93 protein-coding genes (1 of these 93 only partly in view) are annotated in these 95,264 nt (G+C 68.5%); 57 read left to right on the top strand and 36 right to left on the bottom strand.

Translation table 11 applies throughout. The features are described 5' to 3' along the window. Positions 1-1,335: 1,335 nt before the first annotated feature. Together ABD260_RS17485 and ABD260_RS17480 are read left to right on the top strand one after the other, a co-directional pair. Positions 1,336-1,812 (top strand): HEAT repeat domain-containing protein, encoded by a 477-nt coding sequence (locus ABD260_RS17485; RefSeq protein ID WP_344234633.1) that lies wholly within the window; start codon positions 1,336-1,338, stop codon positions 1,810-1,812. A gap of 193 nt (positions 1,813-2,005) precedes the next feature. Then, positions 2,006-2,479, top strand: a complete 474-nt coding sequence (locus ABD260_RS17480; protein ID WP_344234632.1) for a GNAT family N-acetyltransferase — start codon at positions 2,006-2,008, stop codon at positions 2,477-2,479. On the opposite strand, the gene ABD260_RS17475 is transcribed toward ABD260_RS17480, so the two are convergent. Both ABD260_RS17475 and ABD260_RS17470 read right to left on the bottom strand, forming a co-directional pair. Continuing rightward, positions 2,476-2,892, bottom strand: coding sequence for an HIT family protein (locus ABD260_RS17475; RefSeq protein WP_344234631.1), 417 nt, complete (start codon positions 2,890-2,892; stop codon positions 2,476-2,478). The genes ABD260_RS17480 and ABD260_RS17475 overlap by 4 nt on opposite strands. 13 nt (positions 2,893-2,905) lie before the next feature. Then, positions 2,906-4,813 (bottom strand): Na+/H+ antiporter, encoded by a 1,908-nt coding sequence (locus ABD260_RS17470; protein ID WP_344234630.1) that lies wholly within the window; start codon positions 4,811-4,813, stop codon positions 2,906-2,908. 131 nt (positions 4,814-4,944) lie between these two features. Here ABD260_RS17470 and ABD260_RS17465 point away from each other — a divergent pair, with 131 nt between their 5' ends. Next, entirely contained in the window at positions 4,945-6,453 is a 1,509-nt protein-coding gene (locus ABD260_RS17465; RefSeq protein WP_344234629.1) for a CocE/NonD family hydrolase, read from the top strand. Here ABD260_RS17465 and ABD260_RS17460 read toward each other — a convergent pair. Together ABD260_RS17460 and ABD260_RS17455 are read right to left on the bottom strand one after the other, a co-directional pair. Then, positions 6,442-7,545 (bottom strand): alpha/beta hydrolase, encoded by a 1,104-nt coding sequence (locus ABD260_RS17460; protein ID WP_344234628.1) that lies wholly within the window; start codon positions 7,543-7,545, stop codon positions 6,442-6,444. The genes ABD260_RS17465 and ABD260_RS17460 overlap by 12 nt on opposite strands. Before the next feature lie 243 nt (positions 7,546-7,788). Further along, positions 7,789-8,283, bottom strand: a complete 495-nt coding sequence (locus ABD260_RS17455) for a DUF402 domain-containing protein (protein ID WP_344234627.1) — start codon at positions 8,281-8,283, stop codon at positions 7,789-7,791. An 82-nt stretch (positions 8,284-8,365) separates the two neighbouring features. On the opposite strand from ABD260_RS17455, the gene ABD260_RS17450 reads away from it, so the two are divergent. Together ABD260_RS17450 and ABD260_RS17445 are read left to right on the top strand one after the other, a co-directional pair. Then, entirely contained in the window at positions 8,366-8,935 is a 570-nt protein-coding gene (locus ABD260_RS17450; protein WP_344234626.1) for a suppressor of fused domain protein, read from the top strand. Positions 8,936-8,967: 32 nt separating this feature from the next. After that, positions 8,968-9,516 carry a hypothetical protein gene (locus tag ABD260_RS17445; RefSeq protein WP_344234625.1) on the top strand — a complete coding sequence of 183 codons (549 nt, stop codon included), beginning with the start codon at positions 8,968-8,970 and terminating at the stop codon, positions 9,514-9,516. 671 nt (positions 9,517-10,187) lie between these two features. Here the strand turns inward: ABD260_RS17445 and ABD260_RS17440 are convergent. Further along, positions 10,188-10,694 (bottom strand): DUF402 domain-containing protein, encoded by a 507-nt coding sequence (locus ABD260_RS17440; protein ID WP_344234624.1) that lies wholly within the window; start codon positions 10,692-10,694, stop codon positions 10,188-10,190. A 157-nt stretch (positions 10,695-10,851) separates the two neighbouring features. Between ABD260_RS17440 and dxs the strand changes: the two genes are divergently transcribed. The 5 genes from dxs (at position 10,852) to ABD260_RS17415 (ending at position 18,412) form a co-directional block, all read left to right on the top strand. Continuing rightward, complete coding sequence (gene dxs / locus ABD260_RS17435) at positions 10,852-12,741, top strand: 1-deoxy-D-xylulose-5-phosphate synthase (RefSeq protein WP_344234623.1); 1,890 nt, start codon at positions 10,852-10,854, stop codon at positions 12,739-12,741. 83 nt (positions 12,742-12,824) lie between these two features. Continuing rightward, a complete protein-coding gene (locus tag ABD260_RS17430; RefSeq protein ID WP_344234622.1) occupies positions 12,825-14,096 on the top strand; it encodes a hypothetical protein in 1,272 nt (423 codons plus the stop codon). Between the two features lie 66 nt (positions 14,097-14,162). Beyond that, a complete protein-coding gene (locus ABD260_RS17425; RefSeq protein WP_344234621.1) occupies positions 14,163-15,509 on the top strand; it encodes a hypothetical protein in 1,347 nt (448 codons plus the stop codon). Positions 15,510-15,596: 87 nt separating this feature from the next. Beyond that, positions 15,597-17,078, top strand: a complete 1,482-nt coding sequence (locus ABD260_RS17420) for an amino acid permease (RefSeq protein ID WP_344234620.1) — start codon at positions 15,597-15,599, stop codon at positions 17,076-17,078. A 62-nt stretch (positions 17,079-17,140) separates the two neighbouring features. Beyond that, complete coding sequence (locus ABD260_RS17415) at positions 17,141-18,412, top strand: peptidase MA family metallohydrolase (RefSeq protein WP_344234619.1); 1,272 nt, start codon at positions 17,141-17,143, stop codon at positions 18,410-18,412. A gap of 50 nt (positions 18,413-18,462) precedes the next feature. Here the strand turns inward: ABD260_RS17415 and ABD260_RS17410 are convergent, their stop codons facing one another. Next, positions 18,463-20,574, bottom strand: a complete 2,112-nt coding sequence (locus tag ABD260_RS17410; protein WP_344234618.1) for a 3-hydroxyacyl-CoA dehydrogenase NAD-binding domain-containing protein — start codon at positions 20,572-20,574, stop codon at positions 18,463-18,465. Between the two features lie 67 nt (positions 20,575-20,641). After that, entirely contained in the window at positions 20,642-21,838 is a 1,197-nt protein-coding gene (locus tag ABD260_RS17405; protein ID WP_344234617.1) for a thiolase family protein, read from the bottom strand. A 171-nt stretch (positions 21,839-22,009) separates the two neighbouring features. Here ABD260_RS17405 and ABD260_RS17400 point away from each other — a divergent pair, with 171 nt between their 5' ends. The 5 genes from ABD260_RS17400 (at position 22,010) to ABD260_RS17380 (ending at position 25,730) form a co-directional block, all read left to right on the top strand. Further along, positions 22,010-22,678, top strand: a complete 669-nt coding sequence (locus ABD260_RS17400; RefSeq protein WP_344234616.1) for a hypothetical protein — start codon at positions 22,010-22,012, stop codon at positions 22,676-22,678. Further along, positions 22,675-23,340, top strand: a complete 666-nt coding sequence (locus tag ABD260_RS17395) for a dienelactone hydrolase family protein (RefSeq protein WP_344234615.1) — start codon at positions 22,675-22,677, stop codon at positions 23,338-23,340. Before ABD260_RS17400 ends, ABD260_RS17395 begins: the two co-directional genes overlap by 4 nt. 2 nt (positions 23,341-23,342) lie before the next feature. Beyond that, complete coding sequence (locus ABD260_RS17390) at positions 23,343-23,834, top strand: glutathione peroxidase (RefSeq protein WP_344234614.1); 492 nt, start codon at positions 23,343-23,345, stop codon at positions 23,832-23,834. An 85-nt stretch (positions 23,835-23,919) separates the two neighbouring features. Then, positions 23,920-24,510, top strand: coding sequence for a winged helix-turn-helix domain-containing protein (locus ABD260_RS17385; protein WP_344234613.1), 591 nt, complete (start codon positions 23,920-23,922; stop codon positions 24,508-24,510). Then, positions 24,507-25,730: an MFS transporter gene (locus ABD260_RS17380; RefSeq protein ID WP_344234612.1), complete on the top strand. Its 1,224-nt coding sequence runs from the start codon at positions 24,507-24,509 to the stop codon at positions 25,728-25,730. The genes ABD260_RS17385 and ABD260_RS17380 overlap by 4 nt, the downstream gene beginning before the upstream one ends. Here ABD260_RS17380 and ABD260_RS17375 read toward each other — a convergent pair. Then, positions 25,727-26,980 (bottom strand): HRDC domain-containing protein, encoded by a 1,254-nt coding sequence (locus tag ABD260_RS17375; RefSeq protein ID WP_344234611.1) that lies wholly within the window; start codon positions 26,978-26,980, stop codon positions 25,727-25,729. The genes ABD260_RS17380 and ABD260_RS17375 overlap by 4 nt on opposite strands. After that, the gene (locus tag ABD260_RS17370) at positions 26,977-27,579 is read right to left on the bottom strand and encodes a DUF3000 domain-containing protein (RefSeq protein WP_344234610.1); all 603 of its coding nucleotides are present in this window, start codon (positions 27,577-27,579) and stop codon (positions 26,977-26,979) included. The genes ABD260_RS17375 and ABD260_RS17370 overlap by 4 nt, the downstream gene beginning before the upstream one ends. A 106-nt stretch (positions 27,580-27,685) precedes the next feature. On the opposite strand from ABD260_RS17370, the gene hemE reads away from it, so the two are divergent. From hemE to ABD260_RS17345, 5 genes are read left to right on the top strand one after another with little or no spacing between them, the layout of a single operon-like run. Then, complete coding sequence (gene hemE, locus ABD260_RS17365; protein WP_344234609.1) at positions 27,686-28,753, top strand: uroporphyrinogen decarboxylase; 1,068 nt, start codon at positions 27,686-27,688, stop codon at positions 28,751-28,753. Continuing rightward, positions 28,750-29,259 carry a GNAT family N-acetyltransferase gene (locus tag ABD260_RS17360; RefSeq protein ID WP_344234608.1) on the top strand — a complete coding sequence of 170 codons (510 nt, stop codon included), beginning with the start codon at positions 28,750-28,752 and terminating at the stop codon, positions 29,257-29,259. Before hemE ends, ABD260_RS17360 begins: the two co-directional genes overlap by 4 nt. Next, positions 29,256-30,665, top strand: a complete 1,410-nt coding sequence (gene hemG, locus ABD260_RS17355) for a protoporphyrinogen oxidase (RefSeq protein ID WP_344234607.1) — start codon at positions 29,256-29,258, stop codon at positions 30,663-30,665. Before ABD260_RS17360 ends, hemG begins: the two co-directional genes overlap by 4 nt. Beyond that, positions 30,662-31,357 carry a hydrogen peroxide-dependent heme synthase gene (hemQ, locus tag ABD260_RS17350; RefSeq protein ID WP_344234606.1) on the top strand — a complete coding sequence of 232 codons (696 nt, stop codon included), beginning with the start codon at positions 30,662-30,664 and terminating at the stop codon, positions 31,355-31,357. Before hemG ends, hemQ begins: the two co-directional genes overlap by 4 nt. Positions 31,358-31,389: 32 nt before the next feature. After that, positions 31,390-31,767 carry a VOC family protein gene (locus tag ABD260_RS17345; protein WP_344234605.1) on the top strand — a complete coding sequence of 126 codons (378 nt, stop codon included), beginning with the start codon at positions 31,390-31,392 and terminating at the stop codon, positions 31,765-31,767. A 3-nt stretch (positions 31,768-31,770) separates the two neighbouring features. On the opposite strand, the gene ABD260_RS17340 is transcribed toward ABD260_RS17345, so the two are convergent. From ABD260_RS17340 to ABD260_RS17325, 4 genes are all read right to left on the bottom strand, one after another. Beyond that, positions 31,771-33,801, bottom strand: coding sequence for an AAA family ATPase (locus ABD260_RS17340; protein WP_344234604.1), 2,031 nt, complete (start codon positions 33,799-33,801; stop codon positions 31,771-31,773). Positions 33,802-33,869: 68 nt separating this feature from the next. Beyond that, a complete protein-coding gene (msrB, locus tag ABD260_RS17335; RefSeq protein ID WP_344234603.1) occupies positions 33,870-34,286 on the bottom strand; it encodes a peptide-methionine (R)-S-oxide reductase MsrB in 417 nt (138 codons plus the stop codon). An 88-nt stretch (positions 34,287-34,374) separates the two neighbouring features. After that, on the bottom strand, positions 34,375-36,762 hold the full coding sequence (locus tag ABD260_RS17330) for a lamin tail domain-containing protein (RefSeq protein ID WP_344234602.1): 2,388 nt from the start codon (positions 36,760-36,762) through the stop codon (positions 34,375-34,377). A gap of 175 nt (positions 36,763-36,937) precedes the next feature. Further along, positions 36,938-38,539 (bottom strand): M4 family metallopeptidase, encoded by a 1,602-nt coding sequence (locus ABD260_RS17325; protein ID WP_344234601.1) that lies wholly within the window; start codon positions 38,537-38,539, stop codon positions 36,938-36,940. 237 nt (positions 38,540-38,776) lie between these two features. On the opposite strand from ABD260_RS17325, the gene ABD260_RS17320 reads away from it, so the two are divergent. Together ABD260_RS17320 and ABD260_RS17315 are read left to right on the top strand one after the other, a co-directional pair. Then, positions 38,777-39,865 (top strand): DNA polymerase domain-containing protein, encoded by a 1,089-nt coding sequence (locus ABD260_RS17320; protein ID WP_344234600.1) that lies wholly within the window; start codon positions 38,777-38,779, stop codon positions 39,863-39,865. A 60-nt stretch (positions 39,866-39,925) separates the two neighbouring features. Then, on the top strand, positions 39,926-40,399 hold the full coding sequence (locus ABD260_RS17315) for a carboxymuconolactone decarboxylase family protein (protein ID WP_344234599.1): 474 nt from the start codon (positions 39,926-39,928) through the stop codon (positions 40,397-40,399). A gap of 8 nt (positions 40,400-40,407) precedes the next feature. Here the strand turns inward: ABD260_RS17315 and ABD260_RS17310 are convergent, their stop codons facing one another. The 3 genes from ABD260_RS17310 to ABD260_RS17300 form a co-directional block, all read right to left on the bottom strand. Continuing rightward, positions 40,408-41,163 (bottom strand): SDR family oxidoreductase, encoded by a 756-nt coding sequence (locus ABD260_RS17310; RefSeq protein WP_344234598.1) that lies wholly within the window; start codon positions 41,161-41,163, stop codon positions 40,408-40,410. Positions 41,164-41,234: 71 nt separating this feature from the next. Next, a complete protein-coding gene (locus tag ABD260_RS17305) occupies positions 41,235-43,088 on the bottom strand; it encodes a glycoside hydrolase family 15 protein (RefSeq protein WP_344234597.1) in 1,854 nt (617 codons plus the stop codon). After that, a complete protein-coding gene (locus ABD260_RS17300; protein ID WP_344234596.1) occupies positions 43,021-43,806 on the bottom strand; it encodes an SURF1 family cytochrome oxidase biogenesis protein in 786 nt (261 codons plus the stop codon). Before ABD260_RS17300 ends, ABD260_RS17305 begins: the two co-directional genes overlap by 68 nt. Positions 43,807-43,863: 57 nt before the next feature. On the opposite strand from ABD260_RS17300, the gene moaA reads away from it, so the two are divergent. After that, the gene (gene moaA / locus ABD260_RS17295; RefSeq protein ID WP_344234595.1) at positions 43,864-44,883 is read left to right on the top strand and encodes a GTP 3',8-cyclase MoaA; all 1,020 of its coding nucleotides are present in this window, start codon (positions 43,864-43,866) and stop codon (positions 44,881-44,883) included. Positions 44,884-44,942: 59 nt separating this feature from the next. Here the strand turns inward: moaA and ABD260_RS17290 are convergent, their stop codons facing one another. After that, complete coding sequence (locus ABD260_RS17290) at positions 44,943-45,140, bottom strand: hypothetical protein (protein WP_344234594.1); 198 nt, start codon at positions 45,138-45,140, stop codon at positions 44,943-44,945. A 183-nt stretch (positions 45,141-45,323) separates the two neighbouring features. Further along, a complete protein-coding gene (locus tag ABD260_RS17285; protein WP_344234593.1) occupies positions 45,324-45,695 on the bottom strand; it encodes a DUF3099 domain-containing protein in 372 nt (123 codons plus the stop codon). Between the two features lie 73 nt (positions 45,696-45,768). On the opposite strand from ABD260_RS17285, the gene ABD260_RS17280 reads away from it, so the two are divergent. The 5 genes from ABD260_RS17280 (at position 45,769) to ABD260_RS17260 (ending at position 50,173) form a co-directional block, all read left to right on the top strand. Further along, complete coding sequence (locus ABD260_RS17280) at positions 45,769-45,981, top strand: dodecin (protein WP_184833194.1); 213 nt, start codon at positions 45,769-45,771, stop codon at positions 45,979-45,981. An 87-nt stretch (positions 45,982-46,068) separates the two neighbouring features. Beyond that, the gene (fabG, locus tag ABD260_RS17275; protein ID WP_344234592.1) at positions 46,069-46,773 is read left to right on the top strand and encodes a 3-oxoacyl-[acyl-carrier-protein] reductase; all 705 of its coding nucleotides are present in this window, start codon (positions 46,069-46,071) and stop codon (positions 46,771-46,773) included. Positions 46,774-46,806: 33 nt separating this feature from the next. After that, positions 46,807-47,577 (top strand): enoyl-ACP reductase FabI, encoded by a 771-nt coding sequence (fabI, locus tag ABD260_RS17270; protein WP_425553352.1) that lies wholly within the window; start codon positions 46,807-46,809, stop codon positions 47,575-47,577. Then, positions 47,577-49,271: a Mur ligase family protein gene (locus tag ABD260_RS17265; RefSeq protein ID WP_344234591.1), complete on the top strand. Its 1,695-nt coding sequence runs from the start codon at positions 47,577-47,579 to the stop codon at positions 49,269-49,271. Before fabI ends, ABD260_RS17265 begins: the two co-directional genes overlap by 1 nt. 32 nt (positions 49,272-49,303) lie before the next feature. After that, positions 49,304-50,173: a hypothetical protein gene (locus ABD260_RS17260; RefSeq protein ID WP_344234590.1), complete on the top strand. Its 870-nt coding sequence runs from the start codon at positions 49,304-49,306 to the stop codon at positions 50,171-50,173. On the opposite strand, the gene ABD260_RS17255 is transcribed toward ABD260_RS17260, so the two are convergent. After that, positions 50,166-50,939, bottom strand: a complete 774-nt coding sequence (locus tag ABD260_RS17255; RefSeq protein WP_344234589.1) for a TetR/AcrR family transcriptional regulator — start codon at positions 50,937-50,939, stop codon at positions 50,166-50,168. The genes ABD260_RS17260 and ABD260_RS17255 overlap by 8 nt on opposite strands. A 277-nt stretch (positions 50,940-51,216) precedes the next feature. Between ABD260_RS17255 and ABD260_RS17250 the strand changes: the two genes are divergently transcribed. Together ABD260_RS17250 and ABD260_RS17245 are read left to right on the top strand one after the other, a co-directional pair. Further along, on the top strand, positions 51,217-51,993 hold the full coding sequence (locus ABD260_RS17250; RefSeq protein ID WP_344234588.1) for an ABC transporter ATP-binding protein: 777 nt from the start codon (positions 51,217-51,219) through the stop codon (positions 51,991-51,993). Next, positions 51,990-53,315 carry an ABC transporter permease gene (locus tag ABD260_RS17245; protein WP_344234587.1) on the top strand — a complete coding sequence of 442 codons (1,326 nt, stop codon included), beginning with the start codon at positions 51,990-51,992 and terminating at the stop codon, positions 53,313-53,315. Before ABD260_RS17250 ends, ABD260_RS17245 begins: the two co-directional genes overlap by 4 nt. Before the next feature lie 29 nt (positions 53,316-53,344). On the opposite strand, the gene cphA is transcribed toward ABD260_RS17245, so the two are convergent. The 5 genes from cphA to ABD260_RS17220 form a co-directional block, all read right to left on the bottom strand. Beyond that, positions 53,345-56,176 (bottom strand): cyanophycin synthetase, encoded by a 2,832-nt coding sequence (cphA, locus tag ABD260_RS17240; protein ID WP_344234586.1) that lies wholly within the window; start codon positions 56,174-56,176, stop codon positions 53,345-53,347. Between the two features lie 9 nt (positions 56,177-56,185). Further along, positions 56,186-57,247, bottom strand: a complete 1,062-nt coding sequence (locus ABD260_RS17235; protein ID WP_344234585.1) for a cyanophycinase — start codon at positions 57,245-57,247, stop codon at positions 56,186-56,188. Positions 57,248-57,712: 465 nt separating this feature from the next. Beyond that, a complete protein-coding gene (gene serB, locus ABD260_RS17230; RefSeq protein WP_344234584.1) occupies positions 57,713-59,026 on the bottom strand; it encodes a phosphoserine phosphatase SerB in 1,314 nt (437 codons plus the stop codon). 40 nt (positions 59,027-59,066) lie between these two features. Further along, entirely contained in the window at positions 59,067-60,281 is a 1,215-nt protein-coding gene (serB, locus tag ABD260_RS17225) for a phosphoserine phosphatase SerB (protein WP_344234583.1), read from the bottom strand. 197 nt (positions 60,282-60,478) lie between these two features. Then, complete coding sequence (locus ABD260_RS17220; RefSeq protein WP_344234582.1) at positions 60,479-61,213, bottom strand: hypothetical protein; 735 nt, start codon at positions 61,211-61,213, stop codon at positions 60,479-60,481. A gap of 61 nt (positions 61,214-61,274) precedes the next feature. Here ABD260_RS17220 and ABD260_RS17215 point away from each other — a divergent pair, with 61 nt between their 5' ends. From ABD260_RS17215 to ABD260_RS17200, 4 genes are all read left to right on the top strand, one after another. Beyond that, a complete protein-coding gene (locus ABD260_RS17215) occupies positions 61,275-62,057 on the top strand; it encodes an ABC transporter ATP-binding protein (protein ID WP_344234581.1) in 783 nt (260 codons plus the stop codon). Positions 62,058-62,207: 150 nt separating this feature from the next. After that, on the top strand, positions 62,208-62,732 hold the full coding sequence (locus tag ABD260_RS17210; protein WP_344234580.1) for an NfeD family protein: 525 nt from the start codon (positions 62,208-62,210) through the stop codon (positions 62,730-62,732). 188 nt (positions 62,733-62,920) lie between these two features. Next, positions 62,921-64,096: an SPFH domain-containing protein gene (locus ABD260_RS17205; RefSeq protein WP_344234579.1), complete on the top strand. Its 1,176-nt coding sequence runs from the start codon at positions 62,921-62,923 to the stop codon at positions 64,094-64,096. Between the two features lie 143 nt (positions 64,097-64,239). After that, complete coding sequence (locus ABD260_RS17200) at positions 64,240-64,986, top strand: sulfite exporter TauE/SafE family protein (RefSeq protein ID WP_344234578.1); 747 nt, start codon at positions 64,240-64,242, stop codon at positions 64,984-64,986. A 10-nt stretch (positions 64,987-64,996) separates the two neighbouring features. Here ABD260_RS17200 and ABD260_RS17195 read toward each other — a convergent pair whose 3' ends face one another. Further along, positions 64,997-65,647: a TetR/AcrR family transcriptional regulator gene (locus tag ABD260_RS17195; RefSeq protein ID WP_344234577.1), complete on the bottom strand. Its 651-nt coding sequence runs from the start codon at positions 65,645-65,647 to the stop codon at positions 64,997-64,999. A 50-nt stretch (positions 65,648-65,697) separates the two neighbouring features. On the opposite strand from ABD260_RS17195, the gene ABD260_RS17190 reads away from it, so the two are divergent. Together ABD260_RS17190 and ABD260_RS17185 are read left to right on the top strand one after the other, a co-directional pair. Continuing rightward, positions 65,698-66,651 (top strand): quinone oxidoreductase family protein, encoded by a 954-nt coding sequence (locus tag ABD260_RS17190; RefSeq protein ID WP_344234576.1) that lies wholly within the window; start codon positions 65,698-65,700, stop codon positions 66,649-66,651. Between the two features lie 12 nt (positions 66,652-66,663). After that, positions 66,664-67,095, top strand: coding sequence for an organic hydroperoxide resistance protein (locus ABD260_RS17185; RefSeq protein ID WP_344234575.1), 432 nt, complete (start codon positions 66,664-66,666; stop codon positions 67,093-67,095). 2 nt (positions 67,096-67,097) lie between these two features. On the opposite strand, the gene ABD260_RS17180 is transcribed toward ABD260_RS17185, so the two are convergent. The 3 genes from ABD260_RS17180 to ABD260_RS17170 form a co-directional block, all read right to left on the bottom strand. Continuing rightward, entirely contained in the window at positions 67,098-67,982 is an 885-nt protein-coding gene (locus ABD260_RS17180; RefSeq protein ID WP_425553351.1) for a helix-turn-helix domain-containing protein, read from the bottom strand. 136 nt (positions 67,983-68,118) lie between these two features. Then, positions 68,119-68,649, bottom strand: coding sequence for a YbaK/EbsC family protein (locus ABD260_RS17175; protein ID WP_344234574.1), 531 nt, complete (start codon positions 68,647-68,649; stop codon positions 68,119-68,121). After that, positions 68,646-68,942: a GNAT family N-acetyltransferase gene (locus ABD260_RS17170; RefSeq protein ID WP_344234573.1), complete on the bottom strand. Its 297-nt coding sequence runs from the start codon at positions 68,940-68,942 to the stop codon at positions 68,646-68,648. The genes ABD260_RS17175 and ABD260_RS17170 overlap by 4 nt, the downstream gene beginning before the upstream one ends. 103 nt (positions 68,943-69,045) lie before the next feature. On the opposite strand from ABD260_RS17170, the gene ABD260_RS17165 reads away from it, so the two are divergent. From ABD260_RS17165 to ABD260_RS17150, 4 genes are all read left to right on the top strand, one after another. Further along, positions 69,046-70,560 (top strand): MFS transporter, encoded by a 1,515-nt coding sequence (locus ABD260_RS17165; protein ID WP_344234572.1) that lies wholly within the window; start codon positions 69,046-69,048, stop codon positions 70,558-70,560. 9 nt (positions 70,561-70,569) lie between these two features. Continuing rightward, entirely contained in the window at positions 70,570-72,021 is a 1,452-nt protein-coding gene (locus ABD260_RS17160) for a cobyric acid synthase (RefSeq protein ID WP_344234571.1), read from the top strand. Then, positions 72,018-72,581 (top strand): DinB family protein, encoded by a 564-nt coding sequence (locus ABD260_RS17155; protein ID WP_344234570.1) that lies wholly within the window; start codon positions 72,018-72,020, stop codon positions 72,579-72,581. Before ABD260_RS17160 ends, ABD260_RS17155 begins: the two co-directional genes overlap by 4 nt. A 123-nt stretch (positions 72,582-72,704) precedes the next feature. After that, entirely contained in the window at positions 72,705-72,962 is a 258-nt protein-coding gene (locus tag ABD260_RS17150) for a hypothetical protein (RefSeq protein WP_344234569.1), read from the top strand. 4 nt (positions 72,963-72,966) lie between these two features. Here ABD260_RS17150 and ABD260_RS17145 read toward each other — a convergent pair whose 3' ends face one another. Genes ABD260_RS17145 through ABD260_RS17130 form a run of 4 tightly spaced genes read right to left on the bottom strand, consistent with a single transcriptional unit; the run spans position 72,967 to position 76,574 of the window. Continuing rightward, on the bottom strand, positions 72,967-73,503 hold the full coding sequence (locus tag ABD260_RS17145; protein ID WP_344234568.1) for a hypothetical protein: 537 nt from the start codon (positions 73,501-73,503) through the stop codon (positions 72,967-72,969). Between the two features lie 4 nt (positions 73,504-73,507). After that, positions 73,508-73,855, bottom strand: coding sequence for a hypothetical protein (locus tag ABD260_RS17140; protein WP_344234567.1), 348 nt, complete (start codon positions 73,853-73,855; stop codon positions 73,508-73,510). 30 nt (positions 73,856-73,885) lie between these two features. Next, positions 73,886-74,215, bottom strand: a complete 330-nt coding sequence (locus tag ABD260_RS17135; RefSeq protein WP_344234566.1) for a hypothetical protein — start codon at positions 74,213-74,215, stop codon at positions 73,886-73,888. A 46-nt stretch (positions 74,216-74,261) separates the two neighbouring features. Further along, complete coding sequence (locus tag ABD260_RS17130; RefSeq protein WP_344234565.1) at positions 74,262-76,574, bottom strand: type IV secretory system conjugative DNA transfer family protein; 2,313 nt, start codon at positions 76,572-76,574, stop codon at positions 74,262-74,264. Between the two features lie 136 nt (positions 76,575-76,710). On the opposite strand from ABD260_RS17130, the gene ABD260_RS17125 reads away from it, so the two are divergent. From ABD260_RS17125 to ABD260_RS17100, 6 genes are read left to right on the top strand one after another with little or no spacing between them, the layout of a single operon-like run. Continuing rightward, on the top strand, positions 76,711-77,034 hold the full coding sequence (locus ABD260_RS17125; RefSeq protein ID WP_344234564.1) for a DUF5663 domain-containing protein: 324 nt from the start codon (positions 76,711-76,713) through the stop codon (positions 77,032-77,034). A 23-nt stretch (positions 77,035-77,057) separates the two neighbouring features. Next, on the top strand, positions 77,058-78,062 hold the full coding sequence (locus tag ABD260_RS17120) for a sigma-70 family RNA polymerase sigma factor (RefSeq protein WP_344234563.1): 1,005 nt from the start codon (positions 77,058-77,060) through the stop codon (positions 78,060-78,062). Between the two features lie 16 nt (positions 78,063-78,078). Beyond that, entirely contained in the window at positions 78,079-78,804 is a 726-nt protein-coding gene (locus ABD260_RS17115; RefSeq protein ID WP_344234562.1) for an SDR family oxidoreductase, read from the top strand. Further along, positions 78,801-79,190 carry a DUF4345 family protein gene (locus tag ABD260_RS17110; protein ID WP_344234561.1) on the top strand — a complete coding sequence of 130 codons (390 nt, stop codon included), beginning with the start codon at positions 78,801-78,803 and terminating at the stop codon, positions 79,188-79,190. The genes ABD260_RS17115 and ABD260_RS17110 overlap by 4 nt, the downstream gene beginning before the upstream one ends. Before the next feature lie 34 nt (positions 79,191-79,224). Beyond that, entirely contained in the window at positions 79,225-80,346 is a 1,122-nt protein-coding gene (locus tag ABD260_RS17105) for a CaiB/BaiF CoA transferase family protein (protein WP_344234560.1), read from the top strand. A gap of 13 nt (positions 80,347-80,359) precedes the next feature. Next, a complete protein-coding gene (locus tag ABD260_RS17100; RefSeq protein WP_344234559.1) occupies positions 80,360-81,502 on the top strand; it encodes an acyl-CoA dehydrogenase family protein in 1,143 nt (380 codons plus the stop codon). Positions 81,503-81,608: 106 nt separating this feature from the next. On the opposite strand, the gene ABD260_RS17095 is transcribed toward ABD260_RS17100, so the two are convergent. Continuing rightward, the gene (locus ABD260_RS17095) at positions 81,609-82,340 is read right to left on the bottom strand and encodes a MerR family transcriptional regulator (RefSeq protein ID WP_344234558.1); all 732 of its coding nucleotides are present in this window, start codon (positions 82,338-82,340) and stop codon (positions 81,609-81,611) included. Positions 82,341-82,402: 62 nt separating this feature from the next. On the opposite strand from ABD260_RS17095, the gene ABD260_RS17090 reads away from it, so the two are divergent. The 5 genes from ABD260_RS17090 to ABD260_RS17070 all read left to right on the top strand — a co-directional run bounded on the left by ABD260_RS17090 (position 82,403) and on the right by ABD260_RS17070 (position 89,137). After that, a complete protein-coding gene (locus ABD260_RS17090) occupies positions 82,403-83,623 on the top strand; it encodes an acetyl-CoA C-acetyltransferase (protein ID WP_344234557.1) in 1,221 nt (406 codons plus the stop codon). Beyond that, positions 83,620-85,794, top strand: a complete 2,175-nt coding sequence (locus tag ABD260_RS17085) for a 3-hydroxyacyl-CoA dehydrogenase NAD-binding domain-containing protein (RefSeq protein ID WP_344234556.1) — start codon at positions 83,620-83,622, stop codon at positions 85,792-85,794. Before ABD260_RS17090 ends, ABD260_RS17085 begins: the two co-directional genes overlap by 4 nt. A 219-nt stretch (positions 85,795-86,013) precedes the next feature. Further along, a complete protein-coding gene (locus ABD260_RS17080; RefSeq protein WP_344234555.1) occupies positions 86,014-87,297 on the top strand; it encodes an ABC transporter substrate-binding protein in 1,284 nt (427 codons plus the stop codon). Then, on the top strand, positions 87,294-88,253 hold the full coding sequence (locus tag ABD260_RS17075; protein WP_344234554.1) for a carbohydrate ABC transporter permease: 960 nt from the start codon (positions 87,294-87,296) through the stop codon (positions 88,251-88,253). The genes ABD260_RS17080 and ABD260_RS17075 overlap by 4 nt, the downstream gene beginning before the upstream one ends. Then, positions 88,253-89,137, top strand: a complete 885-nt coding sequence (locus ABD260_RS17070) for a carbohydrate ABC transporter permease (RefSeq protein WP_344234553.1) — start codon at positions 88,253-88,255, stop codon at positions 89,135-89,137. The genes ABD260_RS17075 and ABD260_RS17070 overlap by 1 nt, the downstream gene beginning before the upstream one ends. Before the next feature lie 838 nt (positions 89,138-89,975). Here the strand turns inward: ABD260_RS17070 and ABD260_RS17065 are convergent. Both ABD260_RS17065 and ABD260_RS17060 read right to left on the bottom strand, forming a co-directional pair. Beyond that, positions 89,976-90,302: a DMT family transporter gene (locus tag ABD260_RS17065; protein WP_344234552.1), complete on the bottom strand. Its 327-nt coding sequence runs from the start codon at positions 90,300-90,302 to the stop codon at positions 89,976-89,978. A 387-nt stretch (positions 90,303-90,689) separates the two neighbouring features. Further along, the gene (locus ABD260_RS17060; protein ID WP_344234551.1) at positions 90,690-91,004 is read right to left on the bottom strand and encodes a DMT family transporter; all 315 of its coding nucleotides are present in this window, start codon (positions 91,002-91,004) and stop codon (positions 90,690-90,692) included. Between the two features lie 97 nt (positions 91,005-91,101). On the opposite strand from ABD260_RS17060, the gene ABD260_RS17055 reads away from it, so the two are divergent. The 5 genes from ABD260_RS17055 to ABD260_RS17035 all read left to right on the top strand — a co-directional run bounded on the left by ABD260_RS17055 (position 91,102) and on the right by ABD260_RS17035 (position 94,546). After that, the gene (locus ABD260_RS17055; protein ID WP_344234550.1) at positions 91,102-91,473 is read left to right on the top strand and encodes a MerR family transcriptional regulator; all 372 of its coding nucleotides are present in this window, start codon (positions 91,102-91,104) and stop codon (positions 91,471-91,473) included. 956 nt (positions 91,474-92,429) lie between these two features. Continuing rightward, positions 92,430-92,747 carry a hypothetical protein gene (locus ABD260_RS17050; RefSeq protein WP_344234549.1) on the top strand — a complete coding sequence of 106 codons (318 nt, stop codon included), beginning with the start codon at positions 92,430-92,432 and terminating at the stop codon, positions 92,745-92,747. A 42-nt stretch (positions 92,748-92,789) separates the two neighbouring features. Next, on the top strand, positions 92,790-93,752 hold the full coding sequence (locus ABD260_RS17045; protein ID WP_344234548.1) for a DNA glycosylase AlkZ-like family protein: 963 nt from the start codon (positions 92,790-92,792) through the stop codon (positions 93,750-93,752). A gap of 79 nt (positions 93,753-93,831) precedes the next feature. Then, positions 93,832-94,122 carry a YchJ family protein gene (locus ABD260_RS17040; RefSeq protein WP_344234547.1) on the top strand — a complete coding sequence of 97 codons (291 nt, stop codon included), beginning with the start codon at positions 93,832-93,834 and terminating at the stop codon, positions 94,120-94,122. Then, complete coding sequence (locus ABD260_RS17035; RefSeq protein ID WP_344234546.1) at positions 94,106-94,546, top strand: hypothetical protein; 441 nt, start codon at positions 94,106-94,108, stop codon at positions 94,544-94,546. Before ABD260_RS17040 ends, ABD260_RS17035 begins: the two co-directional genes overlap by 17 nt. Here the strand turns inward: ABD260_RS17035 and ABD260_RS17030 are convergent. Further along, on the bottom strand, positions 94,536-95,066 hold the full coding sequence (locus ABD260_RS17030) for a YbhB/YbcL family Raf kinase inhibitor-like protein (protein WP_344234545.1): 531 nt from the start codon (positions 95,064-95,066) through the stop codon (positions 94,536-94,538). The two genes, ABD260_RS17035 and ABD260_RS17030, sit on opposite strands and share 11 nt — an antisense overlap. A 136-nt stretch (positions 95,067-95,202) precedes the next feature. Here ABD260_RS17030 and cobT point away from each other — a divergent pair, with 136 nt between their 5' ends. Beyond that, positions 95,203-95,264, top strand: the 5' end (the start) of a protein-coding gene (gene cobT, locus ABD260_RS17025; protein ID WP_344234544.1) for a nicotinate-nucleotide--dimethylbenzimidazole phosphoribosyltransferase. The gene runs 979 nt beyond the window's last position; the window shows 62 of its 1,041 coding nt (coding positions 1-62); it begins with the start codon at positions 95,203-95,205; its stop codon lies off the right edge, out of view.

The raw sequence follows: 95,264 nt of genomic DNA, 5'->3' as shown, positions 1-95,264 counted from the left end.
GTCCTCCGCGTCCTCCGCGTCCTCCGCGTCCTCCGCGTCCTCCGCGTCCTCCGCGTCCTCCGCGTACGCCGTCTCTCGCCGACGGCGGCATCCCGCGGTGGTCACCCACCGCGCGGCGCCCACCAGGTGATCTGCGCGGCGACCTCCATGAACCCGCCGATCAGCACCGGGTACTCGACTAACCGAATCCGCGCCGCAACCACCACCCCACCACCCGCTCGCCGCCCTCAACCACCCCGTTCCCACCCGGCCACCCACAGCTGCCGTCCGCCGCGTTCGCAAACCCAACCGCCTGCTCCACCGCGTACCGAAGGACGGGTAGTCATGGTCGCCAACGCCGAATGCTGAGCGTGCAGCACCCGCGTTCGGCTGCTGCTGGCCAGACCACTACCCGTCCTTCGGTACCGGACAGGGCGTCAGAGCTGGGCCGGCTTCACGCTCAGCTGACCCGCGCGAAGGCCACCGCAGCCTCCGCACGCTCCACCCGCCACAGCCGCCGCCGCGCGCCCACCGCGAGCACTCGCATCCGCGCCCACGGTGAGCACCACCTCCGCGCCCTCCGTGAGCACCCGCCGCCGCGCGCACCGCGAGTACCTACCTCCGCGCCGCGCGAAGGCCACCGCAGCTTCCGCACGCCCCACTTGCCACAGCCGTCGCCGCGGCGCCCACCGCGAGCACTCGTCTTCGCGCCCACCGCGAGCACCCATCTCCGTGCCCTCCGTGAGCACTCGCCTCCGCGCTCACCGCGAGCACTCACCTCCGCGAGCACTCGCCGCCGCACCCCACTCACGCCCGCGCCCACCGCGAGCACTCGCCGCCCCGCTCACCGCGAGCACCTGCCTCCGCGCGGCGGCGCTGTGCAGCAGCATCCGAGCGGGGTGCCTCGGTGGGGCCAGTTCAGGGGTTAGCGTCTGCGGTTGTTTCTTCACCGGCTGCATGCGAGGGGTGAACGGGCAACACGGGAGGTTCACCTCTGAACTGCCCTCGGCGACTGCTCTCGGCAATCTGCGCCTCGGCACCTTCTCTCCGCAAACTGCGCCTCGGCGACTGCTCTCGGAAAATCTGCGTCTCGGCACCTTCTCTCCGCAAAGTGCGGGGTCGACGCTGGCACTCGGCGAACTGGGTCTCGGCGGCTGGATCTCGGTGGCTGGGGCCGGTGACTCTGGCTTTGGGAAGCTACTGCGTACTTTTGCGGCCGGAGAGTACGTGGTGGGTTCTCAAAGTGTCGGGGTGGGGTGGTTGGGTGGGGGTGTGGGAATGGAGCGGGAAGCGCCTCGGGAGGTTGTGCGGGCGGCTTGTGCTGCGTACGGCGAGGACACTGTGGTGGATTGGGCGGTGGCGTTTCTTCGGGGCGACGTTTCCGGGGAAGACGCGTACGGGAGTGCGCTTCCGCGGCTCGTCGCGCTGACCGGGATGGACAATCCGGGCGGGTGGAAGACGCCGGTCGATCCGGTCAACTACTACTGGGTGCGGGTGTGGGCGGCGCGTGTCTTCTTGTACGTGTGGCGTGACGACGTGGTCGACACCTTGCTGATTGCGGCGAACGATCCCGCCTGGCGCGTACGCGAGCACGTCGCGAAGATCACCGCCCAACGTGAGCTCGGCCAGCTTGTGGATGCGCTGCTCCCGATGCTCACCCACGAACTACCCCGCGTGCGCGCCGCCACAGTACGCGCGATCGGCGCCGCCGGCGAGTACGAACACGCTGCCGCACTACGCCCCCTTCTCGACGATCCCGACCAATCAGTCCGCGGCGCCGCCCACCGAGCCCAAACCCAACTGGAGACCTGCCTTGACCGCCCCATCCCCTGACGCCCCCACCAACCCACCCGCCCCGACCAACCCACCCGCCCCGACCAACTCATCCGCTCCACCCGACCGCACCACCTCAACCGACAGGACAGCCGCCACCCCCGCCGGCACGAGCGATGGGACCGGTGCGGCGGCGCCGGCCGGCTTTTTGGCGCGGGTTGCGACCGCTGCTGATGGGGAGGCAGTTGGGGAAGTGCATGCCGCGTCTTGGGCGGCGGCGTACGCGCCTCGGTTTTCGGCTGAGTTTGCGGCCGCAGGGATCGCTGATCGGCGGACCAGGTGGCATGCGCGGATTGCGGAGGGGGAAGGGCTGGTGATGCTCGGGTTTCTCGAGGGCCGCCCGCTCGCGATGTCGTGGTCGTTGCCGGATCACGCCCGCACAGCTGCCGGAGGACCCGCACCTGACGGGAGCCTGGCGGAGATCTACAGCTTCTACACGCACCCCGACGGCTGGGGTACCGGCGTGTCGGCCGCGCTCATGCAAGCAACCCTGCGCCAACTCAAAGCGAACGGCTTCGAGCGAGTCCACCTTTGGACCCTCCGTGACACCCCACAATCCCGCCGGTTCTACCTGAAATGCGGTTTCACCGAAACCGGCGCCACCCAGCTCCACGATTTCGGCGCCAACAACCTGCTCCCACAAGTCGAGTACGAGCGCACAATCTAGTCGCCCAACGCCGCCCGCAACTTCCCCGCGTACTCCTCGGCTTCAGCCGCATCGGCGTACTTGGTGCGCGGCCAGAAGAACCCCCGCAACCCGTCACCCTTCGTACGCGGCACCACGTGGACGTGAAGGTGCGGCACCGACTGCGACACAACGTTGTTCACCGCGACAAACGACCCCTGCGCCTCGAACGCCGTACGCACCGCGTCCGCAACCGACCGAGCCGCCCCGAACAACGGAACAGTCAGCTCATCAGGCAACTCGACCAACGTGTCAACATGGGTCCGCGGTACGAGCAACGTGTGCCCTTTGAACACCGGCCGTACGTCCAGGAACCCCACCACGTCCGGCGTGTCCAGGACAATCTGCGCCGGCGTCGTACCGGCGATGATCGAGCAAAACAGACAATCCGCCATATGACAGTGCTCCCTAGCCGAGTTTCTCGTCGATGAAGCACCAGCGCCAGGTTTCGCCTGGTTCGAAGCTGCGCATCACCGGGTGCTTGGTCTGGTCGTGGTGCTTGCTGGCGTGCTTCAGTTCCGACGAGTCGCAGCACCCGACGTGACCGCAGCCGAGACACAACCGTAGATGCACCCAGCCGTGGCCGATCGCCATGCACTCCTCGCAGCCGTCCGGCGTGTTCGGCGTGACGACGACCGGGGCCTCCTCGAGGTGCTCGCACGCTCCGCCCGGCGGTACCTTCGGCCGCAGGTTCTCGGAGCGGCCGCCGACGTCGTCGTCCTCGTCGCGGTCCAGGATCGATTCCTCGATGTCGAGCGCGTTCTGCGCCCGCTGCAGTACTTCGTCCGCGACCAGGCCGGCGTCGCGTACTTTCAGGATGTGCGCGCGCTCCGCCTCGAGCATCGCGACCCGCAACCGCCGGTACGCCTCGCTCGGCGTTTCGTACTCGCTCTCCGGCCGCCCGAGCCGCTCCCACGCGGCCTGCGCCCGGGCTTCGCCGCGCTGCCGCAGCACGTCGAGCACCGCGGGCGGATCGTCCGGGGTCGTAACCTCGGCGAGCCGCTCGATCGCGGCCCGATGCGCACCCTGCAGTACGGCCGCCTCCTGCAACGCGTCCTCGGCCGGGTCCGGCCCGGGCAGCCGCAGGCGGCGGACCAGCCAGGGCAGGGTGGAGCCCTGGACGAGCAACGTGCCCGCGGTGACGGCGAGCGCGATGAAGACGAGCACCTCGCGATGCGGAGTGTTCTCCGGCAGCGTGAAGACGGCGGCCAGCGTGACCACGCCGCGCATCCCCGCCCACGACACCACGATCAGCGCCGGGAACTTCACCGGACCGGGCCGCGACGGTCCGAGGAACCGGCGGGACAGGAACGTCGTCGGGATCACCCAGATCGGCCGCAGCAACACCACCGCGAGGAACACCGCGAGCGTCGTGGTCGCGATCAGCCAGGTCGGCAGGGGGCTCGCGGACAGGTCGTCGAGAATCCACCGGGTCTGCAGGCCGATCAGCAGGAAGACCGTGTTCTCCAGCAAGAACTGGAACGTACGCCAGTTGGTGCGCTCCGACATCCTGGATTTAGCCGATTGGATGATTGGCGCCTTGTGCCCGAGCAGCAAGCCGGTGACGACGACCGCGAGGACGCCGGATGCGTGTACGTAGTGGTTCTCCGCCGCGATGTACGCGATGAAGGGTGCTGTGAGACTGAGCGTGGTGTCCAGTACTGGATCGGTGAACCGGCGGCGGATCTTTGCGAGCACGAAGGTCACCACGATGCCGATCAGGACGCCGCCACCGGCCGCGCGGAGGAAGTCCAGGCCGACGTGCAGCACGGTCGGTGCGACGAGAGCGGCCGCGACTGCCGTACGCAGACAGACCAATGCGGTCGCGTCGTTCAGCAGGCTCTCGCCTTCCAGGATCGTCACGACCCGGCGGGGGAGTCCGACACGTCTGGCGATCGCGGTCGCGGCAACGGCGTCGGGCGGCGCGACCACCGCGCCGATCGCGAACGCGGCCCAGAACGGCAGCGGCTCCTGGCCGATCGACTCCGCGACCCGGCCCAGCAACCACCAGGTGACGACGCCGACGCCGAGCGCGGTGAACGCGACCAGTCCGACTGACAGCAGCCCGATCGAGCGCCGGTGCTTGGCGAAGTCGACCAGGCTGGTCTTGATCGCGGCCGAGTAGAGCAGCGGTGGCAGGAACCCGACCAGCACCACTTCGGGGGCGAGGTGGATGCGCGGGATGAACGGCAGGTACGACGCGGCGACGCCGATCACCACCAGGAGCAGCGGAGCCGAGATCCCGATCCGCCGCGCGAGCGCGGCACCCGCCGCGACCACGGCGACCAGGGCGACAACCTCGATCGCGATATGCACGGGCACAGTGTCGCAGCGCGGGCCGGATTCCGCTCATCGGTTCGCCGACGGCTGAGCGCGGGGTCTGGTCAGTGCCGGGACCGGGCTCTACCGTGTTCGAAGCGGGATTCGTCGATCACTGGGAGTGACTGATGCGGCGTCGTGTGCTTGCTCTGTTCGGTGTGGTGGCGTTGCTGCTGATGCCGGTGGTGCCGGCCGCCGCGACCAGTACGGTCACCAACGGCTGTGTCGATTCGGTGCCTGAGCCTGGTACGAGTACGCCGGTGCGGATCTGCTACACGCTGTTCGAACCAGCTGGTGCGTCGGCGCGGCACACCGTACCCCTGATCTTCCACAGCCACGGATGGGGCGGGAGCCGGACCAAGGACCCGGCCGCGTTCAAGGACTGGCTGGACGCCGGTTTCGGGGTGCTGAGCTTCGACCAGCGCAGTTTCGGCGAGAGTACGGGCGTCGCGCACGTGATGAACCCGGACTACGAGGGCCGTGACGTGGTGAAGCTCGTCGACCTGGTCGCGGGGCTGGACTGGGTGACGAAGCAACGACCGGGTGATCCGCTGATCGGGGCGATCGGCGGTTCGTACGGCGGCGGGTACCAGTTCGCGGGCGCCTTCACCGAGTTGCGCGACTCCGGCCGGACCCGGTTCGATGCGCTGGCGCCGGAGATCACCTGGTGGGATCTCAAACAGAGCCTTGCGCCGCAGGAGGCCGCCCGGACGATGTGGCTGTCGATCCTGTTCGCGGGCGGCGGTACGCACCTTCCGCCCGCCGTCTCGAAGGCATTCGTCGCACTGATCGCGACCGGCGCGTGGCCGAGTGGGCAGGCGGGGCGTGAGCTGGACGCGTTCTTCGCCCACAACGGGCCGGCGTGGCACGTGCAGCAGGGGCGTCGGCTGGATATCCCGGTGCTGCTCGGGCAGGGGATCTCGGACAATTTGTTCAACCTGAACCAGGGGCTGGCGAACTTCGATCGTGCGCTCACCGCACGGGCGCGGGCGAAGTCGATTCTCGTCGGGTACAACGGCGGGCATGTGCTGCCGGCCGTCGTACCGCCTGGTTACGCTGTTGCTGGTGATCCTTGTTCAATTGCGCTTGGTTCGCCGAATTTCTCCGCATTGTCGATTCGGTTCATGCAGTTGCGGTTGTTGCATCAGGCGACCGGGTTGAGTGGGTTCGGTACGTACCATTTGTCGACTGCCAATGGTCGTTGCCTGACGCAACGTAGTTTGACGGCGAACAAGAGCTATTCGCTGGGCAAGATCGTCGTACCGACCGGGGCTGGTTTGCCGGTGAACCTGCCGATCGCGAAAGGGCCGTTGACGATCGCCGGTACGCCGACGGTGACCGCTGATGTGTACACGGTGATTCCGCAGTCGGCGGCGTACTTTGCGTTGAGTGTTGGAAAGACTGCTTTGACTGCGAAGGTGGTGCAGAACAACACGATGCCGCTGCGGGAGAAGCACACTGCGCGCGGGGTGCGGCGGACGATAGAGCTGCCTGCTGTTGCGGTTGATGTGCCGGCGGGGCAGAACTTGTACCTGACGGTCGCTCCGGTGGCAGATATGTACGCGGGTCAGCGCGGCCCACTTCCCGGGGTGCTGATGCTCAAGAACGGGACGTTGCGCGTACACCTAGCTCGGTAGGACTACTACCGCGACGAACCACGTCAGACTGGCTAGCCAGATCGCGCCGGCTCCTGCAGCCGCAGCGTGGCGCCGGGTGTTGCGGAGCGCGGGTATCCACCAGGGGAGCGCTGCACGGACCACCTGGTACGGCGCCTTGCCTTGGCACTGCTCTAGCTCTAGCGAACGCCCGGGTCGCTCTAGCCATGCTGTGACGATGGAGCGGCCGCAGCGGCTGGACAGCACCACCGCGTGACCGACGCCGGCGAACTCGACGAACTGCAGGTCGGGGAGCCCAGCGGACGCCTTGTCTGCTGTGGGCGGAGGTGTGATCGGGTCCTGTGCGCCGGAGAGCACGAGAGTCGGTTGAGTGAAGTGGACAGGCTGGCGGGTGGTGGCGGGGGAGCGGGGCAGTCCGAGCTTCGCGCACACCACGTCATCCGCGGCGAGCCAGGCGATGACTGGACGCGCGTGGCGGGCTCCGGTCGTGCGGTACGGCACCTCGTCCTGGCACTGCATCAACCAGTACTGGCCGAGGTTGTGGCTGACTAGTTGGCCGATGCCGACGGAGACGAGCGTGTTCAGAGCACCGTACTTGCCGGCCGCGAGTTGATGCAGGAGGAGCGGCAGTAGATCCACCTCGTACGCGGCCGAATGCACAAGGGTGACCAGGTCGTCGCCGGTGAGCTCGTACGTGCGTGGTTCGTGGGTGATGGGCTTGCGGCCGGGGACCGCCTGTGGGTGGGCGTCTAGTTGGCCGGCCGCCTTCTGGAGGTCGGCGTACGCGTCGCCGAGGCTGCTGCGGAGACCGTCGTAGCCTGCTTGGGCGAAGTCGACCGAGGGGGCGCTGAACGAGTCCAGCACGACCGCGTCGACGCCGGTTGGGTCCAGGGCGGCCAGTTGGGCCATGACGCCGGTTGACCAGGACAGGCCGTACAGGGACCAGGTCTTGTAGCCGAGTTGCTGCCGGAGGTCCTTGAGGTCCAGTGCGGCGGCGCGGGCGGTGTAGCCACGGGGGTCGCCGCCCGTACGCCGGAAGTCGTCCAGACAGGTCCGCATAGCTGTGGCGACCGGCTCGGCCTCGGTGTACGGATCGTCGGTGCGGGTGAACATGTCGGCGAAGCTCTTGTCTGCTTCGGGGCAGTCGAGGTCGGGGGTGGCGCGGTCGCGGCCGGAACTTCGAGCCGCTCACACCGAGCGCCGGCCGGCGCCGCAACGAGGCAATCCGCCTGAACCGCATCAGCTGTAGGAGCCTGCGCCACGCCGACCACCTGCGCGGCGGGTACCACTGCTCCAAGCGCTGAACCGAGTAACACAACCGCCGCCGCAGCCGCCCCCAGTCCGCGCATCCGCGGGCTAACGAACCTTGTCGAGATACGCCTTGTACGCCGACAAGAACGGCTCCTCCGCCGACACCGCACCGACCAGCCAGTCACACGTCTGCCGCGCCGTGGCGATCACATCCGCCGGGTACCCGTACTTCACCTGATGCTCCGCGAACTCGTCCTCGTCGTCGATGAACACCGTCCCGTCCCGCCGCTTGATCACGTCCAGGTCGAGGTCGATCATCGTCACCACATCATCCGAAAACTCCACCGGCGTGGTGATATCGGCATAAATCTCGGTGTACCGCGGCTCGTCGTTGAAGATCGCCGTGAACCACTTCCCGCGCGGAAACAACTGCACATGAGCCTGCTCCTGCGTCACCTCCGGCTCATCCCCCCGCTGCGACACCGCCCCACCCGGCGCCCCCAGCCACACCCCGTACGAATCCTCCCCCAAATACCGCATCCACTGATGCCAGTGCAGCTTCTCGTCGAACTTCCGATAAACCACCCGAACATCCCGCATGACCGCCAACCTATCCCTCCACCGGTCCGCGCGCCTGTGCGCCGGCCTCGTCAACTCACGACGCCGATGCGAGGCTGTGCCCGTGACTGGACTGATTGAGCATCTCGAGGGGTACCTCGGGCCGATCCGCGGTGGGTGGGCGCAGGATGCGGATGGTGAGGAGATGCCGTTCCAGATTGCGTGGTTCGACCAGGGTGCGGGCGAGGGGGTGGTGAGCTTTGCGACGCTCGGGTTGGGGCGGTATCCGTTGCGGTTGCCTGAGGCCGGGCGGACGATCCGGCACGAGTTGCTGATGCTGGCCGACAGTGAGACGGCGGCGACCGGTCTGTTGCCGCATTTGGTGCAGCAGGTCGGGGAGCAGGCGGTGCGCTACGGCAGGCCTTTTCTGTGCGGTGAGGTCATCGGTCCTCGCGGGCCGCTGCTTCCGGGGTCGCTCCTGGAAGCTTTCTATGTTGCGATGCCCGTGTATTTTCCTGACGACTTCGCCGTCTGCGAGAGCCCCGATGGTCCGATCGTGATCGCCTGGCTCGTCCCGATCACTGCGGGTGAGGCCCGGTACGTGGCATTCAACGGCTGGAACGCGTTCGAAGATCGGCTGGTCGAACAGGACCCGGATCTAACCAGCTTCAGTCGCCAGTCGATAGTCCTTTGAGTTGCATTGGTGTTAGGTAGGTGGATGTATTGATGAGTATCTCTGATTCCTTCGGTGGGCTTGGGAATATTTCGCTGAATCATCTGCGGAGTCTGGTTGGGCAGCAGTTGCAAGCTGTCGGTTATCGGGGTGAGCTGTCCGATTTTCATGATGCGACTGCGCAGGATGTCGACCAGGCTGTTGTTCTGACGTTGGAATCGGTGACCGTCGTGCTTGAGTGGTACATCGACGGCGTTGAGGAGTCTCTTCGGTTGGTGGTTGCGCCGGATGAAGCGGCTACCAAGGACATTCCGGCCCGTGATGTCTCTGCGCTGCGGCCGTGGCGATCGGTTGTCGGCTCGAGAATCGTGAGTTTTGGAGCCGCGACACAAGAAGCCGAGACTGGCAGCTGGTTCGCGTGGGCGTTGCGGATCGGATTCTCGAATGGCGAGCATATTGTTGTAGCGCTGGGTGAGTTGGAAGGTGAATCGGTCAGATATCAACCTGAAAATCTTGTTGTTCTGTCCGATCCGGAGATGGCGCAGTCGTACCAGGTGCTCGATGCGCCTGAGTCTGCTTGGGGAAGAGACATAGCCCTATAGGTTTCACGGAGGGTGCGGCAGTGAGTATGTCGGTTGCGGTCTCGCCGATGAATTCGGTGGTTCTGGTTGGGGATCGGGAATCCGGTGAGGTTCCGGAAGCGATGGGGTTTGGGGTGGTGGCGGCTACCGGGAGTTGCTTGGCGGTTGGTGCTCGGGCGGCGGTTGATGGGGAGACGACGGTGCGGGTGGCGGGGCGCGGGGAGGGGGAGTTGGGCGGGCTGTCCAGGGCGTGGGCTGGGGTGCTGGCGACGCCGAGTGGGGTTTTGGTGGTTTCTGATGTGGTGGGGACCGAGTTGTTGGCGTTGAGTGTCGAGCCTGTTGTTTCGGTGGAGGTTTGGGTCAACGATCCGCGTGAGCCGGACCTTATTCATGTTGTGGTGCGCTAGCTGCATCCCGGAAGGTGGCGGTGAGTGACTGCAGGTTCATGCAAGTTTCGCGATGGGTGTGGACCGGGTGGGCGGGGTCGCGGAGCATGGGTGGGGTGTCGGCCGCGGGTCGTCATTGGTCGGTCCTTGTCGGCTCAGGGGGGCTCCTAGCCGGCGAGGGCCGATCGTGGGGGTGGCCGCTGGGTCGCGGTGCTGAGTCCGCAAAGCGCGTACGGCGGGCTGCAGGCGAGCTGTACGGCGTGTGGCGGCGGCCTAGAGCGGTACGGGCGTGCGGTGGGCGGGGGCTCAGGTGCTCAGGGCGCGGATTTGGGCCAGGTACGGCTTGTAGGCCGTGGTGAAAGGCTCTGTGGTGGTGATGGTGGCTGCCAGGTGGTCGCAGACTGAGCGGGCGGTGGCTACTACCTGGGGTGGGTAGTTGTAGCGGAGCTGGTGTTCGGTGAACTCGTCCTCGTCCATGACGTGTACGGTGCCGTCGCGCAGTAGGCGGATGTCCAGGTCCAGGTCGACCGCGGTGACCGTGTCGACGCCGAATTCGGCGGGCATGGTGATGTCGCAGTAGATGGCGGTCTGGTGTGCGGTGTCGTTGAAGAGGGCGCTCCACCACTCGCCGTGCGGGAAGAGGCGGACGCGGTGGTGGTCGATGGTGGTCCAGCTGCCGTCGGCGCGCTGGCCGCGGGTACCGGGGAGGGAGCCCACCCAGAGGCCGTGTTCGTCCTCGCCGAGCCGGATCGCCTCGACCAGGCGGTGCGGCTGTCCGTCGTACTTGCGGAACAGCGTCGTCACCATCTCCATGCGGTTACCCTAAGTGAAAGAGGCGGCCGGCCCCGAACCGGCCGGCCAGGGCGAGCGTCTTGACCAGTGAGATGCAGCACGCCGTGGCCGAGTTCGGGATCCGGGCGGGCCGTGCATAGACTCAAGCATTCGAGGACGACCCGGCGGGAGGAGCTCGATGCGCGTGCTGGAGGCGGTAGAAGGTCCGGCGGACCTGAAGAAGCTGACTGATGAGCAGCTCACCGATCTTGCGGCGGAGATCCGGGATGTGCTGGTCGAGACCGTGTCCCGGACGGGCGGTCACCTGGGTCCGAACCTCGGCATGGTGGAAATCACGCTGGCGATGCACCGCGTGTTCGACTCGCCCCGGGACCGGTTGCTCTACGACGTCGGCCACCAGGCATACGTACACAAGCTGGTCACCGGCCGGGCGTCGGAGTTCAGCACGCTGCGTCAGCAGGGCGGCCTGTCCGGTTACCCGAACCAGGCCGAGTCAGAGCACGACGTGATCGAGAACAGCCACGCCTCGACCGCGTTGTCGTATGCGGACGGCCTGGCCAAGGCGTACCGGCTGCGCGGCGAGGACCGGCATGTCGTCGCGCTGATCGGCGACGGCGGCCTGACCGGCGGGATGGCCTGGGAGGCGCTGAACAACATCGCCGCCGCGAAGGACCTGAAGCTGGTCATCATCGTCAACGACAACGGCCGGTCGTACAGCGACACGGTCGGCGGCCTGGCGACGCACCTGACCAGCCTGCGGACGAACCCGCGGTACGAGAAGGTCCTCGACCTGATCAAGAAGAACATGGCGCGTACGCCGTACGTCGGACCGCCGATGTACGAGGTGCTGCACGGGGTGAAGAAGGGCCTGAAGGACATGCTCGCCCCGCAGGGCATGTTCGAGGATCTCGGCCTGAAGTACATCGGCCCGGTCGCCGGTCACGACCGGGAGGCGATGGAGGACGCGCTGCGGAAGGCGAAGTCCTTCGGCGGCCCGGTGATCGTGCACGCGGTGACGAAGAAGGGCTTCGGGTACCTCGCGGCCGAGCAGGACGAGGAGGACAACTTCCACCAGGTCCGCCCGGCAAACAAGCCACGCGGCTGGACCGACGTGTTCTCCGACGAGCTGGTCCGGATCGGCCATCGCCGCAAGGACGTGGTCGCGATCACCGCGGCGATGCTGCACCCGACCGGCCTGCACGCGTTCGCCAAGGAGTTCCCGGACCGGACGTTCGACGTCGGCATCGCCGAGCAGCACGCAGTCACCAGCGCGGCCGGCCTGGCGATCGGTGGCCTGCACCCGGTCGTCTGCCTGTACGCAACGTTCATGAACCGTGCCTTCGACCAGCTCCTGCTGGACGTCGCGCTGCACAAGTGCGGTGTCACGTTCGTACTCGACCGGGCCGGTGTCACCGGTGACGACGGACCGAGCCACAACGGCATGTGGGACATGTCGATCCTGCAAACCGTTCCTGGTCTGCGGCTGGCCGCGCCACGGGACGGTAAGCGGGTGGAGGAGCTGCTCGCGGAGGCGGTCGAGATCGATGGGCCGACCGCGCTGCGGTTCGCGAAGGGTGAGGTCTTCCCGGACATCGACGCGATCGACCGGATCGGCGCGGCCGACGTACTCAAGCGCTCCGGCACGGATGTGCTCGTGGTCGGGATCGGCGCGATGGCGGCGACCGCGATGGATGTGGCGCAGCGGCTCGAGCAGCACGGGTTCGGCGTCACCGTCGTCGACCCGCGCTGGGTGAAGCCGGTCGATCCGGCGCTCGTCGAGCTGGCCGGCAAGTTCAAGCTGCTGGTCACGATCGAGGACAACGGCCGCGCCGGCGGCTGCGGTTCGATGATCGCGCAGGCGCTTCGCGATGCCGGGGTTCCGACACCGGTGCGCGACTTCGGCATCCCGCAGCAGTTCCTCGAGCACGCCAAGCGTGCTGCCGTGCTGCAGGAGATCGGTCTGACCGGTCAGGAGCTGGCCCGCGAGATCACCGAGCTGATGACGCAGCAGCACGGCGACGCGCTGAACGAGCCGGCCAGCGGCCACCAGAGCCAGAGCAACGCCTAGGCCGGTACTGGACCGGAGACGTGGCGGAGGCGGGGCGGCACAGCAGACATGCGTCCGCGCGGCGCCGGTCCCGGGTTTGGCCGGTGCTGATCTCACTGGTGCTGGTGGCGGCCGCGGTCGCCGGCGGGCTCGCGCTGCATCATTCCACCGACCACTCGGCCGGTACGGCGGATGCCGCGGCTGGTACGCCGAGTGTCGACCTGGCCGCCCGCGCCGCCGCCGTGGACCAGGTGCTGAAGCGGCGCGCCCAGGCGGTGCTGAACGGCAACGCGAAGGAGTTCCTGGCCGACGTCGATCCCGGTGACACCGAGCTGGTCAGCCGTCAGCAGACCCTGTACACGAACCTTCGCCAGTTCGGTTTCGCCAAACTCGCGTACCAGCAGCTCGGCCAGCAGTACGACGACGGCATCACCCAGAAGTACGGCCCGTCGACGTACTTGGTGGCGGTCGCGATGACGTACCAGATCAGCGGGATCGACCTGGTGCCCGTACGCGCCATGCTCGGCTACACCTTCACCCAGCGGCCGAACGGCACCTGGATGCTCGTCTCCGACTCCGATCTCGACAAGCGTCTCCCGCGCGGCTCGCATCAGGAGGCCTGGGACGAGGGCCTGGTACTGGTCAAGCGCGCGCCCCGCGTCCTGGTGGTTGTGGACAAGGGGCAGGAGGCCCTAGCGGACCGGCTGGTGACGATGTCGGTCAGCGCGGTGAAGGCCGTCACGAAGAGCTGGCCGGGCGGCTGGAACGGCTCCGGCGTCGTGATCGCGCTGGACAGCAAGATTGTCCGTGGCGCCGACTACAGTCAGCCGAAGAACGCCGAGGACGCGCTGGCGATGGCGACGTTCGTGTACCGCACGCTGCCCGGTGAAGTGACCGGTGCGGGGGAGCGCGCCGACTCGTACGTGGTGGTGAACCCGCGCAACCGGGACAAGGTCGACGCCCGGACGCTGGCGCACGAGTTCACCCATGTCGCGACCGCGCCGTACGGGCCGTATGCGCCGCGCTGGCTGGTCGAGGGCGCCGCGACGTACATCGAGTTCCTGCCGATGGATGGTGCGAAACCGCTGGCCCTGGCCCAGTACCGGCAGGATGTCCGGACCAAGTACCTGGCCAAGGCGAAGAGCCTGCCCGCGGATGCGACGTTCTTCGACCAGGCCGGCAGCTCGTACCCGCTGTCCTGGCTGGCGCTCGACTACCTGTTCAACCGCTTCGGGGGTACGGAGGTCGGCACGCTGTACCGCGAGCTGGCGGCGCTCGGCACTACCCAGCCGCAGCGGGACCGGATCATGACCGAGCACCTGGGGATGACCGAGGCCGGACTTTTCCGGGCCCTGAAGGCTGCCGCGGCAGCGTAAACGCGCGGCGGTCGAGTAGGGTAGCCCGGCTGCGACCATCGGGTACTCGGAGGGGAACGACCCGAAGTGAGCATTACTACGCCCAGATCCGCGCCCACGCACGGACCCCGCCGCTGGCTGGGGCTGCTGCTGGCGGTCGCGCTGGTCTCGGGCGGAGTGGTCTACACCGTTGAAGACCGCCAGCAGGACGCCCGGACCGCCACCGCGACGCCCACCCCGGCCCCCGCCACCACCTCGAAGCCGTCGCGACTCGCCACCGCGATCGCCGCCCGCCGGGTCGCCATCGACACGATCCTGATCCGGCGCGCGCAGGCCGTCCAGAACGGCGACGAGGCGATGTTCCTGGCGGATGTGGACCCGGCCAACAAGAAGCTCCGCGCCGCGCAGAAGATCCTGTTCGCCAACCTGATGGAGATCGGCTTCACCGAGCTCGGCTACAGCCAGGCCGAAGAACGGTTCAATCCGGCGATCCTCAAGGCGCACGGGCGGACGACGTACCTGGTCCGGATCTTGATGCGCTACCAGATTCCGAAGGTCGATCACGTGCCGGTGACGACCGAGCTCGGGTACACGTTCGTCGCCCGCGGCGGCCAGTGGCTGCTGACGGCCGACAACGAACTCGACACCGACCTCGGACCGGGCGCGCATCGCGAGGCCTGGGATCTGGGCCGGATCGAGGTGCAGCGCGGGCCACGGGTGCTGGTCGTGGTCGAGAAGGGCGACACCAAGCGCGGCCGGGCGATCGTCGCCGCGGCGAAGCAGGGGATCGCGGAAGTCGCGGCGTACTGGCCGCGGAAGTGGACCGGGTCGGTGTTCGTGATCGCACTCGACGAAACCGACGTACGGGACGCGCGGTTCGCCGACGAGGACATCGAGTCGGCGGCCAGTACCGGATCGACGTTCTCGTCGCTGCCCGGTCAGGACACCGCCGACGGAACCGTTGCCGGGGGCTACATTGTGGTCAACCCGAACGAGCGGGACCGCGTCGACGAGATTCTTCTCTCACACGAGATCACCCATGTCGCGACCGCGGACCTCGGCGGGTACGAGCCGTTGTGGCTGGCCGAAGGCGCCGCGGAGTATGTGTCCTGGCGCGGGATCGAGGCGCTGAGCGGGGCGACCGGAGTCGGCAAGTGGGAGCAGGAGGTGATCGACGACGCGCTGCCGCAGCTGACCGCGCTGCCGACCGACGCCGGCTTCTACCAGAACTCGGCCGATGTGTACGGCGTCAGCTGGATCGCCGTCCGGTACCTGGTCCGGCGGCTCGGTCTTGCCAAGGTTGAGGAACTGTACGAGGACCTGGCCCGCAACGGTACCGACCAGGCCGCGCGCGACCGGATCCTGCAGGATCACACCGGCCTGACCGAGGCGACACTTTGGAACGGGCTCGCAACATACCAGCCGCAACGCTGAGTGGTGAATTGACCCCCCACTGTTAGAGAGTGCACTCTCGAATGGTTCCGTCCATGCCTTTGATCGGGCACAGTCGAGGAGGCGCAGATGAGTCTTGTCCGGAAGAAGACGATCGAGCAATCGATCGCCGACACCGACGAGCCGGAGTACCAGCTCAAGAAACGCCTCACCGCGATCGACCTCACGGTCTTCGGTATCGGCGTCATCATCGGTGCCGGCATCTTCACCCTGACCGGTAAGGCAGCCGCGCAGTACGCCGGTCCGAGTATCGCGCTGTCGTTCGTCCTGGCCGCGATCTGCTGTGGTCTGGCCGCGTTGTGCTACGCCGAGTTCTCGTCGACGGTTCCGGTGTCCGGATCGGCGTACACGTTCTCGTACTTCTCCCTCGGTGAGATCTTCGCCTGGATCATCGGCTGGGACCTGTTGCTGGAGCTGATGCTCGGCGCGAGCGTGGTGGCGCAGGGCTGGTCCGAGTACGCCGCGCTGTTCCTGAACCAGATCGGCCTCGGCTGGCCGTCGTCGATCGGCCCGGGCAGCAGCGTGAACATCCTCGCGATGCTGCTGGTGCTCGTGCTGGGCACGCTTGCGACGATCGGCATCAAGGAATCGCTGCGCGTCAACCTGGTCCTGGTCGCGATCAAGCTCTTCGTGGTGCTGTTCGTGATCGTCGCCGGCCTGTTCTACATCAAGGGTTCGAACCTGTCGCCGTTCGTCCCGGCGAGTGTTCCGTCGCCGGGCGGCAAGGTGGAGCTGACCACGCCGCTGATCCAGGCAGTGCTCGGGTTCACGCCGTCCACGTTCGGTGTCGCCGGCCTGGTGTCCGGCGCCGCGCTGGTGTTCTTCGCGTTCATCGGGTTCGACGTGGTCGCGACGACCGCCGAAGAGGCCAAGAACCCGCAGCGCGACCTGCCCCGCGGCATCATCGGTTCGCTGGTCATCTGCACGGTGCTGTACGTGCTGGTCTGCATCGTGATCACGGGCATGGTGAAGTACAACGAGATCGATCCGAAGGCGGCCCTCGCGGAAGCGTTCAAGTCGGTCGGCAAGGGCGGGTTCGCGACGTTGATCTCGGCCGGTGCGGTCGCCGGTCTGACCACCGTCGTGCTGACGCTGATGATCGGTGCCGCGCGGGTCGTGTTCGCGATGAGCCGTGACCACCTGCTGCCGCGGCAGCTCGGCAAGACGCACCCGAAGTGGGGTACGCCGTACCGCCTGACGATCTCGATCGGCATCGTGGTGGCGATCGTGGCGGGCGTGACGCCGATCGGCAAGCTCGAGGAAATGGTGAACATCGGCACGCTGGCCGCGTTCACGCTGGTCTCGATCGCGGTGCCGCTGCTGCGCAAGAGCCGGCCGGACATCAAGCGTTCGTTCACGGTGCCGCTGAACCCGGTGATCCCGATCATCGCGGCGCTGATCTGCGTGTACCTGATGGTGAACCTGTCGCTGGAGACCTGGATCCGCTTCCTGATCTGGATGGCGCTCGGCTTCGCGATCTACTTCCTGTACGGCCACAAGAAGAGCCGGGTCGGTCTGGAAGAGAAGACCGGCGAGGTACAGAAGGCCTGAGGTTCAGCTCCTCGAATGGTCGGCTGACGCTAGGATCAGCCGACCATTCGAGGGGATCACCAATGAAACACCCGAAACGCCTGTACGCGGGCGTTGCCGCGCTGGCCCTTGCCGCGTCGGCCGCTGTTGTCGCTGTCCGGGAGCGGCCTGGTGATGCGCCAGCTGGCAGTACCGCCGCTGCTGTGGAAGCGCCGCCCGATCAGGACGCGACGCGTACGCGGGGACTCGATGCGGTACTTGCTCGTCGGGCCGCGGCGGTTCTGAAAGGTGACCTGAAGGGGTTCCTGGCTCCGGTCGACGCGAAACAGACCGCACTGGTGGCGCGGCAGCGGTTGTTGTTCGTGAATCTCCGGACGTTCGGGTTCGCGTCGTTGAAGTACTTCACGGCCGATGCGTTGGGGCCGGTGCCCGGGCTGGTCGCGAAGTACGGTCCGACGACGTACTCGACCCGGGTGATGATGCGGTACCAGCTGAAGGGGCTCGATCCCAGCCCGGTGCAGACCGACCTCGGGTACACGTTCGTGCAACGGCGCGGGGCGTGGGTGCTGGTCGACGACACGGCGACCGATGATTACCTGAGCCGCGACGGGCATCGGCAGCCGTGGGATTACGAGCCGGTCGCGGTGGTACGGCGCGGAACGGTCGTCGTGGTCGTGGACAAGCGCGAAGCCGCCCTCGGTACGAAAGTGGCGCAGGTCGCGCAGAAGGCCGTGAAGTCCGTACAGAAACACTGGAAACGCCCGTGGAACGGCGCTGTCCTGGTCGTCGCGATGCCTGACGTGCAAGTGCTGTCGACCTTGTGGACCACCGGTACGGGCGAAGGCTGGACGATTGCGGCAAAGGCCGTGACGCTCTACGACGGCGAACAGATCGGAAAGCCGGCCGGCCGCCCGATCGGCAGCCGCATCGTGGTCAATCCAGCCCTGCGCAAGAAGCTCGACAAGGACCTGCTGGTCCACGAAATGACCCACGTCGCGACCGCCACGCTAGGTCAGTCCGCTCCGATCTGGCTGGTCGAGGGGTTGGCCGAGTACGTCCGCTGCCGCTCGATCGAAGACGATCCGCATTGGACAGTCGACCCGTACCGCAAACGCGTCCGCACCGCGTACCTGCCGGTGCTCAAGTCCCTCCCGACCAACGCCACCTTCCAGTCCGACCCGAACCTCGCGTACGGCACCAGCTGGTGGATCGTCGAATACCTGGCCAACCACCTGGGCGAAAAGAAACTCGCCACCCTCTACACAACAATGTCCCAAAAGGGCGACCCAGCCCTGAAAACCGCCGGCCTAACCCCAGCCGAACTCGTGAAAGCCACCAAGTCCTTCAAGGGCTGACTGCTGGGGGACGGAGCGGGCTTCCGGCTCTGCACCGCCCCCCAGCGGTATTAGGGGAGGGTGGCTACGCCCTTGGGGAGGAAGCGGGTGCCGTTGGTTTTCTCGGCCAGGCCGGTCCGGTCCAGGTACGGGGTGATGCCGCCCAGGTGGAAGGGCCAGCCGGCGCCGAGGAGGAGGCAGAGGTCGATGTCCTGCGGCTCGGCGACCACGCCCTCCTCTAGCATGATGTGGATCTCCTCGGCCAAAGCGGTGAGCACTCGGGTGCGGAGGTCGTCGGGGGTCGAGGGGGAGTCGCCGACCGTGACCAGCGCCTCGACCTCGGGGTCGACGACCGGCTTGCCGTCGGGCCAGAGGTAGAACGAAGTCTTGCCTGCGGCAACTACCTTCGCCAGGTTCTCCGACACGGCGAAACGGTCCGGGTACGCGCGGTTCATCGTCTCCGCGACGTGCAGTGCGACCGGCAGGCCGACCAGCTGGAGGAGTACGAACGGCGGCATCGGCAGACCGAGCGCCGACAGCGCCTTGTCCGCCACCGGGATCGGCGTACCTTCGTCCACCGCCGCGCTGACCTCACCGAGGAAGCGCGTCAGCAACCGGTTCACCACGAACGCCGGCGCGTCCTTCACGAGTACGCACGACTTCTTCAGCGTCTTGCCGACCGCGAAGGCAGTCCCCAGCGTCGCGTCGTCGGTACGGTCCGCGCGGATGATCTCCAGCAGCGGCAGCACCGCGACCGGGTTGAAGAAGTGGAACCCGACCACCCGCTCCGGGTGCTCCAGGTCCGCGGCCATCTCGGTCACCGACAACGACGACGTGTTGGTCGCGAGCACCGCGTCCGGCCGGATGATCTTCTCCAGGTCGGCGAAGATCGTCTTCTTCAGCTGCAGTTCCTCGAAGACGGCCTCGATCACGAAATCGGCGTCCGCGAACGCGCCCTTGTCGACCGAGCCGGTGACCAGCGCCTTCAGCTGGTTCGCCTTGTCCGGACGCAGCCGGCCCTTGCCGAGCAGCTTGTCGATCTCGCCGTGCACGTACCCGACGCCGCGGTCGACCCGCTCCTGATCAAGATCCGTCAGTACGACCGGCACCTCGAGCCGCCGCGCGAACAGCAGCGCCAACTGCCCGGCCATCAGCCCCGCGCCGACGACCCCGACCTTCGTCACGGGCCGCGCCAGCGACTTGTCCGGCGCACCGGCCGGCCGCTTGGCCCGCTTGTTCACCAGGTCGAACGCGTACAGCCCGCTGCGCAGCTCCTCGCTCATGATCAGATCGGCGAGCGCCTCGTCCTCGGCCGCGAACCCGCGGTCGCGGTCGTTGTCCTTCGCCGCCGCGATCAGTTCCAGCGCCTTGTACGGGGCCGGCGCCGCGCCACTCACCTTGAGATCGGCGAACGCCTTGCCCCGCGCAACGGCCGCGTCCCACGCCTCGCCACGATCGATCTCGGGCCGCTCGACGACGACCGCGCCGGTCAGCACCTTCGATGCCCAGAGCAACGACTGCTCCAGGAAGTCGGCCGAGTCCAGCAGTACGTCGCCGATGCCCAGCTTGACCGCGTCCGGTCCGCTGAGCATCTTGTTCTGGTTCAGCGCGTTCTCGACGACGACCTTCACGGCGTTGTCGGCGCCGATCAGGTTCGGCAGCAGGAAGTTGCCGCCCCAGCCCGGGATCAGCCCGAGGAAGACCTCCGGCGTCGACAGCATCCCGGCCGCGGCCGACACGGTCCGGTACGTTGCGTGCAGCGCGACCTCGAGCCCACCGCCGAGCGCGACCCCGTTCACGAACGCGAACGACGGCTTGCCGCCGTCCACGAGCTTGCGCATCACGCCGTGCCCGATCTTGCCGAGCGCCAGCGCCTGGTCCCGATCGGTCAGTTTGGGTACGCCGGTCAGGTCCGCGCCCGCGGCCAGGATGAACGGCTTCCCGGTGACACCGATCGCGACGATCTCTTCGCGGGCCAGCGCGGCATCCAGCGCCGCGTTCAACGAGCCCAGGCCCTTCGGACCGAACGTGTTCGGCTTGGTGTGGTCGTGCCCGTTGTCGAGCGTGATCAGCGCCATCACGCCGGCCTTGCCCGGCAGCACGACGTCACGGGAGTGAGCAACGGTGACGACCTCATCGGTCGACAAGGCAGAAGCGCTGTCGATCAGTTCCTGCAGACTCACTTGGACTCCTCGCTACGCTCGAACCCCAAGTGAGCCTGGGGACTGCTCTGCTTTTGGTTCGCTTCGCTCACGCCTGCCCCTCCCAGTTCGGGTTCTCCCAGATGACAGTTCCGCCCATGCCGAGGCCGACGCACATGGTGGTGAGGCCGTACCGGACCTCGGGGCGCTGCTCGAACTGCTTGGCCAGCTGGTTCATCAACCGGACCCCGGACGACGCCAGCGGATGCCCGTACGCGATCGCGCCACCGTACGGGTTGACTCGTGGATCGTCGTCGGCGATGCCGTAGTGCTCCAGGAACGCCAGCACCTGCACCGCGAACGCCTCGTTCACCTCAAAGGCCTGGATGTCGTCGATCGTCAGGCCGGCCAGCTTCAGCGCCTTCTCGGTCGCGGGAATCGGCCCGACCCCCATCACCTCGGGTTCCACGCCGGCGAACCCGTACGACACGAGCTTCATCTTCGGCGTCAGCCCGAGCTCTTCCGCGGCCTCGGCCGAGGTGAGTACACACGCGGTCGCGCCGTCGTTGATCCCGGCCGAGTTGCCCGCCGTCACCCGCCCGTGCGGACGGAACGGCGTCTTCAAACCAGCCAGATCCTCGACCGTCGTGCCCGGCCGCATCGGCTCATCGGTGCTCGCATACCCCCAGCCCTGCTCGGCGGACCGGGTCGCGACCGGTACCAGGTCCGGCTGGATCAGGTCGTTCGCGTACGCCTTGGCCGCCTTTTCCTGGGAGGCCGCCGCGTACGCGTCCGCGCGCTGCTTCGTGATCCCGGGGAACCGGTCGTGCAGGTTCTCCGCGGTCGAACCCATCACCAGGGCGGACGTGTCGACCAGCTTCTCGGCGATGATCCGCGGGTTCGGGTCGACGCCCTCGCCCATCGGGTGCCGGCCCATGTGCTCGACCCCGCCGGCCACCACTACGTCGTACGCACCGAATGCGATGCCGGCGGCGGTGGTGGTGACGGCGGTCATCGCACCGGCGCACATCCGGTCGATCGCGTACCCGGGGGTGGTCTGCGGCAGGCCGGCCAGCAAAGCGGCGGTCCGGCCGATGGTCAGGCCCTGGTCGCCGATCTGGGTGGTGGCCGCGATCGCGACCTCGTCCACGCGCTCCGGGGGCAGTTCCGGGTTCCGCCGCAGCAGCTCCCGGATGCACTTGATCACCAGGTCGTCGGCGCGGGTCTCGGCGTACTGGCCCTTGGCCTTGCCGAACGGGGTGCGCACGCCGTCGACGAAGACGACGTCGCGGATCTCACGGGGCACGAGGCCCTCCTCTGGGGTTCGGGAATTCCAGCCTTAGGCTACCCGTCGGTAACAGGACGGCCAAGGGACGCGCCGCTGTGCGGCTGCTCACAGGGGATCCGGGTCACCCGTGGCGCCGGTCGCCGAATGGGCGCATGCTGGTGACAAGGTCCGCGTCACAGGAGTTGTTCCATGAACAATGTCGATCTGTCCGTGCCGGTACTGAGCCGGGGGAAGCACCGCAATCCGCGCAAGGGCGCCTGCTTCATGGAGTTCGCGTCGTACCTGGCGGGCGAGCCGTGGTCGGATCACCCAGCCTGTGCTCATCCACTGCTCGCGGGCGTCGCGCGTGACGTCAACGACTGCACGACCGACTCCGGCCGGTCCCGGCTGGCGCCGCTGATCCCGTCGGTGATCGGCCTGACGCCGGACGACCCGCATGTCGTACCGCGGGTGACCGCGCGCACCATCCGGCACGCGTTGCCGATCGTGTCGCAGGAGCGCCAGTACATCCTGGCCGTGGCCCTGCTGGTGGGGGAGAAGCAACTCGCGCTGGTGGAGGGCCGGCCGCTGGACGACATCCAGCCGGAGTCGCTGGCCGCGCTCGAGTCGGTGCCCGCGGCGACCAAGTGGGCGCGCTCGTTCACCCACCGGGCCCGCCGCGCCACTCCCGACTTCGCCCGCCGGACCGCGCCGCGGGCGGTTTCGTGCGCTGTCGAGGGCATCTCGCAGGCCTGCGTACCGAACCCGGACGACCGGTTGTACCAGTTGCTGGTCGACGCCATCGAGGAAACGAAGTCCTGGATGCCCGCACCCGCGCCCCGAACGGTCACCACAGAGGCCGTACGCTTCACGGTGTGACTCTGGAGATCGATACCGGCACAGGTTTCATACCAGTCCACGAGTGGGGAGCCGCTGACAGCGATGCGCCCGGAATCCTGCTGCTGCAGGAGATTTTCGGCGTCTCCGGCTACATCAAGCAACGCGCGGCCGACTTGCACGCGCTCGGGTACTACGTGATCGCGCCGGAGATCTACTGGCGGCTCGACGACACCGAGCTGGACGAGTCCTCTCCGGAGCTGCTGCCGCGCGCGATGGGCATCATGCACCGGCTGGACTGGGACCAGGCGGTACGAGACGCGGTCGCGTCGCTGGAGTACTTGCGGGCGCGCGGGAAGCGCACCGGGGTGGTCGGGTTCTGCTTCGGCGGCGGACTCGGGTACAACGTGGCCGCTGTGTCGTCGCCCGATGTGCTGGTGAGCTACTACGGCTCCGCGCTGCCGCGACTGCTCGAACTCAAACCGCGCGCAACCACGCTGCATCACTTCGGCAACTCCGACGCGTACCTGGACGTCGACGCGATCGTGCCCGCCCTGAACGGTGCCGAGGTGCATCGGTACGAGGGCGCGGGGCATGCGTTCGACAACCCGTTGCCGATGTTCCATCACCCGGAGGCGTCAGCGCTCGCCTGGCGCCGTACCGAAGAGTTTCTCGCCCGTCATCTCCCTATCTCCGAAGGATGAGCATGAGCCTGTACGACATTCCGTTGACCACCTTGTCCGGTGCCGCCACGTCGCTGGGGGAGTACAAGGGCAAGGCGGTGCTGGTGGTGAACGTGGCGTCGAAGTGTGGGCTGACGCCGCAGTACGAGGGCCTGGAGAACCTGCAGAAGAAGTACGAGTCCCGCGGCTTCACGGTCCTCGGCGCGCCGTGCAACCAGTTCGGCGGCCAGGAGCCGGGTTCGGCCGAGGAGATCGAGACGTTCTGCTCGACCACGTACGGCGTCACCTTCCCGATGCTGGACAAGCTCGAGGTCAACGGCGACACCCGCCACCCCCTCTACGCCGAGCTCACCCAAACCCCCGATGCCGAGGGCGAAGCCGGCGACATCCAGTGGAACTTCGAAAAGTTCCTGATCACCCCCGAAGGCACCGTCGCCGCGCGCTTCCGCCCGCGCACCGAGCCGGAGTCGGACGAGGTCGTCACCGCGATCGAGGCGCAGCTCCCCAAGAGCTGAACCCCGTTCCCCGCCACGTCGAAGCGTGGCGGGGATTCTTTTGCGCGCCATTGCAACAACTCTTTCGAAAGAGTACTTTCGATGCATGCCGACGCCGCATCGAAGTCTGAGTGACCCGCGTGAGTTGAACGCCCTGGCGCATCCGGTCCGGATGGCGATTGTCGAGATCCTGTCGCTCGACGGACCGCTGACCGCGACCGAGCTGGCCGAGCGGCTGGACGAAACGCCCGCGAACTGCTCGTGGCACCTGCGGAAGCTGGCCCAGCACGGGTTCGTCGTGGAGGCCGAGGGTGGGAAGGGCCGGCAGCGGCCGTGGCGGGTGCCCGGGCTGGGGTTTCGCTGGGACGAGGAGCACACCTCCCCGTCCCTCGAGGAGCGGCGCGCGGCGCAGGCCCTGTCAGACGTCGTGATGGGCCGGGCGATCGATCGGTTGCGGGAGTCGCAGCAGCGCGCGCCGGAGGACTCCGACGAGTGGCGAGCGGCGCGGGGCAACGTCGAGATGGTCGCTTGGCTGACCGCGGACGAGCTCAAGGAAATGAACGAGGCGATCAACACCGTCTTGGATCGGCACGTGGAGCGGCTCACTGATCCGGCGCAGCGGCCGGCTGGCGCGCGGCTGTGCGAGTTCGTCGCGTGGGGCGTACCGGCGTACTTTCCGGGGGTCGGGCCGTCATGAGGAAACTGTTCGCGCAGCCGGGCTTCCCGCGCTTGTTCGGTGGTCTGAGTACGTCGATGCTGGGCGACTCGGTGATGCTGCTGGTGCTGAGCATGTGGGTGAAGACGCTCACCGGCTCGAACGCGATGGCCGGCCTGACGTTCTTCTTCATGGTGCTCCCGGCCCTCGGTGCGCCGCTGTTCGGTCTCTGGGTGGACCGCTTGCCGCGCAAGGCGATCCTGGTCTGGGGCAACTTCGCCAGCGCGATCGCGGTGCTCCCGCTGGTGCTCGTACGAGATGCGGGCGACGTCTGGCTGATCTGGGTGGTCGCCTTCCTGTACGGGGTGTCGTTCGTCGTACTGCCCGCGGCCGTGAACGGGCTGCTCAAGGACCTGCTGCCGGATGACCTGCTGGTCGACGCGAACTCCAGCCTGGCCACGATCAAGGAGGGCTACCGCTTGTTCGGCCCGCTGGTCGGCGCGGCGATCTTCGCGACCGCGGGCGGCTGGCTCGTAGCGGTGGTCGACGCGGCCACGTTCACGATCGCCGGGCTGCTGATCGCGACCATCAAGGTCACCGAGGCACCGGCCCCGGAGCGGCACAGCTTCCGCGACGACGTGCTAGGCGGCGTACGGTTCCTGGCCGGCGACCGGGTGCTTCGGCACGTACTCACCGGGATGGCGATCTCGATCCTCGTCATCGGGTTCTTCGAGTCGTCGATCTACGCGCTGATGGATGCCTTCGGCAAGCCGCCGACGTACTCGGGCGTCTTCGTCACCTGTCAGGGCGTCGGCGCGATCCTCGGCGGGCTGACGGCCAGCCGCGCCGTACGCCGGTTCGGTGAGATCGTCGTCTGTGCGGCCGGTCTGACCGCACTCGCCGCCGCGACCGTTGTCTGCATCGTCGCGCCGACGATGACCGTGGTCCTGGTCGGCGCGGCCATCTGCGGCGTCGGGTTGCCGTGGACGTTCGTCGCCTTCACGACGCTGATGCAGCGCCGTTCACCGCGGCACCTGATCGGCCGGGTGTCGACCGCGGTCGATGTGCTCATCTCCACCCCGCAGGCGATCTCACTGGCCCTCGGCAGCCTCCTGGTCGGCCTGCTCAGCTACCGCCAGATCTTCGCGATCATCGCAACAGTCATCCTGCTCGGCGTACTCCAGATCCTCTTCACCCTCCGCACCCACATCCGCCAGAACCTGACCCCCACCGACAAGCAGCCGGACCGCAGCTATGTCTAGTCGAGGGACGCGGCTTCGGAGGTCATGGCGTCGGTGAGGACCTCGGCAGTGAGGCCGATTTGCCAGGGGCGGGCGTGGTGGTCGCGGAGGAAGGCTGTGACCACCTCCAGGTTCACCTCGGCGGGAGGGGACCAGGCCAGGCGGCGGATGGTGTCCGGGGCCAGCAGGTTCTCGGTCGGGAGGCGGTGGGCCTCGGCGATCTCGGCGACGGCTGCACGGGCGGCCGACAGGCGGGCGGCGGCGTCGGGGTCGCGGTCGGCCCAGGCCCGGGCCGGCGGCGGGCCGTCGTACCGCGGGCCTTGCTTGGGGAGTTGTGATTCGGGCAGCCGGCGCGCGTGGTCGACCGCCTCCCACCACGTACGCATGTGGCGATGCGCGCCGCGACCTTTGAACGCCGTCAGGCGCTGCAGCGTGTCCCGGTCGACCGGCATCGCGGACGCGGCCTCGACGATCGCGGCATCAGGCAGAATCCGGCCGGGGGAGATGTCCGCGGACTCGGCGATCTGGTCCCGCGCCTCCCACAGGGCACGGACGACGGCCAGGCTGCGGCGGTTGCGGACGCGGTGCATCCCGGACGTCCGCCGCCACGGATCCGGCTTCGGCTCGCGTGGTGGCGCGTCCAGGATCGCGGCGAATTCCTGTTCGGCCCACTCCCATTTGCCTTCGCGGCGGAGCTCCTGCTCGATCGCGTTCCGCAGCTCGATCAGCATCTCGACGTCGAGCGCCGCGTACACCAGCCAGGGTGCCGGCAGCGGCCGGGTCGACCAGTCGGCGGCGGAGTGCTCCTTGCGCATCCGGTACCCGAGGACCTCGCTCACCAGCGAGGCGAGCCCGACCTTCGGGTACCCGAGCAGCCGCCCGGCGAGCTCGGTGTCGAACACCTCCCGCGGCACCATCCCGACCTCGGCCAGGCAGGCCAGGTCCTGGTTCGCGGCGTGGATGATCCATTCGGTGTCGACGATGGCGTCACCGAGCGCGGACAAGTCGCCGAACGGAATCGGGTCGACCAGCGCGGAGCCCGAGCCCTCACGGCGCAGTTGCACCAGGTACGCACGGTGTGAATAGCGGTAGCCGGAAGCGCGTTCGGCGTCGACGGCGACCGGGCCGCTGCCGGACCGGAACGCCTCGACCGTGTCTTCGAGCGCGGGATCGCTGTCGACGACCTCCGAGAGCCCGTCCCTGAGCTCCAGCAGGGGCAGGTTCGCGATCGGGTCGTCCGCCGTGGACGGCTGGGGGTCGGCTGAGCTCATCGGCCCCGCTGTCCGCGCCGGGTCGGCATCGCGACCACCCCCGGCGGAACCGGCGGCAGCCCGGCCGCCGTGCAGAGCACCTCGCCCCAGGCCTCGGCGTGCCTGGTCACGTCGACCACGCCACCGGGGCCGGGCACGGGACTCCAGGACGCGCGGATCTCGATCTCCGCGGTCGCGTCGTCGTCGGCCATCCCGCCGAAGCTCTCCGATACCACTCTGGTCACGGTACCGCTCGGTGCCAGGTAGTCGGCGCCGCGGTCGGCCAGCGCCTCCATCAGCCAGGTCCAGCCCACGCCGCCGAGCAGCGCGTCGGTCACCATCTCCGGTTCGACGGCGGCACGCACGTACGCGACACAGCGGAAGGTCGACTGCCAGGCGTCGTTCCCCGCGGGATCGTAGAGGACGACCAGCCGGCCGGTGGCGACATCGTCACCGTCGACCGTCACGTCCGCGCTGACCGCGGCCGCGTGCGGTGCTATCCGCTGCGGCGCGGGCATCTCCTCGACGAAAACCTCGGGCCGGAACCGGGCACCTCGTAACTGCGAGACTGCCTCGGCGAACTCCGCGGGTGGCGCGTCGACCTGCTTGCGGGCACCCATATCGGCAGCCTACGACTGATTACGCACCGACGCTGGCGACGACGCGCCGGTAACACCCCGCGACCGTGCCGTGAGCGGGTCTGGGGCCGCGTGGGATCATCGCTGTGTGCCTTCGACGTTACCGCTCGCCGACCGTTCCGCCTACCTGCTGGCCGCGCGGGGTGAGCGGCCGCCGTACACGCCGGTGTGGTTCATGCGCCAGGCGGGCCGGGCGCTGCCCGAGTACCGCAAGGTGCGGGAGGGGATCTCGATGCTCGAGTCCCTCACCCGGCCCGAGCTCGTCGTCGAGATAACGCTGCAGCCGGTCCGCCGTTACGGCGTCGACGCGGCGATCTTCTACTCCGACATCGTCGCCCCGCTGAAGTCGGCCGGATTCGACATCGACATCAAGCACGGCGTCGGCCCGGTGGTGGCGGAGCCGATCCGGGACGCGGAGGGGGTCGGAAGGATCCGGCCGGTCACTCCGGCGGACGTGCCGTACACCACCGAGTCGGTGCAGCAGCTCGTCAAGGAGCTGGGGGGTACGCCCCTGATCGGCTTCGCGGGAGCCCCCTTCACAGTCGCGTCGTACTTGGTCGAGGGCGGCCCGAGCAAGGACTTCGCCAAGACCAAAGCGATGATGCACGGCAACCCGAAGCTATGGCATGCGCTGGCGGACCGGCTGGCCGACGTCGCGATCGCGTATCTGGCGGTGCAGGTCGAGGCAGGCGCGTCGGCGATCCAGCTGTTCGACTCGTGGGCCGGCGGATTGTCACCGCGTGACTACGAACGGTTCGTACTACCGCACTCGGCGAAGGTCCTGGACGCGATGAAGGCGTACGAGGTGCCGCGGGTGCACTTCGGCGTGAACACCGGTGAGTTGCTCGGCCTGATGAGTGCGGCCGGCGCGGATGTGGTCGGTGTCGACTGGCGCGTTCCGCTGGACGAGGCCGTACGCCGCGTCACCGCCGCCGGGGGCGCGCCCAAGCCGGTCCAGGGCAACCTCGACCCTGCGCTGCTGTTCGCGGGCTGGGACGCGATCGAGCCAGAGCTGGATCGCATCCTCGAAGAGGGCAAGGCGGCGCCCGGTCACATCTTCAACCTCGGCCACGGCGTCCCGCCGAACGCCGACCCGGAGGTGCTGGCCCGCGTGGTGAAGTACGTCCAGTCGAAGTCGGCGGAGCGTACTGAGTGATCCGGCTGCCGGATCACCCGGTCACCCTGGAGCTGCTGACGCCCGAGCACGCCGACGCGGTCCTCGCCTTCGAGCAGGAGAACCGGGCGTACTTCGCGTCCTGGATCACGGACCGTGGCGACGACTACTTCGCCACCTTCGCGACCCGGCACGCGGCGCTGCTCGCCGAGCAGGCGGCCGGCGTCTGCCGCTTCCATGTACTGGTCGACGACTCCGGTGCCGTGGCCGGCCGGGTGAACCTGGTCGACATCGAGAACGGCGCGGCCGAGCTCGGGTACCGGATCGCGGAGAAGTGGACCGGCCAGGGGCTGGCGTCCGAAGCGGTCCGTGCGCTGATCGGCATCGCCGCGACCGAGTACGGGCTGACCGCCCTGTGGGCCGGTGCCTCGAATCACAACGGCGCTTCGCAGGCGGTGCTGACCCGGGCGGGGTTCCGGCCGGTCGCGTCCACCCACACCAGCCTCGGGCCGGGTACGAAGTACGAACTGATCTTGGAGGACGTGTGAGCCGGGTAGTGGTGATCGGCGGCGGGATCAGCGGCCTGGCCGCCGCGCACGCGCTGGCGACGGGACCGAACCCGCCGCAGATCACCGTCCTCGAAGGTTCACCGCGACTCGGCGGGAAGCTGGCCGGCGGCGAGGTCGCGGGCGTACCGGTCGACCTGGGCGCCGAGTCGGTGCTGGCCCGGCGGCCCGAGGCGGTCGAGCTGATCCGTGCGCTCGGGCTCGGCGACCAGATCGAGCACCCGGCGACGACCTCGGCGGGATTGTGGGTCGGCGATCGCATCCGCGCGATCCCGCCGACCGTGATGGGCGTCCCGGTCGACCCCGCCGCGACCACGGACGTACTTGGGACCGATGCGGCGGAGCAGGTCGCGCACGAAGCCGAGCTGCCCGCGCCGGCGCTGACCGAGGACGTAGCGATTGGCCGGTTCGTCGCCGAGCGGATGGGCGCGTCCGTGACCGACAAGCTGATCGACCCACTGCTCGGCGGTGTGTACGCGGGCAAGGCCGACGAGATCTCCCTCGCGGCCGCGGTGCCCGATCTGTACGCGAAACTGCGCACTGCCCCGAGCCTGCTCGCCGCCACCGCCGAGCTGCGTGAACTAGGCCAAAAACGCGCCGGCCAGCCGGTGTTCGCGGGCGTTGTCGGCGGCGTGAACCGCATCATCAGCGCGCTGGAACAGGACCTGACCGCCCGTGGCGTCGAGATCCGCCGCAAGCTCGCGGTCCGCCGGATCACCCGGGACGCCGACGGCTACGTACTGGAAGCAGGTCCGGTGCCCGCGCCGACCTACCTGTCAGCGGATGCGGTCATCGTCGCCGTACCGGCGGCCCCCGCGGCGCGGATGCTGACCGAGCTGGTGCCGGCCGCGTCGACCGAGCTGGCGACGATCGAGTACGCGAGTATGGCGATCGTCACGCTGGCGGTACGGAAGAGCGACTGGCCCGAAAGCGCGACCGGCTCCGGGTTCCTGGTGCCGTCCGTCGAAGGGCGCACGATCAAGGCGTCGACGTACTCACACGCGAAGTGGGCCTGGTCGTCCGAGGCCGGGGGAGACCTGGCCGTACTGCGTACGTCGGTCGGCCGGCTCGGCGAGGAGTATGTGCTGCAACGCCCCGACGAAGAGCTGATCGCGCTAGCTGTGTCTGATCTGAAGCAGGCGATTGGCCTGGACACCCCCGTGATCGGATCCTTGGTGACGCGCTGGGGCGGTGGCCTGCCGCAGTACGCGGTCGGGCATCTGGACCGGGTCGATCGAGTCGAGACCGCGGTTGCCGGCGTACCCGGCCTCGCGGTCTGTGGAGCGGCGTACCGAGGGGTCGGAATCGCCGCGTGTGTCGCCTCCGGTGGCCGGGCGGCCACCCGGGTGCGGGCGCACCTGGAGGCATTGGAGACAATGAAGTCGTGACTGGTAAGCCGAAAGCACGCGAGCTCAACAACGTCATCCGGTACACGCTGTGGTCGGTGTTCAAGGTCGAGACACCGATCGGTGACGCGGACCGGGACGAGCTGACCGCCGAGCTGAACGACCTGGTCGGGAAGCTGGCTGCCGAGGACGTGGTGATCCGCGGCATCTACGACGTCGAGGGGTTCCGCGCCGACGCCGACTTCATGATCTGGTGGCACGCGCCGACCTCGGATGCGCTGCAGCAGGCCTATCACCAGCTGCGCCGCTCGCGGCTCGGCCGGCACCTGGTCCCGGTCTGGTCGCAGTTCGCGCTGCACCGGCCGGCCGAGTTCAACAAGAGCCACATCCCGGCGTTCCTGGCCGATGAGGAGCCGCGGGCGTATGTCTGCGTGTACCCGTTCGTCCGCTCGTACGAGTGGTACTTGCTGCCGGACGAGGAGCGCCGGTTCATGCTCGCCGAGCACGGTCAGCAGGCGCGTACGTACCCGGATGTCCGCGCGAACACGGTCGCGTCCTTCGCGCTCGGCGACTACGAGTGGATGCTCGCCTTCGAGGCGGACGAGCTGCACCGGATGGTCGACCTGATGCGTGACCTCCGGGCGTCGACGGCGCGCCGGCACGTCCGCGAGGAGACGCCGTTCTACACCGGCAAGCGCACCGGCGTCGCCGACCTGATCGCCAACCTGGTCTGACCGGGGCGGTGGGGGGAAAGAGTGCGGCACAGATGACCCGTAAGGCGTTCCCGGTGTTGTACGTCAGCGACGTACGCCGGTCCGTCGCGTTCTACACCTTGCTCGGCTATGAGTCGACGTACCAGTTCCCGCTCGAGGGCGACCCGCACTACGTCGGGCTCGAACGGGGCGACTCGTCGCTGGGCATCGCGGTCGCCGACTGGCCGGAGGCACAGCTCGGCATCACCGTCGGCACCGGCCCGCGGTTCGAGCTGTTCGTGTACGTCGATGATGTCGACGCCGAGGTGGAGCGCTTCCGGGCGGCCGGCCACCCGGTACTGCAGGAGCCGGCCACCATGCCGTGGGGCGAACGCCAGGGCTACCTGGCCGACCCGGAGGGCAACCCGGTCGCGCTCGCCACTCCGGTCTGAGAGTTAAGTACCGGGCTTCTGCAGCAGGTAGTCCTCGGCGCGCATCGACGTCGGCGGCTTCACGTCGATCGGGATCAGCTCCCGCAGGTCCCGCTCGGTCAGGCTGTCGGGGTTGCGCGTCGACAATCGGGTGGCCTGGTTGGAGATCGCTTCCTCGAGGATGTTCCGGATGAACCGGCCGTTGCCGAAGTTGTGCCCACGCGGCGCCGGCGGGATCACGCTGCGGACCTTGTCCAGCACTTCCTCGCCGTAGATCATGCCCTTCTGCCGGGCCTGCAGCTCGAAGATCGCGACCAGCTGATCGGTGTCGTACTCGCTGAACGACAGCAGCTTCGGGAACCGGGACTGCAGACCGGTGTTGGACTCCATGAACCGCTGCATCTCGCGGTGGTACCCGGCGACGATCACGATGCAGTCGTTGCGGTGGTCCTCCATCAGCTTCAGGATCGTCGCGACCGCTTCCAGGCCGTAGTCGCCCGGGGTGTTCTCGGGCACCAGCGTGTACGCCTCGTCGACGAACAGCACGCCGCCGAGCGCCTCGCGGAACTTGCCGGCCGTCATCGGGGCGGTCGTACCGACGCTGGACCCGACCAGGTCGGAGCGGTCGACCTCGATCACGTGGCCCTTCTCGAGGACGCCGAGCTGGTGGTAGATCCGGCTGAGCAGTCGCGCGATCGTGGTCTTCGCGGTACCGGGCTTGCCGACGAAGACCATGTGCCGGGCGCGTTCATGGCTGGGCAGGCCCAGTTCCGTACGCCGCAGGTTGGTCTTCACCTCGGCCACCATCCGGCGAACCGCGTCCTTGACCGACTCCAGGCCGATCAGCGAGTCGAGCTCCGCGAGCGGGTTGTCGCTGAAGTCGACCGGCGCGGGCAGCGGCTCGTCGAGCTCGCCACCGCTCGCCCCGGAACCGGGCGAGGTGTTGTCGGGGACGTTGTTCCAGGCGTCCGACAGCGAGGTCGACTGGTCCGCGGCGGCAGCGGTCTCCATACTCCAGCGTTCCCGGTCCAGGACGCGGAAGAGCGATGTCAGGTCCGGCACCTCCGGCTCCGGCCAGGCGCCTTTGTTGAGTACGCCGGCCAGGTGGATCGACACCCGGGTCGCGGCGGCGCCCCACGTACGCGCCAGGTCCGCCTGGTCGTGCCGGATCGCGCGAGACAGCCACTGGTGTACGTGACCGAACCAGGTCTGCGCGTTGAACGTCCGGTGGAGGTCGCTGAGGGCCTTCTCGACGTCCTGGGTCGCGCTGCCGAGGATCGTCGCGACCGACTGCGGAATGCCGCGCAGCCGGGTGGCGAGGATCAGCTCGGCCATCAGCTGAGCGAAGTCGCCCGCGTACTCGTCCGGGGTGGTCATCAGCAGCCGGGCGTGCGCGTCGCGGATCCCGTTCAGCGAGTACCGCAGCGCGGCGGTCGGGCCGGCGAGCTCCGGGAGTACGGCGCGCTCACTGTCCTTCAGGGCGTCGTTGCGCCAGTAGCTGACGATCTCGTCGTACTCGCCGGTCATGTGCAAGTGGGCGCTCTGCCGGTCGGTCAGCGCGCGGTCGAAGGCAGCTGCCAGCGCCGTGGCGCGGGCGGCCATCGGCGGGGCGTCGACGAACAGGCTGACGACGTCCCGGGACAACTGCAGCGCCTGCTTGCGGCCGGCCTCGCGGAAGCCGCGGGCGCCGGCGATCGCCTGCAGGTGCCAGTCGGTCGGAGCGGTGTAGATGACGTGGCCGGCTCCGCCCAGCCGCGACGAGGAACGGTGGAAATCGTGGGTCAGCTGGGACGAAATGTCCGCGTAGTCACCGTGCAGGACCGGAATCCAGCCGGTCAGCAGCGGCGCCACCTGATGGGTGAACCAGACCGCCGCCGGGGTGCCCTTGACGAAATCCGGGAACGCGTCCGAGCGCAACGGCCGGAGCGAGTGCGGATCGTCCGCCCAGCCCTGCAACCGGGCCCGGACGCCCGCGATCCACTCCGCCGGCACCTCCCACGGCTCCGCCGCCGCCAGTACATCCAGAACCCGCGGTCTACGGATGTCGTCAGCCACCAAAATCCCTTCCGAGGAGCCACCAGCCGACCCAGTCTAGAACCAGACCGGGTGACCGGTGGTCTGGCTCAGGCCGGGGCCAGGGTGAGGCTGATGCTGTTGATGCAGTAGCGGAGGTCGGTGGGGGTTTGGTAGCCCTCGCCCTCGAAGACGTGGCCCAGGTGGGAGCCGCAGTTGGCGCAGCGGACCTCGACGCGCTTCATGCCGAGGGTGGAGTCCTCGATGTACTCGACCCGGTCCTCGGCGAGTGGCGCGAAGAACGACGGCCAGCCGCAGTGCGACTCGAACTTGGACTCGCTGCGGAACAGCTCCGCGTCACACGCCCGGCACTTGTACACGCCGACCGTCTTGGTGTCGGTGTACTCACCGGTGAACGCCCGCTCCGTACCGGCTTTGCGCAGCACCTGGAACTCGGCGGGGGACAGCTGCGCCTTCCACTCCGCGTCCGACTTCTGTACGGCGTACTGCTTGGTGGAATCTGTCACGTCTCAAGTATCGGTGCCCGGACAAGCCGAAGCACGTCCGGGCCCCACGCCGTAACCGTCCCGTCAGGTCAGGTCAGGTCAGGTCAGATCACCGCACCCAGGACGGCAACGGGATCAGTTTCACCACCTGCGGGTCGTGGTCGGAGATCTGGTCCGGGAACTCCGCGTTCATGTGCACCACGTCGTACGAGGCGGCCAGGCGCAGGTTCTGCGAGATCAGGATCTGGTCCAGGATCTGGCTGTTGCCCTCGAACACGTAGCTGTACCGCTCCGGCAGCGGCAAGGTCCGCGGCAGGTCCACCAGCGCGGTCTTGCCCGATCCGACCAGGATGTCCGCGGTCTGCGACCAGTCGAAGTCGTTCAGGTCACCGAGGACGACGACGTTCGCGCCCTTGTCCTTGGCGAGGATCTGGTCCACGAACCCGCGGACCGCGGCGGCCTGCTGGTGCCGCTTCGGCGCGCTGGACTGCACCGGCGGCTGGAACCGGCCCCAGAGCGGGTCGTCGCCGCCCTTCGAGCTGAAGTGGTTGACCACCACGAACACCGTCTGGCCGTGCCACTTGAACTCGCCCGCGAGCGGCACCCGGGTGGCGGCCCAGCCCGGGTTGGCCGGGTCGACGCGGCCCGGCGACGCGCTCAGGTGCGGCCGGCCGGCCCGGTCGGTGGTGATCGTGGTCGCGACCGTCGAGCCGCCGCCCGGGGTGTCGACGAACTTCACCGGCTTGTCGGTCCGGTACATGAACGCGACCCGGATGTTGCCGCCCGGCTCGCCACCCTCGGCGTTGTTCACCGGGTCGATCTGCCGCCACGCGTACTGCGGCCCGCCCGCCTTCACGATCGCGGCGGCCAGCAGGTTCAGGGTCTTGTCGGCAGCGGTGGTGCCGGAGTTGATCGCGCCGTCGTTGTCCTGCACTTCCTCGAGGCCGAGGATGTCCGGCGCGGCCAGGTTGCGGACGACGACCTGCGCGAGCCCGTCGAACTTGGCGTCACCGTCGTTCGGGTCCAGGTTCTCCACGTTGAACGTGGCCACCGACAGCTGCGCCGGCGACGAGGCCTTGGTGACCTCGCGCTTCAGCCCGCCGTCGATCACCGCCGGCGTCGCGGTCGGCAGGAACTTGTAGTTGCCGAACGAGTAGTCGAGTACGCCCGTCACCACGCCGGCCAGCTTGTCGCCGGTCTTCGCGTCGGGCATCGGCGCCAGTACGTCGTCCAGCATGACCCGCTCGGGGTTGCTGTCGGTCTTCTGCAAGAGGATTCCGCCGCGGACCGTACGTACGCCCGAACCGGCCGGGACCACCGGGATCTCCCGGAACGAACTGGTCGGACCGGTGACCTCGGGCTCGTTGATGCCGAGCCGCATGCCCTCGAGCGACTCCCAGAAGTCCAGACCGTCGTTGGCCGGGTCGAAGGCGGTGCTGGTCTTCTCGACGTCACCGGTCGAGTCGTCGTCGATGACGGTCGAGGGCGGCACCCGCCCGCCCGGGCCGACGATCGTCGCAGCGGGCACGGCGGCCGTACCCGTCACGGTGATCTTCGGGTTGGTCAGCTCGGTCGTGGTCAGGTTCGTCGTCCCGCCGGAGCCGCCGGGGCGGAACTCGGCGACCGTGCCCTCGATGTTCAGCGCGTCGCCGACCGAAACCGTCGGCGCGGAGCTGGTGAAGACGAACAGACCCTCGCTGGTGGCCGGGTTGTCGTCCGGCTGGGTGTCCTGGAACCAGAACCCGCTGCCGCTCTTCGCGGTCACCACGCCGGTGACGTTGCTGACCCGCTTGCCCTCCAGCGGCGAGCGGTGCGCGGCGCCCTGGATGTCGTGGATCTTCGCGTCCACCGGCGGCTCGGCCGGTCCGCCGGTCAGAGTGCCCGGCGACGGATTGCCGGCGACGAAGTCCGCGCTGTTGTTGTCGGTGTCCTGCTTCGGGTTCGAGCGGGCGGCCGAGGTCGTGTTCGACAGGCCGGGCGCGGGCGCGGTCTCGGAGTCGTTCGCCGTACCGAAGCCGACGTAGTCACGGACGGCGGGGTCGGCGTGGCAGGTGGAACCGCAGGCGAGGGCGGTCTGGTTGGTGACCAGCGCGACCTTGCCGGCGGTGGCGGACATCGGGATCGTGCCGGTCACGTTCGGCGCCGGCATCGGCTGGCCGTTGGCGCCGCCCGCCTCCTGGACGAGGTACGTGGCGCCGGGCGCGATGCTGCCGGCCAGCTTCGTCACCTGCCACGACGCACCGGCCGCGGACGCGTACTGGATCGACCAGCCGCTGACGTCGACCGGGGCGGAGCTGTTGTTGGTCAGCTCAACGAAGTCGTTGGTGTACGGCGCGCCGCTGTTGCCGCCACCGCCGTACACCTCCGTGATGACCACATCGGCCGAAGTGGCCTGCGCGGGCGCGGCGGCGATCGCCACCGCGAGCCCGGAGGCGAAGAGACTGGTCGTGACCGCGAGGGCGCCCAGGCGGCGCCGCGGTCGGTTCAGGGCAGACATGGCCCGGATTCTCACACCAGCATGTGGTCCTTCCAAGGTCCAGCACATGAACACCCGGCTGCGCCTCGCAAAGGCACGGGTGATCCTTCGCACAGCTCGCCCCTGCCACTGCCGGCTTATGTGACCGCCGGCCTGTTGTAACGCGCCAGCGGTCACACAACCCGTCATCCGGAGGTCAGTTCACCGCGACGGCGGTCCAGGCGGCCGCGACGGCGGCGCGCTCGGGGCTGGTCGCGCCGTACAGGTCGGTGGCCGCGTTGAGAGTCGCGGTCCGGGCCTGGGCGTACGTGGTGCCGCTGGTCATGTACGTGGTCAGCGCCCGGTACCAGATCTTGCCGAGCTTGTCGTGACCGATGCCCGTGAGGGTCGAACCGTCACACGTCGGCGAGTTGTGCGGAAGACCGCCGATCGTCTTCGCGCCGGTGCCTTCGGCGAGCAGGTACGCGAAGTGGTTCGCGATACCGGACGAGTAATGCACGTCCAGGTTGCCGACGCTCGAGGTGTAGCAGTCCGGCGAGTTGCCGTCCTTGCTCGGCTTGTCCATGAAGCGCAGCGCCGGGCGGTCCTTCATGATCTTCTCGCCGATGTAGTAGTCACCCGGGTCGGACGCGTTGTTCGCGGAGAACTCGACCAGGGTGCCGAAGATGTCGCTGGTCGCCTCGTTCAGGCCGCCGGACTCACCGGAGTACGTGAGGTTCGCGGTGTGCTCGGTGACGCCGTGGGACATCTCGTGGCCGGCCACGTCGAGCGAGACCAACGGACCGGCGGCGACGTTGTCACCGTCTCCGTACGTCATCTGCTTGCCGTCCCAGAACGCGTTCACGTAGTTCGTGCCGTAGTGCACCCGGCTCGGTACGCCCTTGCCGTCGCCGAAGATGCCGTTCCGGCCGTGCACGTTCTTGTAGTAGTCGAACGTGGTCTCGGCGCCGTAGTGCGCGTCGACGGCGGCAGTAGCGCGGTCGGCGTTGGTACCCGTACCCCAGTGGTTGTCCGCGTCGACGAACCTGGTCGGCGTCGGGCAGCCGAGCTGGAACAGCTGGCAGAGGATCGAGTCGGTCTTGTTGTTCGCGTCGGCGGTGAAGCCGTTGCCGCGGGTCGCGTCGGTCAGCGTGAAGCCGCCGGTCGCCGTACTGGTCTCCAGCGGGACAGTGCCGGAGTACAGGCTCTTGCCATCGCCGGTGGCCGTTTCGATGTGCTGCTCGCTGACCAGCTTCGCACCGGTCAGGGCGTCGATCGTGGTGGTGATCCGGCTCGGCGTACCGTCCTTCTGGGTGCCGGCGGTGGTGACCAGGTAGGCCAGTCGCGGGGCGCCCTTGCGGGCCTCGATCACCAGACTCGGTTTGCCCTGCGCGGTCAGGCCTTTCGTGAGGGCCGTCGCGGTCGCGGTCGCGACGCTCACCTTGGGCGTACGGCCGACGTTCGCGCTCCTGGTCAATGTCAGGCTGGCGCTCTTGAACGCGCCGTCCTTGGCCTGGTGCACGACGACGTCGCCGCCGAGTACGGGCAGGCCGTCGATGGTGCGGTCCATCCGGACGTGGCTCGCGCCGTCGCCGTCGACGATCACGTCCTTGACCACGAACGCGTCGGCCGTGGTGGCCCGCAACGCGGTCAGGTTGTTGCTGATGGCGGCCCTCGCGTCGGCGACGGCCGCGGCTGGGGAGGGCTTCGCCGACGCGGAACCGGTGGGGGCACCGCTTGCGGTGGTTGCGCTGGTCAGTCCGAGGGCGGTAGTGGTCACCACTGCGGTGGCAGCGGCGAACAGGGCGGATCTGTTCATCCTCGCGCTCCTTGTCAGGTGTCCCGGGGGCCTCACGCCCCAGGAACGAGGTGCTGGAACGTTACCGCCCGGTCACCTACCGTGGCCAGAGGTGAAGAAAATTTGCCCTTTCGGCCGCGGCCGGGCTGCCCGGAGCCGAAGTGCCCGGGTTCGCCGGCCCATTTGCCTGCCGGTTGCCGGCCCGATTGTCGGCCTGTTTGTCGGCCTGTTGTCGGCCCGGGGAGATACCGTCTCGGCATGGCGAAGAGCACAGCCTTGATGGTCCCCGTCGGCGAGCGCGAAGTCCGGGTCACCAGCCCGGACCGGGTCGTGTACGAGGCGACCGACTGGGCGCCGGCGGTTACCAAGCAGCAGGTCTGCGAGTACTTCATCGCCGTCGGCCCGGCGTTCATGCACGCGTCTGGCGACCGTCCGGTCGCGCTGGAGCGCTGGCCCGGTGGCTGGCGCGAGGGGATGACCTTGTCGGTCGACTCGATCGGCCGCCAGACCGGCGACGGGTTCTACTCCAAGCGCCTGCCCAAAGGCGCGCCGGACTGGCTGGAGACCTGCCGCGTACTCACCCCGAACGGCCGCCCGATCGACGAGCTGTGCCTGACCGAGCTCGGTGCCGCGGTGTGGGCGGCGCAGATGGGCACGCTGACCTTTCACCCGTGGGCAGTGCGCAAGACCGACCTCGACCGGCCGGACGAGCTCCGCATCGACCTCGACCCACAACCCGGCGCGACCTTCACCGACGCGCGACAGGTGGCTGGTGTCGCCAAGGAGTTGCTCGAAGAGCTGGGCCTGCGCGGGTACCCGAAGACCAGCGGGAACCGGGGAATTCACATCTACGTACGCATCCAGCCGGAGTGGAGCTTCGACCAGGTACGGCATGCGGCGATCGGTCTCGGCCGGGAGCTGGAGCGGCGCGACGACCGGGTGACGACTGCCTGGTGGAAGGAACAACGCGGCGACGCGCAGATCTTCCTGGACTTCAACCAGAACCTCCGCGACCGGACCGTGGCCGGCGCCTGGTCACTACGCCCGCGTCCCGGAGCACCGGTCAGTACGCCGATGAGCTGGGCGCGTCTCGCGGAGGTGGACGACCCGCGGAAGTTCAACCTGCACACGGTTCCGGAGTACCTGTCAGACGGTGATCCGTGGGCGGACATGGACGACACGGCGTACTCCATCGACGCACTGCTCCGGTTGTGGGAGGAACTGCCGGGCGGCGAGCTGAACTTCCCGCCGGACTACCCGAAGATGCCCGGCGAACCGCCCCGCGTGCAGCCGAGCAAGAAGGTCGCCGAGCACTGGGACGAGCAGGGCAACCGGATCGAGACCTGACACTTCCCGGAGGTGTCTCGTCGTAGTGGTGTCAGCGAAAAACGCGAAGGAGACATCACTATGAACGCCCGTTTGGACCTGTTCACCAACCCGGTGCTGGGGAAGTTCATCAAGCACTTCAACGCCGGTGCGCGGGTCGCGCTGGACGCGGGAATCCCGCTCGCCACGCTGGAGCTGCTCGAGCTTCGGGTCAGCCAGATCAACGGTTGCGCCGTCTGCGTCGACATGCACTCGAAGGACCTGGCGCACCACGGTGAGACCGCGGTCCGGATCAACCTGGTCGCTGCCTGGCGCGAGGCGACCGTGTACACCGACGCGGAACGCGCCGCCCTGGAGCTGGCGGAGTCCGCCACCCGGATCGCCGACGGGGCCGGAGGGGTCCCCGACGACGTGTGGCTGAACGCGAGCAAGCACTACAGCGAGGAACAACTGGCCGCGCTGGTCGTCGCGATCGCCGGCATCAACACCTGGAACCGCCTGAACGTCATCACCCAGCAGCCCGCCGGCGACTACGTCCCGGGGCAGTGGGGTTAGAGCGACCCCTAAAGAGAACGCAGGGCGCCGCCGTCTACGGGGATGATGGTGCCGGTCAGGTAGGAGGCGGCGGGGGAGAGGATGAAGGCGGCGACCCGGCCGAACTCGTCGGGGGTGCCGTAGCGGCGGAGCGGGATCGTCTTCTCCGAGGCGCGGCGGGCCGCGTCGGGGTCGCCGGCCTTGCCGTCCAGCTCCTTGAGGCGGTCGGTGGCGATCCGGCCGGGCATCAGGCCGTTGACGCGGATGCCGTTCGGGCCGAGCTCGTCGGCCAGCGTCTTCGCCACCATCGCCAGGCCGGGGCGCAGGCCATTGGAGATCGCCAGGCCGGGGATCGGTGACTTCACCGATGAGGAGAGCACAAAGGCGATCGACGTGTCCTCCGCGCCGGCCCGGGCGACCGCGCGGGCGATCCGCAGGCCGCCGAGGAAGACGCTGTCGAAGGCCGCCCGCCAGTCGTCCTCGGCGGTCTCCAGCGCGCTGCCGGGCCGCGGACCGCCGACGCTGATCAGCGCGCCGTGCAGCGCGCCCCACTTGGCGATCGCGGTCGCGGCCAGCCGCTCGGCGCTGTCCGGGTCGGCGTTGTCGACCGGGATGCCGACGACGTTCTCGCCGAGCTCGGCCGCGGCCCGCGCGATCGACTCCTCGTTGCGGCTGGAGATCACCAGCCGGGCGCCCTCGCCGGCCAGCGCCTTCGCGGTGGCGAAGCCGAGCCCGGCGCTGGCGCCGGTGACGATGTAGGTGCGGTCGCGCAGTCCAAGGTCCACACCACCATCCTGCCCCACCACCCCCAACCGCGCACCTCGAACAGTGGCCGACGGCAAGAGTCGCTGGTGCCCTAGTAGGCCGAGCGGCGCAGCGGAGACTCGGCGGTGGTCAGGTGCCAGGCGGTGTTGACCAGGCCGAGGTGCGAGAACGCCTGCGGGAAGTTGCCGAGCATCCGCCCGGAGTTCGCGTCGTACTCTTCCGCCAGCAGCCCGACGTCGTTGCGCAGGGCAACCAGCTTCTCGTACAGGTCCCGCGCTTCGCCGACCCGGCCGATCATTGCCAACGAGTCCGCGAGCCAGAACGAGCAGATCAGGAACGTACCCTCATCGCCTTCCAGGCCGTCGTCGGTGTGCTCGGTCAGGTACCGCCGGACGAAGCCGTCCGAGGCCAGCTCCCGCTGCACCGCGTCCACCGTGCCGACCACGCGCGAATCATCGGCGGGCAGGAATCCCACCTGTGGAATGAGCAGTACGGCCGCGTCGAGTGCCTTGCTGCCGTACGCCTGGGTGAACGAGTTGCGGTCCGGGTCGTACGCCTGGTCGCAGACCTCCTTGTGGATCTCGGCCGCCCGCGCTTTCCATTCGGCGGCCGGACCGCTCAGGCCGAACCGTTCCACCGCGCGGGCCGCCCGGTCGAACGCGACCCACGCCATCACCTTCGAGTACGTGAAGTGCTGCCGGCCGCCGCGGACCTCCCAAATGCCTTCGTCCGGCTGATCCCAGATGTCTTCGAGGTGGCGCATCAAGCCGCGCTGCACCTGCCAGGCTTCGTCGGTCGCGCCGATCTGCGCCTCGCGCGCGAGGGCAAGGACGTCCATCACTTCGCCGTACACGTCGAGCTGGAGTTGTTCGGCGGCCGCGTTCCCGACCCGGACCGGAGCCGACGAGCCGAACCCGGGCAGCCAGCCGGCCTCGAACTCGGTCAGCCGGCGTTCGCCGGTCACGCCGTACATGATCTGCAGGTCCTCGGGGGAGCCGGCGATCGCGCGGAGCAGCCAGTTCCGCCAGGCTTCGGCCTCGTCGGTGTACCCGGCGCGCAGCATCGCCGAGAGCGTCATCGTTGCGTCGCGCAACCAGCAGTACCGGTAGTCCCAGTTCCGGCCGCCGCCGAGTGCTTCCGGCAAGGACGTGGTCGGGGCCGCGACGATGCCGCCGGACGGCGCGTACGTGAGCGCCTTGAGCGTCAGCACCGAACGGGTGACTTCCTCGCTGACCGCGGTCTCTTTCACATCGGTCGCGCGCGTCGTACGCCCGATCCAGTCGGTCCAGAACTTCTCCGTCGGTTCGAGCGCCCCGAGCGCGTCGGTCGGTTCCGGTACGGAGTGGTGCGACGGATGCCAGGTGAGGACGAACCACGCGCGATCGTTCTCGGCGATCCGGAAGTCGCTGTACGTGGTCAGATCCCGCCCGTACTGATGCACATCGGACCGCAGCGAAACCGCATCCGGTCCCGCGATCGCGTCGATCTGGCCGTTGGACCGCCGTACCCACGGCACCACATGACCGTAGTCGAACCGCAGCTTCAGCTCGGACCGCATCTCGACCGAGCCGCTGATGCCCTCCACGATCCGGACGACATCCGGGGCCGCGTCCCGCGGTGGCATGAAGTCGATCACCCGGACCGAACCCGAGGGCGTCGACCATTCGGTTTCGAGTACGAGCGTGTCGCCCCGGTAGTGCCTGCTGCTCACGGCGTCGGCGTCCCGCGGCGCGATCCGCCAGTGCCCGTTGTCGTCGCTGCCGAGCAGCGCGGCGAAGCAGGCCGGTGAGTCGAAGCGCGGGAAGCACAGCCAGTCGATCGAGCCCTGCTTCGAGACCAGTGCGGCCGTCTGCAGGTCACCGATCAGCGCGTAGTCCTCAATCCGCCGCTCCGGCACGGGCTTCCTCGGACTGCTCGACGACTTCGTCGTCCTCCGACTGGTCATCGCGCCCTCCCTGTCTGGTGAAGTAGACGAGTCCGCCGACCGCGAGCAGGGCGAAGAAGAACCACTGCAGCGCGTAGAAGAAGTGTGGCCCGTCGTCGATCTCCGGACCGGGGAACGCGCCGAACGCCGGGTCGTTGGCCGGTTCCTGTTTGTCGATCGTCAGGTACCCGTCGTACAGGTTCAGGTTGAGGACCTTCGCGAAGTCCGGTCCGTTGATCAGCCGCGCCGTACCGTCGTCCGGCGTTCCGCCGCTGGTGTGGCCGCCGCGTTCGCTGCGTTGCAGCCGGCCGGTTACGGTCACCTCGCCGCTGGGTACCGCGGGCACATGCTGTGGCATCAGCTCCGAGCTCTGCCGGGCCAGGAACCCCCGGTCCACCAGGACCGCCTTGCCGTTCGGCAGCATCAGCGGCGTGACGATCTCGAAGCCGGGCTTGTCGTTGACATTGCGGTACTTGAGCACGACCTGCTTCGACGCGTCGTACTTCCCGGTCACCGTCGCCGTACGCCACGCGTGCTGGTCGCCGACGACCCCCTGCGGGCCGAGGATCTGGTCCAGCGGCGCGGGCGCCGCGGCCAGGTTGGTCCGGGTGACGGTGTTCCGCGCCTTGCGTTCGTCGAGCCGGTGCAGCTGCCAGCGGCCGAGCGCGATGCAGACGGCGGCCAGTACCAGGATCGCCAGCGCGGCGGAGATCCAGCGGACATTCAAGATGCGACCCACATCTCGAACTTAAGCCATACCCTGAAATGGCCCGCACTCGGCACGTAGGCTGGTGGGATGACGGCGATCCAGGAGACGACGCAGCACGGTCTGGCCGACCGGTACGGCCGGGTCGCCACCGACCTGCGGGTCTCGCTCACGGACCGTTGCAATCTGCGCTGCACGTACTGCATGCCCGAAGAGGGACTGGACTGGCTCGGCAAGCCCGAGCTGCTCACCGACGACGAGGTGATCCGGCTCGTCTCGGTCGCGGTCACGCACCTCGGCGTCCGCGAGATCAGGTACACCGGCGGCGAGCCGCTGCTGCGCCGCGGCCTGGTCGGCATCGTGGCGCGTACGACCGCGCTCGAGCCGCGGCCCGAGGTCTCGCTGACGACCAATGGGATCGGTCTGGCCCGGCAGGCGGCCGCGCTGAAGGAAGCCGGTCTGGACCGGGTTAATGTGAGCCTGGACACGATCCGGCCGGACACCTTCCAGCAGCTCGCGCGCCGGGACCGGCTCAAGGACGTACTCGCCGGGCTCACCGCCGCGCACGAGGCCGGCCTGACGCCGGTGAAGGTGAACGCGGTGCTGATGCGCGGCGTGAACGACACGCAGGCGCCGGAGCTGCTGGAGTTCTGTCTCGAGCACGGGTACGAGCTGCGGTTCATCGAGCAGATGCCGCTGGACGCGCAGCACGGCTGGAACCGGGCCACGATGGTCACCGCCGACGAGATCCTGGCGAAGCTGTCGGAGCGCTTCACGCTGACGCCCGACGACGCGTCGAAGCGGGGGAGCGCGCCGGCCGAGTCGTTCCTGATCGACGGCGGGCCGCGGACGGTCGGCATCATCGCGTCCGTCACCCGGCCGTTCTGCGGCGACTGCGACCGGGTCCGGCTGACCGCCGACGGCCAGGTCCGGGATTGTCTCTTCGCCCGCACCGAATCGGATTTGCGGACCGCGCTCCGGGACGGCGCCGGCGACGCCGAACTGGCCGATCGCTGGCGGCGCGCGATGGTGAACAAACTGCCGGGTCATGGCATCAACGACCCGAGCTTCCTGCAACCGGTCCGGCCGATGTCGGCGATCGGCGGTTGAGACCGGACCGGACCAATCCGGAAATGCGGTTTTTCGCTATCCGGTGGTCAGCACATTCGTCAGCTGAATGGTTCGGTCTCGCGCAGGAATGACCGCCGGCCGAGGAAGTCGGACAAGCTCTCCTTGTGTTCGTCACAGGCGAGCCAGGTCTTCCGCCGGTCCGGCGTGTGGATCTTCGGGTTGTTCCAGCGCAAGGCCCAGGTGGCCGGCTTGCCGCAGCCACGCGCGGAGCAGACCGCGCTGTCATTCCTCTGCATTCCTGATGCCTCAATAATCAATAGCGTGGACAAATTGAACGCCGGACAAAATGAAGCGACGTCGGACAGCCACGGGGGGAGCCGTCCGACGCCGCATCAAGTCCCTGAATTTCTATCCCGAAGTTCAGAGCACGCGGGAGATTCTGACACGGATAGGCACATGTTTTCCAGTCCCGACCCAGATCACTTTTCGGTGTCGGTTTCCGGACCGTCAGCCGGGTCCTGATCCGGGTCCTGATCCGTGGGGACGACCACCGTCGGGCGTCCTCCGATCGAGGGCCGCGCGGGGGCCAGGTACGGGTCCGCGGCGGGGGTGGTCGCGGACCGGTGCGCGTTCGCCAGCACGACCGCGAAGTACGGCAGCGCGATCGCGCCGACCACGAACAGCCAGCGCCACGGCGACGGGGTGAGGACGGCGAGCACGAAACAGACGATCCGGATCGACATCATCCACGCGTACCTGACGATCCGGCTGTCCAGGTCCTCGGACCGGCCAGGCTGGGCGCTGGTCACCGAAATGACGTCCGCGTCGCTCCGCTCATGGCGTCTCGACATCTATCCTCCTCACCAGGACCAACGGTACGCCGCGTCCTCCGCCCGGGCGCAGCCAGGATGGAAGGTTTGTTCAATGACGGATCGCACGTACCGGGTGACCGAGATCGTGGGCACCTCCAAGGAAGGCGTGAACCAGGCGATCACGAACGGGATCGCGCGGGCCGGGGAGACGCTGCGGCATCTCGACTGGTTCGAGGTGACCGAGATCCGCGGGCACGTCGTCGACAACCAGATCGACCACTACCAGGTCGGGATGAAGGTGGGTTTCCGGCTCGAGGACTCCTGACCCAGCCCGCGCTCAGAGCCGGTGCACGGGGCCGGTCCGGATTCGCGATAGCGTTCGTCCGGACTGGTGTGCGTGTGAGGAGGACTCGTGGGTAGGTCTGTGTTGGTGACCGGCGGCAGCCGGGGGATCGGGCTGGCGATCGCGACGGCGTTCAAGGAGGCCGGCGATCAGGTCGCGGTCACGTACAACACCAGCCCGCCGCCCGACGGGTTCCTCGGGGTGAAGTGCGACATCACCGACCAGGAGCAGGTGGATGCCGCGTTCGAGACCATCGCCGAGCAGCACGGCCCGGTCGAGGTACTGGTGGCGAACGCCGGCATCACCCGCGACACGCTGCTGCTGCGGATGTCCGACGAGGACTGGGACGCGGTGATCCAGACCAACCTGACCGGGTCGTTCCGGGTCGCGCGCCGGGCCGCGAAGGGCATGCTGCGGCTGCGCAAGGGCCGGATCGTGTTCATCTCCTCGGTGGTCGGCCTGCTCGGCTCGCCGGGCCAGGTGAACTACGCGGCCAGCAAGTCCGGCCTGATCGGGATGGCCCGGTCGATCGCCCGCGAGCTGGGCAGCCGCGGCATCACCGCGAACGTGGTCGCTCCCGGTTTCGTCGAGACCGACATGACCGCGGTGCTGCCCGAGGACACCCAGAAGCAGTACCTGGGCCAGATCCCGCTCGGCCGGTTCGGCCGGACCGAGGAGATCGCGAACGCGGTCCGCTGGCTGTCGTCCGAGGAGGCCGGCTACATCACCGGCGCGGTGATCCCGGTCGACGGCGGCATCGGCATGGGCAACTGACCATCTCGTTTCGTTCTCAGAAAGGTCCTGCCGGTGGGCATCCTCGACGGCAAACGCATCCTGGTCGCGGGCGTCACGCTCGACACTTCGATCGGTTTCGCGACCGCCAAAGTCGCGCAGGAGCAGGGCGCGACCGTGCTCATCTCCAACTTCGGCCGCGCGCTCGGCATCACCAAACGGATCGCCAAACGGCTACCCACGGAATCGCCGGTACTGGAGCTGGACGTCACGAATCCGGAGCATCTGGCCGCCCTACCGGACGCCGTCCGCGAGCACGTCGACGGCCTCGACGGGGTCGTGCACTCGATCGCGTACGGGAACCCGGAGACGATCCTCGGTGGCAAGTTCCTGGACGGCCCGTGGGAGGACGTGTCGCACGCGGTGCAGGTCTCCGCGTACAGCCTGAAGGCTCTTGCGGTCGCCTGCGCGCCGCTGATGAGCCGGGGTGGCAGCGTCGTCGGGATGACCTTCGACGCGACCGTCGCCTGGCCGGGGTACGACTGGATGGGGGTCGCGAAGGCGGCGCTCGAGTCGACCAACCGGTACCTCGCGCGTGATCTCGGTGCCCAGGGCATCCGTTGCAACCTGGTCTCGGCCGGCCCGCTGAAGACGCTGGCCGCGAAGGCGATCCCGGGGTTCGAGAAGTTCGAGGAGCCGTGGCTGGAGCGCGCTCCGCTGGGCTGGGACCCGACCGACCTGGAGCCGACCGGCCGCACGATCGTCGCGCTGCTGAGTGACTTCTTCCCCTCGACCACCGGCGAGATCGTGCACGTCGACGGCGGCTACCACGCGATGGGTGCCTGATGGCCACAGCTCTGGTTGAGCTCCGCGTCCTCGACGGTGCCAACCTCTACTTCAGTCGTGCCGCGGTGAAGCTGACGCTGGACGTGTCGGCGCTCGTGGACGCACCGGCGCCGGCCGCGAAGGCGTACGCGCAGGCGATCGGGCTGGGCGCGACCCGGCCGGGCCGGATCGGGTCCGGGTTCCGGCAGCGGTTCGCGATCCGGGTCGCCGGGCACATCGTCCGCCGGATCGCCCGCGGCGCCGGGATCGGCCGGATCGGCGTCCGGGTCCGCCCGGAGACCGACGTCCGCCGGCTGGTGGTCGCGTTCCCGTGGGCGCACGAGGGCCGCGCGCGGGCGCTCGGCGCCGGGATCGTCGAGGTACTGGACGCCTTCCGCCCCGACCACGAAGCCGACCTGAGCGAGCTGATCGCGACCGTCGGCGACCGGGTCCGGAACGAACCGCCGGGCAACGCGCCGCCGACGCTGCGGCCGAAGGTCCCGGTGATCGCGGTCACCGGTACGAACGGCAAGACGACCACCTCGCGGATGATCGCGCACATCGGCCGCGCCGCCGGGCTGCACGTCGGCTGGTCGAGCACCGACGGCGTGTACTTCGACGGTGAACTGGTCAAGTACGGCGACTTCTCCGGGCCGAGCGGCGCCGGGCAGGTGCTGTCCCAGCCGGGCATCCAGCTCGCGGTCACCGAGACCGCGCGGGGCGGCATCCTCCGCCGGGGCATCGGCGTGGCGTACAACGACGTCTCCGTCGTCACCAACGTCACCGCCGACCACCTCGGCCTGGGCGGTATCGACACCATCGACCAGCTCGCCGAGGTGAAGGCGGTCATCACCCAGATCACCCGGCCGCGTGGCTGGTGCGTGGTGAACGGTGACGACCCGCGGACGTTCGCGATGCGGCTCGGCTCACCGGCGAAGTGCTGGGTGTTCTCGCGGGACCCCGACTCGCCGTCGATCCGGACCGTACTGGACGAGGGCGGCCGGGCGACGACCGTACTGGACGGATTCGTCACCGTACTGGACCAGTCCCGCGACCCGGAGCCGCTGGTCAAGGTGGTCGACGTACCGATGACGCTCTCCGGCCTGTCGCACTACAACGTCGAGAACACCCTCGCGGCGGCGTCGGCGGCGCTCGGCCTCGGCCTGTCCCGGGCGGCGGTGATCGACGGCCTGACCACGTTCGCGCCGAACGAGAACAACCCCGGCCGGATGAACATGTACTCGCTGCGCGACTTCACCGTTGTGATCGACCTCGCGCACAACGAGGCCGGGCTGGAGGCGCTGATCGAGATCATGAACGGCGTCCGGCCGGCCGGCGGCCGGCTGATGCTGGCGATGGGTTCGCCGGGGGACCGGGCCGACGACATGGTCGCGGCGCTCGGCGCGATGGGTGCGCGGGCGGCCGACCGGGTCACGATCGGGCACAAGAGCGAGTACCTGCGCGGACGGCCGCCGGAAGAGCTGGAGGCGGTGTTCCGGGCGGGTGCTGCCTCGGTGGGCGTCGAGGACGTACCGGCGTACCCGACCGAGCTGGCCGCGACGCAGGCACTGGTCGCCGAGGCGCGGGCCGGGGATGTGGTGGCGGTCATGTCTCTGCAGGATCGGGCGAGTCTTGACGCCTGGTTGCGGTCCGAGGGAGCTACTGTCGACACACCGGAAATCTTGAAGAGTAAGGTCGAGAGAGCCCAGCACTGACCCCGTCCGCCCCTTCCGATGGGATCGGCGGGGTGGGAACGGGGTTTGTGATGCGCTACCTGTGGTCGATTCCGGCCGCGGTGGTCGCCTGGTTCGTGGGCGGCTTCTTCGCGACGTACCTGAAGGGTCTTCCGGAGGGTACGACGGCCTTCGTACCGTTGCGCGTCGACCTGCTCGTGCTTGGTGGATTCGCCGGTGGCGTGCTGGCGGGGCTGCTGATCGGGCGGATCCGGATCGCCGTACCGGTGGTGCTGATCGTTGCCGGGGGCATGTGGTGGCTGACCGGGAACTCCTTCGCGGAGCGGAACCTGCTGATCACGTTGCTGGTGGCAAGCGCTCTCGGCGGGGCGTTCGGTGCGTGGGGCAGCCGGAGCACGGTGGTGGCCGCGTTCGCGCTGGCGTTGCCGGTCGCCTGGTACGCCCTGCGTCCTGCTGAGCAGCTGGCCGAGTGGAAGTGGTTGTGGCAGCTCAACGGGCTGCTGGTGGGTGCGGGGCTGGCGTTGCTGCTGTACCTCGCGTGCTGGAAGCGCGGTTGGCGTTCGGCGTCGTACTGGCTGCCGCTGGCTGGTTTTTACCTGGTGTGCTTCGGCGTGGTCGAGGCGATCCAGCTGATCAGCCGCCAGTCCGGCAAGCCGATGGATGCTGTCGGCAACGCGTCCACCGAGGCGTTCTTCCAGTCCTTCGAGCCGCTGCTGCGTGAGTACTGGCCGTGGATGGTGGTCGGGGTACTGCTCGCGATCCCGATGGTCGCGCTCAAACTCCGTGCGCTTCCGCCACCGCCGCCACCGGTCGACCCGTACGCCGAGCGGTCCAACGACGCCGTCCTCTCCGAAGACCTCGACTGGATCGACGAACAGGAACCACGCCGCCGGCTTCTGCCGCGGCGCGATCCCGTTACTTAGCTCGTGCCTCGTCCGGGATCAGTACCGCGATGCCGTCGAGGAGGCGGGTGAGGCCGAAGTCGAAGATCCGGTCCGGGGTGGACGCCTCGTACTCGGGTTGGCCGAAGCGGGCGATCATCGGGAGATGACGGGTGCGGAGGGCTTGGTCGACGGCGTCCTGGCGGGTCGCGGTCCATTCGTCGCGGGTCAGGTCGCTCGTACGCAGGGCGTCGGTCTCGGCCTCCAGGCCTAGTGCGACGCCGTGGACCTGGGTGCTGAGGACGAAGGAGATCTGCGCCATCGTCTCGAACGGCAGGCCGGTTCCTTCGAGCGCGCGGATGCGCCAGTCGGTGTAGGCCATCCGGTTCGGGGCGAGCGGGGGGCGGGTGGTGGAGGCGACCAGCCGGGCGACCCACGGGTGGTCGCGGTAGACGTCCCATTCCATCCGGGCCGACAGCTCCAACTTGGCCCGCCAACTCCCCGGGCCACTCCATCCATCCAGCTCTGGCAACTCCCGCTCACCGAACACCTGATCAACCATCAGATCAACCAGCTCCACCTGACTCCGCACGTGCCGATACAACGACATCACCCCCGCCCCCAGCCGCTCGGCAATCCGCCGCATGGAAACCGCCTCCACCCCCTCCAAATCCCCCAACGCAACCGCCGCCCCCACAATCCCCACAACCGTCAACCCACCGGCACCGCCCGCCGCCCCGCCGGCACCGCGGCCGTCACCACCCACCCCAGCGTCGGCGCCCCCCACAACCCCTCCCGCCTGGTGCATCGTGTTGGTGTAGGTGGATGGCGCTGCGACCCTCTGCCGATAAGCCTTCGAGCGGCAAGCGCGGCTGCAGTACAAGCGCGGCCTTCCGACCTCACTGCGCTCCAGCTCCCGCCCGCAGACCTGACACGTCTCCATCCCGCACACCCTTTCCTGTGACGAAACCAGCTCCAACTCTAGTTTCGTCACGCCAGCACCACAAAACGGTAGACCTACCACCACCACATCCGTAGATCTGCGACGCCTGAACAACCCCAAGCAGGCTGCGTACGGTGTACTCATGACTCGTACACCATACGCAGGACCCGCCGTCGAGCTGCGGCACGCGGTGAAGACGTACGGCGAAGGCCCCAGCGCCGTCACCGCTCTCGACAACGTGTCGATCGCCTTCCCGGCCGGCAGCTTCACCGCCGTGATGGGACCGTCGGGCTCGGGCAAGAGCAGCCTCCTGCACTGTGCCGCCGGCCTGGACCGGCCGACGTCCGGCTCCGTCGTCGTGGACGGCGTCGAGCTCACCGGCCTGGACGACCGATCGCTGACCCGCCTCCGCCGCAACCGGCTCGGTTTCGTCTTCCAGGCGTTCAACCTGCTCCCGACGCTGACCGTCCGGCAGAACGTCCTCCTCCCGCAGGAGCTCGGCGGACGCCGTACCCGAGCGGCCGCCGTGGACCAGCTACTCGAACGCCTCGGCCTGGCCCAACGCGCCGACCACTACCCGAGCGAGCTGTCCGGCGGCCAGCAGCAGCGCGTCGCGATCGCCCGCGCCCTCCTGACCGAACCAGCCGTCATCTTCGCCGACGAACCAACCGGTGCCCTGGACACCACCGCCGCCGGCGAGGTCCTGGCCCTGCTCCGCGACGCTGCCGCGCGTCAAACCGTCGTCATGGTCACCCACGACCCAGTAGCCGCCGCCTACGCCGACCAGGTGGTCTTCTTCGCCGACGGCCGCATCGCCGAGGTCGTACCCGCCCCCGGCCCAGAAGCCATCGCCACCCGCCTGACCCAACTCGGTACCCGCCCAACCCCGCACGCCACGCTCACCGGAGGCGCCCGATGATCCGCTTCGCCCTACGGACAGTCCGGAAGCGGTGGACTGCGTACGCCGCCGCCGGCGCGGTGCTCTTCGCGGGTACCACGCTCCTGACCGCCTTCGCGCTGCTGCTGGAAACCGGACTCTCGCCGGGCGGACGCGGAACAGACACCCTGGTGATCCTGCCTTCGATCCTTGGTGGATGGACAGTTCTGATCGTCACCTTCGGCGTCGCGTCGACCATCGCCCTGACCGTGCAGCAGCGGGAACGGGAGCTCGCGATGCTCCGGGCGATCGTCGCCTCGTCCGGTCAGGTCCGCACGATCGTCCTGGCCGAGGTACTCACGGTCGCCGTCCCGATGATTGCCCTTGGCATCATCCCGGGCATCGGGCTGGGTACGTTCGTACTGTCCCGCCTGAACACGGCCGGCTTCGTCCCGGACGGCCTCGACGCACAAGTCGGCGCACTGACGATCATCACAGGCGCAGTGCTCTCCCTGGCGACCGCGGTGCTGGCTGCGGTTGTCGCCGGCCGCCGCGCAGGCGCGGTCCCACCGGTACGCGCCATCGCCGCCGCGACCATGACCCGCGGAAGAGCACTCGGCCGCGTACGCCGCAACGCCGGCCTCGTCTGCACGATCATCGGAGTCGCCCTCGGCAGCACAACCTTCGCGATGCCGAACGGCCCCATGCTGTCGAGCACAGCCGGACCCGCGGGTGTCGCACTGGCCGTCGGTCTCGCCCTCCTGAGCCCGGCGATGATCCCGGCCGTCGGTCGCCTCGCCACCCGGCTCCCCGGCGCGCCGCTCCGCCTCGCGGGTCGCACGCTCGTCGTACAGCCCGCGCGAGCGGCCGTGGTCGTCACACCGCTGGTGCTCTTGATCGGCATCGCGACCGGCACGCTGTACCAGCAGTCGACCGAGGACAGCATCAACCAAGGCGCCGCGAACGACGCCGCGCAGCTGTCGTCGGTGAACTACCTGGTCGTCGGGATGATCGTCGCGTTCTGCACAATCCTCGTCCTGAACACGCTGATCGCGGCCACCCGTCGCCGCCGGCCCGAGTTCGGTCTGCTCCGGCTGACCGCGGCGACTCGCGGTCAGGTACTCGGGATGGTCCTGGCCGAGAGCGTGCTGACCGGAGCGCTGGCGACGGTGCTCGGCACAATCACCGCCGCGGTCATGGTCGCGCCGTACAGCATGGTGCGGACCGGATCGTTGCTGCCGAGCGGTCCGCTCGCGATCTACCTCGGCGTGGTCGGCGGAGCATTCGTGCTCGCGTTCGCCGCAACGCTCCCGACGACCGTACGCACCCTCTGGACCCCGCCGGTCGAAGCCCTTGCCGGCTGAACCGACCGCTGGCTAGGTGACCGGCCTGGCTAGACGACCGTTGGCGCGGCGACGCCCGGCGACTCGGACTCCTCGTCCTGCTGGACAACTTCGTCCGGCTGGACGAAGTCCGGGTCGCCACCCTCGTCGCCCGACCGCGCGCCCGCCTGCGCCAGATGCGAAACCGACTCCAACTCGGTCAGTACGGACTGATGCTGGTCGACGCACAACACGACGAGGTCGCCCGGATTGGACAGCCCGAGCGAGTACCGGACCGCGTCCAGCTCATCGAGCACGACCTCGACCCGCCGGCACCGAGCCCCATCGCCCATCGCCGCCCGGACTCCAGCCGTCACCAGCTCCGCCGACTCGCCGCGCTTCCGCCCACGCAACCGTGCATCCTCACGGACAACCACCACATCGAAGTGCTGCGCGGCGACCTCACCCAGTTCACGGATGTCGTCGTCCCGCCGGTCGCCCGCTGTCGCGACCACACCGATCCGCGACGGCCGGCCAAGCTCCGACGAGGCACTCAGACTTTCACCGAGCCGGTCGACGAAGTCGCCGAGCATCCGCATCGCCGGCGCGTTGTGGCAGTAGTCGACGATCACGCTGCGCCCGTCGACGTCGATCTCGTTCAACCGGCCCGGCGACAGGTAGTACGAGGTGCTGAACGTACGCAGCCCCTGCCGGATGTCGTGCAACGACGCACCCGCCGCGAACGCCGCCGCCGCGGCTGCCATCGCGTTCTGGACGTTCATCATCGCCCGGCCACCAAATGTTGCCGGCAGCAAGTGAGTCCAGGCCAGCTGCATCGACCGGCGGCCGTGCTTCACCACGATCATGTCGCCCAGGTCGGATCGTTCCAGGACGACGGCGCGCCCGCCGCGACGGCAGTGCCCGTCGATGTACTCGCGGACCTCGCTGCCCGGCTCGGACATGCTGAACCACACGACCTGACCGGAGCATTTCCGCCGCATCTTGCGGACCAGCGGATCGTCCGCGTTCAGCACGGCGAACCCGGTCCGCGGTACGGCCTCGACCAGCACCGCCTTCACATCGGCGAGCTGCTCGAGGGTGTCGATGCCGCGCAGACCAAGGTGATCCGGCTGGACGTTCAGTACCACCGCGACATCGTTGCGCTCGTACCCGAGGCCTTCGCGCAGGATTCCGCCCCGCGCCACCTCGAACACCGCGAAGTCGACCCGCGGGTTCTGCAGCACCATCCGCGCCGACTTCGGGCCGGACGCGTCCTGCCGGATCACCAGCCGCTCGTCGATCACGATGCCGTCGGTGGACGTCATCCCGACCTTGCGGCCGAGGCCCTTGAAAACGTGGCTGATCATCCGCGCGGTGGTGGTCTTGCCGTTCGTACCGGTGACCGCGACGATCGGGATCCGGCTGGTCGCACCGGGCGGGAAGAGCATGTCGACGACCGGCTTGGCGATGTACTGCGGTTCGCCGATGGTCGGGTTGGTGTGCATCCGGAACCCGGGCGCCGCGTTCACCTCGCAGATCGCGCCGCCGGTCTCTCGTACCGGCTGGGTGATGTCCGGGCAGATGAAGTCGATGCCGGCGATGTCCAGCCCGATCATCCGGGCCGCCTCTTCGGCGATCTCGACGTTCTCCGGGTGCGCCTCCCAGGTCCGGTCGATGGAGATCCCGCCGGTGGACATGTTCCCGGTGAGCGTCAGCTTCACCATCTCGTCCTCGGGCGGTACGTCGTCCAGCTCGAAGCCCTGGTCGCGGACGAGTTGCCGGGCCGCGTTGTTGATCGTGATCCGGGTCAGGATCTTCTCGTGGCCGACACCACGGCGCGGGTCGGCATTGGTGATGTCGACCAGCTCGGCCACCGTATGGACGCCGTCGCCGACGACATGGGCGGGTACGCGCTCGGCGATCGCCTCCATCCGGCCGTTGATGATCAGGCACCGGTAGTCCTTGCCGGTGACGAAGTTCTCCACGATCACCCAGCCGCGACGGGATTGCTCGGCGGCGATCGGGAAGGCTTCCCGTACTGCGTCGGCGTCCTGCAGGTTCAGGCAGACGCCGCGGCCGTGGTTGCCGTCGAGCGGTTTGCACACCACCGGGTAGCCGATCTTGTGTGCGATCGCGACCGCTTCGTCGACCGTACGCACCGACTCCGACCGCGGTACGGGCAAACCGGCGGAGGCGAGCAGCCGGGTGGTCAGGTCCTTGTCGCTGGCAACATCCACCGCGATCGAACCGGTCTCGGACGTCATCGTGGCCCGGATCCGCTTCGCGTGGACGCCTTGACCGAGCTGCACCAGGCTGGCCTTGTTCAGCCGGATCCACGGGATGTCGCGGGACACCGCCTCGTCGACGATCGCCTGCGTGGACGGGCCGAACGCGGTCCGCTCCGCCTGCTTGATGAACTTCTCCAGCTCGGTGGTGAAGTCGAAGTCCGGGTCCGGCTGGACGAGCTGGTTCACGCACCGGACGGCGAGTTCACCGGCGGCAAGACCGACGGCCTCATCCGCGTACGCGTAGGTGATGTTGTAGATGCCGGGGGAGCCCTTCACCTGGCGGGTCTTGCCGCGGCGCATGTCGTGGCCGGCCTCTTGCTGCAGCTGCAACGCCACGTGCTCGGCGATGTGACCGAGCCAAGTGCCTTCGTGCAGCCGCTCGATGAAACCGCCGCGGCGGCCGCGCGAGCAGTGGTGCTGGTCGAGCCGGGGGAGGTCGGCGAGCAGCTGCTCGGTGAAGCCGGGGATGGTGTTCGAGGGGAAGTTCTCCAGCGAGCCGAGGTCGACGACCAGGTGGATCGCGGGTTCGTAGCTCCAGACGTTCGGGCCGCGGTAGACGCGGGTCTCGATGATCTTGAGGTCAGGGGACGGGGCGGGGGCGTGCGTGTCGGTCATTCGGAGCTTTCAGTGTTCTGGGTGCGTGCGGTCGGGGAGGTCGGGGTCGGCGCCGGCCGGGATCGGCTCGGTCGCCTCCGGTCTGGACTCCCCGGCCCCGATCGACATGGCAGATCGGGTCGCCTTGGTCCGGCGGTCCTCGCGCCGCTTCCGCTCCGCGTAGTACCTGGGTGACACCCCCTCGGCGGCGATCTCCTTCGCGAGCTTCCGCAGGTCGGCCTCGGCGGCGGCCAGTTCGGCGATCTCCGCGGCGGGCGGTTGAGGGCCGTACGACAGCAGTACGCGGTTCTGCAGGTCGAAAGTCGCGGTGGCCGGGAGTACATGCAGTACGACGCCTGAGGCCAGGATCGGCTCGGAGCGCTTCGCGTTGTGCGCGTTCGACTTGATCCGGGTGCCGTCGAAGATCGTCACCGCGCCTCGGCCGACGACCTCCAGATGGCTGCCGCGTACGACGGCCGCGGTGTCCTCGTCGACGCCGATGCCGAGCAGACCGGGGGACTGGGCGACCAGAGACAGCAACCGGCCGTACCGGTTGCGCTGGGCGAAGTGTTGATCCACGATCGCGCCCTGAACCAGGCCGAGCCCGCCGGACAGCTGGCTCATCCGCTGCCGCGGTGTTGCGCCGGACCGGCCGAAGGCGATCATGTGCTCGGCCAAGATGCTCGCGCCGGCCGACGTACCACCCACGGTCGCGCCGCGGGCGTGTGCGGCGGTGACCGCGCGGCCGAACGCCGTACCGGTGACGACGCCAGCGAGCTTCAGCTGGTTGCCGCCGGTCATGAAGATCCCGGTCGCGTCGTGCAGCGGCGCGATGAACGCCGGATCGTCGGCGTCCTCCCGATTCTCCGGCCGCACCCCGACCACGCTCTCGGCACCGAGCGCGGCGAACAGCGCCCGATACACGTCGATCACGTCCGGCCCGAGCGCGGACGCGGTCGGCACCACCACGATCCGCGCCTTGGACCCACCCGCCGCCTGCACGAACTCCTGCAGCACCGTCCGCTTCTTCAGCTTGTCCTCGGCCCCACCGATAGCGAACAGGGCACCAGGCCCACCCTGCAGATCAGACATAACCGAAGCTTAATTCCATTCCCACCCCCCACCGACCAACCCCACCCACACCCCGCCACCCATACGCCCGCGCCTCGTACGCCCGTGCGCCGTACGCCCGTGCGCCGTACGCCCGTGCGCCGTACGCCCGCGCCCGCCGCTCGTACCCCCCGCCCCAACTCAAAGGTCGGCTTGGTCAGCGTTGGTGGTCGGCGGGGTGGTGGGGTGGGCGTGCGCTGGCGGTGGTTGATGCGGCGGCTGCGCCCCGCCGGCGTACCCCGCTGCTCGTGCCCCCGCTCACTCGCCAGCGACCCCGCGCCCCAGCGCCCGCCGGCTGTCTGGTGACGGTCGCCACGATCGTTCACGGCGGTCGGGGCTCGGTGGGAGGACATCCGCTCGTATCCCCGCCCCGACTCCGGCTTTGGGAAGCCGCCGTGGATTTCCGATGCCGGAAGATGCTTGGTGGCTTCTCAAAGGTTGGCTTGGTCAGCGTTGGTGGGTGGTGCGGTCGGCGGGGCGGAGGGGTGGGCGAGCGGCGGCTGGGGCGGTGGTGTTGGCAGTGGTGGATGCGGTCGCTGCGGCGGATGAGGGTGCGGGGGTGGTTTGGGTGGGGGTGGTTGGGGCGTGGTTGTGCTGGGGGATGCCGCGGACGTACAGGACGGGGGTCATGTCGCGGGGTGTGATGGTGGCCGGGGCGGCGTCGCGGACTATCGGTTTGGCGTGGAAGGCGATGCCGACCGCGGCCGCGTCGATCATGTCCAGGTCGTTCGCGCCGTCGCCGATCGCGATTGTCCGGTCCATCGGAATGTTCGCCCGCTCGGCGAATTCCCTCAGCTTCCGCGCCTTCGCGGCCCGGTCGATCACCTCGCCGGTCACCCGCCCGGTCAGCTTCCCGTCGACGACCTCCAGCGTGTTCGCCGCGGTGTACGCGGCGTTGATGCCGTACTCGGCCGCGAGCCGGTCCGTGATCTGGGTGAAGCCACCGCTGATCAACCCGATCTGGTCACCATGCTCCTGCGCGGTCATCACCATCACCGGTACGCCGGGCGTCAGCGCGATCTTGTCGTACACCCGGTCGAACGCGCCTTCGTCCAGCCCTTCGAGCAGCGCGACCCGCTCGTGCAGCGACTCCTCGAAGTCGAGCTCACCGGCCATCGCGCGGGCCGTCACCTCCTTGACGCGATCGACCGTACCGGCCTCGTCTGCCAGCAACTCGATCACCTCGTTCTGGATGAACGTCTGGTCCACGTCGAGCACGATCAGGTGCCGCCCGGACGGAGCGCCCGGCTGGACCGCCACGTCGACCCCGTCCAGCTCGGGCAGACCGCGGACGATCCGCCGGATCGTGGCCGGGTCGACGCCGGAGACATCAAGCTGGTACGCGGCGTTGTTCGCGGCGAGCGACTGGATCCGGTCGAACTGCCCACCCGAGCCGGCCAGCTGTCCGGTGATCGCGGCCACGCCGGCGGAGCTCAACTGGTCGCCGAAGACCGTCAGCCGATGACGTTCCACCGGCCGTTGCTCAGTCCCGGCGGCATCCGATACGGAGATGGTGAACTCCGGGCCGAGCGCGAGCCGGTCGAGCGCGCCCTGGGCCGTACCGGCGGCGGGTTCTTCTACTTGCAGGCTGAACATCAATCGGTCCCCGACGGCCATGTGGTTGATTCCGGCGGGCGTCAGGCCCGCGTCGGTGAGGGCTTTCACCACGGTCGACGGCACCATGGGCAGGTTCGGGCCGGTCACGGTGACCGCCCTCCGTCGTCGATCGGACTGCTGCTCGGCAGCGGCGGTATCGGTCACGGTCACGGATCGTAAGGGCCTGCCGGGGCCAAGTTCCGGGTCAGGCTGGAGTATCCGCGTCCGCGGTTTCGACTTCCTCGCGAGTGATGCCGAGGAGGTACAGGATGGTGTCCAGGTACGGGACGCTGAGGTGGGTGTCGGCGGCCGCGCGGACCACCGGTTTGGCGTTGAACGCGACGCCGAGACCGGCCGCGGCGAGCATGTCCAGGTCGTTCGCGCCGTCGCCGATCGCGACCGTCTGGGTCAGCGGCGTACCGGAGCGGACCGCGAAGCTGCGGAGCGCGGTCGCCTTGCCGGGGCGGTCGACGATCTCGCCGACCACGCGGCCGGTGAGCTTGCCGTCGACGATCTCCAGCTCGTTCGCCTTCGCATAGTCGATGCCGAGCTCGGCGGCGAGCTTGTCGGTGATCTGGCTGAATCCGCCGCTGACGATCGCGAACTGGTAGCCGAGCCGCTTCAGCGTACGCACCAGCGTGCGCGCGCCGGGCGCCAGCTCGATCGCGGCGTACACCTCGTCGAGCGCGGTCGCCGGGAGACCTTCGAGCGCGGCGACCCGATGCCGCAGCGAGTCGGCGAAGTCGAGCTCGCCCCGCATCGCCTTCTCGGTGACCGCGGCGACCTCCTCCAGCCGCCCGGCGTGGGCGGCGAGCATCTCGATCACCTCGCCCTGGATCAGCGTGGAGTCGACATCCATCACGATCAGCCGCTTCGCCCGCCGGTACAGTCCACCGTCCTGCACGGCGATGTCCAAGTGCTGGCGTACGCCCTCCTGCGCCAGCACCTTGCGCAGTGCTTCCGGCTCGGCGCCGGACACGGCGATCTCCATCGCGGTCACCGGGTACCGGGCCATCCGGCTGATCCGGTCGATGTTCGCTCCGGTGTCGGCGATCCGGCCGGCCACGGCGGCCAGCCCGGCGGCGGTCAGCGGATGCCCGATCACGGTCACCTGGCTGCGGCCCTTCCGGCGGGGCTCGTTGTCGCCGACGCCCTTCTTCACCGAGATGTCGACGTCGAGCACGTCGGCGAGCGCCTTCAGCTCTTCCTTCAGGTCCTTGTGGTCGCGGGGCGCCGACAGCAGTACGCCCAGTACCAGCCGGCCACGCAGCACGACCTGCTCGGCGTCGATCACCTCGAGCCCACGGGTCGCGAGCGTCGACAGCACCGCGGACGTCAGCCCCGGCCGGTCGGTACCCGTCAACGTCACCAGCAGCGTCGGCCGTTCGGCCGCGTTCTCAACCTCACGGAGATCAGTCATCGCACCCCGAACGCTACCCACCTCCCGTCACCACGCGCCGCCCGGTCCGCATCTCAAGCCCCCGTCCGGGCCAACTCCAGCCGAAGACACGATGGATCGGGGGTCACCCCAAACCGGTTTGGGGTGATTGTCTGCGTAGAGCGGGGAGGGTTGTACTCCTGGAATGGGTGATTAGGTACCCCAAACCGGTTTGGGGCTCAGGCGGGTACGGGCGGGGCGCAGGCGGCGACGAGGGCGCGGCGGGCCGCGGCGGCGAGGTCGAGCAGCGCCCGGCGGCGGGCGTCCGCCTCGGCGCCGGTGACCGCGGCGCCGTCGTCCTCGAGCGCCGCGTCGGCAATCGCCAGACACCGCCGCGCGGTCGCCGCCGCCTTCACCGCGCGCGGTTCGTACCCAGGAGCCAGCTCGTCACCACTGCCCCGGCCGATCTTCCGGATGTCGATCAACGCGTCCGCGACCTCCGGCTTCCACCGCGCCACATCCAGCGCGGCCAGCGACTCGGCCGCATCGATCAGCGCCAGCCGCAAAGCACGATCCGCCTCGCCGAAGTCCGCGGGCAGTGGGCTGGCGGCGGGCAGTACGGACCACTGCACCGCCGGCCCCACGTACGCCGGGATCAACCCGATCTCCGGCCCGGTCAGCACGACCGCCTCGCCCGTCTCCAGCGCGGCCTCGTTGAACGGCGGCGGACCGGCCAAGCCGATCGGATCGCCAGGCACGGGCAGCGCGAGGTGCGCTTGCGTCGTCCCCGCGGCGCGCAGCAGGTTCAGCGCCACCGGCAGCGTGGCCGGCTCGGGATGACCGGCCAGTCCGGCGACGTGGTGACCGACATCGTCGCCGAGGATCTTGTGGGCGGCGGTGTCCGGGTCGCAGGCGCCGGTCAGCATCGCGTTCGTCCAGACCGTGAACCGGACGCAGGCGGAGGTCGTCAGCACGCCCGCAAGTCTCGCACCACCCAACTTCCGGGTGCCAACGGCGACCCCTTAGGTTTTGTGCATGACTGCAGTGGTGGAGCTGGCCGGGGTGTCGGTCGTACGTGGGGACGCGCGTCTGCTCGACGGGATCGACTGGACCATCGACGAGGCCGACCGATGGGTGGTGATCGGCCCGAACGGCGCCGGCAAAACCACGCTGCTGCAGATTTTGGCCGCGCAAATGCATCCGACCGCCGGCGTCGCGGGCCTGCTCGGTGACGTGCTCGGCACCGTCGACGTGTTCGAGCTGCGCCCCCGGATCGGACTCACCAGCGCCGCACTCGCGGACCGGCTGCCGAAGAGCGAGCGCGTGTCCGACGTGGTGGTCTCCGCCTCGTACGCGGTGCTCGGCCGGTGGATCGAGGAGTACGACGAGCTGGACCATGAGCGCGCGACCGCGTTGCTTTCGGAGCTGGGGATCGCGCATTTGGCGGACCGTACGTTCGGGACGCTGTCCGAGGGGGAGCGGAAGCGCGTACAGATCGCCCGCGCGCTGATGACCGACCCCGAACTGATGCTGATGGACGAGCCCGCCGCCGGCCTCGACCTGACCGGCCGCGAACAACTGGTCCGCTCCCTCAGCTCGATCGCCACCGCCGTCGGCGCCCCCGCGATGGTCCTGGTCACCCACCACGTCGAGGAAATCCCACCCGGTTTCACCCACGCCCTCCTGCTCAAACAAGGCCGCGTGGTAGCCGCCGGCCCCATCGACGAGTCCCTGACCGCCGAAACCCTCAGCGAAACCTTCGACCTGGCCCTGACCCTCCACCACCACGACTCCCGCTACACCGCCCGAGCCTTCTGACCCACTCGTCCACAAAGGTGGTTATCCACTCCTGTGGTGGGTTCTCCACCGTTACACCAGTGGAGAACCCACCACACGGGTGGATATCCACTGATGTGGTGTACGCGGCGGGGTGGGGCGGGATGGGCTTGGGGTGGATAGGCTTGGGTGATGATGGACTGGCTGCGGGAGAACTTGTGGGCCGGGTGGCTGATTGTTGCCGCCGCGCTCGGGCTGGCGGAGCTTGCTTCGCTCGACTTCACGCTGCTGATGCTGGCCGCCGGGGCGCTGACCGCGGCCGGGGTGGCGGCGTTCTTCCCGGGGCTGCTCTGGCTGCAGATCGTGGTCGGACTGCTGACGGCCGGCGCGATGCTGGCCGCGATCCGGCCGATGATCGTCCGGAAGATCCATCACGGGCAGGAGCTGAAGACCGGTTCCGCGCATGTCATCGGGCGGTCCGGCACCGTGGTGAAGGAGATTCACCCGGACGGCGGCGGTTCGATCCGGCTCGGCGGTGAGTTGTGGACGGCCCGCCCGTACGACGACGTGTCGACGATCGCGCCGGGTACCCGCGTCGAGGTGATGTCGATCGACGGCGCGACCGCGGTCGTGTACCCGGTCGCCGAACCGCTCGACCGCCAACTCGAAAACACCGACCCCCAGCAACCGAACCCCACCGACCCACCCCAAGCCTGACCGCCGCCCCGGCCCCGGACTCACCGCAAACGTGAGCGTTGTCTGGTCGCGGGGGCGCAGTAGGGTCGAGGTGAGAGCGGAGTAGTTGCGGGATCGGTATCTGGCGCGCTGGGAACCGGTGCGGTGGATGGACCGTCGATAGGAAAGACTGTCCGTGTCTTGCGGGTTATGCCGAGTGGAGGGTCGAAGTGACCGCGTTCCTCATAGTGCTGGCGCTGGTCGCCTTACTGGTGATCGTCACGCTGATCAAGTCCGTCCGGGTGGTGCAGCAGCAGACCGTCGGGATCGTCGAGCGGTTCGGCAAGTTCAAGACCGGTTTGCAGCCGGGCCTGAACCTGTTGACCCCGTTCGTCGACAAGGTCCGCTACACCATCGACATGCGCGAGCAGGTGGTCGCGTTCCCGCCGCAGGGCGTCATCACCGAAGACAACCTGATGGTGTCGATCGACTCGGTCATCTACTTCCAGGTGAACGACCCGGTCCGCGCGACGTACGAGATCTCCAACTACATCCAGGCGATCGAGCAGCTGACCATGACCACGCTGCGGAACATCATCGGTGGCATGGACCTGGAGCAGACGCTGACTTCGCGTGAAGAGATCAACGAGAAGCTCCGGTACGTACTGGACGAGGCGACCGGCAAGTGGGGCATCCGGGTGAACCGGGTCGAGCTGCGGTCGATCGACCCGCCGCCGTCGATCCAGGACTCGATGGAGAAGCAGATGCGCGCCGACCGGGACAAGCGCGCCGCGATCCTGACCGCGGAAGGTATGCGGCAGTCGGCCGTTCTGTCTGCCGAGGGTCAGAAGCAGTCCGCGATCCTCACCGCTGAAGGTGACAAGCAGTCGCGCATTCTGCGCGCCGAGGCCGAGCGGCAGGCGCGGATCCTGAAGGCGCAGGGTGAGGCGCAGGCGATCACCACGGTGTTCAACGCGATTCACGCCGGGAAGCCGGACCAGGGTCTGCTCGCGTACCAGTACCTGCAGATGCTGCCGTCGATCGCCCAGGGTGACGCGAACAAGCTGTGGATCGTGCCGAGTGAGATCGGTGACGCGCTGAAGGGCCTGGGCAGCGCGGTCGGTCAGGTGGCCGGGATCACGCAGCAGGCGCAGGGTGACTGGAAGGCGCCGGAGCTGAGCGACGGCGAGGTGCCGGAGCTCGACGCGGCCGCTGCCGGCGAGGGCGCGGGCGGTGCCGCGGTCGCGGAGGCCGACAACGCGGTCCGCGAGGCAATCGCCGCCGCCGAATCCGCCGCCGTCGGCAACAACCGCGCCGGCGTTCCGCCGACCACCCCGAGCATCCCAGCCCCGGCACAGGAGCCCCCGGCCCCCGAGCCCCCCTCCACCTCCCCACCCCAGCGCTGACCGCACCACAACAGCGCTGAACCGGCGCGGGTGGTGGGTTGGTGGTGTTCGCCCTCCCGGAGATTGGTCCGGGAGGGCGTTGTGCTGTTCAGCGGTCGGACAGTTCTGCGGGTGGGAGATTCGGTGCGTAGAGTCGGTCAGCGATGACATGGTTCGAGGCGGCGTTCATCCTGGTGGCGGGGATGGGTGCGGGGACGATCAACGCCGTGGTGGGATCAGGCACCCTGCTCACCTTCCCGGCGCTGCTCGCCGTCGGCGTACCGCCCGTGCTCGCCAACGTCAGCAACACCGTCGGCCTCGCCCCGGGTACGGCGGCCGGCGCGATCGGCTATCGCCGCGAGCTCGAAGGGCAGCGCGGCCGGATGATCCGGCTCGTCCCGGCCTCACTCGCCGGCGGCATCGTCGGGGGAGTGCTGCTGCTCACCCTCCCGGACTCCGCGTTCCATGCCGTCGTCCCGGTCCTGATCCTGCTCGGCTGCCTCCTGGTCGCCTTCCAGCCGTGGCTGAAGCGCTGGGTCAGCGCGCCGTCGCATCAGCATCGCGGCGCCTGGTGGGTGATCCCCGCGGTCTTCGCCACCGGTGTGTACGGCGGGTACTTCGGCGCCGCCCAGGGCGTATTGCTGATGGCGATCCTCGGCCTCGGCCTGGACTCCAACCTGCAGCGCATGAACGGCCTGAAGAACGTCCTGGCCACCGTCGTGAACACGGTCGCGGCGATCCTGTTCGTGATCGTGCACGAGATCGACTGGCTCGCCGCCGTCCTGATCGCGGTCGGCTCGACCATCGGCGGTTTCATCGGCGCCCGCTACGGCCGGCGCCTGCCGCCTGTCGCGCTCCGGGCGCTGATCGTCTGTATCGGCATCCTCGCGATCGTCACGATGCTGTTCTGACCGCCGGCGGTCAGGACCGGCTGCTGACCTGCAGCCCGGCCAGCAAAAGATCCAGCCCGTAGTCGAACTGCTCGTCGCCACCGGTCGTCCGCGCCAGCTCCGGTGCCAGCTCGACCACCGCCGGGAACTCGCGCGCCGACAGCGACTCGATCGACACCCGCAGCCGCCGCCACGCCTCCGGATCGCGCCGCTCGGCGGCCATCTGGATCTCCCACGATGTCGACCCGAGCACGTACGTGAACAAGGTCGTGTGCGTCCGGGCGGCTGCCTCGGCATCGAAGCCGGCTGCCCGCAGTACGCCGAGGAGTCCTTCGGCGACCCGCGCCGTCTCGTGCCCGCTCAAGGGCCGGCCGCCGAGTAGTTGCACCAGGCAAGGATGCTGCAGCATCAGCAGCCGTAGCGACCGGCACACCGCCCGCACCTGGTCGGGCCACGGCACCCCGGTCGGTACGGGCGGCAGCAGCGACATCAAGTGGTTCCGGACCGCGTCGTACAGGTCGTCCTTGTTCCGGAAGTACGTGTAGAGCGCCATCGGGCCGACCCCGAGCTCGGCCGCGACCCCGCGCAGGCTGAACGCGTCGGCGCCCTTCGCCTCCATCAGCTCCAGCGCCGTCCGCACGATCAGGTCGGCGCTCAAGGTGTTCCGCGGCGTCCGCGCCATGTGACCCAGCTCCCTTCGATCTCTCTAACGTACAGTGTATAGTACGGTGTATGCGAGCCATTCAGATCACCGAATTCGGCGGGCCCGAGGTCCTCAAGGTCAGCGACGTCCCGGAGCCGGTGGCCGGCGACGGGCAGGTCCTGATCGCGGTCGACCGCGCGGGCATCAACTACGCGGACACGCACCAGGTCGAAAACAGCTATCTCTCCGCCACCCAGCTGCCGCTGATCCCCGGCGGCGAGGTCGTCGGGCGTACGGCTGATGACCGGCGCGTGGTCGCCCTTGTCGGTTCAGGCGGCTACGCCGAAAAGGCGGTCGCACAGGCGGCGTACGCGTGGGAGGTCCCGGCGGGCGTCACCGACGGTCAGGCGCTGGCTCTGGTCTTGCAAGGAACCACGGCGTGGCACTTGCTGAAGACCTCCACCCACCTGCAGCCGGGCGAGTCCGTCCTGGTGCATGCGGGGGCCGGGGGAGTCGGCTCGCTCGCGGTCCAGCTCGCCAAGCTCTGGGGCGCCGGCCGTGTGATCGCGACCGCGTCGACCGAGGAGAAGCGCCAGCAGGTGCTCGAGCTGGGCGCCGACGCGGCCATCGACGGTACGCCGGAAGGGCTGAAGGACCGCGTTCTCGAGGCGAACGAAGGCAAACCGGTCGACATCGTGCTGGAGATGGTCGGTGGACCGACGTTCGACGAGTCGTTCGCCGCGCTGGGTCGCTTCGGCCGCCTGGTCACCTTCGGCGCCGCATCCCGGCAGTCCGCCGCGCCGATTGACTCGAGCCGGTTGATGAAGGGCTCCAAGACCATCGCCGGCTTCTGGCTGGCCGACTGCTTCCGGGACCCGCGGCTGCTCGGCGGCCCGCTTGCCGAGCTGTTCGACCTGACCGCGGCCGGCAAGCTCCGGGCGATCGTCGGCGGCGAGTACGGCCTGTCCGAGGTCGCGACCGCCCACGAGGACATGCGCGCCCGCCGTACGGTGGGCAAGCTCCTGCTCGATCCCACTCGCTAGGAGAAACTTGTTATGACAATCGCTGTCGAGAAGGTTCTTTACACCGCTCGCGCCACCGCTGACGGCGGCCGGGACGGGAAGGTCGCCACTGACGACGGCAAGCTCGATGTCGTGGTCGCGCCGCCTGCGGAGATGGGTGGCACCGGCAACGGTACGAACCCAGAGCAGTTGTTCGCGGCCGGGTACGCGGCCTGCTTCCACAGTGCGCTGAAGGTGGTGGCCCGCAAGGCCCGCCAGGATGTCGACGCGTCGACGGTCACCGCCGAGGTCGGGATCGGCCCGATCAACGGCGGCGCCGGGTACGGCCTGCAGGTCGCCCTGGTGGTGAGCCTGCCCGGTCTGGAGCGTGCGGTCGCGGAGCAGCTCGTCGCTGCGGCGCACGAGGTCTGCCCGTACTCGAACGCGACCCGCGGCAACATCGCCGTGGACCTCAAGGTGGCCTGAAACTACAGCCGGCCGAGGGCCTCTTTCAGGAGGCTCTCGGTCTGCGACACCGGGGTGGCCGCGATCGTCAGCCCTTCCATGATCGCGACGTACTCGTCGACTTCTTCGAGCTTGTCCAGGTACAGCGCGCTGGCCGCGTGCTCGATGTACACGATGTCCGGCAGGTCGCCGTCGGCGAACCGGAGCAGGCTGAACGCACCGCCGGCGCCGGGGTAACCGACGCTGCTGAACGGCATCACCTGCAGGCTGATGTTCGGCTGCTCGGCCCACATCATCAGGTGCTCGATCTGCGACCGCATCACGGCCGCGCCGCCGACCGGCCGGTGCAGTACGGACTCGTCGATGACGACCCAGAGCCGCGCCGGGTTCGGCCGGGTGAGGATCTGCTGCCGGGTCACCCGCAGCTCCACCCGCTGGTCGACCTCCTTGTGCGGCAGGAACGACTTGCCGTGCTGCACGACGGCGCGGGCGTACTCCTCGGTCTGCAGCAGGCCGGGGACGAACATCACCTCGTACGTCCGGATCAGCGATGCGGCGACCTCGAGGCCGACGTAGTTCGCGAACCAGGTCGGCATCACGTCGCCGTACCTGGACCACCAGCCCGGGTTGTTCGCGGCCCGGGCCAGCTCCATCAGCCGGGCGGACTCGTCCTCGTCGTCCATCCCGTACAGCTCGAGCAGGTCGCTGACGTCACGTTCCTTGAAGCCGACCCGGCCGAGCTCCATCCGGCTGACCTTCGACTCCGAGGCGCGGATCTGCCAGCCCGCGTCGGCACGACTGATCCCGGCGGCTTCACGCATCCGCCGCAGCTGCCCACCGAGCATGATCCGGAGCGCGGTCGGCCCTCCGTCGCCACCACCGCCGCTCACCGTCACCTGCTCACTCATTCGACCCGCACCCGGTCACGTACCCATTTCAGCCCGCGATGCTACCGCCTGTCCACGACAATCCGGCGATCGGCACTCCGCCTGGTGATCTTACTCAACTGTTTGACGAGGAAGCGAGCGTCCCGGTGGACGATCGTCAGTGCTGGGCGAGGTCGAGGACCGTTGCGGTTGGCAACTTCGCCAGGTCGGCGCCGTCGATCAGCAGTTTCGAGCCGCGGATGCCGCTGCCGATCACCACCGGGCCGGCCGCCACGACCGCCTCGTCGACCAGCACCGGCCAGTCCGCCGGCAGGCCGATCGGGGTGATCCCGCCGTACTCCATCCCGGTCCGCCCGACCGCGTCGTCCTGCGCGGTGAAGGAGATCTTCCGGACGCCGAGGTGCTTGCGGATCACGCCGTTCACGTCGGCCCGGTCGGTCGCCAGCACCATCACGGCCGCGTACGACTCCTCGCCGGCCCGCTTGCCGAGCACGATCACACAGTTCGCCGAGGCGGCCATCGGCACGTCGTACTCCGCGCAGAACGCTGCCGTGTCGGCCAGCTCCGCGTCGATCGGGGTCGCGTACGCCGCGAGGTCGCCGAGCGCGTCCCGCACCGGCGCGGCCAGCAGCTCCGGTACGTCGGCCGCCGGCTTCCACTCGGGCTTGCCCAGCACCGGCGCCGTCACCGCGCGTCCTTCACCAGGTCGGCGTACTCGGTGTGCTCCGCGAGGAAGCTCTGGTAGAACGGGCAGGCCGGCTTCACCTGAAGACCGAGCGCCCGCGCGTCGTCGAGGGACTTGGTCGCGATCCGTCCGGCCACGCCCCGGCCGCGGAACTCGGGCAGCGTCTCGGCGTGCACGAAGGTGATCAGGCCCGGGTGCAGGTGGTAGTCGACAAAGCCCATCAGCCGGCCGTCGGCGTCCTGCGCTTCGTACCGGCTGCGCTCCTTGGCGTCCACCACGGTGATCTCGTTCTCCATGCCCGCAACTGTAGCCACCATGACGGACAGTTTTGGCACCGTCACAACCGGGGTACCGGCTGATGGGTTTTTCCACCGGAGCGGGTCAGCGGGAGGAGCACAGATGAGCAGCGAGCATGCGTTGGAGCACGGCAAAGCGATACCGAGTCTGGTGCCGGCCCGGATGGACCGGCTGCCATGGACCCGCTTCCACTGGATGATCGTCGTCGGCCTGGGCGTCTCCTGGATTCTGGACGGCCTGGAGATCCAGCTCGTCTCCCTGGTCGGGAACGTGCTGAAAGAGCCGGAGACGCTGCATCTGACCACCTCCGAGGTCGGTCTGATGGCCTCGGTGTACCTGGGCGGCGAGGTGGTCGGCGCGCTGCTGTTCGGCCGCCTGACCGACCGGCTCGGGCGGCGCAGCCTGTTCATCGTCACGCTGCTCGTGTACTTGATCGCGTCCGGCGCGGCCGGTCTGTCCTGGAACCTCGGTTCGCTGCTGTTCTTCCGGTTCATCGCCGGGATGGGCATCGGTGGTGAGTACGCGGCGATCAACTCCGCGATCGACGAGCTGATCCCGTCCCGGTACCGCGGCCGCGTCGACATCGGCGTCAACGGTACGTACTGGGGCGGTGCGCTGATCGGCTCCGCGGTCGGCCTGGTGTTCCTGAACAAGGACATCGTCCCGATCGAGTGGGGCTGGCGGCTGTGCTTCCTGATCGGCCCGGTGATGGGGCTGTTCATCATCTACTTGCGCCGGCACATCCCGGAGAGCCCGCGCTGGCTGATGACGCACGGGCGGGTCGAGGAGGCGGAGCGGACCGTCGACGACATCGAAGCGCGGGTCCGCGCGCAGGGCGGCGAGCTGCGCGAGGTCCGCGACGACGAGGCGATCGAGCTGGTCGACTACCCACCGGTGACGTACCGCGAGATCGCCCGGGTGATGCTCCGCGACTACCGCAGCCGCTCGTTCCTCGGCTTCTCGATGATGGTCACGCAGGCGTTCCTGTACAACGCGATCTTCTTCACGTACGCGCTGGTGCTGAAGTCGTACTTCGGCCTGAACGACTCCAGCGTCGCGCTGTACTTCTTCCCGTTCGCGATCGGCAACCTGGCCGGCCCGTTGCTGCTCGGCCATCTGTTCGACACGATCGGGCGGCGGAAGATGATTCTCGGTACGTACACCCTGTCCGCCGTCGTACTGTTCGTCACGGCACTGCTCTTCAACGCCGGCACCCTGAACGCCGCGTCGCTGACCGGGCTCTGGTGCGTGGTGTTCTTCTTCGCCTCGGCCGGCGCGTCGTCGGCGTACCTGACGGTGAGCGAGATCTTCCCGATCGAGCTGCGCGGCCAGGCGATCTCGTTCTTCTTCGCGATCTCCCAGCTGACCGGCGGCGTGATCGCGCCGTTCCTGTTCGCGTCGCTGATCGGCACCGGCCCCAACCCGGCGCGCGGTCCGCTGACCGTCGGGTACATCGTCGGCGCGGGCGTCATGCTGGCCGGCGGAATCATCGCCTGGGTGTTCGGTGTGGACGCCGAAGGCAAGTCCCTGGAGAACATCGCGAAGCCGCTGTCGGCGAAGACCGGCGCCACCCGCTTCCAGGGTCCGACGCCGCGCCTACCCCGTACGGATCTCTAAGATGACTGCGTGGGTTCGCTGCTGATTGCCGGTACGACGTCGGATGCCGGGAAGACGACCGTCGTCACGGGGTTGTGCCGGTGGCTGGCGCGGCAGGGCGTACGGGTGGCGCCGTACAAGGCGCAGAACATGTCGAACAACTCGATGGTCTGCGCGGACGGTACCGAGATCGGGCGGGCGCAGTGGATCCAGGCGGTGGCCGCGGGTGCCGAACCTGAGGCCGCGATGAATCCGGTGCTGCTCAAACCGGGTAGCGATCGGCGCAGCCATGTCGTGCTGATGGGGCAGCCGTGGGGCGAGTTGTCCGCGCGGGGGTTCCTGACCGAGCGCGCGGAGTTGGCGAAGGCGGCGTTCGCGGCGTACGACGATCTCGCGTCCAGGTACGACGTGGTGATCAGCGAAGGCGCGGGCAGTCCGGCCGAGATCAACCTGCGGCAGTCCGACTACGTGAACATGGGGCTCGCGCAGCACACCCGCGCGCCGGTCGTGGTGGTCGGTGACATCGATCGTGGCGGAGTGTTCGCGTCGATGTTCGGTACCGTCGCGCTGCTCGACGCCGCGGATCAGGCGCTGATCAGCGGATTCCTCGTGAACAAGTTCCGTGGCGATGTGTCGTTGCTGCAGCCCGGGATCGACATGCTCGGTACGGTTACGGGGCGGCCGACGTACGGCGTACTGCCCTGGTTGCCCGATCTCTGGCTCGACTCCGAGGACGCGCTCGACATCCCGGTGCGCCGGACCGCGCCGACCGACCTGCTGACGATCGCGGTGGTGCGGTTCCCGCGGATCAGCAACTTCACCGACCTGGATGCGCTCGCGGTCGAGCCGACCAACAGCGTGTTCTTCACCACGAGTGCGGCGGAGGTGCGCGACGCGGATCTGGTCGTGCTGCCCGGCTCGCGGGCGACGGTGTCTGATCTGGAGTGGCTGCGTACGCACGGACTGGCCGATGCGCTGGTCGCTCGCGCCCGGCGCGGTGCTCCGGTGCTGGGGATCTGCGGCGGGTATCAAGCGCTTGGCGCAATGGTCTCCGATCCGGATGGCGTGGAGACCGGTGGCGATCATCCCGGGCTGGATTTGTTGCCGGTGACAACGGTGTTCCGGCCGGAGAAAACCCTGGCCCGGCCGGCGCCGACGGCGTACGAGATCCATCACGGCGTGGTCGAGGTCGTTGGTGAGGCCGACGAGTTCCCGGGCGGGTGCCGGCGCGGCAACATGTGGGGCACGATCTGGCACGGGTTGCTGGACGACGATGCCGCGCGGCACGCGTTCCTGACCGAGGTGGCCGCGCTGACCGGTAAGCCGGCGCCTGACGGTACGGTGTCGTTCACCGCACTGCGCGAGCAGCGGCTGGATCGACTGGCTGATTTGATCGAAGAACATGCTGACACGGCTGCGTTGATGCAGTTGATCGAGCACGGTGCGTCCGCTGCGCCGTTCGTACCCCCAGGAGCTCCGTGAAGAACGTGCTGCAGGACTACCTCCAAGGTACGCGGGCGCTGCTGCTCGCGAAGCTCGACGGGCTGAGCGAGTACGACCGCCGCCGGCCGATGGTGCAGTCCGGGACGAACCTGCTCGGGCTGGTGAAGCACCTGGTCGGGGTCGAGTACGTGTATCTCGGCACGAGCGTGGGCCGCCCGCCGGCGGAGATGCTGCCCTGGGACGCGGACGGGTCGGTCTGGGACGGCGCCGACATGTGGGCGAAGCCGGATGAGTCGACCGAGTACCTCACGGGCTTGTACCGCGAGGCTTGCGCCCACAGCGACCGCTCCATCGCCGAGCTCGAACTGGACCACCCGGCCGAGGTCCCACACTGGTCGGAGGAGAAGCGGCGTACGACCTTCGGCGCGCTCCTGGTCCGCGTAGTAGACGAAACCGCCCACCACGCCGGCCACGCCGACATCCTCCGCGAACTAATCGACGGCCAAGGCGGAAAGGACGCCGCCATAATGGACGCGGCAGGCTGGACCGACTACTACACAACCATCCAACACGCAGCCGAGCCCTTCCTCGACCGGTAGCGGCGCCCGCATGACTGGTGCCTGGCCGGACATGACGCGAATCGACACCTGACTGGCGTGGCGATGATCCTCGTACCAAGTGAAAGGCGCGTTTGACGCCTGGTGCGAGGAAGAAGGTGCCGCATGGGAGCGATGAAGAAGGTCGACGACCCACGCGACGAGCGGAGCATGGACGCGGCCAAGGAGGGCTTGGGCGTCACCCTGCGGCTGGCGTTCCTGCGCCGTGTGGACCCCGCCGTTCAGCCGCCCGACGCCGACCAGCCCGCGCCGCGCCGGCCCCGCCGGAAGCTCGTCGTAGGCCTGTCTCTGACCGCCCTGTCAGCCGGCGCCGCCCTCAAGTGGCACACCGTCGCGATCTGGCTCCAGAACTTCCCCTGGTGACCGGTCAACCGTCCCGGTTCAGGCAGGTGTGGGCGATGTCCAGTACTTGGAGCGGTAGGTCGGTGAGAAAATCGAGGGTGGGTTGGGACAAGCCGGGGATACAGGCCAGGAGTGGGAGGCGGAGGTGCAGGAGACCGGCCAGGAGTGCCGCCTCGGCTTCGGCGATTGGTTCGATCGCGCTCCGGATCCGTACCCGCCACCCGAGCGCGTCGGCCGGCGGTTGCACGACCCGCACCGGCACCGGCAACGCCGTGGACAAGAACGACGGCTCCAACGCGGGCACCCACCCCTCGACGCACGGGCAGAGCTGCAGCATGACGTCAGCGATGTCGTGGAGGTCGCCAGCACAAGCACCAGCGTGATCGGTACGTGCATCCAGCGCGGCCTTGAACACCGCCGCGTACTCGTTGGGCGGCACCACGTACTCCCGCGTCGCCCGCACCTCCACGCCGTCCGACGTCCGCAACTCGCCGTCCTGCAACAAGGTCAGCAGCGCGTACCGGTCGATCACCAACCGCGGTACGACGACGTCAGGGTCCACGGGGTCAGCGGCCATGGCGTGGCGGCCGCAGCCGGGAGTGGTCGAGGTCGAGATCGTCGATGAAGCGCGCCGCCTCGCTGGTCGGCACCACCAGCACCGCCCAGCCGAAGTCGAGGACGTAGATCGGGAGCTCGAGTACGTCGTCGCGGTGCCCGGCCCAGCGGTTGTAGGCGTCCTTCGGGATCACCACCTGACCGGGCCGCTTCTTCAGGCTCTTCAGGGTGGCGAAGGTGCCGTCCCGCCCGAGCCGGAGCAGGGACTTCCGCTTCTGCGCGCGCAGGGCGCGCAGGGCGGCTTCACCGCGGGCCTTCGCCTCCTGCTCCGGCGTCTTGGGGCCGGTGTCGTCTGACATGGCGGACGTCCTCACGTTCGTCGTCGCGGCTCATTCGTGATCGTCGTGATCGGCCTGCCCGGTGGGGAGCGCGTTCAAGTCGTTCAGCACCCGGGCGTAGACCGGGTCAGCCTCCGCCAGATGCATCTCCAGGGTCGAGGTGTAGAACCGCGCGTCCGCCGAGATCGACAGCAGCAGCCGTCCTTCTTTCACATTGATGAGTCGCGAGTGCAGCTCCGTGATACTCAACGCGATGATTTCGTTACTGGTGATGCCGAGATCGCGGGCGATCTCCTCGTACTTGGACCAGACCGAGTTCTCGATCCGGAACAATGCCTCGACATAGTTGACGGCATCGGTCTCGGGCGTGTTCATCGACATCTGCCGGTTCCTCCTGTTGGTGGTGGGGTACGAGGCCGGGGCATGCTCAGCCGGCTTCCGCTTGGTCGGGCTCCGGAACCGTGGTCGGCGGTTCGGGGCTTGTGGTCCGGCGGCGTTTGGCCTTCCACTCGTCGACGAAAGTGCTGGTCGTCGATCGGCCGGTGTCCTCGAACAGCTCACTCGGTACGGTGGCGGCGGGCTTGATCTGCTTTCGGGTGGTGGCGAGGTCACGCAGGCTGTCCAGGAGATCCTCGGCGCCCTGATCCTGTTCGGTCCGCGGCCGGCAGACGCCGTCGGTCAGCATCCGGTCCCGGACCGCGGTACGGACCGCGGGCGCACTGGTCGCGGTCGCGAGCCTGATCGCGATCGAGCAGGTGAGGTCCTCGCCCAGGTGCCCGGTCCGGACGAACGCGTGGCCGCGGCCGAGGCTACGGACATCGGACTCACGCAGCGAGAGCTCTTCGGCGAACCGGGCGACGTCCCGGCCGGCCGTCTTCATGGCGATCAGCGTGCCGACGTTCGAAAAGATCGCGTCCGCGAGGCGCGGACTCGTCGCGCCCTCGTACAGCGAGAACGCCTCCAGCTGGCGGAGGTTCTGGTGCGCGATGGTGAGACCGAGCCGGAACTTGCGTGCCTCCGCCACCAGTTCCTCGAGATCGGTCGTCACGAACCGCTGGAACTCGTCGACGTGTACGTAGAACGGGCGCCGCGCGTCATGCCCGCTCAATTGCGCTTCCTGGAACAGCCGGTCGAAGATCAGCGCCCCGAGTACCGACGCGGTGGCCGCGGGCATGTGCGTGTCGGGCAGCCGTACCAGAAGGATCTTGTTCTTCCGGTAGATGTCGCGGATGGACAGCGGGCTGTCCGCCAGCTGGGTGGTGATCGCGCGCAGCGCCGAATGCGGACCGAGGTCGTTGAACTTCGCGGTCACCCAGCGCGAGGTCTCGGCCAGCTCCGACCCGCGCATGTTGAACAGCCGCTCCCACTCCTCGCCCAGGTCCGGCCGCACCTTCATGACCTCCGTGCGTGCCCAGCGCTGGAGCTTGTCGCTCTTCACGATCTCGATCGCCGCCGCAAGGGTGGGATACGCGCCGGTCTTGGGTACAAGGGCCGCCGTGGTCTCGAGCGCCAGGCGGACCGAGTCCGCGAACACCGGCCCGGCGAACTGGTTGAAGGTGCGCTTGGCGAACAGATCGACGACGCGCGCGGTGCTCTCGACGTACTCTGTCTGTCCTTCGGTGTCGAGTGTCAACGGGTTGAGCAGCGGTACCGCCTCCGGATCACCGAAGTCCAGCAGCGTGACGTCGTCGGCCCGGTCGCCGACGGTGTCGAGCAGGTGATCGATCAGGTCTCCGTGCGGGGTGATCACGGCCACGCCGTACCCGCTCCTGATGTCCTGCTCGGCGATCAGCTTCATCAGGTTCGTCTTGCCGGAGCCGGTCTTGCCGACGATGTACAGGTGCCGGAGGCGTTCCTCCTCGGAGATGCGTACAGCGGACGCGCGGTCCCAGTCGGGTCCTTGGACGCTGGTCGTGCCGAGGGTCACGCCGTCCACGTCGGACAGGTCGTGCGCGGCCGGGATCGTCGTCGGGCCGCTCTGCATCCCCCTGCCCTGCAACGGGCCGTAGGGTGCGTGCCAGGCGCGGAGTGCCATCTCGGGCGAGTACACCGGAGGCATGGCGCGCGCGACCTCCCGGCTGGTACAGATGCGTACCGGCAGACCGAGCACGCTGTGACCGATCAGGTGCAGCAGCCCAGGCTCGACCAGATGCCTCGCGGCCACCGACAGTTCGAGGCTGAGCCCGACGCTGTCGTCGCCGCTGTGCAGGCTGGCCAGGAAGGGCAGTCCGGGGTCGAAGTCGTACCCCGAGAGATCTCCCAGCTGCGCCGGCCTGGTCGCGATGCTCTCCGCCGGGCGGCCGGTGGCCGTGCAGGTGATGTCGATGGCGATGGGCGTGCCGCGGTGGCGTACCAGGTCGACGAGCACTGCCCAGTCCGGTTTGACCGGGAGGGCGGTGGCATCGGGTACGAGGAACCGGCGCGAGCGCTGGGTCGCGGCGGCGGGATGCCGATCCCGCGACAGGCTGTACCCGGCCGCGAGCGCTACACTCGCGATGTTCTCCAGCTCGAGCAGCGAAGCCGGCGGCAGCTCCAGGTCGTCCGGAGCCGAGCAGATCAACGACATCCGCGCACCCACCGACGACGGCTTGTCGTGCGGTACAGCTTCCAGCCGCCAGGTCAGCGCGACTCCTCGAGGCAGATTCGCCAATGCCTTGAGAAGCAGCAACTGGTTGGACAGCGACTGACGTGTCATCGACCCCTGGTGGGAGATGATTTGCAGCGCCCAGAATGGCTTCATGTCGCGAGGTTCGCCCACCGTACCGGCGGATCGCAATCAATCTCATGCTTCCGCGCGCGCATCCATGACGACGCTTGTCGGCGTGCGGCCCGGCTCCGACACTGCGAGGCAGTAGAGCTCGCTCGGGAGGCCGCGGATGCTGAAACTGGACACGAACCTGCTAGCTGAGCTCGGGCTCGGCGCGCTCGACCCGGAAAGCAAGAAGGCGCTGCTGGAGCACATGTACTCCACCCTGGAGCTCCGCGTCGGCGAACTGCTGATGTCGACCCTGTCCGACGCGTCGGTGGCCGAGTTCGAGGAGCTGATGGAGGCCGGTGACGAGGAGGCCACGCTCGCTTGGCTGGAGGCGACCTGCCCGGACTATCGCGAGGCGGTGAATGCGGTGTTCGCGGATCTGAAGGCTGAGATCACCGGTTCAGCCGCGGCCATCCTCGCGGCGGAGCCGGACGCCGGTTCGTAGACCGGCTGGGTGAGACTGGGGCTGTGGATGAGTTCGAGCGGGTGCGGGGGCGGTTGTTCGGGATTGCTTATCGGATGACTGGGGCTGCCTCGGAGGCTGAGGAGGTTTTGCAGGACGCTTGGGTTCGGTGGGCGGAGGTTGATCGGGGGGCGGTGCGGGACCCGGGGGCGTACCTGGCCAGGGTGGTGACGAATCTTTCGATCAAGCGGCTGACGTCTGCGCGGGCTCGGCGTGAGGTTTATGTGGGGGAGTGGCTGCCGGAGCCGGTGCTGACCGGGCGGGTGGAGTTCGATGCGCTCGGGCCGTTGGAAATCGTGGCGGAGCGGGAGTCTGTGTCGTTCGCGTTGTTGGTGCTGCTGGAGAGGCTGACGCCGGCTGAGCGGGCGGCGTACGTGCTGCGGGAGGCGTTCGAGTACGGGCACCGCGAGGTCGCGGAGCTGATCGGTACGTCGGAGGCGAACGCACGACAGCTGGTGTCACGAGCGAGGAAGCGCCTGACAGCTGAACACCTGGAGGGGGTGGCGGGGCAGTCGTCCGAGCAGGCGGGGCAGGCGGTCGTGCGAGGGTTGGGGGAGGGTCGGCGGCCGGCGGAGCGGGCGGGAGGCGCGGGGCGGCGGGTGGTCGATCGTGTTCGGTGGCGGAAGTTGGTGGAGGGGTTTTTGGCGGCTGCTCGGTTGGGGGAGGTCGAGCGGTTGGAGGAGCTGCTGGCGGCGGACGTGGTGTCGCGGGCTGATGGTGGTGGGAAGGTGATCGCGGCGCGGAACCCGGTCTTCGGGCGGGAGCGGGTCGCGCGGTACTTGATCGGTGTGCTGGAGCGGTTCGGCGCCGGGATCGAGCCGTACTTTGCGGAGGCCAACGGCGAGCCGGTACTGGTTGCCGCCGGCGCCGACGGGGTTGTCGCGATCTGCTTCATCAGCATCGAGGACGAGCAGATCACCGGCCTGCGGCTCGCGATGAACCCGGACAAACTCACCTTCGCCGCGGCGCAGCTGTCACAGATCGGAGGGCTACCGGATCTGAGCTCCTGAACCGAAAGGACACCAGATGACCTCCATCCTCGTCACCGGCGGCACCGGCACCCTCGGCCGGCCCACCGTCACCAAACTCCAGACCACCGGCCACCAGCTCCGCATCCTCAGCCGCAACCCCGGACCTGATCACCTCGTCGCGGATCTCAGCACCGGTGCTGGGGTGGTGGCGGCGGTGGAGGGTGTGGAGGTGATCGTCCACCTCGCGACCAGCCAAGGCGCCAAGGACATCCAGCAAACAAAGAACCTGCTCGCGGCGGCGCCCCGCGTACGCCATCTCATCTTGATGTCGATCGCCGGCATCGACCAGGTTCCGCTCGGCTACTACCGCGCCAAACTCGAGTCCGAGCGCCTGGTCGCCGAGTCCGGAGTCCCGTACACCATCCTGCGCGCAACCCAGTTCCACGACCTGCTCGACAAAGTGCTGACCGTGCAGCGCTTCCTGCCGATCGTGCTCGCCCCGGCCGTTCAGCTGCAGCCGATCGCCGTCGAGGACGTAGCGGTCCGCCTCGCCGAGCTCGTCGACGCCCCGCCGGCAAACGGCCGCGTCGCGGACATCGGCGGCCCCGAGCGCCGCGCCGTACCCGACTTCGCCCGACTCTGGAAACAAGCCCGGGAAGTCCGCCGACCAGTGGTCCCACTCCGCCTACCAGGCCGCATCTTCCGCGCGTACGCGGCCGGCAACGCGACGGTCGAAGGCCCGGCGTACGGCCGCATCACGTTCGAGGAGTACCTCCGATGAGGGCGTACACGCGAGCCGTCCTGGTGATCTTCGGCGTACTCGAACTGGTCCTCGGCCTCTGGCTGACGATCGTGCCGCGGACGTTCTACGACCACGTACCGACGGTCGACTGGACACCGCCGTACAGCGAACACCTGTTCCGCGACTTCGGTGGCGCGAGCCTCGGCCTGGGCATCGTCCTGCTGGCTGCGGCGATCCGCCTGGACCGGTACCTGACCGCGGTGGCGCTGATCGCGTTCCTCGCGTACGCCGGACCGCACCTGTTCTTCCACCTCGGCCACCTCGAAAGCGACCAAAAGGGATGGTCGATCGCCCTGGCGATCGTGCTGACCCTGATGGTGCTCGTCCCGCTGACCGCGCTGGCCGGCGTCCGCAGGCTCACTTGACGACTGTGACAGTAGGACTGTCACAATAGCCGCCATGGGTCCACTCGAGGGCGTGAAGGTGGTCGAGCTGGCCGGGATCGGTCCGGCGCCGTTCGCCTGCATGATGCTGGCCGAGCTCGGTGCCGAGGTGCTGCGGATCGACCGGCCCGGCGGCAACATCTCGCTCGGTCCGCACGAGCTGGATCTGCTGAACCGCGGCCGCCGGAGCGTCGCGCTGGACCTGAAACAGCCGGCGGCGGTGGACGTCGTACGCCGCTTGGTCGCACAGGCCGACGTGCTCGTCGAGGGCTTCCGGCCGGGCGTCGCGGAGCGGCTCGGCCTGGGTCCGGAGGACTGTCACGCGGTGAACCCGCGCCTGATCTACGGGCGGATGACCGGCTGGGGCCAGGACGGCCCACTCGCGCAATCGGCCGGGCACGACATCGACTACCTCGCGATCTCCGGCGCGCTGCATCTGATCGGTCGCGCGGGCGGCCCACCGCAAGTACCGGCGAACCTGCTCGGCGATTTCGCGGGCGGATCGCTCTACCTGGTCATCGGCGTACTGGCCGCGCTGCACGAGGCGCAACGCAGCGGGCGCGGACAGGTCGTGGATGCGGCGATCGTGGATGGCTCAGCGCACTTGACCACGATGCTGCTCGGCGCGCTCGCGGCCGGTTCGTGGCGCCAGGAGCGCGGGATGAACTTGCTGGACACGGGCGCGCCGTTCTACGACGTGTACGAAACGGCCGACGGCAAGCATGTCGCGGTCGGCGCGCTCGAGCCGCAGTTCTACGCCGAGCTGGTGGAGAAGCTCGGAATCGACTTGCCCGATCGCAACGACCCGGCGCGCTGGCCGGAGCTGCGGAAGACGTTGACCGAGACGTTCCGGCAGCGTACGCAGGCCGAGTGGACCGCCCTTTTCGACGGCTCCGACGCCTGTGTCGCACCGGTGCTTCCACTTGCCGCCGAGCATCCACATCTCGTTGCCCGCGGCACCTTTGTGGAGCATCACGGCGTCCGGCAGGCCGCGCCCGCGCCGCGGTTCGACCGTACGCCGACGAGCCTGGACCGGCCGCCGGCGCGACCGGGCGAGCACACCCGGGAGGCCTTGGCCGACTGGGGAATCACCGACCTCGACGCCCTGCTGGAGTCCGGCGCAGCCGTCCAGAACTGAAAGGAATCCGCCCGTGGAACGTCAGCTCTTCGACGCCGATCACGACGCCTTCCGGGAGTCCGTCCGCGCGTTCTGCGAGAAGGAGATCGTCCCGCATCACGACGGCTGGGAGGAAGCCGGCATCGTCCCGCGCGAGCTGTGGACGGCGGCCGGCGCCGCGGGCCTGCTCGGTTTCATGATGCCGGAGGCGTACGGCGGTGGTGGCGCGCGTGACTTCCGGTTCAACACGGTACTGATCGAGGAGCTGACCCGGGTCCGCGCGAGTGGGGTCGGCTTCACGATCCACACCGACATCAACTCGGCGTACCTGCTGGACTACGCGACCGACGAGCAGAAGGCGCGCTGGCTGCCGGCGTTCTGTTCGGGGGAGACGATCACCGCGATCGCGATGACCGAGCCCGGCGCGGGCAGTGACCTCCAGGGCATCCAGACCACCGCGCGGCGAGACGGCGACCATTACGTACTGAACGGGCAGAAGACGTTCATCTCGAACGGAATCCTCGCCGATCTGGTCGTCGTGGTCGCCAAGACCGATCCGGACGCCGGCGCGCAGGGGATCTCGCTGATCGTGGTCGAGCGCGGCATGCCCGGCTTCGTACGCGGCCGGAACCTGGACAAGATCGGGCTGAAGGCGCAGGACACCGCCGAACTGTTCTTCGACAACGTCCGGGTGCCGGTGGCGAACCTGCTGGGCGAAGAGGGCAAGGGCTTCGTCTACCTGATGGAGAAGTTGCCGCAGGAGCGCCTGACCATCGCGGTGGTCGCGGCCGCTGCCTGCGAGAACGTGCTCGCCGACACGCTTGCGTACGTGAAGGACCGCAAGGCGTTCGGACGGCCGATCGGGTCCTTCCAGAACAGCCGGTTCGTCCTCGCCGAACTCGCCACCGAGATCCAGATCGCCCGCGTCTTTGTCGACCGCTGCATCCAGGAACTGAACGCCGGCACCCTCACCGTCGCCGAAGCCGCGATGGCGAAATGGTGGACCACCGAACTGCAGCAGAAGGTCGTCGACCGCTGCCTCCAGCTCCACGGCGGCTACGGCTTCATGACCGAGTACCCGATCGCCAAGGCCTACCTCGACACCCGAATCCAAACCATCTACGGCGGCACCACCGAAATCATGAAAGAAATCGTCGGCCGGTCGATGGGGATCTGACGGCAGCTCGACAGTACGTATATGCCCACTGTGCGGCTGGGTGGGCGGGACGCCCGCCTGAAGGGCTCGGGTGGTGGAGGTATACGTACTGTCGAGCTGCCGATGGTCAGCGAGGTTTGTTCTTGGTGCGGCGGATGGTGTCGCGTTGGGTTTCGCCGACGGCTCGTTCGTAGGCGAGGACCAGGCCCTGGATGGTGACGGGTTTGAAGCGCTGGACCAGCTGCTGGATGTGTTCGGGTGGGCCGCCGGAGTCGCGGTAGTGCGGCCAGACCTTGGTGCGGAAGACCTCGGTGAGTTCTTCGGCGATCGCGCGGCCGTGTTCGGTGAAGATGCGGCCGGCGTCCTGGACGGCTTCGACCGGGAGGTCCAGGTCGAGCAGTTCGACGCCGAGGCTCAGGTGTGCGGTCGCGACCTGGAACACGTCCTCGTCGGGCGTCGGTTCGACCACGCCGAGCGCGACCAGCATCTCGATGTCGTCGTCGGTCAGGTCGCGGCCGGTACGCCGTACCAGCGCCCCCCGGTCCAGCGTTTCGGGGAGATCGCGCATCCAGGGCGTGAGCAGCGTACGGTGCAGCGCGATGTCCTGCGGGGTGGCGTCGGTGGGGATGCGTTCCAGGTACCCCTCGATCGCCTGCAGGGTGAAGCCGTGCGCCTGCAGCTCGCGGACCAGGTCGAGCCGGGCGATGTGCTCCGGGCCGTAGTACCCGACCCGGCCGCGCCGGATCGGCGGCGGGATCAGCCCGCGCCCGGCGTAGAACCGCAACGTCCGCACGGTCATCCCGACCCGCGCCGACAACTCGTCCACCGTCAGCGTCGCGTCCCCCGGAGCATCCGACATGGCGGAGATCATAACGACCGGTACTTGACTATCATGACAGCACCACTGTCACAATCAATCCCATGACCAGTGAAGCGTTTCTGTACGACGCGATCCGGACGCCGCGCGGGAAAGGGAAACCGGCCGGCGCGCTGCATGAGGTCAAGCCGATTCAGCTGATCACCGGGCTGTTGCAGGAGCTGCGGACCCGGCATCCTGAGCTTGATCCGGCCGCGATCGACGACGTCGTGCTCGGCGTGGTCACCCCGATCGGCGACCAGGGCATGGACATCGCGCGCACCGCGGTCCTGATGGCCGGCTATCCGGAGACCACCGGCGGCGTGCAGCTGAACCGGTTCTGCGCGTCCGGCCTGGAGGCGGTCAACCAGGCGGCGCAGCGGGTCCGGTCCGGCTGGGAGGACTTCATCCTGGCCGGCGGCGTCGAGTCGATGTCGAGGGTGAAGATGGGATCCGACGGCGGGGCCTGGGCGATGGACCCGGAGACCGCGCTGGAGACCGGCTTCATCCCGCAGGGCATCAGCGCGGACCTGATCGCCACCCTGGACGGTTTCTCCCGCACAGACGTCGACGCGTACGCGGCCGAGTCCCACGCCCGCGCCGCCAAGGCCTGGGCGAACGGCTATTTCGCGCGCTCCGTCGTACCGGTCGTGGATCGCAACGGCCTGCGGATCCTCGACCACGACCAGCTGGTCCGCCCGGGTACTTCGGTCGAGACGCTGGCCGGTTTGCCGTTGTCGTTCGCCGCGATCGGTGAGCACGGCGGCTTCGACTCGGTCGCCTTGGAGAAGTACCTGACCGTCGAGCGCATCGACCACGTACACCACGCCGGCAACTCGTCCGGCATCGTCGACGGAGCCGCACTGGTTGCGATCGGCAACGAGAAGGCCGGCGAGGCGCTCGGCCAGGCGCCGCGCGGCCGCGTGGTCGCGACCGGCGTCAGCGGCGCGGACCCGACGATCATGCTCACCGGCCCGGCACCGGCCGCCCGCAAGGCGCTGGCCCGCGCCGGCCTGGACGTCGCGGACATCGACCTGTTCGAGATGAACGAGGCGTTCGCGGCGGCGGTCATGCATTTCATGAAGGACCTCGGCGTACCGCACGAGAAGGTGAACGTGAACGGCGGCGCGATCGCGCTCGGCCACCCGCTCGGTGCGACCGGCGCGATGCTGATCGGAACCCTGCTGGACGAGTTGGAGCGCCGCGAACTGCGCTACGGCCTGGCGACCCTGTGCGTCGGCGGCGGTATGGGAGTCGCGACCATCATCGAGAGGCTGTCCGCATGATCGAGTGGAAGAACGACGCGGGCGTGGTCACGCTCACGATGAACGACCCGGACGCGTCGGCGAACACGATGAACGATGCGTACGTCGCCGCGATGGGCACGGTCGTGGAACGCCTGGTCGCGGAGAAGGCGCTGCTCAAGGGCGTGATCATCACCAGCGCCAAGCCGACGTTCTTCGCCGGTGGGAACCTGCGCCAGCTCTCGCGGATCCAGCCGTCGGACGCCGCCCAGGTCTTCGAGCTGATCGAGCTGGTCAAGCGGCAGCTGCGGACGCTGGAAACGCTCGGCGTACCGGTCGTTGCCGCGATCAACGGTTCCGCCCTGGGCGGCGGCCTCGAGATCGCGCTCGCCTGTCACCACCGGATCGTTGCCGATGACAACCGCATTGAGCTCGGCGTACCCGAGGTGACGCTCGGTCTGCTGCCCGGCGGCGGGGGAGTGACGCGTACGGTCCGGATGCTCGGCTTGCAGGACGCACTGATGAAGGTGCTGCTGCAGGGCCAGCGGATGAAGCCGGCGCACGCACTGTCGGTCGGGATCGTCGACGAGGTGGTACCGGCGGCCGAGCTGCTGGATGCGGCGCGCCGGTGGATCACGACGTACAGCGGCGACGCCAAGCAGCCGTGGGACCGCGACGGCTACAAGATCCCCGGCGGGACGCCATCCTCGCCGAAGCTGGCCGCCTTCCTGCCCGCGTTCCCGGCGAACCTGCGCAAGCAGCTCAAGGGCGCCCCTTACCCGGCGCCGCGCGCGATCATGAGCGCCGCGGTCGAGGGCAGCCAGGTCGATTTCGAGACCGCATCCCGGATCGAGTCCCGGTATTTCGTCTCGGTCGCCACCGGCCAGATCGCGAAGAACATGATCCAGGCGTTCTTCTTCGACCTGCAGTCGATCAACGCGGGCGGATCGCGGCCCGATGGCGTACCCGCCTATCGTGCGCGCAAGGTCGGCGTGCTCGGCGCCGGGATGATGGGTGCGGGGATCGCGTACGTCTGCGCGAAGGCCGGCATCGAGGTAGTGCTCAAAGATGTCTCGCTCGAGGCGGCGGCGCGCGGTAAGGAGTACTCCGAGAAGCTGCTGGCGAAGCAGGTCGCCAAGGGGCGTACGACGGCCGCTGATGTGGAAACCTTTCTCAGCCGGATCACGCCGACCGGAGATCCGAACGAGCTGGCCGGCTGCGATCTGGTGATCGAGGCGGTGTTCGAGGACGCCGGGCTGAAGCAGAAGGTGTTCGCCGAGATCGCCGGCGTGGTCGAGCCGGATGCGCTGCTCTGCTCGAACACGTCCACGCTGCCGATCAGCTCGCTCGCGGACGGGATCGACCGGCCGGACGACTTCGTCGGCATGCACTTCTTCTCGCCGGTGGACCGGATGCCGCTGGTCGAGCTGATCGTCGGCGCGAAGACGTCCGACCGGGCGATCGCGCAGGCGTACGACGTCGTACGCCAGATCCGGAAGACGCCGATCGTGGTGAACGACAGCCGTGGGTTCTTCACCTCGCGGGTGTTCGGCACGCTGGTGATGGAAGGCGCCGCGATGGTTGCGGAGGGTGTCGACCCGGTCATGATCGAGCGGGCGGCGACTCAGGCCGGGTTCCCGGCGCCGCCGCTGGCGATGCTGGACGAGGTCACGCTGACGCTGCCGCAGAAGATCCGCGACGCGGCCCGGGCGGCCGGGGACAGCGCGGGGGCCTTCGACGATCATCCGGGGATGGCGGTCACGGACCGTCTCGTCAACGAGTTCGACCGGCGCGGGAAGGCGGCCGGGGCGGGGTTCTACGACTACCCGGCCGACGGTCCGAAGCGGTTGTGGCCCGGCTTGTGGGAGCACTTCGGCCGGAGCGAGCAGGCTGCGGCCGGTGCGGCCGGCGGTGCGGATTCCGCGGCGATTCCGCTCTTGGACCTGCAGGAGCGGTTCCTGTTCGCGATGGCGCTGGAGACCGTGAAGTGCCTGGACGAGGGCGTGCTGCGGTCCGTACCCGACGCGAACATCGGTTCGATCTTCGGCATCGGCTTCCCGCCGCTGCACGGTGGCGCGTTGCAGTACGTGAACGCGTACGGCCCGGCCGCCTTCGCCGACCGGGCACGCGAGCTGGCCGCGGCGTACGGGACGCGCTTCGAGCCGCCCGCCGCACTTGTCCGGAAGGCGGCCGCGGGGGAGATCTTCGGCTGATCACGGGCCGATACCAACTCAAGCAAATTCCACACATTCGAACAAAGAACAGCGCGCCCGGTCTTGCGCCGGGCGCGCTTTTGCGCCATTGTGCTGGCACTTCTACAACGATTGACCTGCAGTACCTGGTGCCAACTCTCGGAGATGCTTAACGCCGTTAAGTACCTCGGAACCGTGCGTCGTACCCCTGCGACGTTCCCTCTCGGGAAGGTGGAATTCATGCCTGCTCATGTTCCGAACGCCGGACTCACCCGGCGCGACCTGCTCAAGCGGACCGGCGGACTCGCCGCGCTGGCCGCCTTCACCGCGGCCTGCGGCGGCAACACCGGCCGCCCGTCGTCCGGCGGTGGCGGTGGTGGCGACAAGGTCAACCTGTCGCAGTGGTACCACCAGTACGGTGAGACCGGTACGCAGCAGGCGGCGCTCAAGTACGCCAAGGCGTACACGGATGCGAACGTCACGGTGCAGTGGACGCCCGGCGACTACGGCGCCAAACTCTCCTCCGGACTGCTGTCCAGCAAAGGTCCGGACGTCTTCGAGAGCCAGCTGAACATCGGCATGGTGAAGAGCAACCAGGTGGTCGCGCTGGACGACATCATGGCCGACGTCAAGGACGACTTCCAGCCCGGTGACCTGGCCACGAACACCGTCGACGGCAAGATCTACGGCATCCGGATGATCGTCGACCCGCAGGTCATCTACTACCGCAAGTCGCTGCTGGACAAGGCGGGCATCAAGCCGCCGGAGACCATCGACGACCTGATCGCCGCGGCCAAGGAGCTCACCACCAACAAGGTGAAGGGCATCTTCGTCGGCAACGACGGCGGCCTGGCGCTGGGTGGACCGGCGCTCTGGTCGTCCGGCGGGGACCGGCTCACGGCGGACCACAAGCCGGGGTTCGGCAACCCGCGCGCGGCGCAGGCGTTCGGCAAGCTGCACCAGCTGTACGCGGACAAGAGCATCCTGCTCGGCTCGCCGACCGACTGGACCGATCCGAGCGCGCTGAACCAGGGCCTGGTCGCGATGCAGTGGATCGGTATGTGGGCGGTCCCGGGAATGCAGAAGGCGTTGGGCGATGATCTGGGAGTGATCCCGTTCCCGAAGCTTGACGCGCAAGGCAAACCGGCCGTGTACTCCGGCGGCTGGACCCAGTTCGTTTCGGCCAAGAGCCCGAACGTCGACGCGGCGAAGAAGTTCGTCAAGTGGCTGTGGCTCGACAAGCAGGACTTCCAGGAGGACTGGGCGCTGAACTACGGCTTCCACATCCCGCCGCGGAAGAGCCTCGCGGCCAAGGCGTCGAAGCTGCAGAGCGGGGTCGCGGCCGATACGGTCAAGCTGACCGCCGACTACGGGCACACCGACGACCCCGCTTGGACGCCGAAGATGAACACCGCGTACAACGACATGCTGACGAACATCATCAAGAAGGGAGCCGACCCCGCCGCCGAGATCGCCAACGCCGAGAAGACCGTCAACGCCGAGCTGTCGCGGTTGTTCGGATGAGCGCACCGGCCAAAAACCGTACCGAATCCGCTGAAACCGGTACGCGGCGGGGTTCGCGGCGCCGCAAGCAGGGGATCGCCGGGAACGCGTTGTGGTTCTGGGTGTTCGTCGGCCCGTTCGTGATCGGTCTGCTGGTCTTCTCGTACCTGCCGATCATCTGGAGCCTGGTCCTCAGTTTCTTCGAGGCGTACAACACGGTGACGCCGTCGAAGTTCGTCGGGCTGAAGAACTACGTCGACATGCTCACCGACCAGAACTTCCTCTCCAGCCTGGGGACGTTCACGATCTTCGCGGTGTTCATCGTGCCGCTGACGTTCGCGCTGTCGCTGCTGCTGGCGTTGCTGGTCAACCAGGTGAAGATCGCGCGGGCGTTCTTCCGGTCGGTGTTCTTCCTGCCGACCGCCTGCTCGTACGTGGTCGCGTCGCTGATCTGGAAGCTGTCGATCTTCAACGGCGTCCGGTTCGGCCTCGCGAACACCGTGCTCGGCTGGTTCGGCATCGACAACATCGCCTGGCTGTCGACGGTCAGCCCACCGTGGTACTGGATTCCGCTGATCACTGTCCGGTTGTGGCTGCAGCTCGGCTTCTACATGATCCTGTTCATCGCGGGCCTGCAGCGGATTTCGCCGACGTTGTACGAAGCCGCGTACGTGGACGGTGCGAAGCCCGGGTGGCAGGTCTTCCGGTACATCACGCTGCCGCAACTGCGCGCGACCTCGGTCGCCGTCCTGATCCTGAACCTGATCGCGGCGTACCAGGCGTTCGACGAGTTCTACAACCTGATCGGCAACGTCAACTACGCGCGGCCGCCGCTGGTCTACCTGTACGGGATCTCGCTCGGCCAGATCCAGGACCTCGGCCACGGTTCGGCCGGCGCGCTGATCCTGGCGGCGATCATCATGATCGTGACACTGCTGCAGAGCCGGCTTTTCGGCTTCGGAAAGGCGGGCGACTGATGGCGGCCTCTGAGCGTACGACCGGAACCCCGCAGCCGATCGGGTTCAGCCGCAGCCCGCTCGGCCGGGTCGGCATGGTGCTGCGCTGGATCGCGCTGTTCGTCGCGGTGGTGCTGTTCCTGCTGCCGTTCTACCTGATCCTGCGCAACGCGTTGTCCACCGAGGGGGACATCACGGCGCCGTCGTGGACGTTGTTCCCGTCGCATTTGCAGTGGGGGAACATCAAGGAACTGTTCAGTGACACCCAGGTACCGATGGCGCGGGCTTTGTACAACTCCGCGGTCGTGGGCATTCTCGGTACGGCCGGACAGTTGCTGCTGGCATCGATGGCCGGGTATGGGCTGGCGCGCATTCCGTACAAGCATGCGGACAAGATCTTCTATGCGATCGTGGCGACACTGATGATTCCGGGGGCGGTCACGTTCATCCCTTCGTTCATCGTGGTGTCGTCGCTCGGCTGGGTGTCGTCGCTGCGAGGGCTGATCATCCCGACGCTGTTCAGTGGGTTCGCGGCGTTCTTGTTCCGGCAGTACTTCCTCGGGTTCCCTCGTGAGTTGGAGGAGGCGGCGCGGGTGGATGGGGCCGGGTACTTCGGGGTGTTCTGGCGCATCGTCGTACCCAACTCGCTGCCGTTCTTCGCCGCACTGGCCGCGATCACCTTCATCGGCAACTGGAACTCGTTCCTCTGGCCGCTGGTGATCGGCCAGGACTCGTCCTCGTGGACCATCCAGGTGGCGATGTCCACGTTCATCACGGCCCAGACCATCAACATCCATGAACTCTTCATGGCGGTCGCGGTCTCGATCCTCCCACTGGTCCTGATCTTCGCCTTCCTCCAGCGCTACCTGATCCAAGGCGTAACCCAATCCGGCATCAAGGACTGACTTCGCTAGGACCGCGGACAGCCGGTGCAGCCGTCCGCGGTCCCCACCAGGTGCCCACGGTCGGGAAGCCGCCCGCGGTCCCCGCCAGGTGTCCGCAGTCCGGCAGCCGCCCGCGGTCCCCGCCAGGTGTCCGCAGTCCGGCGGCCGCCCGCGGTCCCCGCCGGCCGTCCGCGCTCCGGCAGCCGCCCGCGGTACCTCAGTTCGATGCACCAACCTGCAACCGCGACACCGGTCGGCCGCGCTCGCATCGAACTGTCGGCAGTTCGACAGGTAGTGCACCCCCGAGACGCCGTACACCCCGGCCCCTCCACGCTCAAGTGCACTACCCACCAACCCACACCTCCTGTCGATCCGCCCACCACCCACCACACAGCCCAGCCACTCGCCCCCGCATAACCCGCCCCGAATCGGGCAGCCCCCGGCGGACCCACACATCAGTCACGGGAGCGGGTTAACCACTGAAATCGCCCCTTCACCTGCCGCATGCGAATGGGGAACGCACAACTCGCGAGGTTAACGACCGAAATGGCCGCAAGCATGGCCGGATGCTCAGCTGCGGATTTCGCCTGGTGTGACGTCAGCTGGTCGGAGTGCGCATCGGCGGGGCGGCCGACAGGGTGCTGTGTCTCCGGGCTCCCGGCGCACGTCGCGACCAGCGAGGCCGCGGTCTGCGGTCTGCGAAGCCGCGGGCTGCGGGCTGCGACCAGGCGAAGCTGCGGGCTGCGGGCTGTGTGTGGGCGGTCGCGGGGTGTTGCTGTGAGCTGCTGTCGGCTGTGGTCGGCTGTGGGCTGTGCTGTGGGTGGTCGGCGGGTGCTGCGGCGGGTGCTGCGGTGGGCGGTCAGCGGGGTGTTGTTGTGGTGGGGCGATCGGCGAGTTTTAGGGTGATGACGCCGGTGATGATGACGGTCAGCCAGAGGGCCTTGGTGAGGGTGAGGGTCTCGGGGAAGAAGACTGGGCCGAGGAGGGCGGTGCCGGCGGCGCCGGTGCCTGCCCAGACCGCGTACCCGAGGCCCACGTCGATGGTCCGAAGGGCGAGACTCAGCGCCCAGAGGGTGAGCAGGAAGAACAGCCCCGCGGTGACCGACCATTGCCAGACAGTGAAGGCATGGCTGCCGCCAACCGACAACGCGTACCCGATCTCGAACCCACCCGCCAGCAGCAGCATCGGCCACCCTTGAGCACGACCCCCACCGCTCTTGCCGACAGAGTGTTCAGCGGATGGACCGGCCGACTGGATGACGGCGGGGTTGGCGGATCGGCCAGCGGATGTACTGGCAGCGGGGTCGGCGGATTGGTGAGCGGATGCGCTTGCGGGGTTGTCAGCGGGCGTGCTGGCGGAGCGGTTAGCGCGTCTGCTACCCGAGGAAGTGCTGCCGGTGGGTATGCCGCTCGGCTGGTTGGCGGCTGCGCTGCTGGAGTGATTGGCGGCTGCGCTGCCGGAGCGGATGGCGGTGGTGTTGGCGGCGGGGCTGGCGGTGGGGTTGGTGGGTGTGTTGGTGGAGTGGTTGGTGGGGGAGGGGTTTGTGGTCATGGGTGGGTCCTTCGGGGTGGGTCAGCTGGTGAGTTGGAGGCCGACGACGCCGGTGATGACGAGGGCGATGCCCACGGCCTTGCGCCAGGTGAGTTGCTGGTGGAAGACGAGGGCGCCGAGGAGCGTGATCCCCACGCCGGCCAGTGAGGTCCACAGGGCGTACCCGGTGCCGATCGGGAAGGTCAGGAGGGCGCGGCTCAGCGCGTACGTACCGAGCGCGCCCGTGACAAGAGTCGTGATCGTCCAGCCGCGATGGGTGAAGCCGTTCGCCTTTCCCGCCGAGATCGCCACCGCGATCTCGAAGAAGACGGCGACGGTGAGGTAGAGCCAGTGCATGCTCGTCCTTTCAGGATCGTTCGAGCGGGCAGCTCGACCCCCTCAGCGTGCAACTTCACATTGGTGTCAGGTGCAACACTTGGGCCCGGGAGGAAGCATGCGCATTGGTGAACTCGCGGAGGCGAGCGGCGTCAGTACCCGGTCGTTGCGGTACTACGAGGAACAGGGTCTGATCCGCTCCGGGCGTACGGCTGGTGGCTGGCGAGACTTCGACCCGACGATGATCGAGCGCGTCGTGATGATCCAGCACCTGCTGGCGGCCGGCCTGGGTAGCGTGACCATCGGAGAACTCCTCCCATGCCTCGAAGCCCCACCCGAGGAGCGCACCGGCGAACTGGAACTGCTGCTCGCCCAACAAGTCCACCGCCTGGAAGAAAGACGCCGAGAGCTCGACCGCGAACTGGAAGTCCTGGACGCCCTCAGACGAGACACCAGCACCGCACTAACAATCACCGCAGCAACCGCCTGACCCCGCCGCCCGGCAACAGAACCCCCGTACGAATCCGCGAGTCCTACGCGGACCTGCGCTGGACAGGTTGCACGCGCGGTTGCGGTGGAGACGGGTCGTGCGCGGAACCGTCGTGCGGGACCGAGGGTGCATGCGGATCTGCGGTGGGAACGGGTTGTGCGCGAAGCTGTCGCGCGGGACGGCGGGTTGCATCGCACCTGTGGTTGGCGGGTGGCACGCGGTTCTGCGGTGGGGATGGGTTGTGCGCGGAGCTGTCGTGCGGGACGGCGGGTTGCATGCGCACCTGTGGTTGACGGGTGGCACGCGGTTCTGCGGTGGGAACGGGTTGTGCGCGGAGCTGTCGTGCGGGACGGCGGGTTGCAGGCGGACCTGGTGGACGGGTTGCGCGCGGTTCTGCGGTGGGGATGGGTTGTGCGCGGAGCTGTCGTGCGGGACCGCGAGTTGCTCGCGGACCCGCGGTGGGAGCTGTGCGCGGAGCGGTCGTGGGGGACCGCGGGTGCGTGCGGTTCTGCGGTGGGGGATGGGTTGTGGGCGGGGTTGGCGTGCGGGTTTGCAGGTTGCGGGTTGGGGGGTGGGAACCGGGGTGGGGGTTGTTGCGTCTGGGTGGTGTTGGTGTCCGTGGGTGGTGACGGGCAGTTGGTCGACTCGAGTGTGGAGCAGGCATGACACAGCCAGAACCCGATCGCAACCACCCGGCACCCCCGCAGCCGCCTCACGCTGCATCTCCGCATGTGCCTCACGCTGCATCTCCGCAGCCGCCTCATGCGGCGCCTTCGCAGCCGCCTCACGCTGCATCTCCGCAGCCGCCTCATGTGGCGCCTTCGCAGCCGCCTCACGCTGCGCCTTCGCAGCCGCCTTACGCGGCGTCTCGCGGGGGTCTGCACTCGGCGCCTCACTCCGGGCCCGAGTACGGGGCGGGGCAGAATGGGCAGTCGGCGTACGGGGCGCCGCAGCACTTGTGGCCTGATTATGCGCGGCCGCAGAGCAATGCGCAGTGGGCGGCGGTGCCGGGGGCGCGGGAGCGGGTTGGGTCGGCGGTGTTCGGTGCGCTGGCGCTCCTGGTCGGGCTGGCAGCGGTGGTAGCTCCGTTTGTCCCGGCGGATATGACCGGCTTCCGGCAGTACGCGGCGGTCCCCTTCGCCCTGACCGGCATCGGGCTCGCGGTCGTCGGCCTGACCGGCCGCCGCGCCGGCAAACCCCTCGCCGTGGTCGGGGCCGCCTTCTCCGTACTGGCCCTCGCGATCAGCCTGTACATGGTCGCCGCCTTCCGCTAAATCAAGCCACCCGATGACGTGTTTCCTGCGTACGTTCAACGCATGCGAACCGTCACCCGCGCCCAGGCAATCGCCTACCGCCTGCGCACCAACCACCTGACCGCCCGCCTCCCACCGGAATCACACGAACAGGCGGCGTACGCCGGCTTGCAAGACACCGCACCGCGAGACGCACTACTCGGCTTGTACGCGCGGATGTCAGGTTGCCAACCAGCCGACTGGGAGCACCCAGCCTTCCTGCAGACCTACAGCCCGCGCGCGGCGGTGTACGTCCTACCGGCGCGCGACTTCGGCGTGTTCACGCTCGGCCGGATGCCGCTCGATCAGGCTGCGGCACGAAGGATCGAGAACCTCGCCGAGCAGGTTTGTGCGGTCCTCGATGGCGAGGAGCGGCGCGGCGCGGGCGTACACGGCTTGCGGGAAGCATGCGCCAGCGGTCGGATCGCGCTGCGATGGGACACCACGTCGCTCTGGGCACGCGAGGTGCTGCGGCCGGTGCTCGACGTACGGGATGCGCGGGCCGAGTTGTGCCGACGACACGTACACGCCTTCGGCCCGACGACGCCGAAGGTCTTCGCGTGGTGGTCGGGTCTGTCGGCAGGCGATGCGCGGACCGTGTGGGGCGAGGTCGCGCACGAGTTCGTCGAGGTTGAAGTTGACGGTGTACCGGCGTGGGTGCCGGCGGCGGACGAGGAACGGTTGCACACGGCAACCACGCCGCGGGGCGTACGGCTGCTTGTCGCGTCTGATCTTCGGTTGTTCGGACGGGATCGTGAGGGTCGGTTCATCGCGCCCGGTCTGCGGCGGCTGACCAGTGCCGCGGACACGTTCCACCCGAACGGTCTGATGGTCGACGGTCGCATCGTCGGTGCGTGGGGCCGGAAGGGCGGGCGGGTGAGCGTACGCCTCGCCGAGCCCATCACCACGACCGCACGTGACGCCCTTCAGGAGGAGGTCGCGGGGATGCCGGTTGGGTCGGGCCCTCAGCTGATGCGGGACAATTAGCCGTATGGCTGCTCTTCCCAACTGTCCCTGTGGTCGCGACGCCTCGTATGACGCTTGTTGTGGGCGACTGCACCGTGGTGTGACGACGGCGTCCACCGCCGAGGAGTTGATGCGGTCGCGGTACAGCGCCTTCGTACGGCATGACGCGGCGTACTTGCAGAAGACCTGGTCGCGTACGACCCGCCCGGCCCGGATCGACTTCCCGAGCCGGATCTGGACCGGGCTGGAGATCCTCGGTACGACCGGCGGCACCGCCTTCCACACCGAAGGCACCGTCGAGTTCAACGCGCACTACACCACCGGCATCCAGCACGAAAACAGCACCTTCACCCGCGAATCCGGCGAATGGGTCTATGTCGCCGCCCTCTGACCCCCACCACTGGCGCGCGGGCCGGGTCGAACGAACCCTGGCCGTGGTCCCGCTGATCGCGGCGATCGTGACAACCGCGATCCTGCCAGAGTTCTGGCCGACGATCCCGCTCGCCCTCGTCCTGCTGACCAGAGTGTGGCGCGTCGACCTCCGGCTGACGGACGAAGAGCTGATCTTTCGCGGCTTCGTAGGCACCAGGCGCATCCCGCGGGCAGACATCACGTCAGCGCGGTTCGACTACAAACCGCTCGGGAACATCGTTCTGGAGATCCACCGGCACTCGGGCGTTGTCGACCAGCTGTTGTTCTCGCCCAAGCTGTCGTCGACTGAGCTCAGCGGGGATCCGCCGCCGGTGGACAGCGCCGCGTATCGGATCACCCGCTGGGCCGAGCAGTACGAGAAACCCGGGACGGCTACTGCGTGATCTGGTAGGTCGGGGTGATGATTGCTCGGGCTAGGGTGTGGAAGGCGAGGTTGAAGGAGACGACGGCGGGGGTGGCGTCGGCGTCCACGTCCAGGGCTTCCACGTCGATTGCGTGGATCACGAAGTAGTACCGGTGGACCTGGTCGCCCGCGGGTGGGGCGGCGCCGCCGTAGTTCTTGGTGCCGAAGTCGTTCCGGACGTGGAAACCGCCGTTGTCGAGGCGGTCGGTGCTGCCCGCGCCGGCCGGGAGCTCCGTGACGCTTGCCGGGAGATTGACCAGCACCCAGTGCCAGAACCCCGATACGACCGGCGCATCCGGGTCGAAGCACGTGACGACGAAACCCTTCGTCTCCGCAGGGAACCCGGACCAGCTGAGCTGCGGCGAGGTGTTCCCGCCCGCGAAGGCATGCGCGTCCGCCAGCGGCCGGCCGTCGGTGACATCCGCGCTGGTGACGGCGAACGAACCGGCCCGCGGCAGCAGCTCGTAGGGGTCCGGGGCGACAGGGCGATCGAGCGACATCTGTGATCCTCCGGGATCTCGCGAACGTGTGGTGATTCCGACACTACTGTCCAGATCCCGCCGGTCCGTCCCGGGGCACACACCTGAGGATGCGAAGATCGGGGGTACGCAGCGGCGGGAACGGATGGAGGACACGGTGGACAGGTACCTGGAGCGGATCCGCCCCGCGGATCAGGCGGCGATGCGGGCCGCGTCCGA

This window comes from Kribbella hippodromi, from assembly GCF_039531045.1.
GTDB lineage: Bacteria > Actinomycetota > Actinomycetes > Propionibacteriales > Kribbellaceae > Kribbella > Kribbella hippodromi.
The sequence above is the reverse complement of the archived record's forward strand: the minus strand, read 5'-3'. Positions and strand labels throughout refer to the sequence as shown.

Coding starts and splice junctions, on each gene's coding strand:
- ABD260_RS17475 (WP_344234631.1), bottom strand. CDS start 2,892: ATGGCGGATTGTCTGTTTTGCTCGATCATCGCCGGTACGACGCCGGCG.
- ABD260_RS17465 (WP_344234629.1), top strand. CDS start 4,945: ATGCGGCGTCGTGTGCTTGCTCTGTTCGGTGTGGTGGCGTTGCTGCTG.
- ABD260_RS17460 (WP_344234628.1), bottom strand. CDS start 7,545: ATGTTCACCCGCACCGACGATCCGTACACCGAGGCCGAGCCGGTCGCC.
- ABD260_RS17455 (WP_344234627.1), bottom strand. CDS start 8,283: ATGCGGGATGTTCGGGTGGTTTATCGGAAGTTCGACGAGAAGCTGCAC.
- ABD260_RS17445 (WP_344234625.1), top strand. CDS start 8,968: ATGAGTATCTCTGATTCCTTCGGTGGGCTTGGGAATATTTCGCTGAAT.
- ABD260_RS17440 (WP_344234624.1), bottom strand. CDS start 10,694: ATGGAGATGGTGACGACGCTGTTCCGCAAGTACGACGGACAGCCGCAC.
- dxs (WP_344234623.1), top strand. CDS start 10,852: ATGCGCGTGCTGGAGGCGGTAGAAGGTCCGGCGGACCTGAAGAAGCTG.
- ABD260_RS17420 (WP_344234620.1), top strand. CDS start 15,597: ATGAGTCTTGTCCGGAAGAAGACGATCGAGCAATCGATCGCCGACACC.
- ABD260_RS17415 (WP_344234619.1), top strand. CDS start 17,141: ATGAAACACCCGAAACGCCTGTACGCGGGCGTTGCCGCGCTGGCCCTT.
- ABD260_RS17400 (WP_344234616.1), top strand. CDS start 22,010: ATGAACAATGTCGATCTGTCCGTGCCGGTACTGAGCCGGGGGAAGCAC.
- ABD260_RS17390 (WP_344234614.1), top strand. CDS start 23,343: ATGAGCCTGTACGACATTCCGTTGACCACCTTGTCCGGTGCCGCCACG.
- ABD260_RS17385 (WP_344234613.1), top strand. CDS start 23,920: ATGCCGACGCCGCATCGAAGTCTGAGTGACCCGCGTGAGTTGAACGCC.
- ABD260_RS17380 (WP_344234612.1), top strand. CDS start 24,507: ATGAGGAAACTGTTCGCGCAGCCGGGCTTCCCGCGCTTGTTCGGTGGT.
- ABD260_RS17375 (WP_344234611.1), bottom strand. CDS start 26,980: ATGAGCTCAGCCGACCCCCAGCCGTCCACGGCGGACGACCCGATCGCG.
- ABD260_RS17370 (WP_344234610.1), bottom strand. CDS start 27,579: ATGGGTGCCCGCAAGCAGGTCGACGCGCCACCCGCGGAGTTCGCCGAG.
- ABD260_RS17345 (WP_344234605.1), top strand. CDS start 31,390: ATGACCCGTAAGGCGTTCCCGGTGTTGTACGTCAGCGACGTACGCCGG.
- ABD260_RS17330 (WP_344234602.1), bottom strand. CDS start 36,762: ATGTCTGCCCTGAACCGACCGCGGCGCCGCCTGGGCGCCCTCGCGGTC.
- ABD260_RS17325 (WP_344234601.1), bottom strand. CDS start 38,539: ATGAACAGATCCGCCCTGTTCGCCGCTGCCACCGCAGTGGTGACCACT.
- ABD260_RS17320 (WP_344234600.1), top strand. CDS start 38,777: ATGGCGAAGAGCACAGCCTTGATGGTCCCCGTCGGCGAGCGCGAAGTC.
- ABD260_RS17315 (WP_344234599.1), top strand. CDS start 39,926: ATGAACGCCCGTTTGGACCTGTTCACCAACCCGGTGCTGGGGAAGTTC.
- ABD260_RS17305 (WP_344234597.1), bottom strand. CDS start 43,088: ATGACCAGTCGGAGGACGACGAAGTCGTCGAGCAGTCCGAGGAAGCCC.
- moaA (WP_344234595.1), top strand. CDS start 43,864: ATGACGGCGATCCAGGAGACGACGCAGCACGGTCTGGCCGACCGGTAC.
- ABD260_RS17290 (WP_344234594.1), bottom strand. CDS start 45,140: ATGCAGAGGAATGACAGCGCGGTCTGCTCCGCGCGTGGCTGCGGCAAG.
- ABD260_RS17285 (WP_344234593.1), bottom strand. CDS start 45,695: ATGTCGAGACGCCATGAGCGGAGCGACGCGGACGTCATTTCGGTGACC.
- ABD260_RS17280 (WP_184833194.1), top strand. CDS start 45,769: ATGACGGATCGCACGTACCGGGTGACCGAGATCGTGGGCACCTCCAAG.
- ABD260_RS17265 (WP_344234591.1), top strand. CDS start 47,577: ATGGCCACAGCTCTGGTTGAGCTCCGCGTCCTCGACGGTGCCAACCTC.
- ABD260_RS17255 (WP_344234589.1), bottom strand. CDS start 50,939: ATGCACCAGGCGGGAGGGGTTGTGGGGGGCGCCGACGCTGGGGTGGGT.
- ABD260_RS17250 (WP_344234588.1), top strand. CDS start 51,217: ATGACTCGTACACCATACGCAGGACCCGCCGTCGAGCTGCGGCACGCG.
- ABD260_RS17245 (WP_344234587.1), top strand. CDS start 51,990: ATGATCCGCTTCGCCCTACGGACAGTCCGGAAGCGGTGGACTGCGTAC.
- cphA (WP_344234586.1), bottom strand. CDS start 56,176: ATGACCGACACGCACGCCCCCGCCCCGTCCCCTGACCTCAAGATCATC.
- ABD260_RS17235 (WP_344234585.1), bottom strand. CDS start 57,247: ATGTCTGATCTGCAGGGTGGGCCTGGTGCCCTGTTCGCTATCGGTGGG.
- serB (WP_344234583.1), bottom strand. CDS start 60,281: ATGACTGATCTCCGTGAGGTTGAGAACGCGGCCGAACGGCCGACGCTG.
- ABD260_RS17215 (WP_344234581.1), top strand. CDS start 61,275: ATGACTGCAGTGGTGGAGCTGGCCGGGGTGTCGGTCGTACGTGGGGAC.
- ABD260_RS17210 (WP_344234580.1), top strand. CDS start 62,208: ATGATGGACTGGCTGCGGGAGAACTTGTGGGCCGGGTGGCTGATTGTT.
- ABD260_RS17200 (WP_344234578.1), top strand. CDS start 64,240: ATGACATGGTTCGAGGCGGCGTTCATCCTGGTGGCGGGGATGGGTGCG.
- ABD260_RS17195 (WP_344234577.1), bottom strand. CDS start 65,647: ATGGCGCGGACGCCGCGGAACACCTTGAGCGCCGACCTGATCGTGCGG.
- ABD260_RS17190 (WP_344234576.1), top strand. CDS start 65,698: ATGCGAGCCATTCAGATCACCGAATTCGGCGGGCCCGAGGTCCTCAAG.
- ABD260_RS17185 (WP_344234575.1), top strand. CDS start 66,664: ATGACAATCGCTGTCGAGAAGGTTCTTTACACCGCTCGCGCCACCGCT.
- ABD260_RS17180 (WP_425553351.1), bottom strand. CDS start 67,982: ATGAGTGAGCAGGTGACGGTGAGCGGCGGTGGTGGCGACGGAGGGCCG.
- ABD260_RS17170 (WP_344234573.1), bottom strand. CDS start 68,942: ATGGAGAACGAGATCACCGTGGTGGACGCCAAGGAGCGCAGCCGGTAC.
- ABD260_RS17165 (WP_344234572.1), top strand. CDS start 69,046: ATGAGCAGCGAGCATGCGTTGGAGCACGGCAAAGCGATACCGAGTCTG.
- ABD260_RS17150 (WP_344234569.1), top strand. CDS start 72,705: ATGGGAGCGATGAAGAAGGTCGACGACCCACGCGACGAGCGGAGCATG.
- ABD260_RS17140 (WP_344234567.1), bottom strand. CDS start 73,855: ATGTCAGACGACACCGGCCCCAAGACGCCGGAGCAGGAGGCGAAGGCC.
- ABD260_RS17135 (WP_344234566.1), bottom strand. CDS start 74,215: ATGTCGATGAACACGCCCGAGACCGATGCCGTCAACTATGTCGAGGCA.
- ABD260_RS17130 (WP_344234565.1), bottom strand. CDS start 76,574: ATGAAGCCATTCTGGGCGCTGCAAATCATCTCCCACCAGGGGTCGATG.
- ABD260_RS17125 (WP_344234564.1), top strand. CDS start 76,711: ATGCTGAAACTGGACACGAACCTGCTAGCTGAGCTCGGGCTCGGCGCG.
- ABD260_RS17115 (WP_344234562.1), top strand. CDS start 78,079: ATGACCTCCATCCTCGTCACCGGCGGCACCGGCACCCTCGGCCGGCCC.
- ABD260_RS17110 (WP_344234561.1), top strand. CDS start 78,801: ATGAGGGCGTACACGCGAGCCGTCCTGGTGATCTTCGGCGTACTCGAA.
- ABD260_RS17105 (WP_344234560.1), top strand. CDS start 79,225: ATGGGTCCACTCGAGGGCGTGAAGGTGGTCGAGCTGGCCGGGATCGGT.
- ABD260_RS17095 (WP_344234558.1), bottom strand. CDS start 82,340: ATGTCGGATGCTCCGGGGGACGCGACGCTGACGGTGGACGAGTTGTCG.
- ABD260_RS17090 (WP_344234557.1), top strand. CDS start 82,403: ATGACCAGTGAAGCGTTTCTGTACGACGCGATCCGGACGCCGCGCGGG.
- ABD260_RS17085 (WP_344234556.1), top strand. CDS start 83,620: ATGATCGAGTGGAAGAACGACGCGGGCGTGGTCACGCTCACGATGAAC.
- ABD260_RS17080 (WP_344234555.1), top strand. CDS start 86,014: ATGCCTGCTCATGTTCCGAACGCCGGACTCACCCGGCGCGACCTGCTC.
- ABD260_RS17075 (WP_344234554.1), top strand. CDS start 87,294: ATGAGCGCACCGGCCAAAAACCGTACCGAATCCGCTGAAACCGGTACG.
- ABD260_RS17070 (WP_344234553.1), top strand. CDS start 88,253: ATGGCGGCCTCTGAGCGTACGACCGGAACCCCGCAGCCGATCGGGTTC.
- ABD260_RS17065 (WP_344234552.1), bottom strand. CDS start 90,302: ATGCTGCTGCTGGCGGGTGGGTTCGAGATCGGGTACGCGTTGTCGGTT.
- ABD260_RS17060 (WP_344234551.1), bottom strand. CDS start 91,004: ATGCACTGGCTCTACCTCACCGTCGCCGTCTTCTTCGAGATCGCGGTG.
- ABD260_RS17055 (WP_344234550.1), top strand. CDS start 91,102: ATGCGCATTGGTGAACTCGCGGAGGCGAGCGGCGTCAGTACCCGGTCG.
- ABD260_RS17045 (WP_344234548.1), top strand. CDS start 92,790: ATGCGAACCGTCACCCGCGCCCAGGCAATCGCCTACCGCCTGCGCACC.
- ABD260_RS17035 (WP_344234546.1), top strand. CDS start 94,106: ATGTCGCCGCCCTCTGACCCCCACCACTGGCGCGCGGGCCGGGTCGAA.
- ABD260_RS17030 (WP_344234545.1), bottom strand. CDS start 95,066: ATGTCGCTCGATCGCCCTGTCGCCCCGGACCCCTACGAGCTGCTGCCG.